We start from the raw sequence: 101228 nt of genomic DNA on the forward strand, positions 1-101228 counted from the left end.
GCAGAAGGTCGCCGCCTGATGCCATTCATTGCCGCTGCAGGGGGCCAGTCACTCATTGTTGAGTGACCGCGCAAGCGTTGCCTGGACGTTCAAGGCATTCCGCACAGCCCCGGCACGCTCGGCTACCGATCATTACCTTTTTAGAAACAGTGATTTACCAAACATGTAAGCAATTTAACATTGCGTTGCCAGCACTTTGGTATACCCTCGCGACACTCTGCCGCATACGTTTGCGCGGCAGCTGGCTGGAAGCCAACCTCGACACCCATGGATGACCTGCCCGGAGCCCCGTGCAGGTTTTTTTTGACGTGTTTCTGAAACCGGTTTCAGTTCAGTAAAACCAGAGCCCGGACCACCCGTGGCCATGCCTTGCCTGACCGAGAGAATACCCATGCAAGCCCTTGAACCTGATCCTTCGCAACCCTCCCCGTGGCATGCGCCGCTCAAACGCCGCACGGTGCTGACCGCCTTCGCCGTGGCCGCGCTCCAGGCTGGCATGGCCAGTACCCTGGGCTGGTCGCCGCTGGCGCTGGCCGATGGCCCGGAGCTGGATGCGCAGGGCTTTTTCCTGGTGTCCCAGGTGCTGACTGGCTACGACGACCTTGACCCCCTGATCGCCGGGCGTATTGCCCGCGCGCTGATCGCGCAGAAACCGGGCATGGCCGCGTCGTTGGCCAACCTGAGCAAGCTGGCCGCCGTGCCGGCCAACCGCGAGAGCGCCGAGGCGCTGCTGGCTGCCGCGCGGCAGGTCAATGAAGCAGATGCCGCCCTGGCCCTGGTGGCGGCATGGTTCAAGGGCACCGTCGGCCACGGCCAGGACGCGGTGCTGATTACTTACAAGGATGCGCTCATGTACCGCCCCGCCAGTGATGGATTGATCGTGCCCACCTACTGCGGCAATGGCCCGCTGTGGTGGACCGCCGCCATTCCCGATGCCAGTGCATCGATCTACGGCCCGAGGAGCGCAGCATGAGAAAGCCAGTATTTGACGCCAATGGCGATGTGACCGCCGACGTGGTCGTGGTGGGGTCCGGCGTGGCCGGAGCGTTGATCGCCAACCAGTTGGTGGCCGAGGGGCACTCGGTGCTGATCCTCGAAGCGGGCCTGCGCATTCAGCGCGCCCAGGCGGTGGAGAACTGGCGCAACATGCCGTTCGACAACCGCATCGGCTCCGACTTCCAGGGCCTGTACCCGCAAGCCGAGCACGCGCCCGCGCCGCTGTACTTCCCGAAGAACAACTACGTGGGGCTCAGCGGGCCGAGCGGCAGCAGCTTCCAGCAGGGTTACCTGCGCACCCTGGGCGGCACCACCTGGCACTGGGCGGCGTCGTGCTGGCGCCACCTGCCGGTGGACCTGCGCATGCAGTCCGAATACGGCGTGGGCCGTGACTGGCCGATCAGCTACGACGAGCTGGAACCCTACTACTGCCGCGCCGAAGAGGCGATGGGCGTGGCCGGCCCCAGCGACCCGGAAATGCAGAGCCCGCGCGAGCGCAGCCAGCCGTACCCCATGGACATGGTGCCGTGGGGCTACGGTGACAAGCGCTTCGCCGAAGTGGTCAATGCCCACGGCTACAAGCACATCCCCATTCCCCAGGGCCGCAGCACGCGGCCGTGGAAAGGCCGGCCAACCTGCTGTGGCAACAACAATTGCCAGCCGATCTGCCCGATCGGCGCCATGTACAACGCCATCCACACCATCGAAGAAGCCGAGCGCAATGGCGCCCTGGCGCTGACCGAGGCAGTGGTCTACAAGATCGACACCGACGAGGGCAACCGCGTGACAGCCGTGCACTGGCTGAGCGCCGATGGCAAGTCGCACAAGGCCAGCGGCAAGGTCTTCGCCCTGGCCTGCAACGCCCTGGAGACCCCGCGCCTGCTGCTGTTGGCCGCCAACGAGCGCAACCCCCACGGTATTGCCAACTCCTCCGACCAGGTGGGGCGCAACATGATGGACCACTCCGGTTTCCACTGTTCGTTCATTGCCAACGAGCCGCTGTGGATCGGCCGTGGCCCGGCGCAGAGCAGCTGCATTGTCGGCCCGCGTGACGGCGAGTTCCGCTCCAAGTACTCGGCCAACAAAATGATCCTGAACAACATCACCCAGGTCGCCAAGGCCACCGAGCAGGCCCTAGCCATGGGCCTGGTGGGCAAGGCGCTGGAAGCCGAAATCCGCCGCCGTTCCACCCACGGCGTCGACCTGTCGATCAGCCTGGAGCCGTTGCCGGACCCCAACAACCGCCTGACCCTGAGCACCACCCGCAAGGACCCGCACGGCCTGGCGTGCCCGGATATCTACTACGACGTGGGCGACTACGTGCGCAAGGGCGCCGAGGCGGCCCATGCGCAGTTGGAGCACATTGGCAGCCTGTTCGGCGCCACCGAGTTCGTCATCACCACCAGCCTGAACGCCAACAACCACATCATGGGCGGCACCATCATGGGCAACGACCCGCGTGATTCGGTGGTCAACGGCGACTGCCGCACCCACGACCATGCCAACCTGTGGCTGCCCGGTGGCGGCGCCATGGCCTCGGCCAGCGTCGTCAACACCACCCTGACCATGGCGGCGCTGGCGATCAAGGCCGCCGACGACATGAGCAAAGCACTGGCGCGGGGTTGAGCACATGACCTTTACCTTCAAAGCCCACCTGCTGGTGGCGATGCTGGCAGTGGCGGGCGTGGCCCGTGCCCAGGACACCGTGCCCGCCCCGGCGGTGACGCCCGTTGGCGGCGTGCTGTCCCAGGAAGAGCAGGGCCGCCGCCTGGCGGTGGCTGCCGATTGCATGGCTTGCCACACGGTGCCCGACAGCGGCAAGTCGTTCGCGGGCGGGTATGCGATCAACTCGCCGTTCGGGTCGATCTATTCCACCAACATCACCCCGTCGAAAACCGCCGGCATCGGTCATTACACCGAGGCGCAGTTCGCCCACGCGGTGCGCGATGGTGTGCGCGCCGACGGCGGTTACCTGTACCCGGCAATGCCTTACACCTCGTACGTGCACATGAGCGACAGCGACGTGGCCGCGTTGTATGCCTATTTCATGCACTCGGTGGCGCCCATCGACACCCCGGCGCCGACCACGGCGTTGAACTTCCCCTTCAACATTCGCTTGTCCATGGCCGGCTGGAACCTGCTGTTCCTCGACAGCCGCACCACCCGGGCAGCGCCGTTGCCGACCCCGGAGCTGGTGCGCGGCGAGTACCTGACCAACACCCTTGAACACTGCGGTGCCTGCCACACCCCGCGCAACCCGCTGATGGCGGAAATCAAGGGCCAGGCCCTGTCCGGCGGCATGGTGGGGCCGTGGTACGCGCCCAACATCACTTCTGACAAGGTCAGCGGCATTGGTGGCTGGAGCGACGCAGAGTTGGTGCAGTACCTGCGCACCGGCCACGCCGAGGGCAAGAACCAGGCGGGCGGCGGCATGGCGGAGGCAGTGCAGAACAGCCTGCAATTCCTGCCGGACACTGACTTGCAGGCGATCGCGGCGTACCTCAAGAGCACCAACCCCGTGCGTAGCGAAGGCGAAGTACGCCCGGCCTATGAGTTCGGTGCGGCCCACAGCGGTGAAGACCAGGTGCGCGGCATGGCCCCGTTCAACGCCCATGACAGCGTGCGTACTGGTGCCCAGTTGTACAGCGGCTACTGCGCCAGTTGCCACCAGCCGGGCGGGCAGGGCAGTGCCAACCAGGCTTACCCGTCGCTGTTCCACAACACGGCGACCGGCATGGCTAACTCGGCCAACCTGATCGCAGCCATTCTGTATGGCGTGGACCGCCAGGAAGGTGGGCACCATGTGCTGATGCCACGTTTCGACGAGGTCAGCTACGTGGCGCAGTTGAACGACCAGCAGATCGCTGACATCGCCAACTACGTGCTGCGCAACTTCGGCAACCCGTCCCATGAAGTCAGCGCCCACGACGTGATGATCGCCCGCCAGGGTGGCGAGAAACCGTTGCTGGCGGTGGTGCAGCCGTACATCGTGCCCGCCATGGTGGTGGGTGTCCTGGTGGTGCTGGCAATGCTGGGCTGGTGGGTGCGTCGCAGGCGTTTGCCTGCGGTGGCCTGACCGGCACCCGGCAGGAGCGGGGTGCCGGCCATCCGGCGAAGCTCGGGAGGGCCGCAACGCGCACGGGCTGATGCGCTGCGGTGTCTGGTTCCCGAGCTGGCGCCCGGTCCTGCAGGGGATAAGCCGTTCAGGTGGCATCCAGCCACCGGCCTTGCGATGATACCCCTCCTGGCCAATGGAGCTTGCCCGTGGACTACTTCGCCGCCCTGACCGCCTTCGTCGAGGCCGCCGACGGCAATAATTTCTCCCGCGCCGCCGAGCGCCTTGGTATCAAGGCCTCGACGGTGTCGCGCTATGTAAAGGACCTGGAGCAGGACCTGGGCATCGCCCTGTTCAACCGCTCCACCCGTACCTTGCACCTGACCGAAGGCGGGCAGACTTTTCTGCACCACGCGCGGCGGGTATTGGCTGAACTGGAACAGGCGCGCGCCGCCACTTCCGCCTTGAACCAGCACCCCCGTGGGCTGCTCAAGGTCAGCGTGCCACCGGCCTTTTCCCGCCACCACGTACTGCCCTGGCTTGGCGAATTCCTGCAGCGCTACCCGGATATCCAGGTGGAACTGGTGCTGGATGATGCGCGGGTGAACCTGATCGAGAGCGGCATGGACCTGGCGATCCGCCGGGGTACCTTGCCGGACTCCGGCCTCAAGGCGCGCAAGTTGGCGGATGAACAGTGGGTGCTGTGCGTGGGCAAGGCCTTCGCCGCTCGACATGCGCCGCCGGAGGGGCCGCAATGCCTGATTGATTACCCGGCGATCCTGGGCCCGGGGGCCGCCGATGAGGTGATGTTCTACCGTGAGCAGACCGGCGTGGCCGTGACCCTGCAAGGCCCGCTGCGCATCAACGACCTGGACGCCCGGCGCCTGGCAGCGGAGCAGGGCCTGGGCGTGGCGCTGCTGCCACTCTGGTTAGCGGCCGACGGCCTGGGCAGTGGCCGCCTGCAGCGCTGGCTGCCGGAGTGGCAGGTGCCCGCAGGGGAGGCGGCGCTTTGGTTCGTCTATCCGCCCAAGCGCATTGTCTCCTCCAAAGTGCGCAGCTTTATCGACTTCATGGTCGAGCGCGTCGGCACACCACCGTATTGGCTTAACTGAAACGAATGTCCAGGGCCCGCAGGTGCGTCTGCAGGCCCGCGTCCTGAATAGGGATGAGGAACGCTTCGCGGTCCGATTCGTTGTAATGGGCATGCCAGTACCCGGGCGGTGTCACGAACGCCAGGCCAGGCGCCCAGTCCACGCGGGTGGGGTTGCGGATCTGCCCGGCATCGTCCAGTTCGGTGCCCACCAGGGTGTAACAGCCTTGCGGCGCATCGATGATGAAATCCAGGGCGATGGATTGGTGACGGTGGGGTTTCTGCACCGAGCCTGGCGGCAGAATGCCGTACATGGCCCACAGCACGTGGGTCACGGTGCGGGTCTGTGGGAAATGTCGGTTGCCCAGCAGGATGCTGATGCGGCTACGGTCCTGGGCCCGGGGATCGTCGGCTGCTTCGCGCAGCTTGGCGTTGGCGACCTCGGCCGGGTACAGCGTGGCGCTGAAACGGTCCTGGCCGGCAGTCACGCCCAGGTAGCGCAACAGCGGCTCGTCGTGCACGTAATAGAAGCGGCTATCGGCACTGGCGGTCAGTGTTGTCGCCTGCAGGCCTGGCAAGGCGATGAAGCAGCCCTGATGCCACTCGAACTGGCTGTCGCCCTGGCTCAAGCGGCCCGCGCCCGCGATCACGTACAGCACCTGCGAGGTGGCGTTGGGCGCCAGGCGCAGGTTGTCGCCGGCGTTCAGGCGAATGAAGTTGGCACACAGCCCTGGCCCGGTGGCGGGCCCGGCGCAGCCCAGGTGTTCGCTCAGATCCAGCGGCACTACTCGGGAGGGGCCATCAGCGCACAGCGTGGCGGGGAAACTGTGGTAAGGGATACGGCTGATCAGGTTGGCGCTGATGGGGTTGGCGGCCTTGCTGTATTCGAAGTATTCGGCGTCAACGGTCGCGGCGGGGATGAAGGCACTGTTCATGGGGCAGGCTCCTTTTTGGTTGATGGAGCCACTATACGAAGCGGGGCGGGGGGGATTAATGGCCCTGGGGGCACAGGTGTTATGTGGAAAGGGGAGGCCATTGATCCTCACCCCCGCGCCCAAGGCCGCAGCCACACCCCCAGCCCCACCAGCAACACTAGCCCGCATACGCAACTGACCGCCAGTTGCACCCACATGCCGGGTAATGGATGCACCACCAGGGCCGCCAGCAACATCGCCACCGCACCCAGCAACCAATGGCTGCGCCACGGCAATTGCCCGAGCAGCGTCTGGCGGCGCATCAGCAGTACGCCGGTCAGCAGCACGCCGCACAAGGCCGCCATGGCGATGCCGATCAGGCCGAATACCCAGGGCAAGACGCCAAGCAGCACGGCGTTCAGCAAGCTGCCCGCCAGTTCGCAGTTGAGCGGCATGCGGGTGTCGCCGGCCGCATAGGCGTAGCGCGCCAGCAGGGCATTCCAGGCGCCGAACATCAGGGGGGCGCAGAACCAGGCCAGCAGGTCCGGCAAGGGGCTGCCAGCCGACTGGTTGGGCAATAGCAGGGTGACCAGTGCCGCCGAGGCGCCGATCAGGCCGGTGACGGCCGGCACGGTCAGCAAGGTGGCGCTGCTCAGACCCTTGCGCAGCAAGGTCAGGCGCTGTGCGCCGGCGCTGCCGCTCATCAACCCCAGCAGGACCTGGTTCAGGCTCATCAGGGCAATCAGCGGCAGGTTGATCAACTTGCGCGCCAGGTTGATCCAGGTCACCGCGCCTTCGCCCAGCAGCGACGCGACCATGCGCTCCAGCAGCGCCAGGCCCTGGCTGGCCAGGTTGCTGCTCAGTAACGGCCCGATGCGTTGCAACAGTTCGCGTACCGCCCCTGGCGCCTGTTCGCGCTGCCAGGGGCGCCAGCCGGCGCGCAGCAGCGACGGGACCAGCACCGCGGGCATCAGCCAACTGCCCAGCACACAGGCACAGGCCAGGCCCGTGGTCGTGGCGTCGTGGCGCAGGATGGCCAGGTACAGCACCGGCGGCAGGTTGAACAGCAATGAGCCCAGGCCCGCCAGCACAAACCGCGAGCGAGCCTGCAGGGGGACGCAGAATAGCGCATGCAAGAGGAAGCCCGGTGCACACCAGGCCAGCCAGTGCAGCGAGCCGGCAGCACGGGCGTAGCCATCGCTGTCCAGGCCCGGGCCGATGGCGCGCACCAGCAGCGGCGCGGCCAGGCTCAGTACCAGGGCAAGCCCCAGCCCCAGCAAGAACAGGCGTGGTACCAGCGCCCCCAGCCAGGCGCGCTGGCCATCACCGTCACGCTGCTGGAACAGCGGCAGCGCCGCGGCACTCAACAGCCCGGCCGCCAGCGCCATGCGCAGGGCTTCGGGGAGGAACAGCGACACCAGGAAGGCATCGCTCTGCCCACCGGCGCCCCAGGAGGCCACCAGCAACCATTCCCGGGCAAAGCCGGCGGCCAGGCCCGTGAGGGTGGCCAGGGTCAACCACAACGTCGAGCCGAACATGGCAGGTCTCAGTGGAACAGGGTGAACAGGCCTTTGCCGCCCACCTTGTAGTTGAGGTTGCGGCAGCGCTCACCTTTGACCTCGGCATTGGGGCCGCCGACGATGGCATAGGGCGCCACCGGTTTGCTGACCACGCTGTTGCCCCCGACGATGGCCCCTTCGCCAATGTGCGCGCCGAACGACAGCAGCGCACGGCTGGCGATCCAGGCATAGTCTTCAATGAAGATCGGCCCGCCCACGGCCCAGAATTCCGGGGCCTGGGTATCATGGCCGCCGGCGATGAGCAGCACATGGGAGGCGATGGTCACGTGGTTGCCGATGATCAGGCCACCCCGGGCGTCCAGCTGGCAGTGCCAGCCCACCACGGTGTCATCGCCAATGCGCAGGCTGTCGACGCCTAGCACTTCGGTGTTGCGCCATACCGTGGAGCCCTTGCCGATCTTCGCGCCCCCCAGGCGCAGCCAGGCCAGGCGGATGGTGTGGCTGGGGATCTTGCAGATCAGGATGTTGTAAGCCTGCTCCCAGGTACGCAGCATGCGGTCACGCAGGGTCGCCCAGTTCTTGCCATACAGCGGGATCAAGGCGCCCTTGATCTCGCGGCCCAGCAGCGCGTAGAAGCGCCGGGCCAGCGGGTTTTCGATGCGCGGTTCGATGTTCACGTAACTGATGAAGCACAGCGTGTCGCCCTTGAGCAGTTGTTCGAACAGCACCTCGTTGGCCAGCATCCAATCGTAGGCGGCTTGCAGTTCTTCGGTGCTCACACCCATCTTGATGGCGTATTCAGGCAGGGCGTGGCGCAGGTTTCGCGAATGATAAATCCGATGTCTCATGGGCGATTTCCGGGGAGTGCGAGAGGGGTGTCGGCGGCAGCGCGCAGGCGCCTGGCTTCTTGAAGGTTCAGGCCCAGCAGCAGCCAGAACAGAGCGACCAGCACCATGGTAAAACTGAAGTAGTGGTCAAACAGGCCGCTGACCAAGGCGGCCAGCAGGCCGATCAGGGTGCCTATCCACAAGGCGTTGTCGTGGGTCAGCACCAGGGCAGCGGTGGTGGGGCGGGTGTATTTCCACCAGCTGCGGATCACCACCAGGAACATCAGCAGCCCCAGCACGCCCAGCTTGTAGATGTAGTTCAGGTACAGGTTGGAGATACCCCACAAGGTGGTACCGGGTACCGGTGGGTCTACCTTGAAGCCGATGCCCAGCGGGTACATGGCCATGGCGCGCGGGAAGTTGGAGTATTCGTCGAAGCGCACCGAGGTACTGGCGTCATTGCTGGAGAACAGGTCCATGACCCGGTCCTGCAATGGCGGGTAGAACATCAGCAGCAGGGCAGCGCCCACCAAGGCGACCATCAATGCCCGGCCGGTATATGGCATGCGCCTGCGTGCCAGCCAGATCAGCACCAGTACCAGGCTGATCAAGGCGCCGCGCGAACCGGTCAGCAGCAGGCCGAACAGCCCCAGCAGGGTCACCGCTATACCCAGCGCCTTTGGCCAGCCCTTGCGGGTCAGCCCGAAGCAGGCGGCCAGCGGCACCAGCAGGGCCATGGCGCCACCGGTGATGTTGGGGTGCGTCCAGGGCGACGCCATCCGCCCCGAGAGGCCGGCCAGGCCTTCGCTCAATTGGTCGACGGAGCCGTAGCCCAGCCGCCCGAGGATGTCGGTGAGGGTGTCGGGGGTGCGGTCCTTCAGGTACACCGGGATCGACAGCAGCAGCAAGCCCAGGGTGCCCAGCAGCAGTGCGATGACCAGTTGCTCGCGCTTGCGCGGGGTGTCCAGCAGGCGCGGCACCAGGAACAGGGTCGACAGGTTGAACATCCACCGTACCCAGTTGACCGGCCCGTTGCCCGCGGCATCGATGACGATCTGGCCAACCACGAAGGGCAGGGCGGTGAACAGCATGAACGCGACCACCATGCGCTCGGTGTGCAAGGCCTTGGGCGCGCGGTGCATCTGGCCGAACAGGTGCTGGGCCATGACGCTGGCCCATACCAGCATCACCAGGGCTTCGGAGACCGTGGTACGGATACCGATGGTTACCGTGGTGTACGGCAGGAACGTGGCGACCACCGCAAACAGCAGCAGCCCCCACAACGGCTTGCGAATGATGGTGATGATGGCGGCGATGCCGACCATCACTGCCATTACCTTGGGGGCGGGCAGCAGCCAGGCCAGGATGCCGAAGGCGACACTGACGATCAGGGCGAGGGGAAAAGCCAGTGGCATCAGCGCAACTCCTCGAGCAGTTCATCGAAGCGGCGCCGGTAGGCAGCCTCGCCATACCCTTCGGCCCAGGCCTTGAGCGGTGCAGCGTCGGCCGCGGGCTCGGCGGCCAGCCGGGTCATCAGTTCAACCAGCGCCGGGGTGTCGGTGGGTGAGAACCGCGGGCTGTCGGCCGGGGTGATCTCGTCAAGCGCCGAACCGGTGGCGACCGCCACCGGCGTGCCCTGGGCCAGTGCCTCGATCACCGGCAGGCCGAAGCCTTCGGCGTAGGAGGGCTGCCACAGGCGGGCGGCGCCGGCATACAGCGCCTGTAACTGGGCGTCTGTGAGGTCACTGAGAAAATGCAGGCCGTGCAGGTGCTGCTGGGCGCTGGGCAGATGCTCGCGGGCGCCTACCAACACCAGCTCCGGTACGTCCGGGTTCTGCTGGCGCGCTTGCTGCCAGGCGCTGACGAACCAGGGAATGTTCTTGCGCGGCTCGCGGGTGCCGACGGCCAGCCAGTAGCGGGCGGGCAGTTGCAGGCCACTGATGTCGCCTGGCTCGCCGCTGAACGGCAGCACCAGGTTAGGCAGCACGCGCACCTTGTCGCGGGCCTGGGGAAACAGCTTGACCAGTTCGTCGGCGGTGTACTGGGACGGTACCCATACCCGGTCCGCCACCTTTACCGACCAGCCGATCGACAGTTTGTCGGTGTAGCCGTAGATACGCGCCTTGAGCTGCGAGCCGTGAGCATTGGTCAGGGTCAGCTGGAAAAGGTCGTGCAGCTGCAACACGTACTTCAGGCCGTCCGGCTTGCGCCCCAGGGGCAAGCCCATGTTGAAGTTGGCGATGTACGTCTCGATACCGGCTTCGCGCAGGGCACCGGGCAGGAAGCCGGCTTCGAACTTCAGGCGCACCGGCAGACGGTGCAGGCCCTGCAGGGGTGAGCCCCAGCGTGGGCAATGGGCCTTGCGGCGAATGCGATGGTCTTCGGGGGCCACGGTGAACAGTTGCAACTGCACGGCCGGGTTGGCCCGCAATGCCTCTTCCAGCGCCAGGGTCTGGCGGCCAATGCCGCTGTTGGGGTAGCTGGTGGCGGGGCGATAATCCAGTCCTATGCGCATACGCTGGTGTCTTCCATAGGTTGCAAAAGGCGAGAATAGACCTGTTCGAGTTGGGCGGCGGCCACGGTCCAGTCGTGGTGGCCGCGCACATAACGGCGCGCGGCATCGGAAAGGTGTTGCAGGCGCGCGGGGTCGCGCACGGCGTCAGCCAACAGTTGCGCCAGGCCTTCGGCGGTTTCGCTGCCCAGGTAGTGCTGGCCGTTGCTCACCGCCAGCCCCGACACGCCCTGGCCGGTGGTGACCACGGGCAGGCCGGCGGCCATGGCTTCGAGCACCTTGAGTTTGGAGCCACCGCCCTGGCGTAGCGGCGCGAAAAACACCGCCGTCTGCTCTTGCAGGGCGCGCAGGTCCGGCACGAAACCCTGGAATTCGACCCGAGGGTCGGGCCAGCGTTCGCGCCACTGCGCTGGCAAGCCAAAACCGCACACGGCCAGGCGCACCTCGGGGTTCAATGCCCATACCTTGGGCATGATCTCATCCAGGGCCCATTCCACCGCGTCCAGGTTAGGGCTGTATTCGTAATTGCCAATGAACAGCAGGCGCTGGCTATCGAATGCCGGTTGCACCGTGGCGTAATGGGGGCAGTCCACGCCGTTGACCACCACGGCGGCCTGGCGCTGGAACAGCACCTGCATCTGCTCGGCGTCTGCCTCGGTGACGGCCACCAGTTGCGCGGCCTGGGCGAACACGCGTTTTTCCCACCGCCGGTAACGCCACTGGTCATAGGCGGTGAACGGCTTCAGCCACGCGGGGAAACGGTCGTAACTGGCGGCGCCCAGGGCCGACTCGATGTTGTGTTCGGTCAGCAGGAACGGCTGGCCGTGGCGGCGCAGTGCTGCTTCATACGGCTGGAAGGCATAGCTGTGCTCGATCTGTACCACGTCCCAACGGGCGTTGAGTAACTGGTCGAAATAATGCTCCAGCCCCGGGGCCAGGCCATTGATGCTGGCCAGCATCGGGTAAGGCGCGGCCGCCACCGCCAACAAGGTCTTGAGGCTGCGCAACGGCCGGCGCGGCAGCACGATCAACTGCTCCAGAAACGGCTCCAGCGCGTTGCGCGTGGCCTGGTCGACGTCGGTCTTGGCTTGCACCAGCAGGGTAATGCGGTGCCCGCGCGCGGCGAGGCTGCGCAACAGATGGTACTGGCGGGTCTTGCCGCCGCTGGTGGTTGGCCAGGGCAAATAGGGCAATGTCCAGAGAATGCGCATTGAATCGTCCTTGTCACCAGACCAGCATCTGCAGGCTGGTCTTGAGCGGAACACTGATGCCCTGGGCGTTGGCCAGGTCGGTGCGGGTGCCCTTGAGCGGGTCGAACAAGGCGGCCGAGGTCACCGACGGCAACGTCACCGAACTGCCCGATGCACTCCAGAACAGCCACAGGTGGGTACCGTCGGCGCGGGTCCAGGCCACGTTGTACAGATCGCCCGGGCCGTTGGTGTAGGTGGGGGCGTCCGCCGGCTCCAGGCGCGCGCCCGTGACCCCGAGGAAGTTCTTGAGGGCGGTGTACACCGGTTTCGGGCTGCCATTGATGTCCACCAGCCCGTAGTACTGGTCGCGCGGGGAAGCCCGGGCGTCCAGGTCGCTGAGGTTGAACAGGAAGATGCGCTGGTAGTCCATGGCGCTCATCAGTGCCAGCCTGCGCAGGGTGTAGTCGGCCTGCCCGTCGACGCCGATGACGGCCTGCATTTCCACTGGCCCGGCGTAGCTGGACCAGCCCCATTCGGTGGCCCACACCTGGGTCACGCCCTTGGCGTGCAGGGCGCTGTTGATGTAGTTGCCGCGCTGCAGAAAGTCTTTGGCGGTGGTGTCGTCGCCTTCCGGGTACTCGGAGTAGGGGTGGTAGGCGGCGACGATATTGGCAGTGGGCAGCCCCTGGGTCAGCAGGTCGGACAGCATCAGGCCGTCGGTGCTGTGCATCTGGCTGTAGTAGGCCATGCCCGCGGTAGCCACCGGTTTGTCAGGGATGGCGTTGCGAATGGCCTTGGCGGTAGTGAACAGCAGGTTGCCATAGGCGCTGGGGTCTTCCTTGGGCAGCCAGATAATGTTCGGCTCGTTCCACACCTGCCAGGTGTTCACCTGCGGGTAGCGCTTGGCGAGCATGGTCATGCGGTCGGCGAACACGCTGAAATCGGTGGGCGGGTATTGGTCGCGGCTGGCGACATTGGCCGGCGCGCTGCTGTCGAAGCTCGCTGAACCCACCATGTAGGCGAGTATGTTGTACTTGTGCGCAGCCATGGCGGTCATGGCGCCGTCCAGGGCCGTGAGGTCGAAATTGTTCTGGGTGGGCTCGATGATCGGCCAGTGGATGGTCAGGCGCACCCAGTTCAGGCCCAGGTCATCCAGCGCGGTCATCTGCTTCTGGTACACCGCGGGGTCGAAGTACTGGAACTGCGCGTTGACCCCCAGGAAATCACTCCACTGCACCGCTCGCGGCCCCTTCAGCGTGATGTCCGCCTCGGCCTTGTCGCTCCACTGCAACGCACTGAACGCCACGGCGACGGCCAGTAAAGCAGGTATCCATACGATCGGCTTCTTCCACATGATCAGCGCCCTCCACAGGCGTCCTCGAACATTTGCGCAAATCTAGCGGCGGTAAGCGGCCAGGTACGCTGGCTGCCGATCAGGCTGGCGTGCTCGGCCCAGCGAATCGCCAATTCCGGGGTCGCGCACAGGTGGCTGAGTTCCGCGGCGAGGGCGGGCACGTTGCCTTGCGGATAGATGACGCCATTGTTGTGCGCCACTTCTTCAGCGAACGAACGGGCATCGGACGTGATGGCGCCGCGCCCGCAGGCCACGGCCCATGACAGCGCGCCGCTGGTGCCGCGCAGGTTGCCCAGCAGTTTGAGTTTGCTCGACTCGCGGTACGGCAGCACCATCACATGGTGTGCCTGGATAACCTTGGGGATATCGCCAGCGGGCACGTCCAGGCCCCACTCGATGCTGTCGTTGAGCTGCAGCTGGTTGATGCGCTGGCGCAGTTGGTCGAGGTAGCTGCCGGAGGGCCCGAAGGCCATTTCCGGTTCGCTGCCACCGGCCAGGGTGAGGCGGATCTTGTCGCGCAGCGCCGGTTGCTGGCTGAAGGTCAGGGCAAGGGCATCGAGCAGGTCCTCGATGCCCTTGCCGCGGTAAATGAAGCCGAAGTACAGCAGGCGCAAAGGTTCCAGCGGTGGCAGCGGCGCGGCCGGGATCTCCAGGTTGCCATGGGGGATGACCACCATTTGCTCGGCCTTCAGGCCCATGCGCTGGCGCAGGCACTGGCTGCCGGACTGGGTGAGGGTGACTAGCCGAGTAAGGCTGCGGGCCAGTTGGCGCTCTTCATGCAGGCACAGGGGGTCGGCGAGTACCGTGGCCACCTGCGGCAGCGGGTTGGGCATGCCCTGGGCCAGGGACAGTGGCCAGGGCAGGTGTTCCCGGCGCCATACCAGGCGTTCGGGGTCATGCACGGTGGCGGTCAGCGGCAGAAGGGGAAAGCGCGCGCGCAGGGCCCGCAGTCCGCTGAACTCGGCCAGGCGACCACCGCCGACCTCGGCATGCACCAGGTCGATGCCTTGCCAGTCGAACGCTTGCAGGGCGGCCTGGGTGCGAGCCACGTCATTGCCCAAGCCCGCCAGTGGCGTGCTGACGCGCACGCCATGCTGTTCCAGGGCGTTCTTCAGGTGCCCGGCATAATCGGCTATGCCGTTCTGTTCCGGTGGCAGCGGCGCCAGCAGCGCGATGTGCATCAGGCATGGCTCCGGATGCGGGTCATGAAGTTCAGCACCTTGGCCGGGATCTCGAAACGGCGGCGGTTGATGATGATGCCGTCGACCCGCTTGAACGCGGTGGTCAGAATCGACAGGGCATTTTCCAGTACCGGCACCGTGGTTTTCTCGGCTTCGACGATCAGCGCGATCAGGTCGGCTTCACGCAGGGTCACGAAGGCTTCCTGGTTGGAGAAGAAGCCACTGGCATCGAGCAGCAGGATCTCGCCGGGCTGGGCCGGGGAAATGCCGTCCACTCGCACCACGTGGCCACGCTCCACCAGCAGGTTGCGCAGGTGGTCGATGACAAAGCTCACGCCTTCGCCCTTGCGCGCCGAGGTCAGGCCGATGCTCAGGCCATTGAGCGCCACCTGCTTGAGCGGCAGTACCCCGTAGAGCCGGTACATGCTGGCGGTGAAGGCGCTGATGCGCTGGGTATCCTTGGCGCTGATGTCCTGCAGGCTGGTCCACACCTTGATGCCGAAGCGCTCCTCGATCTTGTCGCCGTCGTGGATACGCTGGTCCAGCAGGTAGAAGAAGTACAGCGCCAACAGGCCAACGGCCAGGCTGATCGGGATGGCGAACAGCAGCATCAGCAGGCTTTTCGGGAATACGCGGCTTGGGTTCAGGGTGGCTTGCTCGATGACGGCGATGTTGCTGATCTGACTGGCGTCCAGTTCGCGGTCGATACGGGCTTTTTCCAGGCTGTCGCTGTACAGCGCGAAGCTTTTCTCGGCGGCGTCGAGTTCAAGCTGCAACTGCGACAGTTCCGGTTCGATGCCCACGGCCTGGTTGCGGTCGCCTTCGAGCTTGGTCAGTTGGACCTGCTGTTGCGTGGCCTGGGACTTGAGGCGGCTGAGGCTGGCGGCCTGGTCGGCGTAGCTGTTCTGCAGGCGGGTGTAGATGGGGTTGGGCGCCATGTTCTGCGAGCGTTGCACCGTGGCGTTTTCGCCGTTCATCAGCGCTTGCAGGTTGGAAATGGCGGTGTTGATGGCGCGTACCGGAGGGGCATCGTCCTTGAAGGTGCGCAGCAGTTCCTGTCTCTCGATCTGCTTGGTATTGATGCGTTGTTGCAGGTCTTCGCGGTCAGGGTTGCGGGCGATCTCGCGGGCAATGCTGATTTCCTTGGGAATGGTGTTCATCTGCTGTTTGAGCACGTCCAGGCCGGCCTGGGTGGCCGCGATGGAGCGCAGGGTGTTCAGGTGTTCACCCTTGAGGTCGTTGAGGTTGCGCGACACATCGTTCAGGCGTTCGGTGATGGACACCGCGCCCAACTGGTCAAGCAGGACCTGGATGCGTTTCTTGTAATCCATGATGCGCTGCTGGGTAGCCTTGCTCTCCCCCTCGTAGAAGGAGTAGAGGCTCTTGCGGCCCAGGGTCTGAGTGCGTGCTTCCTGATACTTGTCGATCCAGCTCTTGACCACGGTCTGGGCCACTTGCGGGTCGTTCCAGGTGAAGCTGATCTCCATCACCGACGAACCGGTGGCGTGGGTCACGGTGAAGTTGCGCTCCAGCTGGTTGGCCAGGCGGTCCACGGGGGTCTGCTTTTCCACCAGGCCCAGCAGTTGCAGGAAGCCGCGGCCGATGTCGGCCAGGCTCTGCGCGGCGCTCTTGACCGCGTACTTGATGCTGGCCACCACGCCTTCCTGGCGTGGCTGGTGGGACAGGTCATCCAGGTACTGCTCGGCCACCAGGCGGGTGATCGGCCGGCCGGTGAGCATGCGTTCCTCGTCGGTGACCGGGTCGCGCTGCAGCGGGATCACTGCGGTCTGACGGTCGGAAACCTCGATGGGCAGGGTGCTGTCGCGGCCCGGCTTGACCAGCAGCAGGGCGGTGGACTCATAGCGGTTGGGCAACAGGAACGCACCCAGCAGGATGACCACGAAGGTGACTGCCACCGTGATTTTCACTTCTCGCTTGAAGATGAAAAACAGGCGCAGCAAATCGCGGAAGGAACGGATATTGATCATGTCTGTTGTCCTTTACGATCAGTTATTGTTGTTGCGCAAGTCGTAGGTCACACCGACGCCAATGGATTTGGAGAATGGAATGAGTTGGTTCAGGTATAGATCGACCGACTCGATACCATTGCCCACATGGGATTTGGGCACGAACACTACGTCACCGCGCTGCAGCAATACGGGGCCTCGATCGTTGTTGGCAAACAGGGATTTGCTGTAATCGAAGAAGTAGGTCTTGTAGCGACCGTTATCCTCCTGGCGCATGAGCGCCACGTTATGGCTGTCGGCAACCGCCAGCACGCCACCGGCACCGATGATGGCCTGTTCCAGGGTGGTTGCCACGTTGACCGCCAGGGTAGTGGGGGTGCGTACCGCGCCGCCGACAAACACCGTGTTGCTCGGCGCGGCGTTGATGTTGATGGTCAGGGACGTCTCGCGGTAGATCTTCTCCAGCTTGACCTCCAGCACCTTGGTCAACTCCTCGGTCGACAGCCCGGCCGCTTTGACCTGGCCCACGTAAGGGTAGGAGAAAGTGCCGTCGTTCTGCACAGGGAACAACGTCAGCTCATAGATCGAGTTGGCCGTGAAGGCCGAAATCGACGGGGCTTCGCCAGTATTGCGCACGATGCGCAGGGTATCCCCGGCACGGATGCGTTCGGGGGGCAACGGTTTGCCGGCCAGTGAGTTCCCCGCCTCATGAGCTGCTCTGAGCACGTCACCACTGGGCAATGAAACCTTGGCTGGACTGCTGCATGCTCCGAGCATGACAACCCCTAACATAAGCAACGCTTTTTTCATTGGTCAGTCTTCCTGTGGTGCATGAATTACAGCTCCCTGGCAAAACCCTGTCGGCCAATCGTCAATGGTTGATTCAGGCCTTGGGCGGCTCCGGCACGCGGCCATAAATGTCGGTAAAGCGCACGATGTCGTCCTCACCCAGGTACTCGCCGCTCTGCACCTCGATCATCACCAGGTCGATGACCCCGGGGTTGACCAGGCGGTGGGTATGGCCAGGCTTGATGAAGGTCGACTCGTTGGTGTCGAGCAGGAACTCGCGTTCACCATTGGTGACCCGCGCCATGCCGCTGACCACGATCCAGTGTTCGCTGCGGTGGTGGTGCATCTGCAGTGACAGCGAGGCATTGGGGCGTACCACGATGCGCTTGATCTTGAAACGCTTGCCCTCCTCCAGCACGGTGTAGGTGCCCCAGGGGCGAGTGACGGTGCGGTGCAGGCGGTAGGCGTCATGGCCCTGACGCTTGAGCTCCTGGGCAATGTACTTGACGTCCTGGCTGCGCTCGGCGTCGGCGATCAGCAAGGCGTCGGGGGTGTCGATGATGATCAGGTTGTCCAGGCCCACGCCGCCCACCAGGCGCTTGGGCGAGTCGATGTAGCAGTTGTGCACGTCGTGGAGCACGGTCTCGCCATTGCACTGGTTGCCATTGCCATCGGCCGGGCTCAGTTCGCGCACTGCCTGCCACGAGCCGATGTCGCTCCAGCCCAGTTGGCAAGGTATGACCGCGACTTTCTGTGAACGCTCCATGATGGCGTAGTCCACGGAAATATCCGGCGCGTTGGCGAAGGCGTTGCTGTCCAGTTCCAGCTGGATCTCGCGGTTGCCGTCCTTGCGATGGCTGGCGGCCAGGCAGGTATTCACCGCTTCCAGCACGTCCGGGGCATGCTGCTCGAATTCGCGCAGGATGGCATCCACGCGCATGCAGAACATACCGGCGTTCCACAGGTGCAGGCCGCCCTTGAGGTATTCCTGGGCGGTAGCGGCATTGGGTTTTTCCACGAACTGCGCCACCTGGTAACCGCCGTGGCTCAGGCCCTTGCCTTTTTCGATGTAGCCGAAGCCGGTCTCGGCATGGGTGGGCACGATACCGAAGGTCACCAGCCAGCCTTCTTCCGCCAAGCTGCGCGCGGCTTGCACGGCCGCGTCGAATGCCACGGTGTCGGTGATCAGGTGGTCAGCCGGCAGCACCAGCAGTTGCGCGTCCTCGCCGTACAGCCGCGCGGTGTGCAACGCGGCGGCGGCGATGGCCGGGGCGGTATTGCGGCCGAACGGCTCAAGAATGAAGTCCAGCCCCGCGTGGGTCTTGTTCAGCAGGCGGTAGTCGTCCAGGGTGCGGAAGAACACTTCCCGGTTGGTCACCGTCAGCAGCCGTTCCACCCCCGGCAGGGACGTGGCGCGCACGAAGGTTTTCTGCAACAGGCTCTCGCCGTCCGGCAGGCGCATGAACGGCTTGGGCATGGCTTCACGGGAAACCGGCCACAGGCGGGTGCCAGCACCGCCGGCGATGATGCAGGGGATGAGCGAGCCCATTCAATATACCTCGCGTGTCAGAAGCACTGCCGGAACAGTGCGGAACAGGATGTAGAGGTCAAACCACACCGACCAGTTTTCAATGTATTCAAGGTCGAACTCCACGCGTTTTTCGATCTTTTCCAGGGTGTCCGTTTCCCCCCGGTAACCGTTGATCTGGGCAAGGCCGGTGATGCCGGGCTTGACCCGATGACGCGAGGTGTACTCCTTCACCGCCTCCTCGAACAGAATGCCGGCCGCCTTGGTAGCGGTAGCGTGGGGGCGCGGGCCAACCATCGACATACTGCCACCCACCACATTGAACAGTTGGGGTAGTTCGTCCAGGCTGGTCTTGCGAATGAAACGCCCTACGCGGGTAATGCGCGAGTCACCCCGCACGGTCTGCTTTTCGGCATTGGCGTCGGCCTGGTGCTGGTGCATCGAGCGGAACTTGTACACCTCTATCAGGCGGTTGTTGTAGCCATAGCGTTTTTGCTTGAACAGCACCGGCCCCGGCGAGTCGAGCTTGATGGCCAGTGCCACCAGCAGCATGATCGGCGACAACAGCAGCAGGGCGAAAACCGAGATCAGCATGTCCTCCACCCGCTTGAAGAACGGCGACCAGCCGCGCAGGGGCACTTCGGAGGCATTGAACATGGGGAGGTTGGCGACTTCCGTGATGCGGTTGTGGGAATGGCGGAAGGCGACCATGTCGGGCACAAGCAGTACGTTGACCGGCAGGCGCCGCAGTTCGCGAATGATGTAGTCCATGCGGTTTTCGGCCGACCAGGGCAGGGCGACCAGCACCTGGGTGACCTTTTCTTCGCGGATCAGTTGTTCCAGGTCCTGGGAGTTGCCCAGCAGCGGCAGGTTGACCAGGGTCTTGGGCAATCGGGCGATACGGTCGTCGATGAAGCCGACCACCCCAGAGCGAATATCCTGGTGCTGCAGCAGGTATTCGGCCAGGCGCTGGCCGTTTTCAGTGGCACCCAGTATCACGGCGTTCTGCAGGAAGACGCCGCGCATCATCAATTGCTGAAACACGGTAAGAAGGATCAGGCGCTCGATGCCAAACAGCACGAAGGTGCCGAAGAACCAGATGGCCAGCTCCAGGTTGCTGATGAAGTCGAACAGCGACAACGCTCTGTGCATGAACAGCAACAGGCAGAAAGCCGACGCCCACGCATAGAACGTGGTCTGGAAGCGCAGACGGTTGCTGAAAATCGATTCGGCATACACACCCAGCGCCTGGAAAATCAGCACGCTGAGGAAGCCGAAGAAGCACAGCATGGCGATGTAATTCTTGGTGGCGGCGGTTTCGTTGTTCTGGTCCAGGGCCAGCAGCAGCAAGCCAGGGGCGATGGCGGTAAGACCGTGGACCAGACGAATGGCGAACAGGAAATACTCGACCATGCTGGGTCGTGTCATCAGCAGGCTGTCCACGGGTTGCAAGCGCATATGTCCCTCCCTTCAGACCATTGGCAATCCAAGGCCGACAACTAGAATTGCGGCAGTTCCATTCAACGTCACCGGTATGACTTTTTTACGCGGGTTCCCATCCTTGGTGGCAATTTATTGTCGTTATGAGGTGACCGGGAAAGATGCGTCATTATTTGGCTGATGGCACAGAGCTACTGTAGAACTGGGTGGCGCTAAAAACAACTGCCGCTGTGGCACTTTGAAACCTGAGTAAAGTCCATGAAACACCGCCTTGCGAATGAAAAAGCGCGACGCGCCAAAAAAATATTCAAGACTTGAAAACTGTATGGCTTTTTTTGACGCCTCTGTAGTCGAAAACAGACCATGTATTTTCGTTGATAGCGGAGGCAGCATGGCAGCGCGCAAGGCTTTTTTGATTCTTCATGGCAAGCAGGCCCTCAACGACGAGGTTCGTCGCGCCGTCGAGGCCCAGCGGGCGGCAGGCTGGGAATTGGCGGTTCGCCTGACCTGGGAGGCAGGCGACGCGCAACGGTTGGTCCATGAGGCATTGGGCCAGGGGGCGGGGTACATCATCGCCGGCGGTGGCGATGGCACCTTGCGCGACATCGCCGAGGCCATGGCCCTGGCAGGAACGGATGCCAGCCTGGTGTTGCTGCCGTTGGGTACCGCCAATGATTTTGCCCGCGCGGCCGGCGTGCCGCTGGATTGCGCCGGCGCCCTGGCGTTGCTGGATGTGCCGGCGCGCCCGATTGACCTGGGGGAGGTGGGTGGGCAACTGTTCCTCAACATGGCCACCGGTGGCTTTGGCAGCCAGGTGACGGCCAACACGTCCGACGACCTGAAAAAGGTACTGGGCGGTGCCGCGTACCTGTTCACCGGGTTATCGCGCTTTGCCGAGCTGCGGCCTGCCTACGGTCAGTTGCGTGGCCCGGACTTCGAGTGGGAGGGGCAATTGCTGGCATTGGGCATCGGCAACGGGCGCCAGGCCGGCGGCGGCCATGTGCTGTGCCCCAAGGCGCTGGCCGACGATGGCCTGCTGGACATCAGCATCCTGCCAGCGCCCACCGAAGTGTTTGGTACCTTGAAAGACCTGCTGGCCGGTGGCCTGGGCGTCGACAACCTGTTTGTGCGGGCACGCTTGCCGTGGGTGCAGATCCACAGCGCCGAAGGTCTGGACATCAACCTCGACGGCGAGCCGCTGACGGGCGACAGCCTGAAATTCAGCATTCGCCCAGGAGCCCTGAACGTGCACCTGCCCGTCAGCTCGCCGCTGCTGGGTGGCAAGGGGCCTGTAACGACCGGATAGTGGAAATTAAAACAGTGGGGCACGGTGAAACCCTCACGGCTGCGGCCAGCCGTGTAGGACCGGGCGCCAGCTCGGGAAGCAGGCACCGCGGTGTGTCAGGCCTACCGTGGTGCGGCGTTCCCGAGCTTCGCCCGGTCCCACAGTTACAGTGAAACCCTCGCGGCTGCGGCCAGCCTTGTAGGACCGGGCGTCAGCTCGGGAAGCAGGCACTGTGGTGTGTCAGGCGCGCCGCGGTGCGGCCTTCCCGAGCTTCGCCCGGTCCCACAGTTACAGTGAAACCCTTGCGGCTGCGGCCAGCCGTGTAGGACCGGGCGTCAGCTCGGGAAGCAGGCACCGCGGTGTGTCAGGCGTGCCGCGGTGCGGCGTTCCCGAGCTTCGCCCGGTCCTACCGTTACAGTGAAATCCTTGCGGCTGCGGCCAGCCTTGTGGGAGCGGGCGCCAGCTCTGTGGTGTGTCAGGCGCGCCGCGGTGCGGCGTTCCCGAGCTTCGCCCGGTCCCACAGTTACAGTGAAACCCTTGCGGCTGCGGCCAGCCTTGTGGGACCGGGCGCCAGCTCGGGAAGCAGGCACTGTGGTGTGTCAGGCCTGCTGCGGTGTGGCCTTCCCGAGCTTCGCCCGATCAGTCATCCAGGCTGATGATGCGCTCGCGCACGGCAAACAGTACCAGGCCGGCGACATCGAAGATCTGCAAGCGCTTCATGATCTGCGAACGATGGGTTTCTACCGTTTTCACGCTCAGCCCCAGGCCATTGGCGATCTCACGGGTGGATTTGCCGCGCACGATCAGGCGCAGGATTTCCAGTTGGCGGGCAGTCAGTTTGTGGCTGTCGTCCGCCGCCGCTTTGTTGCCTTGTACGCGGATCAATGCCTGGTTGATCACCGTATGGGCGATGGCCGGGCTCAGGTACCGTTCGTTGCCGCGCAACGCATCCAGGGCCTGTTCGAGCTCGACTGCGGTGGTGTCCTTGAGCAGGTAGCCGTGGGCGCCCATTTCCAACGCCTGCATGATCATGTCCGGGTCGGTGTGCATGGACAGGATCAGTACTTTGCTGCGCAGGCGGGCGGCCTGCAGCCGGCCCAGCGCATCAAGGCCACCAGTGTCGCGCATGGACAGGTCGAGCAGCACGATGTCCGGGTCCAGGTGGCGCACCATTTCCAGCAACTGGTTGCCATCGCTGGCTTCGCCTACTACCGCGTAGCCGGGAATGTCGGATACCAGGGCGCGCACGCCCGCTCTGATCAGGGAGTGATCATCTACAAGCAGTAATTTGCAGATCATAAGCCTTTGCCGAGGTTGGCGCGTTCGAGGGCCCGCGGGGCCCAGGGAAAGAGTGCTTCAAGTTGGGTGCCCTGGCCGGGCTGGCTGGTCACTGTCAGCCAGCCGCCGGTCAGGGCAGCGCGCTCCTGCATGCCGGACATGCCCCGCAGCCCGGCGGCGGCGGGGTCTGCAACGGGGGTGAAGCCCACGCCATCATCGCTTATGTACAGGTGCAGGCCTTCCGGCGTGCGGGCCAGACGCACCAGCAGGTTGGCGGCCTGGGCGTGGCGCAACAGGTTGGTGACGGCTTCCTGAGTAATGCGAAACGCCGCCACCGCCATCTCCTCGGGAATGCCGGTCATCTGCTGGTGGCACTCCAGGCTCCAGTGTACGTCGGTGTTTTCCAGGGTGCGCAGCAGGTGCGCCCGCAAGCTGGCCTCCAGGCCCAGGCTGTTGAGTTGCCGTGGGTTGAGGATGGCCGATACGTCGCGCACCTTGTTCAGGGTTTCGTCGATGGTATCGCGCAGCGTCGCGAATTCATCTTCCAGATCGTCGCCCCTGCGTCGCTGCAGCCACTCGGTCTGCATTTTCGCGGCGGTCAGCAATTGGCCGATGTCGTCGTGCAGTTCACGACTGAGGCGGTGCCGTTCGTTTTCCTGAACTTCCAGCAGCCGGTTCGCCAGTTCCTGAGGCTTGAATGCGATGGACTTCTGCGCGGTGCGATGTTGGGCAATGACGCTGAGCATGGCCGCGATGTTCAGCAGCAACAGGGCCAGCGACATGCTGGCGCCATTGATGAATGCCAATGCATTGCCCAGTAGCGAAAACAGGCACAACAGGACTGTCAGCCAGCGCATGTGCTGTATGCCCCATGGCCACTGAACGTATTTTCTGAAACTGGCGTACATAGAGAACGGAGCCAAGAATTAGTCGCTGCTGAAAACCGGTTAGGGCGTTGTTGAAACCTGTCTCCAAGGCTCCATGCTCTGACGTTGGCGCGGGTGGCGAAGGTTGCCGACAGCGCACGACAACGGGGCGTTGACTTCCCGGCGCTGGCCATTGACAGGCAGTCAGGGCCGCCGCGCCGAAACGAAATCTGGTAGGCCATGGTATCACTTCATCGACAGTTTGGTCGCGCGTTCGGCTTATATGTCCGAACGGTCAGGTTGATGTGGCTTAGTTGCAGTGCACGGCGTGACAAGTGTCATTGTGCCATCATTTTTCATATTCAAAGGGATTCAGCGCCGGCCGCGTCAATGGGATGAGGGAGGAAACAGAAGTAGTAACTCAGCACAGGACCGCGCACGGCGCGGCGGTAACTTGGCTGTAAAACATAAGTTACAGCGATGAGGGGGTTCTGTACCTAGGGGAGAGGCTGATGCTCGCTAGGAGTATCACCGGTCCTGGGGTCATCCCATCAAGTGCGAGGCGCGTTCTCGCTGTATGGGAAACGCTACAAAGCGCTGCAAATAGACTCAGACGCCCTGGCCGTGGGGCCGTTGTACAGCGCCTGCCGTCAGGTGCTGCGGCGAGGTGTGGTCGGTATCGATACTGACTGCCAGCGCATGCACCAGTGCTGCCTGCTCCTCCGTATCCAGGCTCAGCTGGCCGGTGCGCGGGTCGATCAGTTCCAGTTGCCAGGCCAGCAGCGTCAGGCATTCATTCAGTGCTTTGAGGGTAGGGCCCTCCAAACGATTGCGAGGGCGCGCCAGGCCCAGCAATCGCTGCAACTGCTGGCAGAACGCCGAGACTTCACCAAGCGACAGGCCTTGAGCCCTCTGGCTCAGGCTTTCCAGCGTATCCACCAGGCAATCGGCCGCGTCCTGGTCATTGCAGAACATTTCCAGATGGTTCAGGCATTCCTGCAGCTTGTTCAGCATGGCCTGGGCGTCGACGAGAAAGTCGGGCAGGGCGCATGACCACTGAGTGTCATTCAGCATGTTGATCTCCACAACTCCGTGCGGACCTGTTGACCCCGCACCATGGGTGCGGAATTGTGTTCAGGCCAGTCAAGCTTAGCTGTAATCCGCTTGGGTGCGGTCGGCAAATGTAAGGTCATTTTCAATGTGTCCCGCAGCCCACAGAATAGACACATTGGCTGGGCGAACTCGTGGCAAATCAGGCCATCATGGCCAGTGCTGAGGCGATGGCGGGGTGCGAAAAGAAGGGCAACCAACGGCCTGACTCCGTTCATGCATTGAGAATGGCGTCACATTAATGGCTATTGGATATCGCGAATATCAGGTTCCGCCCGATTGCCTATAGGGGAAACCCTGATAAGAAGGTGGGGGTTCTTAGCAGATTTGTATCGCGCAATGGGGTGTAGGCGATGCGATAAGTTAAGCATGATGTTAATGTGACATCAATGATCGCGCCAGTGCATTTCATCGGTCTTCAAGATCAGTGCAGGGCTGCCGATAACCTTTGGTGAGAACACTCAGCAACGTCCCCAGGAGTCATAGATGGCCGGCATTCTCGACACAGTAGACCAACGTACGCAGCTTGTGGGTGAGAACCGCCTGGAGATTCTGATGTTTCGCCTGGCAGGCCGCCAGTTGTTCGCCATCAACGTGTTCAAAGTGCAGGAAGTGCTGCAACTGCCCAAGCTCACGCTGATGCCCCAGCGCCATGCCTATGTGTGTGGCGTGGTCAACCTGCGGGGGCAGACGCTGCCGGTTATCGACCTGTCCCAGGCGATCGGCATGCGCCCGCTGCAACCGGGGCCCAACAGCACCATCATCGTTACCGAGTACAACCGCTCGGTGCAGGCATTCCTGGTGGGCGGCGTGGACCGGATCGTCAACATGAACTGGGAGGCGATCCTGCCGCCGCCTACCAGCGCGGGGCGCCAGCATTACCTGACCGCCATCAGCAAGGTCGACGACCAGTTGGTCGAAATCATCGACGTGGAGAAGGTGCTGGCCGAGATCGTGCCGTACAGTGCCAAGGTCTCGCGCGACAAACTGGAAGATCCGGTGCTGGCGCAAGCCCGGGGCCGGGAGGTTCTGCTGGTGGACGACTCCACCGTGGCCCTGTCGCAGCTGCGCGATACCCTTTCGCAGTTGGGCGTGAAAATGCATGTAGCCAGTGACGGGCTCAAGGCGTTGAACATGCTCAAGGCCTGGGCGGACGCCGGTGAGGTGCTCACGGACAAATTGCTGATGGTGTTCACCGACGCCGAAATGCCGGAGATGGACGGGTACCGCCTGACCACCGAGATCCGCAACGATGCGCGCCTGCGGGGGCTTTACGTGGTGCTGCACACCTCGTTGTCGGGCAGCTTCAACGAGTCCATGGTCAAGAAGGTGGGCTGCGACAACTTCCTGTCCAAGTTCCAGCCCGACAAACTGGTGGATGTGGTGCGCCAGCGGTTGATGCTCGACAACTGACCCGCCGCGGCTGCCACGCCAGCCGGCGCTGATGTTGCGGTAAACTGCGGCTTTCCTGACCGTCGGAAGCCGCCCATGCAGCTCAGCGCCCTGTACCGCTACCCCCTGAAGTCGGCCATTGCCGAACCCCTTCAAACGTCGGCGATCGAGCCTCTGGGGCTAGCGGGTGACCGCCGCTGGATGCTGGTGGATGAAACCACCGGGCGTTTCCTCACCCAGCGCGCCGAGGCGCACATGAGCCAATTGGGCGCGGCCCACCTGGATGATGGTCTGCGGTTATCCGCGCCCGGCCTCACCTCGCTGTTCGTGCCTACCCCCACACCCGACGCCGCCCTGCGTGGGGTGACTATCTGGCGCGATACGTTGCGGGTCCCCGATGCCGGTGATGAGGCGGCGGCCTGGGTGTCTTCCTTTATAGGCAAGCCCACGCGGCTGGTGCAGGTGCCAGCCGAGCGGGCGCGCCTCACTGAGGCTGGCTATGGCCTGGATACCGACAAGGTTGGCTTTGCCGATGGCTTTCCGTTGCTGTTGATTGGCCAGGCGTCGCTGGACGACCTGTCCGCGCGGGTCGGTCGCGAACTGGAGATGCTGCGCTTTCGCCCCAACCTGGTGGTCGGCGGCAGTGAGGCCTTTGCAGAAGACGGCTGGAAGCGCATTCGAATCGGCGACGTGGAGTTCCGGGTGGTCAAGCCGTGTTCGCGCTGCATCCTGACCACGATCGACCCGCAGACCGGGATGCGTAGCGACGACCGCGAGCCACTGGCGACCCTCAAGACCTACCGGCAGGTGGAAGGCGACGTGATGTTCGGGCAGAACCTGGTCAGTGACGGGGTAGGGCGGTTGGACGTCGGTATGCCCGTGACGGTGATTGACTGAACGGAGGACCGGTTCGGGCGCTGGCGAGCCAGCTCCCGCCAGGGCCAGGCAGCCCTGGGGTTGGTTTCAGCGCCTACTGATCGTCGAAGAAACGCTCATTCCAATCGGCAATCGGCTGGGGGGTGTTGAGCTTCTGCCCGTAGATCACGGCATACGACAATACGTTCTGCACGTACTGACGGGTCTCATCGAACGGAATCGACTCCACCCACACGTCGAAGCTCAGGTGGTTGGCGCCGCGCAGCCATTGCTTCACCCGCCCGGGGCCGGCGTTGTAGGCGGCCGAGGCCAACACGCGGTTGCCGTTGAACTGGGCATGCACCTGGCTCAGGTAAGCGGCCCCCAGCTGAATGTTCTTGTCCGGGTCGATGGCCTGGGAGGGTGAAGCCAGCGGAATGCTGAACTTGCGCGCGGTTTCCTTGGCGGTGCCGGGCATAAGCTGCATCAGGCCCATGGCACCTACGCCGGAACGGGCGTCGTCCATGAAGGCGCTTTCCTGGCGGGTGATGGCAAATACCCAGCTTGAATGGATACCGCGGTTGGTGGCTTCGCGGACCAGGGTATCACGGTGGGCCATGGGGAAGCGGATGTCCAAATCGTCCCAGTACTGGGCCTGGCTGATGGTGCGGATGGCCGGGAAGTACCAGTGCATGTCATAGGCCAGCTTGGCCTGGGCGACCATTTCGTCGCGGCTGAACAGGTTGCTCACGTAGTACCACTCGCGGCGGGCGTCCACGACCTGGCCGCGGTCGAGCAGCTCCATGGCGCGGCGTATGCCAGGGGTGTTGCGCACCTTGGTCATCAAGGCGTTGCTAATCACCAGCGGGCGGTTGGCCAGGGAGTAAGGCGCCTGGGTGCGGTCGGCGGCCAGGAAACCATAGAAATCCCGCTCCTTGGCCACATTGCGGTACAGCACCGCCACCTGCGGGTTCTGCGGCTGGGCCAGTTCCAGGCTGCGCGCCTGCCAGTATTTCCAGCGGTTGGTGGTGGCCAGGTCCTGAGGCAGGCGCCGGGTCAGGTCATAGGCGTCCTGCCAGCGGCCCAGGCGCAGCAACAGTCGCAGGCGCCACTCGGTCACGGTGTTGTCACGCAGCTCGGGGTCGTACTGGGTCATGAGGTCCAGTGCGCGGGGGTCATAGTTGCGCGCCAGGGTCAGGCCGATCTCCCGAGCGATGGCCACCTTTTCGTCACGGGAAAAGCGCATGCTGGTGGCATAGCTGTCGAGCATCTGCATGGCGCGGTCCGGGTCCTGCTTGGCCAGGCGACGCAGGCCCAGGCCCACTACGTCGGCCATGGCCTCGGTAGCAGGCTGGAAACGCGACGGGTCGGTGAGCAGTTCCGGGTTCTGGGCCACGCTGATCAGCAGGCGGCCCTGGTTGCCCAAGGTTGGCAGCGTCGCCACCAGGGCGTTGGCCAGGGCGTAGTTGCGAGTGTGGGCGGCCAGTTTCAGGCGCTGCCAGCGTTTGTCTTCGGTCAACTGGCCGTCGGCGGCCCACAGGCCGAACAGCGCTTCGCAGGCGTCGGGCTGGGTCTTGCCGGTCAGCCACAGTTTCTGTGCGCTGGCGTAGCCTTCGGCCTTCAGGCCATGGCTGAGCTGGTACTGGCCGTTGAGGCAGTCCAGTTCAGTGAAATTCAGCTTGGGGTCGTAATATTTAGCGAAGGTTTGCCAGTCGCCACGCTCGGCCAGCCAGCGCAACCAGCGCAGTTTCATCCAGTTGGCCTGGGGCAGGTCGCCGTGGGCCGCGAGAAATTTCTCGATTTCGTCGTTGCTGGCGGTTTTCAGCCGCGCGGTCAGCTCGTCATAGGCCAGGTAGGGTTCCAGGGGGTAGTCGGCCAGCAGGGGCGCGTGCTGGAAGTAGGGGCCGCTGTCGCCCTTGGCCAGGGCGCGCTTGGCCTGGTCGTAATACTGGCGCTGGGTGGTCAGGTCCGCTGCATGGGCGCAGGAGACGGCGGTGGCAGAGAGCAGCAGGCAGGACAAGAGGCTAAACAGGCGACCGCGCATGAGACATCCGTGCAGATAAGGCATGACAAGTGCGGCGTGGCCTGCACTGATTGCTCACTAGCTTAGCCGGTTGCGGGTGGGCGATGAAAGCACTGTGCTTGTATCTGAACATGAATTCGCCGCGAAGCCGCCGTGCGACGGCATTTACTGTGCTGGGCGCCCAAGTCAGGTAGAATGCGCGCCCGGTTTTTGGAGAAACACATGACCCTGCTCAAATTAAGCGATGTGTCCCTCGCTTTCGGCGCGATGCCGTTGTTGGACAAAGTGTCCTGGCAGATCGCCCGTGGAGAGCGGGTCTGCATCATCGGTCGCAATGGCACTGGCAAGTCCAGCATGCTGCGCCTGGTCAAGGGCGATCAGAAGCCTGACGATGGCGAGGTCTGGCGCGCGCCGGGCCTGAAGATCGGCGAGCTGCCACAGGAACTGCCGGTGGCGGACGACCGCACCGTGTTCGACGTGGTCGCCGAAGGCCTGGATGGTGTGGGCGCGCTGCTCGCCGAATATCACCACCTGAGCCAGAACATCGTCACCGATGAAGACCTGACCAAGCTCATGCACGTGCAGTCGGACCTCGAGGCCCGTGACGGCTGGCGCTTGCAGCAACTGGTGGACAGTACCCTGAGCCGCCTGCAACTGCCGGCCGACAAGACCCTGGCGCAACTGTCCGGTGGCTGGCGCCGCCGCGTGCTGCTGGCCCAGGCCCTGGTGTCGGAACCCGACCTGTTGCTGCTGGACGAGCCCACCAACCACCTGGACATCGGTGCCATCGCCTGGCTGGAAGAGGCCCTCAGCGGTTTTGGCGGCGCCGTGCTGTTCATCACCCACGACCGGTCCTTCCTGCAGAACCTGGCCACCCGCATCCTGGAACTGGACCGCGGCGGCCTGATCGACTGGAACGGCGACTACGCCAGCTTCCTGGTGCACAAGGAAGCCATGCTGGCGGCCGAAGAGACCGCCAACGCGCTGTTCGACAAGCGCCTGGCCCAGGAAGAAGTGTGGATTCGCCAGGGCATCAAGGCGCGTCGCACCCGCAACGAGGGCCGCGTGCGCGCCCTGAAGGAATTGCGCGTGGAGCGCAGCGAGCGTCGCGAGCGCCAGGGCAAGGCCAATATCCAGCTCGATACCGCGGAGAAATCCGGCAAGCAGGTGATGGTGGTCGAGAACGTCAGCTTTGCCCACCCGGGCGGCCCGTTCCTGGTCAAGGACTTCTCCATGGTGCTGCAGCGTCAGGACCGCATCGGCCTGCTGGGTGCCAACGGCACCGGCAAGACCACCCTGCTGAAGCTGATGCTGGGTGATCTGGAAGCCACCAGTGGTACCGTTGCCGCCGGCACGCGCCTGGAAGTGGCCTACTTCGACCAGTTGCGCCACCAGTTGAACCTGGAAAAAACCGTGATCGACAACCTGGCCGAAGGCCGGGACTTCATCGAGATCGACGGCCAGAACCGTCACGTGCTCAGCTACCTGGGCGACTTCCTGTTCAGCCCCCAGCGTGCCCGCACGCCGGTCAAGGCGTTGTCCGGTGGTGAGCGCGCGCGCCTGCTGCTGGCCAAGCTGTTCAGCAAGCCAGCCAACCTGCTGGTGCTCGACGAACCGACCAACGACCTCGACGTCGAGACCCTCGAGCTGCTGGAAGAAGTGCTGTCCAGCTTCAAGGGCACGGTACTGATGGTCAGCCACGACCGGGCCTTCCTCGACAATGTGGTCACCAGCACCCTGGTGTTCGAAGGCGAGGGCAAGGTGCGCGAGTACGTGGGCGGCTACCAGGACTGGATTCGCCAGGGCGGCTCACCCAAGTTGCTGGGCGTGACCGAGAACAAGTCGGGCAAGGCCGAGCTCAACAGTGCGGTGGTGGAAGCCCCGGCTGCCGTGGCGGCGCCAGCGGCCGAGGCGCCGGTGGCCAAGAAGAAGCTGAGCTACAAGCTGCAGCGCGAGCTGGAAGCCTTGCCAGGTGAGATCGACGCCCAGGAGCAGAAGATCGCCGCGCTGGAAGCGACCATGGCTGATGCTGGTTTCTACCAGAAGCCGGCGGCAGAGACCGCCAAGGTCATCGCCGAGCTGGAACAGGCGCAGGCCAGGCTGGACGAGATGGTCGAGCGCTGGGCTGAGCTGGACGCCTGAGGCGCAGCTTCAAGCCGCAAGCTGCAGCAAGAGGCGTGCACCGCTTCTGGCTTGCAGCTTGTGGCTTCCAGCTGGCAGCTCCGAATACCCTTATTCGGCCTTCTTCAGCCGCACGGCCAGCACGTCACATGGTGCGCCATGGAGCACGTCGTTGGACGTGGACCCCAACAGCAACGCCAGCCCGTGGCGGGCGTGGCTGCCCACCACCACCAGGTCGCACCCCTTTTCCTTGGCCAGGCCATGGATTTCCTGCTTGGGCTGGCCATAGGTCAGGTGGCAGTTGTCTTTGGTCAGTTCCGGGTATTTGGTGATCAACCGCTCAAGGCGCTCCTTGGCCTGGTCGAACTGCTGTTGTTGCAGTTGCGACAGATCCATGGGCACGTCGCCGCCAAAGGCCATGGCCATGGGCTCGACGATGTGCACCAGTGATAGCTTGGCGTCCTGGCTGGCGGACAGTTCGCGGGCCCGGTGAATCACCGGATCGCACTCTTCGGTCAGGTCGACGGCGACCAGAATGTGATGGTAGGGCATGGGAAGCTCTCCTGACGATGGCGATAGCCTAAGTATGGCCTGTTTCAAGTCGGTCTGTCTGAATGGCGCTAACCAACTCATTTATAAAGTTTTACAGGGTGCACAGTCATATGACGGTATGGATAGTGGTGTCAATCCTTGCGCTGGTTTTAAGCCCCATGGTCTGGCTGCGCCCCTCGCGCAAACAGAGCGGGCAGATGGCCTTGCGCATGGAAGCCCGGCGCCTGGGCCTGGCCATGCAACTGGCACCCCAGCAGTGGCCGCACTGGTTGCCCACGGAGCCGCCCAGCCCCTGCGCGCAGTACTGCCGGCCGCGGCGTTCGCCACAGGCCGCGCAGTTCTGCTACTGGCAGATAGCGCCGGGCACCTGGCTGAACCAGTGGCGCGAGCCTTGTGAAGACCCTGCGCTGCTGGCGCAGTTCAGCACATTGCCGGGCAATGTCTACAAGGTTGAGGCAGGTCAACAGATGGTTGCCCTGTACTGGGGGGAGCGTGGGGAGGCCAGCGTGCTGGTAGCGATTGACGCGGTGCTGAAGGCGCTGGCGTGAGAGTGGCACTGGCCTTTTTCCGACCTGCGCCCGTCCTTTAGGGTATCGCGAACCCGTTGGAAAGCCGAATGCCCACACCCCAGGCAATAAAAAGCCCGATAATCTGCGTCGGGCTGGGGTTGGCCAGGCAGGCCGGTAAGACATTTTTGCGTGTTTGGTCGACAGTGTAGTCGCGAACGAATCTTACGCCCGTCCTTGGCAATTTTTCCTCTTTTTATTTTCAAAACCTGTTTGGCAGCCGTGCAGTCCCGTGTTTCTGGCTGTCACAGCAGCGTGCGATCCTGTTGCCGAATGTTGCGTCATCAGGCGGAAAGGCTTCCTGCGCCATTTTGACGCACGCGTGACCGTAAAGTCGCGTTTTTGCGGCGTTTCAGCGCATTTGACAATTGCCGTTTTTTCCCTGAATGTGTGCATACCCAAATCAAACGGGCGTATGAATTGAGCGTTTGTCTTGTAGGAACGCTCTTACAGAATCCCGACAATCACGCTGACGGGTGTGTCTGGCGGCGGGGGAGCGGCAACTGGCGCGAAGGCGCCTGCCGGCCCCGTACCAGCGTTTGGCGTGTACTGTTCAGCTTCCATATCGTGGAGATCAGTTGATGATTTACGAAGGTAAAGCCATCACGGTTAAGGCTCTTGAAAGTGGCATCGTCGAATTGAATTTCGACCTCAAGGGTGAGTCCGTCAACAAGTTCAACCGTCTGACCCTGAGCGAACTGCGCCAGGCCGTCGACACCATCAAGGGCGATGCCTCGATCAAGGGCGTGATTGTCAGCAGTGGCAAGGACGTCTTCATCGTCGGCGCGGACATCACCGAATTTGTCGACAACTTCAAGCTGCCCGAGGCCGAACTGGTCGCCGGTAACCTGGAAGCCAACCGCATTTTCAGCGACTTCGAAGACCTGGGCGTGCCCACCGTGGCGGCGATCAACGGTATCGCCCTGGGCGGCGGCCTCGAAATGTGCCTGGCCGCTGACTACCGCGTCATGGCCGAGACCGCCAAGGTTGGCCTGCCGGAAGTCAAATTGGGTATCTACCCAGGCTTCGGCGGTACCGTGCGCCTGCCGCGCATCATCGGTGCCGACAATGCCATCGAATGGATCGCCTCGGGCAAGGAAAACCGTGCCGAAGACGCCCTCAAGGCGGGTGCGGTAGATGCCGTGGTCGCGCCTGAGAAGTTGAAGGACGCTGCCCTGGACCTGATCAAGCGCGCCATCAGTGGCGAGTTCGACTACAAGGCCAAGCGCCAGCCGAAGCTGGACAAGCTCAAGCTCAACGCCATTGAACAGATGATGGCCTTCGAGACGGCCAAGGGCTTCGTCGCCGGCCAGGCCGGCCCGAACTACCCGGCGCCGGTCGAAGCCATCAAGACCATCCAGAAAGCTGCCAACTTCGGTCGCGAGAAAGCCCTGGAAGTCGAAGCCGCCGGCTTTGTGAAAATGGCCAAGACCTCGGCCGCGCAAAGCCTGGTGGGCCTGTTCCTCAATGACCAGGAACTCAAGCGCAAGGCCAAGGCCTACGATGAGCTGGCCCACGACGTGAAGCAGGCCGCCGTGCTCGGCGCCGGCATCATGGGCGGCGGCATCGCCTACCAGTCGGCGGTCAAGGGCACGCCGATCCTGATGAAGGACATCAACGAGAAGGGCATCGAGCAAGGCCTGGCTGAAGCCTCGAAGCTGCTGGGCAAGCGCGTCGAGAAAGGCCGCCTGACCCCGGCGAAGATGGCCGAGGCGCTGAACGCCATTCGCCCGACGCTGTCGTACGGCGATTTCGGCCACGTCGACATCGTCGTCGAAGCCGTGGTCGAGAACCCGAAGGTCAAGCAAGCCGTGCTGGCTGAAGTGGAAAGCCAAGTGAAGGACGACACCATCCTGGCGTCCAACACCTCGACCATTTCCATCAGCCTGCTGGCCAAGGCCCTCAAGCGCCCGGAAAACTTCGTCGGCATGCACTTCTTCAACCCGGTGCACATGATGCCGCTGGTGGAAGTGATCCGTGGCGAGAAGTCCAGCGAAGTCGCGGTGGCGACCACCGTGGCTTACGCCAAGAAAATGGGCAAGAACCCCATCGTGGTCAACGACTGCCCGGGCTTCCTGGTCAACCGCGTGCTGTTTCCATACTTCGGTGGCTTCGCCCGCCTGGTCAGTGCAGGCGTCGACTTCGTGCGCGTGGACAAGATCATGGAAAAATTCGGCTGGCCCATGGGCCCGGCCTACCTGATGGACGTGGTCGGCATCGACACCGGCCACCACGGCCGCGACGTGATGGCCGAAGGCTTCCCCGACCGCATGAAGGATGACCGTCGTTCGGCCATCGACGTGCTGTACGAGGCCAACCGCCTGGGCCAGAAGAACGGCAAGGGGTTCTACGCCTACGAAACCGACAAGCGCGGCAAGCCGAAGAAAGTCGCCGACGCCTCGGTGCTGGAAGTGCTCAAGCCGATCGTCTACGAGCAGCGCGAGCTGACCGACGACGACATCCTCAACTGGATGATGATCCCCCTGTGCCTGGAAACCGTGCGCTGCCTGGAAGACGGCATCGTCGCCACCGCGGCCGAGGCTGACATGGGCCTGGTGTACGGCATCGGTTTCCCTCCCTTCCGTGGCGGTGCATTGCGTTACATCGATTCGCTGGGCGTGGCCAATTTTGTCGCCCTGGCAGACCAGTACGCCGACCTGGGCCCGCTGTACCACCCCACCGCGAAGCTGCGTGAAATGGCCAAGAACGGCCAGAGCTTCTTCGGTTAAGCGCCCAACGACCAGAGCGAGAATGATTTTATGAGCTTGAATCCGAGAGATGTGGTGATCGTCGACTTCGGTCGCACGCCAATGGGCCGCTCCAAGGGTGGCATGCACCGCAACACCCGCGCCGAAGACATGTCGGCGCACCTGATCAGCAAATTGCTGGAGCGCAACGTCAAGGTCGACCCCAACGAGGTCGAGGACGTTATCTGGGGCTGCGTCAACCAGACCCTGGAGCAGGGCTGGAACATCGCGCGCATGGCCTCGCTGATGACCCAGATTCCCCACACTGCGGCTGGCCAGACCGTCAGCCGCCTGTGTGGCTCGTCCATGAGCGCACTGCACACGGCCGCCCAGGCGATCATGACCGGCAACGGTGACGTGTTCGTGGTCGGTGGCGTCGAGCACATGGGCCACGTGGGCATGATGCACGGTGTCGACCCCAACCCGCACATGTCCCTGTACGCCGCCAAGGCGTCGGGCATGATGGGCCTGACCGCCGAGATGCTGGGCAAGATGCACGGCATTACCCGCGAAGCCCAGGACGCCTTCGGCGTGCGTTCCCACCAGTTGGCCCACAAGGCGACCGTGGAAGGCAAGTTCAAGGATGAGATCATCCCGATGCAAGGGTATGACGAGAACGGTTTCCTGAAGATGTTCGACTACGACGAGACCATTCGTCCGGACACCACCCTGGAAAGCCTGGCCGCGCTCAAGCCTGCTTTCAACCCAAAAGGTGGCACGGTGACAGCGGGCACTTCGTCGCAAATCACCGACGGTGCCTCTTGCATGATCGTCATGTCGGCCCAACGTGCTCAAGACCTGGGCATCCAGCCGCTGGCCGTGATTCGTTCCATGGCCGTGGCCGGTGTCGACCCCGCGATCATGGGCTACGGCCCCGTGCCGGCGACCCAGAAGGCGCTCAAGCGCGCGGGCCTGAGCATCACCGACATCGACTTCTTCGAGCTCAACGAAGCCTTCGCCGCACAGGCCCTGCCGGTGCTCAAGGATCTGAAAGTGCTCGACAAGATGAACGAGAAGGTTAACCTGCACGGCGGCGCCATCGCTTTGGGCCACCCGTTCGGTTGCTCCGGGGCGCGCATTTCAGGCACCCTGTTGAATGTCATGAAGCAGAACAACGGCACCCTCGGGGTGTCCACCATGTGTGTCGGTCTGGGTCAGGGCATCACCACCGTCTTCGAACGCATTTAAGCATTCGTGAGTCGGCGAACCGGGGCCAGGTGCCCCGGTTTTTGTTTTTACAGAATATTTGTTTTTCAGTGAGGCAGACATGCAGTTGCAGCCAGGGCTATACCGCCACTACAAAGGCCCCCAGTACCGCGTTTTCGGGGTTGCGCGCCATTCCGAAACCGAGGAAGAGGTGGTCTGCTACCAGGCACTGTACGGCGAGTTTGGCCTGTGGGTGAGGCCCTTGAGCATGTTTCTGGAATCGGTAGAAGTTGACGGCGAGCGCGTACCGCGCTTTGCTTTGGTCGAGGCCGAACCGAGCCTGTTCGACCCGCCCGGTGACGTGATCGCTTGATCATCCGCGCTTGACCTCACTCCGTCACCACTATATATAGCGGTGCCTCGAAGGCACCAATCGCTTTCATTTCTAGTATTCAGGAATTTTCTGATCCATGGGCAAATCGCTGGTCATTGTGGAATCCCCGGCTAAGGCCAAGACCATCAACAAGTATCTGGGCAACCAATACGTGGTGAAGTCGAGTATCGGCCATATCCGAGACCTGCCCACCAGCGGTTCGGCTAGCGCCACGAAAGAACCGGTGAAGCGTGGCAAGGCCGCGGCCGCCGAGGCACCTGCCTTGTCGCCCAAGGAAAAGGCGCGCAAGCAACTGGTGGCGCGCATGGGCGTCGACCCGGAGCACGGCTGGAAAGCCCAGTACGAGATCCTTCCCGGCAAGGAGAAGGTGATCGAGGAGCTGCGCCGGCTCGCCAAGGATGCTGACACCATCTATCTCGCAACCGACTTGGACCGCGAGGGGGAAGCCATTGCCTGGCACCTGCGCGAAGCCATCGGTGGGGATGACAGCCGCTACAAGCGCGTGGTGTTCAACGAAATCACCAAGAAGGCCATCCAGGAGGCTTTCTCGACGCCGGGCGAACTCGATATCGACCGGGTCAACGCCCAGCAGGCGCGTCGCTTCCTCGACCGCGTGGTGGGTTACATGGTCTCGCCGCTGCTATGGGCCAAGATCGCCCGTGGTTTGTCTGCCGGCCGTGTGCAGTCGGTTGCGGTGAAGCTGGTGGTGGAGCGTGAGCGCGAGATCCGCGCCTTCAACCCCGAAGAGTACTGGGAGATCCACGCTGACCTGGGCACCGCGAAGAACGCGAAGGTGCGGTTCGAAGTGGCACGCGAGAAGGGCGAGGCGTTCAAGCCGCTCAACGAAGCCACCGCCATGGCGGCCCTGGAGAAACTCAAGGCGTCCACCTACAGCATCGTCAAGCGTGAAGACAAACCGACCAGCAGCAAGCCGTCGGCACCGTTCATCACCTCGACCCTGCAGCAGGCCGCGAGCAACCGGCTGGGCTTCGGTGTGAAGAAGACCATGATGATGGCCCAGCGCTTGTACGAAGCCGGCTACATCACCTACATGCGTACCGACTCCACCAACCTGTCTACCGATGCGGTGGACATGGCGCGCAGCTACATCGAGAAAGAATTCGGCAAGCAATACCTGCCGCCGGCGCCCATGGTGTACGGCAGCAAGGAGGGCGCCCAGGAGGCGCACGAAGCCATTCGTCCGTCCGACGTCAATACCCACCCGACCAAGCTGGCCGGCATGGAGCGTGACGCCGAGCGCCTGTACGAGTTGATCTGGCGCCAGTTCCTGGCCTGCCAGATGCCGCCTGCGCAATACCTGTCGACCACGGTTACCGTGGCCGCCGGCGACTTCGAGCTGCGCGCCAAGGGCCGTATCCTCAAGTTCGACGGTTACACCCGTGTCATGCCGCAAATGGCCAAGCCAGGCGATGATGACGTTCTGCCGGAAATGGACCAGGGCGAAGTCCTCAAGCTGATCGAGCTGGACCCTACCCAGCACTTCACCAAGCCGCCGGCCCGTTACTCGGAAGCCAGCCTGGTAAAAGAGATGGAAAAACGCGGTATCGGTCGCCCGTCGACCTATGCAGCCATCATCTCCACCATCCAGGATCGCGGCTACGTGGCCCTGCACAACCGTCGTTTCTACTCCGAGAAGATGGGTGACATCGTCACCGAACGCCTTTCGGAGAGCTTCTCGAACCTCATGGACTATGGCTTCACCGCCGGCATGGAAGAGAACCTCGACGACGTGGCCCAGGGTGAGCGCGACTGGAAGAACGTGCTGGATGAGTTCTACGGCGACTTCAAGAACAAGCTGGAAGTGGCCGGCTCGGCCGACAGCGGCATGCGTGCCAACCAGCCGACGCCGACCGACATCACCTGCCGCGAATGCGGCCGGCACATGATGATCCGTACGGCATCCACCGGTGTTTTCCTGGGCTGCTCGGGTTACAGCCTGCCGCCGAAAGAACGCTGCAAGGCCACCATCAACCTGGTGCCGGGCGACGAGATCGCCGCCGACGACGAGGGTGAATCCGAGTCGCTGGTACTGCGTGGCAAGCACCGCTGCCCGATCTGCGCGACCGCCATGGACGCTTACCTGCTGGATGAGAAGCGCAAGCTGCACATCTGCGGTAACAACCCGGACTGCGTGGGTTACGAGATCGAGGAAGGCAACTACCGCATCAAGGGCTATGAAGGCCCTAGCCTGGAGTGCGACAAGTGCGGCAGCGAGATGCAGCTCAAGACTGGCCGTTTCGGCAAGTTCTTCGGGTGCACCAACCCTGACTGCAAGAACACCCGCAAGCTGCTGAAGAGTGGCGAGGCGGCGCCGCCGAAGATGGACGCGGTGAAGATGCCTGAGCTCAAGTGCGAGAAGGTCAACGACACCTACGTGCTGCGTGACGGTGCCTCGGGCTTGTTCCTGGCCGCCAGCCAGTTCCCGAAAAACCGGGAGACCCGTGCGCCGCTGGTGATCGAGATCATCCCGCACAAGGACGAGATCGATCCCAAGTACCACTTCCTCTGCGAAGCCCCGAAGAAAGACCCTGACGGCCGCCCCGCAGTGATTCGCTACAGCCGCAAGACCAAGGAGCAGTACGTGCAGACCGAAGTCGAGGGCAAACCGACCGGCTGGCGCGCGTTCTACGAAGGCGACAGCTGGAAGGTCGAGGACAAGCGGGCCAAGGAAAAAGAGCCTGCCTGATTCATCGCCCACAAAAAAACCGCGCTTCGGCGCGGTTTTTTTTGCCTGCGCTTGCTGGTCTTTGTGGGACCGGGCGAAGCCCGGGAAGCAGCCGGGGAAGCGTGCGCCAATGATTTGCCTTGCAGCAAGCGGCTGCCATCGCGGAAACTGTTCGTCTGCCCGAACCCCGTCTTTCCCGGAGGGTGCCCCCATGGCCCACGAACTCTATACCCGTACCAATCAGAAAATCTATTTTGCCGGCTTGTCCCTCGAGGCCTTGGGCAAGGCCGAGCAAGGTCAGGCAATGAATGCCATGGCGCGTATCCAGGCCGAGCGCGAATCGGCGCTGTTTCACCTGTATGGCGCCCTGCTGGGGTTGTGCCATGAGATCGCCGGCTTCTACCGTTTGCCCCAGGCGGCTACCCCGCGTGCCGAAGAGCTGTTGACCCGCGAAGTGCTGGCCCAGATTGCCATTCCCGAAATGGCCGAACTGGTAGAACTGGCCCAGGCCCCCGGTACTTGGGTACATGAACTCCTCGCCGCCCATGCGGCGCTGCACCGCCCGCCCCAGGCCCCCAAAGTGGCCAAGGGCGATGTCACTCAGCCACTGATCGTGGCGGTCAACCTCGATGCCCCTGATGAGCCCGAGGAACTGACTCGCGAGGTGCTTGAGGGCTGGCGTCAGCAGCTCAAGAGCCTGGCGGTTCGTTACCGTGATGGCCTCAGTGAGTGCTGATTGCGTCAACCGCTGCTACAATGGCGCCCTCACGTGGAGAACCCCTTTTTATGCCAACGTCCTTTCTTGAAATTGTCGAGTTGCCTGACGGCCGAATTGAATTGCGCCGTGCCGAGGATGAAGGCTCGCTCGTGACCTTGAACTTCTCCGAAGACGCCAAGGCATTCCTGCAGGGACAGCATGTTGAGGTCGCCAAGGCCATGCTCAGCGTCGGCGTGCAGATGGCCGGCAAAATGGTCGAAGGCGAGATCGAAAAAGAAGAAGGCCCGCGCGTTCTGCATTGATCGCTTGCAGGCGCCCCTGTCAGCCCGGTCTGGCAGGGATATCACGCGGCCACGTCCGTTGCTTGCTTGCGTGCGAGCTGTGTAATCGGCCGCCGGGTATCAGGCCATGCGGATGTTCAGGCTCTGGGCATCACCGATACGTGCGGCTGCGATCAACTGCTGACGAGCGCTGGCAGGCAGTGGATTGACCCAACTCACCACGGTGTGGCTGCGGCCCAGGCGCAGGGCTTCGCCGGCCAGTTGCAGGGCCGTCTGGTTGCCGCCTGGTTGCAGGATCAGGATGCGCTCGCGGTTGAGCCCTGCGTCCCGAAGCCAGGCCTGGGTCAGGCTGGCGGGCGGGGCGATCAGGGTCAGCCAGCGCGCATCCAGGTCTTCGCTGAGTTCGCGCAGCATCGGTGCCAGCAGGTTCAGGCAGTTCCCGGCAGCGCCACGCAATGACACTTCACTGAAGGCTTCGGGCTGTGGGGCCGTCCAGGGCACTTCGCTTGCGTGGGTGAACAGCGGCGCGACAGGTTGGGCCATGAAGGCCTCGAACAAGGACAGTTGAGCCGGTTGCATCGGTTGTGGGAACTGCATGTAGCCTCCTTTATCGGCGTATGACGCCGACGCTCAAGCCTTCGATGACCAGGTCCTGGTCCTTGAGGTTGACTTCGATGGGTGCGAACTCGGGGTTTTCCGCCAGCAGGAATACCTTGCTGCCTTCGCGCTTGAAGCGCTTGACGGTGACCTCGTCGCCGATGCGCGCCACCACGATCTGGCCGTTGCGGGCCTCGCGGCAGGTGTGCACGGCCAGCAGGTCACCGTCGAAGATGCCGACGTCCTTCATGCTCATGCCGTGCACGCGCAGCAGGTAGTCGGCCCGGGGGTGGAAGAAGGTGGGGTTGATGTTGCAGGATTCCTCGATGTGCTGCTGGGCCAGGATGGGGGCACCGGCAGCAACCCGGCCGATGATGGGCAGGGTGGATTCGTCGGCCTTGGCCTCGAAACCAGGAATGCGGATGCCGCGGGACGCGCCCGGGGTCATCTCGATGGCCCCCTTGCGCGCCAGCGCCTTGAGGTGTTCTTCAGCGGCGTTCGGCGACTTGAAACCCAGTTCCTGGGCGATTTCCGCACGGGTGGGCGGAAAGCCGTTGTCGTCGAGGCAGCGCTTGATGAAAGCCAGGATCTCGGCTTGGCGTGGCGTCAGTTTCAGCATGTCGATCGCTCTGTCTTTTTATACAGTGACTGGGATTATATACAGTATGCGGGGCTTGGCAATCCTGCTTTTGTTGCCGCTCGTCCCCCGGGTGTTCGGCGCCGTCCAGCGGCCAAGCGATACGCGCGGGCCAAAGGCCATTGCTGTGTGGTTAAATACGTGACCGGCCAGGCATAAAGCGCCCGCCCAGGCTTGACAGGTACATGGGTTGAAACGTATGTTTCAAACAGGTGTTTGTCAGGTGGAAATAGAATGGCCCAGTCGGAAACCGTTGAACGCATACTCGACGCTGCCGAGCAGTTGTTCGCGGAAAAAGGTTTTGCCGAAACCTCGTTGCGGCTGATCACCAGCAAGGCCGGGGTCAACCTGGCGGCGGTGAATTATCATTTCGGTTCAAAGAAGGCCTTGATCCAGGCAGTGTTCTCGCGCTTTCTGGGGCCTTTCTGCATCAGCCTCGAGCGTGAGCTCGAGCGGCGCCAGGCGCGCCCCGAGCACAAGGCCAACCTGGAAGAGCTGCTGGAAATCCTGGTGGAGCAAGCCATGGTGGTGCAGCCGCGCAGCGGCAACGACCTGTCTATCTTCATGCGCCTGTTGGGTTTGGCCTTCAGCCAGAGCCAGGGCCACCTGCGCCGCTATCTGGAAGACATGTACGGCAAGGTATTCCGCCGCTACATGCTGCTGGTCAACGAGGCCGCGCCGCGCATCCCGCCGCTGGAGCTGTTCTGGCGCGTGCATTTCATGTTGGGGGCGGCAGCGTTCAGCATGTCCGGTATCAAGGCCCTGCGGGCCATCGCCGAGACCGATTTCGGCATCGACACCTCCATCGAGCAGGTCATGCGCCTGATGGTGCCGTTCCTCGCCGCTGGCATGCGTGCCGACAGTGGCGTCACCGACGATGCCATGGCCGCGGCGCAGTTGCGTCCGCGCAGCAAGTCCACGGCGCCAGCGCTGGCCAAGGCCTGATACAAATGGCGATGGGCGCCGCAGGCCGCTTGGGCTAAGCTAGCGGCCCATGCTTACTCCGAATCCGCCGCGCTGCCCAGGCGCCGGCTATTTCCCGTTACCGATGCCACTCCGTGAGGCTCTGAGCCTGGCGGGGCGGCGTGTGTGCACCCGCGAATCAAGGACTACCTCATGACTTCCCGCCTTCAAGGCTCGTTGATGGTCGATATCGCCGGCACCTGGCTGACCGCCGAGGACCGTCACCTGTTGCGCCAGCCTGAAGTGGCCGGCCTGATCATCTTTGCCCGCAACATCGAGCATGCCCGTCAGGTGCGCGAATTGACGGCCTCGATCCGCGCCATTCGCCCGGACCTGATTCTGGCCGTGGACCAGGAGGGCGGCCGCGTGCAGCGCCTGCGCCAGGGCTTCGTGCGCCTGCCCGCCATGCGTGCGCTGGCTGACAACCCCAACGCCGAACACCTGGCCGAGCAATGCGGCTGGATCATGGCCACCGAAGTGCTGGCCGTGGGCCTGGACCTGAGCTTCGCCCCGGTACTGGACCTGGACCACCAGCGCAGCGCGGTGGTGGGCAGCCGTGCGTTCGAGGGCAACCCCGAGCGCGCCACGGCCCTGGCCGGTGCGTTCATCAAGGGCATGAATGCGGCGGGCATGGCAGCCTGTGGCAAGCATTTCCCCGGCCACGGCTGGGCCGAGGCCGACTCCCACGTCGCCATTCCCACCGATGAGCGCAGCCTGGAGCAGATCCGCGCCCTGGACCTGGTGCCGTTCGCCCGCTTGAGCAAGCAGTTGGCGGCGGTGATGCCGGCCCACGTCATCTACCCGCAGGTCGACAGCCAGCCGGCCGGGTTCTCCCGGCGCTGGCTGCAGGACATCCTGCGCGGCGAACTGGGTTTCGACGGGGTAATCTTCAGCGACGATTTGTCCATGGCCGGGGCGCACGTGGTCGGAGATGCCGCCAGCCGTATCGAGGCGGCGTTGAGCGCTGGCTGCGACATGGGCCTGGTGTGCAACGACCGCGCCGCGGCCGAGCTGGCCCTCAGTGCCGCGCAGCGCTTGCAGGTGACGCCTTCGCCGCGTATCGCTGGCATGCGTGGCCAGGCCTTCAGCAACGTCGAATACCGTCAGCACCCGCGTTGGCTGGAAGCCGTGGGTGCCCTGCGCGATGCCCAGTTGATCGACTGATGAGGCGCGGCGCCTGCTCCCCGGCGGGCGCCCTGTCCCGCAGGGGAGGCTGGGCCTTTGCCTAGCGCTTACGCGGCTTGCGGCCCGGCAACGGCTCGAACAGGGCGTCGATGTCCTCGGGCGCAAGCTTCCAGTCTCCGGCCTCGCGGCCATCGAGAATGCCCGCCGCCAAAGCCGATTTCTCCAGTTGCAGGTGCTGGATCTTTTCTTCCACCGTGCCCCGGGTAATCAGCTTGTACACAAACACCGGCTTTTCCTGGCCAATGCGGTACGCACGGTCCGTGGCCTGGTGTTCGGCCGCCGGGTTCCACCACGGGTCGTAGTGGATCACCGTGTCGGCGGCCGTCAGGTTCAGGCCCACGCCACCCGCCTTGAGGCTGATGAGGAAGATCTGCACCTTGCCCTTCTGGAAGTCCTGCACTGGCACGCGGCGGTTCTTGGTGGCGCCGGTCAGCAGGGCATAGTCGATGCCGCGCTGTTGCAGTTCCTGCTCGATCAGCCCGAGCATGGAGGTGAATTGCGAGAACAGCAGGATGCGGCGTTTTTCCAGCAGCAATTCCTCGATGATCTCCATCAGGCTGGCAAGCTTGCCCGAACTGCCGCCACGGCTTGGCGGCGTGGCGCTGTTGACCAGGCGCAGGTCACAGCACACCTGGCGTAGCTTGAGCAGGGCTTCGAGGATGATGATCTGGCTGCGCGCCACGCCCTTGCGGTTGATCTCTTCGCGCACCTTCTTGTCCATGGCCAGGCGCACGGTTTCGTACACGTCGCGTTGGGCTTCGTTGAGTTCCACCCAGTGGGTGATCTCGGTCTTGGCCGGCAGTTCGGTGGCTACCTGTTCCTTCGTGCGGCGCAGCAGGAACGGCTTGATGCGCGCGTTGAGGTGCTGCAGGCGTTCCTGGTCGCCATGCTTCTCGATAGGCACCCGGTAGTCGCGGTTGAACGCTCTGGCGTCGCCCAGCCAGCCTGGCAGCAGGAAGTGGAACAGCGACCACAGCTCGCCCAGGTGGTTTTCCAGCGGCGTGCCGCTCAGGCACAGGCGCTGGCGTGCGTTGAGCTGGCGCGCCGCCTGGGCAGCCTTGCTGCCTGGGGTCTTGATGTACTGCGCTTCGTCGAGGATCAGCACATGCAGGGGTACCTTGGCCAGCGCGTCGAGGTCCTTGGGCAGCAGGGCATAGGTGGTCAGCAGCAGGTCGTAATCGAACAGGTGGTCGAAGTGTTTCTTGCGCGCGGCGCCGTGCAGGGCCGCCACCCGCAGGGTCGGCGCGAAGCGCTGGGCTTCGTCCTGCCAGTTGGGGATCAGGCTGGTGGGCATCACCACCATGGCGGGGCGGTCCAGGCGCCCGGCGTTCTTCTCGCACAGCAGATGCGCCAGGGTCTGAAGGGTCTTGCCCAGGCCCATGTCGTCAGCGAGGATGCCCCCGACTTCGAGCTCGCGCATGGCCTGCATCCAGCTCAGGCCCTCGGCCTGGTAGGGGCGCAACGTGGCGGCCAGGTCGGCCGGTGGCGGCGTGGGCTGGGTGCGTATGTCGCGCAGGCGTTCGGCAAAACCACGCAGGCGCTCGCCACCTTCCCAGCTCAGCGGCAGCTCCTTGAGGGCATTGAGCCGCGTGGCGTCCGGGGTCGGCAGGCGCAGGCGGGTCTCGCTGGGCTCGTCACGCAGGTAGAAATCGCCCAGGGTCGAGAGCACCGGCTTCAGCCGGCCATAGGGCAGCGCCACCTGCATCAGCTTGGGCTTGTTGTGCGCCTGGGGGCTGTGGATAGGTACCAGGATCTGCTCGTCATCACGACGCCTGGCCAGTTGGGCCGGGTTGAGCAGTTCAGGGTGGGTGCGCAGCAGGTTGAGCAGGATCGGCAGCAGGCTCAGGCGTTCGCCATTGATGACGATGCCCAGTTCCAGGTCGAACCAGTCGCGGTCCGGCGCCTCGTCCACTATCGCGTACCAGTCGTCCACGGGCGTCAGGTCGAAGGCGAAGTCATCCGAATACTCGATTTCCCAGCCTTGCTCGCGCAGCATCGGCAGGTCGTTGAGTACAAAGCGCAGCCAGGCGCTGTCACTGGGCAGTTCGAATATGTCGCCGGCGCTTTCCGGCAGCGCCTTGCTCTGCCGGGTAGCGATGCGAAACCCCAGCGCCTGCAGGGTTTCGCGCAGGGCTTTTTCGCTCAGTGGCTGGCGGGCGACAGGCGACTCGTGGTGGGGGCGGGCGCTTGACACATAGTGACCGGCGTAGCCATACGCCAGCGCCGCCCGGTGCTGGATGTGCCGCTGCATGCGGCCGTTGCGCGGCTCGAAAGCGCTGAACTCGACGCTGCCCAGCCACAAGCGTGGCCGGGGCTCGAGGTGTTCCATCAGGTGTTCGGACATTTAGCTGGCAGACACCTTGTTCATAACCATCGTGCTCATGAGGCTTTCGGCGCCAGGCGTTCGAACAGCGCTTCCAGGGTATTGAAGCGCTCGTCGGCACGTTCCATCGGCACCATGAATTTGAACAGCGTGGCGCCTTCGAATTTGTAGCGGTTGGGCTGGCCCTGAATCAGTTTGATCAATACCAGCGGGTCCACCGGTGTTTCGGCGGCGAACTCGATACGCCCGCCTTGCGGGCCGGCATCGACCTTCTTGATGCCCAGGGTCTCGGCCTGCAGCTTGAGCAGCGTCAAGCGCACCAGGTTCTTGGTTGGCTCGGGCAGCAGGCCGAAGCGGTCGATCATTTCCACCTGCAGGTCCTTGAGGCCATCTTCGTCCACCGCCGAAGCGATGCGCTTGTACAGGATCAGCCGGGCGTGCACGTCGGGCAGGTAGTCTTCGGGGATCAGCGCCGGCAGGCGCAGGTTGATCTCCGGGCCGCCGCCCAGCGGCTGGTCGAGGTTGGGCTGTTCGCCCTTGCGAATGGCCTTCACGGCCCGTTCGAGCATTTCCATGTACAAGGTGAAGCCCACGGCCTGGATCTGGCCGCTCTGGCCTTCGCCCAGCAACTCGCCGGCGCCACGGATTTCCAGGTCGTTGGTGGCCAGCACGAAGCCTGCCCCCAGGTCCTGGGTGTTGGCGATGGCCTCCAGGCGCTTTTCGGCGTCCGGGGTAATCTGCTGGCGGGGCGGGGTCAGCAGGTAGGCGTAGGCCTGGTGGTGGCTGCGCCCCACGCGGCCACGCAACTGGTGCAACTGCGCCAGGCCGAACTTGTCGGCACGTTCGATGATGATGGTGTTGGCGCTGGGCACGTCGATGCCGGTCTCGATGATGGTCGAGGCGATCAGCACGTTGAAGCGCTTGTGGTAGAAGTCGCTCATCACCTGTTCGAGTTCGCGTTCGCGCATCTGCCCGTGGCCGATGCCGATGCGGGCCTCGGGCACCAGTTCGGCGAGGTCGGCGGCGCACTTCTCGATGGTCTTCACGTCGTTGTGCAGGTAGTACACCTGGCCACCACGCAATAGTTCACGCAGCAGGGCCTCCTTCACGGTGCTCTTGTTCTGCTCCATGACGAAGGTGCGCACCGACAGGCGCCGGGCGGGCGGGGTGGCGATGATGGACAGGTCGCGCATGCCCGACACGGCCATGTTCAAGGTGCGCGGGATAGGCGTGGCGGTCAGTGTAAGGATGTCCACCTCGCTGCGCAGGTTCTTGAGCTGCTCTTTCTGGCGCACGCCAAAACGGTGTTCTTCGTCGATGATCACCAGGCCCAGGTTCTTGACCTTGACGTCGTCCTGCAGCAGCTTGTGGGTGCCGATGACGATATCGATCTTGCCGTCGGCCAACTCGTCCACCGCGGCGCTGACTTCCTTTGCCGACTTGAAGCGGCTCATCACCTCGACCCGCACGGGCCAGTCGGCGAAGCGGTCGCGGAAGCTGTTGTAGTGCTGTTGGGCAAGCAGGGTGGTGGGCACCAGGATGGCCACCTGGCGGCCGCCGTGCACGGCGATGAACGCCGCGCGCATGGCCACCTCGGTCTTGCCGAAGCCGACGTCGCCGCACACCAGGCGGTCCATGGGCTTGGGCGCGAGCATGTCCTCGCGCACCGCCTCGATGGCCGATTGCTGGTCGGGCGTTTCCTCGAACGGAAAGCCGGCACTGAAGGTGGCGTAATCCACGGTCGGGTCGGCGAAGGCGTAGCCTTTGCGTGCCGCGCGCCGGGCGTAGATGTCCAGCAGTTCGGCGGCCACGTCGCGGACCTGTTCGGCGGCCTTGCGCTTGGCTTTCTGCCAGGTTTCCGAACCCAGGCGGTGCAGGGGCGCCAGGGCGTCGTCACTGCCGGTGTAGCGGGCGATCAGGTGCAGGTTGGCCACCGGCACGTAGAGCTTGGCGTTCTCGGCGTATTCCAGGGTGAGGAATTCAGCCACCTGGTTGTCGATTTCCAGCGTGGCCAGGCCCAGGTAGCGACCCACGCCGTGGTCGATGTGCACCACCGGCGCGCCTTCGCGCAGTTCGGTGAGGTTCTTGATCACCGCGTCGTTGTTGGCATCGGTACGCTTTTCACGGCGCCGGCGCTGCATCACGCGCTGGCCGAACAGCGGGCTTTCGGCGATCAGTGCCAGTGCCGGGTCGTCCAGCACCAGGCCTTCGTCCAGCGGGGCGATGGTGATGGCCAGGCGGTGTTTGCCGGTGGCGAAGTCGGTCCAGCTGTCCAAGGTCTTGGGTTGCAGTTTCAGGCGGCCCAGCAGTTCCAGCAGTACCTCGCGGCGGCCGGCCGACTCAGCGGTGAACAGCACGCGGCCGGGGAACTGGTCGAGGAAATTCGACAGCGCCGCCAGCGGCTGGTTGGCCTTGGCTTCGATGGCCAGGTTGGGCAGCGGCTGTGCCGGGAAACGATCTCGGCCCACGCCCGGCTCGATGTCGGCCTGGCTGGCGACCACGCGCGGCCATTGCTTGAGCCGCGCGAAGCAGTCTTCCACCGGCAGGAACAGTTCGGCAGGCGGCAGCAGCGGCCGCTGCTTGTCGATGCGGCGCTCTTCGTAGCGGTTGCGCACGTCGTTCCAGAAGTTCTCCGCGGCCTGTTCGATGCCTGGCAGCGAGAACACCTGGGTGTCCTGGGGCAGGTAGTCGAACAGTGTCGAGGTTTCCTCGAAGAACAGCGGCAGGTAGTACTCGATACCGGCGGGGGTGATACCACTGCTCAGGTCCTGGAAGATCGGCGTGCGGCGGAAGTCCACGTCGAAGCGTTCGCGAAAGCGCGCCTTGAAGCGGGTGACGGCCTCCTTCTGCAGGGGGAATTCCCGTGCGGGCAGCAGGCGCACCGAGTCGACCTTGTCGATGGAGCGCTGGGTCTCCGGGTCGAAGGTGCGCAGGGTCTCGATTTCGTCATCGAACAGGTCGATGCGGTAGGGCAGCTTGCTGCCCATGGGGAACAGGTCGATCAGCGCGCCGCGCACGGTGAACTCGCCGTGCTCGTACACCGTGTCCACGTAGCGGTAGCCACTGGCTTCCAGGCGCGTGCGCATCTGCTCCACGTCGAGCTTCTGGCCCACGTCCAGCACCAGGCTGCTGCCGAGAAGAAACTGGGTCGGCGCCAATCTGTGTAGGGCTGTGGTGATAGGCACTACCAGAACGCCGTGGTCCAGCTCCGGCAGGCGGTACAGGCTGGAAATGCGCTGGGAAATGATGTCCTGGTGCGGCGAGAACAGGTCGTACGGCAGGGTTTCCCAGTCGGGAAAATGCAGCACGGGCAGTTGCGGCGCGAAAAAGCGCAGCTCCTGTTCCAGGCGGTCGGCACTCTGGCTGTCGGCCGTGAGCAGCAGGGTGAAGCGCCGGGCGGCGCTGGCTGCCTCGGCGATGGCCAGGCTCAGGGCGGCCCCAGGCAGGTTGCCCCAGGTGTGTTTCCCCGCGGTGGGGGACAGTAGCGGAAGACGCAGGACAGGCACGGGAGGTCGAGCTCCAAGCGTTGCGACAAAGACAACGATTGTACCGGCACCGGGCCGGGCTGTCAGTTTCGACCGCACGAAAACGAAACCTTGGCGCAAAAGCCCGGTCCATGAGCCTGTGTCGACAGGCGCTCATTGCTCCCGGCAACGCCCGAAGTCATAATGTAGCCCCTTTTTTCAGTCCCTACATGTGGAAGGTTCCCGTGACTCAGAAGCCCGACCAGTGTCTTGGTGAATGGATCGATCGTGAAGCGCTCGCCGAGGCGATGATTCCGCTGATCGGTCAGCTCTACCGCAATAACAACGTGGTGAGCTCGATCTATGGCCGCAGCCTGATCAACCGTTCCGTCATTCAGATCCTCAAGGCCCACCGTTTTGCCCGGCATCGCCAGGCCGACGTCGTTGAACTGTCTGTCCACGAGACGTTCCCCCTGCTCAAGGCCATGAGCGAGCTGAAACTGGGCGCCGCTTCGGTGGACCTGGGCAAGCTGGCGGTCAAGTTCAAGGAGGAGGGCAACGGCCGTACTGCCGAGCAGTTCGTGCGTGAAGAAATGGCCGACATCGTGGGCCAGCAGAACGCTTCCCCGCGCAAGGGCAAGGACGTGGTGCTGTATGGTTTCGGTCGCATCGGCCGCCTGCTGGCGCGCATCCTGATCGAGAAGACCGGTGGCGGCGACGGCCTGCGCCTGCGGGCCATCGTGGTGCGCAAGGGTGCCGAGAACGACCTGGTCAAACGCGCCAGCCTGCTGCGTCGCGACTCGGTGCACGGCCCGTTCGATGGCACCATCACCATCGATGAAGCCAACAGCACGATCACCGCCAACGGCAACCTGATCCAGGTGATCTACGCCAAGAACCCGACCGAGGTGGACTACACCCAGTACGGCATCAACGACGCACTGCTGGTGGACAACACCGGTGTGTGGCGTGACGCCGAGGGCCTGGGCCAGCACCTGACCTGCCCGGGTATCGACCGCGTGATCCTGACCGCACCGGGCAAAGGCAAGCTGAAGAATATCGTCCACGGTATCAACCACGGCGAAATCACCGCGGACGACAAGATCGTCTCGGCAGCTTCCTGCACCACCAACGCCATCGTGCCGGTGCTCAAGGCCGTCAACGACCAGTACGGCATCGCCAATGGTCACGTCGAAACGGTTCACTCGTACACCAACGACCAGAACCTGATCGACAACTTCCACAAGGGTTCGCGTCGTGGCCGCAGCGCCGCGCTGAACATGGTGATCACCGAGACCGGCGCCGCCACCGCTGCCGCCAAGGCCCTGCCTGAGCTGGCCGGCAAGCTGACCGGCAACGCCATTCGCGTACCGACGCCGAACGTGTCGATGGCCATCCTGAACCTGAACCTGGAAAAAGCCACCACTCGCGAAGAACTCAACGAGTACCTGCGCCAGATAGCCATGCACTCGGACCTGCACAAGCAGATCGACTACGTGAACTCCCAGGAAGTGGTATCGACCGACTTCGTCGGCTCGCGCCACGCCGGTGTGGTCGACGCCGAAGCCACCATCTGCAATGACAACCGCGCTGTGCTGTACGTCTGGTACGACAACGAGTTCGGTTACAGCTGCCAGGTGGTACGCGTGATGGAAGACATGGCCGGTGTGAACCCACCTGCGTTTCCGCGCTAAGCTTCAGTCCGTGAAATGAGAAAGCCCCGGCAGAGATGCCGGGGCTTTTTTGTGCGTGCGGCGAGCGCCTGTGCCTGCCCTCAGGCCCGCGCGGCCTGCGCGGTGCGCAACGCATGTTTGTTGCCATGGAACAGCACCAGCGTGGCGATCAAGCCCAACACCGCCGCGCCACTGAGCCAGATGCCCGGTGCCGCCTTGTTGTCCAGCACGTGAATCAGGTAGGTGCAGGCCGCCGGGGTAAAGCCGCCAAAAGTGGCCGTCGCCAGGCTGTAGGCGAGGGAGAAACCGGTGGTGCGCACTTCCACCGGCATGATCTCGGTGAGCGCCACCACCATGGCGCCGTTGTACGAACCGTACAGGAACGACAGCCATAATTCGACCATCAGCAGCCGCTCGAAGCTCGGCGCCTGGACCATCCAGCTCAGCGCCGGGTAAGCGGTGAGAATGGCCAGTATGGTTGCGGCCAGCAACAGCGGTTTGCGGCCGATACGGTCGGAAACCGCCCCCATCACCGGCAGCCAGATGAAGTTGGAAATCCCGATCAGCACCGTGACCAGCAGGGCGTCGAAGTCCGACAGGTGCAGCTCGGCCTTGCCGAAGGTGGGGGTGTAGGCGGTGATCAGGTAGAACGACACGGTGGTCATCACTACCAGGGCCATGCCGGCGATCACCAGGCCAAAGTTCTGGCCGATCGAGCGAATGACCTCCTTGAGGCTGGGACGGTGTTTGCGCGCCTGGAATTCCGGGGTTTCCTCCAGTGAGCGGCGAATCAGGAAGATCGCGGGCACGATCATGCAGCCCACCAGGAACGGTACGCGCCAGCCCCAGTCACCCATCTGTTCCGGGCTCAGCCAATGGTTCAGGGCCACGCCCAGCAAGCCGGCGAACACCACGGCCGCCTGCTGGCTGGCCGATTGCCAACTGACGAAGAAGCCCTTGCGCCCGGGGGTGGAAATTTCCGCCAGGTACACGGACACACCGCCCAATTCGACGCCGGCCGAGAACCCTTGCAGCAGGCGCCCCAGCAACACCAGCAGCGGCGCGACCACGCCCAGGGTGGCGTAACCGGGGACGAAGGCGATCAGCAGGGTGCCCATGGCCATCATCGCCAGTGTCACGATCAACCCTTGTCGGCGGCCATGGCGGTCGATGTAGGCACCCAGGAAAATCGCCCCCAGCGGGCGCATCAGGAAGCCGGCGCCGAAGGTAGCCAGCGATAGCATCAGCGAGGCAAAAGCGTTGTCGGAAGGAAAGAAGGTCTTGGCGATGGCGGTGGCATAAAAGCCATACACCATGAAGTCGAACATCTCCAGAAAGTTGCCGCTGACAACGCGAAATATCGCTTTGCCCTTGCCTGTATTCGAGGCCATGGGAATGCACTCACTCAGATTGTTGTAATGGGGGGCCGTGAAGAGCCTTCTTTAGTGGGGGGCTGTTCAGGCATCGGCCGATCGGGCGGCAGAATTTTGTAACAATATGTATGAGTGTAGGATCTGGCAATGATTTTGCCTGCTGGGTGTAACGTTTCAGCTTGAGCCTCACGGTGTCCCCGAGTGCAGAAGTGACACCCGAAGGTTGTCAGAAAGGCCCCTGGGTGCCAGCCAGATATTCAGGTACAAACGGGCCAAGTCATTGTCTTTGCTGGTAAAAAATACCTGCCCGTTACGCTCCACGCTGAGCCCTCGCGCGGCCTGGTAGACAAGGGCATAACGGTCACCTGCATGGATGTCGGTGAAGGCCTGGTGAAGGCGATCGATTTCGCCCTGGGCCGCCAGCAGTTGCCCAGGGTTTGCCTGGCGCTCCAGGGTGCGGTTGGCAGCCTTGATCACGTCGCGGCGGTCAATGTCATGGAAATAGAACAGTTCAAGGCGTTGGTCGCTCAACCGGTCCACGGCCTGTTGTGGGGGCACCCCCGCCTCGGCATAGAAGGCGGCAGCGTAGACATCGACGAATAGGTAATTGAGCACTGCCTGGTTTTTGCGCTCCAATGTCGGCGCCTGGCCCCACTGGGGGGCGAAGTTGGCTTCACGCAAACGATCGGCTGTATTGCCCAAGGCCAGCGAACAGAAGAAGAGCAGAAGCAACAGCGGCTTGTGGCGCATAATGGCGTCTTCCTCGAATGTCTGTCTCAAGGTTAAGTCAAAATTCGCCTTTTCACGCGCCATGCCCGTCCTTTTATTCTGCTCAACCTGATGACCGCCCTGGCGGGCTGCAGCGGTGGCGACCCGGTGGAATCATTCAGCGGCCCGACCATGGGCAGCCGTTACAGCGTGCAGTACGTGCCCAGCGCGCAGACGCCTCAGCCGCGCCAGGTGCAGGCGGAAGTGGAAACCATCCTCGGGGAACTGGACCAGCAACTGTCGCTGTACCGGAGCGACTCCGAGGTGCGCCGTTTCAACGAATTGCCCGCCGATAGCTGCCGGGTGATGCCGCCGGCGGTGCTGGCCCTGGTGCAGTACGGCCAGTCGCTCTCCAGCGCCAGCGAGGGTGCCTATGACCAGACCGTGGGGCCGCTGATGGACCTGTGGGGCTTTGGCCCGGGTAGCCGTCAGCAGCAGGTGCCGCGCCCGGCCGTGCTGGCCTTGACCCGTCAGCGCGTAGGTTACCGCCACCTTCGCATCGACGGCAACCAACTGTGCAAGGACGCCGCGGTAGCGGTGGACCTCAACAGCGTGGCGGCCGGGTATGCGGTGGAGCGCATTGGCGCGCGCCTGCAGGCCATGGGGGTGGGCAGCTACCTGGCCGAGGCGACCGGCGAGCTCAAGGCGGTGGGCCGCAAGCCCGATGGCAGTGCCTGGCAAGTCAGCGTCCAGGCCCCGCGCGCTGACAACACCCACGCCAGCCGAGTGCTGGGCATTGACGGTTATGGTGTGGCCACCTCCGCGGAGCACACCCATTACTTTGTCCATGAAGGGCGGCGTTATTCCCATCTGCTGGATGCCCGCACGGGCGCGCCCATCAGCCATGACCTGGCGTCGGTGACGGTGATTCATCCTTCGGCCTTGTCGGCCGATGGCTTGTCTACGCTGCTGATGATATTGGGGCCGGAGCAGGGGTGGGATTACGCCCAGGGGCATGACATCGCCGCGCTGTTCGTGCGCCGTGATGGCGAGGTGTTGTCCAGCCGCGGAACGCCGGCGTTCGAGCGCATGGCTGGGGCCAATGTGCCGGGCAAGTGAGGCCAGGGCGGTTCACTCGTTGGCCATTTCCCGCACCGCTTCCACCTTTGCCATTGACGCCAACCCCCAGAGATCAATAGCCTTTGACGCGACCAAGGGTTAATGTTCGCGGCGTTCACGCTTCTATAGACTGCATCCCCGAGTTTTCGATGCCGCGGCGCGGCATGTTGAGCCGGAGGTACCAGAGTGGTGTCTCGGCCTGTTCTGAAGGAGTACGCATGGCTGTCTACAACTATGATGTAGTGGTGTTGGGTTCCGGGCCCGCCGGTGAGGGCGCGGCAATGAACGCCGCGAAGGCAGGGCGCAAGGTGGCGATGGTCGATAGCCGTCGCCAGGTCGGCGGCAACTGCACCCACCTGGGCACCATCCCGTCCAAGGCCCTGCGTCACTCGGTCAAGCAGATCATCCAGTTCAACACCAACCCCATGTTCCGGGCCATTGGCGAACCGCGCTGGTTTTCGTTCCCGGACGTGCTGAAAAGCGCCGAGCAGGTCATCGCCAAGCAAGTGGCCTCGCGCACCACCTATTATTCGCGCAACCGGGTCGACGTGTTCTTCGGCACCGGCAGCTTCTCCGACGAGCAGACCGTGGAAGTCATCTGTGCCAACGGTGCGCAGGAAAAACTGGTGGCCAAGCAGGTCATCATCGCCACCGGTTCGCGCCCCTATCGCCCGGCCGACATCGACTTCCACCACCCGCGTATCTACGACAGCGACACGATCCTCAGCCTCACCCACACCCCGCGCAAGTTGATCATCTACGGCGCCGGGGTCATCGGCTGCGAATACGCCTCGATCTTCAGCGGCCTGGGCGTGCTGGTGGAGCTGGTGGATAACCGCGAGCAACTGCTGAGCTTCCTGGACTCGGAAATTTCCCAAGGCTTGAGCTACCACTTCAGCAACAACAACGTGATGGTTCGCCATAACGAGGAATACGAGAAGGTCGAAGGCCTGGAAAACGGCGTGATCCTGCACCTCAAGTCGGGCAAGAAGATCAAGGCCGACGCCTTGCTGTGGTGCAACGGCCGTACCGGCAACACCGACCGCCTGGGGCTCGAGAACATCGGTATCAAGGTCAATGGCCGTGGCCAGATCACGGTCGACGAAGCCTACCGCACCAGCGTGCCGACCATTTATGGCGCGGGCGATGTGATCGGCTGGCCGAGCCTGGCCAGCGCCGCCTATGACCAGGGCCGTTCGGCTGCGGGCAGCGTGGTGGACAATGGCAGCTGGCGCTACGTGAACGACGTGCCGACCGGCATCTACACCATTCCCGAGATCAGCTCCATCGGCAAGACCGAGGCCGAGCTGACCCAGGCCAAGGTGCCATACGAAGTGGGCAAGGCCTTCTTCAAGGGCATGGCGCGCGCACAGATTTCCGGCGAGCCGGTAGGCATGCTGAAGATCCTGTTCCACCGCGAAACCCTGGAAATCCTCGGCGTGCATTGCTTCGGCGACCAGGCCTCGGAGATCGTGCACATCGGCCAGGCCATCATGAGCCAGCCCGGTGAGCTCAATACCCTGAAGTATTTCGTCAACACCACCTTCAACTACCCGACCATGGCCGAAGCCTATCGGGTAGCGGCGTATGACGGCCTCAACCGGCTTTTTTGAGCGGCTCCGGCCGGTGGCCTGAGCCGGCCGGGGAGACCGATTTCAGCGATTCCCGAGGGTGGCGGTGGCCAAACCGGGAAAGTCTGTAATCAGGCTGTCAACGCCGAAGTCGGCGAGCCGGCGCATCAGCGCCGGTTCGTTGACTGTCCACACCGACACGTGCAGCCCCTGGCGCTGGGCCTTGATCAGGCGCTCAGGGGTGCACAGCGTCCAGTTCAGCGCCAGCAGGTCGCAGCCATGGTTCTGCGCCACCTTCAGCGGGTCCAGCCAGGCGTACTCGGCCACCAGCCCGCGGGCGATATCCGGGGTCAGTTCGGCCGCGGCGCGCAGCACCTCCCGTGAGCTGGAGGTGATGGTCACCTTGTCCAGCAGGCCGTATTCCTGCGCCAGTTCGCGAATCGCCAGGACCGTGGTAGCGGCGCGGGTGCGCGAGGCACTCTTGACCTCCAGTTGCCAGTGCTCGAAATCGCAGGCCTTGAACAGTTCCTCCAGGCGCGGGATAGGGCAGGGGTGCACCCAGCCCGGGCCACCCTTGCGCGCATCGTAGGTGACCAGGTCGGCGGCATTGTGCTCCACCACCTTGCCGCGGCGGTCGGTGGTGCGCTTCAGAGTGGGGTCGTGGATGACCATCAAGTGGCCGTCACGGGACAGGTGCAGGTCCAGTTCGCAACGGCGCACGCCGTGCTTGAGGCATTCCTGGAAACTGGTCAGGGTGTTTTCCGGTGCTTCGCCTTTGGCGCCGCGGTGGCCGTAAATAAGGGTCACGTCTGTTCCTTCAAAAGAATTCACTGGGGCAGTGTGCGGTGAGGGCAGGCGCTGGCACGTCAGCGCCTGCCTGTCATGTCAGGCAGCCGGTTGGTCGTTTTGTTCGCGTTCCTTGCGCCGTTCGGCCTGCTGTTTCTGCAGGATGTAGCGTGCCAGCAACTGGCGCTGGGCGTCACTGAGGGAATCGAACTCCGTGCCGATGTCGAAACGGCCATCGGCCTTGGTGTCGCAATGGGTGACCTTGGCCCGCAACAGCAGCCCCAGGGCCTGGGGCATCAGGGCCATCTTCAGGGCAACGCGGCTGCCGGGGGCGAAGGGCTGGTCATGGCTGAACTCCACGCCGCCTTCGGACAATACCACCGGTTGTGGTTCGCCGATGTGCCCCAGCACGGTTTGCGCCACCACCTGGCTGAGCAGGTCGATGCGCTTGTTCTGCGCCTTGAGGAAGTTGCCCAGGGTACGGTCGTTGTCACTGAGCTGGCGCAGCAGGTGCTGGGACTCGAATTCGCTCAGGTGCAGTTCGCTGAGCAGGTTGAACAGCGGCGACGCATCTTGCAACGCATCTGTGCCCGCGGTGTCGGCGGCCGACAGCGGGCTAATTTCCAGTGCGATCCTATCGTCGATACGGTAGTATTCGCGGCGATCTTCTTCATCTAATGTCGACATGGCGAACCCATGGTAGCGGCGGTGGTCTGAGTGTAAAGCTGCTCGTCAAGCCCCGCCACAAGGACGTTCCTCTTCCACCCGAACAAGCCCCGACATGTTCAGACCTCTCTTCGTATTCATCGGCGCGCGTTATACCCGCGCCAAGCGTCGCAATCATTTTGTGTCGTTCATTTCACTGACCTCCATGATCGGTCTCGCCCTGGGCGTAATCGTCATGATCGTGGTGCTGTCGGTGATGAACGGCTTCGATCATGAGATGCGTACCCGCGTGCTCGGCATGGTGCCCCACGCAACCATCGAGTCCAGCAAGCCGATCAGTGACTGGCAGGCCCTTGCCGCTAAAGTAAAGCAGAATCCTGCGGTTCTGGAGGTGGCGCCCTACACCCAGATGCAGGGTTTGCTGACCAATAACGGCAAGGTGCAGAAAATGCTGCTCAACGGCGTCGACCCCGTCGAGGAGCGCAAGGTCTCGATCCTGGATCATTTCATCAAGCAAGGCAGCCTGGACGACCTCAAGGCCGGTGACTTCGGCATCATGCTGGGCGACAACGCCGCCAGCAAACTGGGCGTGCAGGTGGGCGACAAGGTCACCTTCGTGACCCCCGAGGTGAGCATCACCCCGGCCGGCATGTTTCCGCGCATGAAGCGCTTCACCGTCACCGGTATCTTCCATGTGGGCGCCGGCGAGATCGATGGCTACCTGGGCCTGACCAACCTCGACGACCTGGCGCGCCTGCACCGTTGGCAACCCGACCAGGTACAGGGCCTGCGGCTGAAGTTCGCCGACCTGTTCCAGGCGCCGCGCATTTCCTGGGAAATCGCCCAGCACCTGGGTGACCAGGACTTCTACGCCCGCGACTGGACCCGCACCCATGGCAACCTGTACCAGGCCATCGGCATGGAGAAATCCATGATCGGCCTGCTGTTGCTGCTGATCGTGGCGGTGGCCGCGTTCAACATCATTTCCACCCTGGTGATGGTGGTCAACGACAAGCGTGGCGACATCGCCATCCTGCGCACCCTGGGCTCGACGCCGGGGCAGATCATGCGCATCTTCATGGTGCAGGGCACGGTGATCGGCGTGGTCGGCACCCTGATCGGCGCGGTACTGGGCATGCTTGCGGCGCTCAACGTCAGCGCCGCCATCGCCTTGCTGGAAAAAGTCATCGGGCACAAGTTCCTCAACCCCGACGTCTATTTCATCGATTACCTGCCGTCGCAACTGATGGCCGATGACGTGTTCATGGTCTGCGGCGCGGCATTGGTCCTGAGTTTCCTCGCGACCCTGTACCCCGCCTGGCGTGCCGCACGCACCCAGCCGGCAGAGGCGCTACGTTATGAGTGAGTTGGGCATGAGTGAAAAAGCAGTGCTGAGTTGCCGCAACCTGGGCAAGTCCTACGAGGAAGGCCCGGAGTCGGTCGTGGTGTTGTCCAACCTGCAGTTGGAGCTGTTTGCCGGTGAACGCGTGGCCATTGTCGGCCAGTCGGGCTCGGGCAAGAGTACCCTGCTGAACATGCTGGGCGGCCTCGACACGCCCACCACCGGCAGTGTGTGGCTCGCAGGCGAGCAACTCTCGGCCTTGAACGAGAAAGCCCGCGGCCTTCTGCGCAACCGCGCCCTGGGCTTCGTCTACCAGTTCCACCACCTGCTGCCCGAATTCACGGCGCTGGAAAACGTGTGCATGCCGCTGCTGATCGGCAAGACGCCGATCCCCGAGGCGAAACAGCGCGCCACCGCGCTGCTGGAGCGCGTGGGCCTGGGCCATCGGCTGTCGCACAAGCCGGCCGAACTGTCGGGCGGCGAGCGCCAGCGCGTGGCCATTGCCCGTGCATTGGTGAACAAGCCGGGCCTGGTGATGCTCGACGAGCCTACCGGCAACCTCGACCAGCATACCGCCCAGGGCATCCAGGACCTGATGCTGGAGTTGAGCACGTCGCTGCGCACGGCCTTCCTGGTGGTGACCCACGACCTCAACCTGGCTCGCCAGATGGACCGCGTGCTGCGCCTGGAAGAGGGCCGTCTGGTCCCTATCTGAGCCACCCGGCGTTGCGCCCGGGCAAGCCCGGGCGCCTGCTTCAACCCTTTTTCCAGGTGCCTTGACGTATGTTCAGACCCTTATCCATCTTCGTCGGCGCGCGCTACACCCGGGCCAAGCGCCGCAACCATTTCATTTCGTTCATTTCCATGACCTCCATGATCGGCCTGGGCCTGGGTGTGCTGGCGATGATCGTGGTGCTGTCGGTGATGAACGGTTTCCAGAAGGAAATGAGTTCGCGCATCCTCGGCATGGTGCCCCACGCGACCATTCTGGGCGCCAAGCCGCTGGATGACTGGCGGCCGGTCGCCGCTGCCGCCATGAAAAACCCCGAAGTGCTGGCCGCCGTGCCGTTCACCGACATGGACGGCATGCTGTCCTACAAGGGTTACATGCAGCCGATTCAGGTCAGCGGTGTCGACCCTGCCCAGGAGGGCAAGGTCTCCATCGTCGCTGACCACATCGTTCAGGGCTCGATGCAGGATCTCAAGCCGGGTGAGTATGGCGTGGTCATCGGCGACATCACCGCGCGGCGCTTTCGCCTGAGCGTGGGTGACAAGCTGACCCTGATCGTGCCCGAGCTCAGCGGCGAGCCAGGCGGGATTACCCCGCGCATGCAGCGTCTGAATGTGGTGGGGGTGTTCAAGGTGGGGGCGGAGCTGGACGGCTCCATGGCCCTGATCCACATGGCCGACGCCGCGCAGATCCAGCACTGGCAGCCCAACCAGGTGCAGAGCGTGCGCCTGAAGCTCAAGGACCTGTACATGGCACCCCAGGTGTCCAAGGCCATCGCCGGCACCTTGGGTGACGGCTACAAGGCTGATGACTGGACTCACACCCAGGGCAGCCTGTTCAGTGCCATGAAGATGGAAAAGACCATGATCGGCCTGTTGCTGCTGATGATCGTCGCCGTGGCGGCGTTCAACATCATCGCCACGTTGATCATGGTGGTGAACGACAAGGGCGCCGACATCGCCATTTTGCGCACGCTGGGTGCCACGCCACGGCAGATCATGGGTATCTTCATGGTTCAGGGCACGGTGATCGGCGTGGTGGGCACGCTGATCGGTGGTGTACTGGGCATCATCGCCGCCATCAACGTCAGCGCCATGGTGGGCTGGATCGAGCGTGTCACTGGCCAGCACATCTTCACCTCCGACGTGTACTTCATCAGCAACCTGCCGTCCGACCTGCAGGCCGGTGACGTGGTGATGATCTGCAGCGCGGGCCTGATCCTGAGCTTCCTGGCCACGATCTACCCGGCCTGGCGCGCGGCACAGATCGAACCGGCGTACGCCTTGCGCTACGAGTAAACCCCGCACCCTGTGTGGGGCTGGCAAGCCAGCTCCCACAAGGGCGGCACAAACCGTTAAACTGGGCGGGTTTACTCACGTCCAGGTTTCCAACATGCATCCCGCAGCCGAACATTCGCCGTTGGGCAAGTCCAGCGAATACATCTCCACCTACACGCCATCGTTGCTGTTCCCTATCCCACGCGCCGCCAAGTGGGCCGAGCTGGGCCTGAGCGCCGACACCCTGCCGTATCAGGGCGTCGATTTCTGGAACTGCTTCGAGCTGTCGTGGCTGCTGCCGTCAGGGAAGCCCGTGGTGGCCATCGGCGAATTCAGCATCCCGGCCGACTCGCCGAACATCATCGAGTCCAAGTCGTTCAAACTGTACCTCAACTCCCTGAACCAGACCCCCTTCGACAGCACCCAGGCGCTGGAAGCGTGCCTGGTGCAGGACCTTTCGGCCGCCGCCGGCAAGCCGGTGGGGGTGCGTGTGCGTCGCCTGGCGGACGTAGAGGCAGAAGGGGTAGTGGGGTTGCCCGGCGCCTGCATCGACGACCTGGATATCACTATCTCCAGTTACGAGCACCCGCAGCCTGAGTTGCTGCGCTGCGATGCCTCGCGCATCGTCGAGGAAAGCCTGCACAGCCACCTGCTCAAATCCAACTGCCCGGTCACCAGCCAGCCGGATTGGGGTAGCGTCGCGGTGCATTACCGCGGCCCGGCGCTGGACCACGCCAGCTTCCTGGCCTACCTGGTGAGTTTTCGCCAGCATTCGGACTTCCACGAGCAGTGCGTGGAGCGCATTTTCATGGACCTGAAGCGCTTGCTCGATCCGCAGGAACTGACGGTGTATGCGCGGTATGTGCGTCGCGGTGGGTTGGACATCAACCCGTACCGCAGCACATCGGCGGTGACGTTGGAGAACCTGAGGCTGGTCCGCCAGTAAGGTGGGTGGCGCAGGCTCAGGCTTCCCGAGCTGGCGCCCGGTCCCACAGCGTTGGTATCGCTGGCTGGGGTTTTCCCCGTGGGATCGGGCGCGCCCCGGGTTCAGATACCCATGCCGCCCAGGGTCTGGAAGATGTTGCGCAACGTGCCCGCCAAGCCAGGGTGCTCCACTTCGAAACGCTCCACGGCCAGGTTGACGCCGTCAGCGAGGTTGGGGTTGTTGGTGGCGGTTTCCAGCTTCAGCTCGGCCTCGATCTGGGCCATCAGGTCGTGCAGGTTGGCACGCTCCTCTTCATTCAGCGGCGGGTTCTGCTCCAATTGCTCGCGCAATGTGTTCAGTTGCTCTTGCAGTTCGCGGGCAGGCATGGCGATCTCCCTTCAATGATAGGCACTGCCATTGACCACGGCGCGCTGCCAAAGGTCCATGACTGACCTTTAGATTAATCCAGCGCCGCGCCGCCTGCATGATCTTGATCAACGCCGTTGTATCAGGGTTTTTCCCCCTTGTAGCGGCGCAGGGCGATGTCGGCCAGGCAGGTGCCCAGTTCTTCAAGGTGGTCGATGACCGAATGCACGCCCAGCGCGAAGAGTTGCAGCGTGGCTTTGCCGCGCAGCAGGTCGCGTTCACGGGATTCGAGCAGCGCCCACTCCTGGGCGGGCAGCCCGCACAGCGAGCCGCAGGACGCCAGCCCCACGGTCCACAACCCGGCGTTGAGGCCTGACTGCAGCAGCCGCGGGTTGCCACTGACCAGCACGCAGCCGTCCAGCCGTGACACATTGAGTTGCATCAACGCCTGCCAGCAGGCATCCGGTGCCGGCCAGGCGTTGCCTTCGGTGGCGCCCACGGCCTTGACCCAGTGGGGCAGGGGGGCCGCCAGGGGCAAGGCCAGTTCATTCTTGAGCTCGTCCAGCCAGGCGCAGGGCACGCCCTGGTGGTGCAACTGCTGCAAGGCCTGCAGGGCACCGGGCGTGGGGCCGGCGGCGGGTTCGGTGCGTGCGCCAAAGTCCACCAGGCAGCCGCTCAGGCCAAAGAGCGCTGCGGTGAAGGCGGGCACGCAAGGGGCGGTGTCAGGCATGTCGGCTTCCCTGTGTAGACCCTCGGAGGCTACGCACGGGGCGTGACAGTTGCGTGAACCTGTGATGACGTTTGGGTGTCTGTGTATCGGGCCAGCGACAAGACTGACGCGCCGGCTTCAGAAGCTTTATACTGCATCACTTTATGTCACGGGGCCTTCCGGCTGCCGATTCGAATCCAAGGAGTAACGTCTATGCGCTTGATCGGTGCAGGAATGATCGATCGTCTGGCCAAGGCCTGCCTGATCGCGGGTGTGGTCCTGGCCCCAGTGGTACAGGCAGCGGACGAGGACCCGTGGGAAGGCGTCAACCGGGTCATCTTCCGTTTCAACGACACGGTCGACACCTACGCGTTCAAACCGATCGCCCAGGGCTACCAGTTCATCACCCCGCAGTTCATGCAGGATGGCGTGCACAACTTCTTCCAGAACATCGGTGATGTCGGCAACCTGGCCAACGATGTGCTGCAGGTCAAGCCGCGCGAAGCCGGCGTCGACACCGCGCGCCTGCTGCTCAACACCACACTGGGCGTCGTGGGTTTCGTGGACGTGGGCACCCGCATGGGCCTGCAGCGCAACGACGAGGACTTCGGCCTGACCCTGGGCAAGTGGGGCGTGCCAAGCGGTCCCTATGTGATGATCCCGCTGCTGGGGCCAAGCACCGTGCGTGACGGCCTGGCCAAGTACCCGGACAGCTTTACCCAGCCATACCGCTACATGGACGACATGTCGCTGCGCAACAGCCTGTTCGCACTGAACATGGTCGACACCCGTGCGCAGTTGCTGTCGGCCGAGAAGATGATCAATGGCGACAAGTACACCTTCATCCGCAACGCTTACCTGCAGATGCGTGAGTTCAAGGTAAAGGAAGGTCACGTCGTCGACGATTTCTGATCGTCTTGGTGTGCGAAAGGCGACCTTCGGGTCGCCTTTTTTGTGGGTGCGAAGGGTCAGCTCATCTGCAGGATGCTCAGCCCCAGGGTTTGCAGCCCGGCGCCCAGTTCCTCGGCGCGCACCACCTCCACCTGGGCCTCGAGGTCGCGCAGGGCGGGGTGTTCGGAGGGCAGGTGAATACCGATGATATCGCCCACGCGCAGACTGCTGCGGGCCTCGATCTGCATACCGGTGCTGGAGAGGTCACGGCACACGCCCACAATCCGTTGCCCGTCCACTTTCAGGAAGACTTTGGCGTTGACCGTCATGCGAATGAAATCGCGTTTTTCGGCAAAGTCGCGATCGATCTGACTCATGGGCTGCATCCTTCCATTAGGTTGCTTGCGAAGGGGTTTTTATAACCCCCGGTGATTTGGGCTGTAAAGACGGCAAGCGACCATCGGCACACGCTTGAAACACCCGGCGGATGGGAGTACCGTCTGCGCCTTAGAGGGCACCTCTGGGTATTCGTGTCAGGGCACATTGTCCTACACTGGCTACCAGGAGAGGCTAGAAGTGAATCCAGTAAGCGAGCTCAGGCCCGGCCGAGTACCTTACGCCAACCAATTTCTGGCGCCGTTTGCCCACATGCAGAAAACCAGTGCCACGCTGCTGATAATCGATGATGACGACGTAGTGCGCGAGAGTCTCGCCGCCTACCTGGAAGACAGTGGCTTCAGCGTCCTGCAGGCGAGCAATGGCCTGCAGGGGCTTCAGGTATTCGAGCAGGAAAAGCCCGATCTCGTGATCTGTGACTTGCGCATGCCCCAGGTCGGTGGCCTTGAGCTCATTCGCCAGGTGACCGAGCGTGCGCCCGAAATGCCGGTGATCGTGCTGTCGGGCGCGGGCGTCATGAACGATGCGGTCGAGGCGTTGCGCCTGGGCGCCTCGGACTACCTGATCAAGCCGCTGGAAGACCTGGCCGTGCTTGAGCACTCGGTACGCCGGGCACTTGACCGTGCCTGGCTGCTTCAGGAAAACCAGCGCTACCGGGAAAAGCTTGAAACCGCCAACCGCGAACTGGAGGCCAGCCTGCACCTGTTGCAGGAGGACCAGAACGCGGGACGGCAGGTGCAGATGAACATGCTGCCCGAGAGCCCGTGGGAGGTTGACGGCTTCAAGTTCGAGCACCAGATCATTCCGTCCTTGTACTTGTCGGGTGATTTCGTCGACTGTTTTCGCGTTGATGAGCGTAGAGTGGCATTCTACCTGGCTGACGTTTCCGGGCATGGTGCCTCGTCAGCGTTCGTGACCGTGCTGCTGAAGTTCATGACCACGCGCCTGATGTTCGAATTCAAGCGCAGCGGCACCCTGCCGGAATTCAAACCGTCGGAAGTGCTGGGGCATATCAACCGCGGCCTGATCAACTGCAAGCTGGGCAAGCATGTGACCATGGTGGGCGGGGTCATCGACGAGGAAACCGGCCTGCTGACCTACAGCATCGGCGGACATCTGCCGTTGCCGGTGTTCTTCAGCCAGGGCCAGGTTCGTTACCTGGAAGGGCGCGGGTTGCCGGTGGGGCTGTTCAACGAGGCCACCTACAGCGACCACGTGCTGGAGTTGCCCGAGAGTTTCAGCCTGACGCTGTTCTCTGATGGCATTCTGGACCTTTTGCCCGGTGAAACACTCAAAGACAAAGAGGCTGCCTTGCCGGAAATCGTCAAGGAAGTCGGCGGCGGCCTGGATGGCCTGCGGCAGAAGTTTGGATTGGCCACGCTCGGGGAGATGCCGGATGATATCGCCCTGTTGGTGCTAAGCAGGAACCTAGAATGAGTACTGGTAGAATCCAGTTCGCCGAACAAGATGGCACGTTCGTGCTGAAATTTGTCGGTGAAGTGCGCCTGACCCTGTGTTCGGCGCTGGATGCGACTATTGAGAAGATCTTCACTGCCTTGAATTTCTCGGCCATCGTCATTGACCTGACCGAGACGCGCAGTATCGACAGCACCACGCTGGGCCTGTTGGCCAAGCTGTCGATCCTGTCGCGGCAGAAGGTAGGGTTGCTGCCGACCGTGGTCACCACCCACGAGGACATCACGCGCCTGCTGCAATCGATGGGTTTCGACCAGGTGTTCAACATCGTCGACCGCCCCATCCCGTGCCCCGAGTGCCTGACCGACCTGCCTTCGCAGGATCAGTCCGAGGACATCGTGCGTACCAAGGTGCTGGAAGCGCACAAGATCCTGATGGGCCTGAACGACTCCAACCGCGAAGCCTTCCACGACCTGGTCAGCGCGCTCGAGCGCAGTTGAGGCCAGCGTCCACAAAAAAGGGCGACTCCCATGGGAGCCGCCCTTTTTCATTTCCGACGGTGAATCAGATCTTCGCCTTGAGCAGCGCTTCCAGCTTCTCCTGGTCGCGGGCGAACTGGCGAATGCCTTCGGCCAGCTTCTCGGTGGCCATGGCGTCCTCGTTGGACTCCCAGCGGAACTGGGCTTCGGTCAGCGGGTGCTTCGGCTCGCCGGCGTTGCCTGGCTTGAGCTTCTGCGACAGGGTGCCGGTGTCATCCGACAGCTTCTGCAACAGCTCGGGGCTGATGGTCAAGCGGTCGCAACCGGCCAGCTCTTCGATCTGGCTGATGTTGCGGAAGCTGGCGCCCATGACCACGGTGTCGTAGCCGTTGGCTTTGTAGTAGTTGTAGATGCGTGTCACCGACTGCACGCCCGGGTCTTCGGCGCCCGTGTATTCCTGGCCAGTGGACTTCTTGTACCAGTCGTAGATACGGCCCACGAATGGCGAGATCAGGAACACCCCGGCATCGGCGCAGGCGGCGGCCTGGGCGAAGGAGAACAGCAGGGTAAGGTTGGTCTGGATGCCTTCCTTTTCCAGTTTCTCGGCGGCGCGAATACCTTCCCAGGTAGAGGCCAGCTTGATCAGCACGCGGTCACGGCCAACGCCGGCCTTGTCGTACAGGTCGATCAACTGGTGAGCCTTGGCCAGCAGCTTGGGCTCGTCGAACGACAGCCGGGCGTCCACCTCGGTGGAGATACGCCCTGGGATGGCCTTCAAGATACCGCTACCCACGGCGACCGCGAAACGGTCGCTGGCCAGGCCGATATCGCCTTTGACGTCGCGCACGGCGTCGTTCAGCAGCTCGGCATAACTTTCAATCGAGGCCGCCTTGAGCAGCAGCGATGGGTTGGTGGTAGCGTCCTGGGGCTTGAGGCGGGTAATCGCATCAAGGTCACCGGTGTCGGCGACTACCGTGGTGAATTGCTTGAGTTGTTCCAGCTTGGAAGTCATGAGCGTGCTCTGTCCTGTGCGATTGAGTGACATTACCCGACCACCGCCAAGCGCTCAAGCGCCGCGGGGGCCGGGTAACCAAAGACTGCTTGTTGGAGTGCGAAACTGTTGTGCCGGTTCCCTGGCGCAGCGGTCAGCGGCCTTCGAGCAACTGCCCGGCCTGGTCCAGCAAGCCCAGCGGGTCCTTGCTCTTGTGGATGTCCACCGACAGCAGCTGGCGGAACTTGCGCGCCCCGGGGAAACCCTGGCCCAGTCCCAGAATATGCCGGGTCACATGGTGCATGGCCCCACCGTCCTCGATATGCCGCGCGATATAGGGGCGCAACTGTGACAGCGCCTCGGCGCGGGAGATCACCGGTGCCGTGCTGCCGAACAGCTCCTGGTCCACTGTCGCCAGCACGTAAGGGTTATGGTACGCCTCGCGCCCCAGCATCACACCATCAAAGGTGCCCAAATGTGCCTGGCACTCGACCATGGTCTTGATCCCGCCGTTGAGGATGATCTCCAGGTCCGGGAAGTCAGCCTTCAACTGCGCCGCCACGTCGTAGCGCAAAGGCGGAATGTCGCGGTTTTCCTTGGGTGACAGTCCTTCGAGAATGGCGATGCGCGCATGCACGGTAAAACTCCGGCAACCGGCCTCACGTACCTGGCCGACGAAGTCGCACAACTCGGCGTAGCTGTCGCGGCCATTGATGCCGATGCGGTGCTTGACCGTCACCGGAATCGACACCGCGTCGCGCATGGCCTTCACGCAATCGGCCACCAACGCGGGATGGCCCATCAGGCAGGCGCCGATCATGTTGTTCTGCACGCGGTCGCTGGGGCAGCCGACGTTCAGGTTCACTTCGTCGTAGCCCACATCCTGGGCCATGCGCGCGCAGGCCGCCAGGTCGGCCGGCACGCTGCCGCCCAGTTGCAGGGCCAGCGGGTGCTCGGTGTCGTCATGGCGCAGGAAACGCGCGGCGTCGCCGTTGAGCAGGGCGCCGGTGGTGACCATTTCGGTGTAGAGCAGGGCGTGGCGGGAGAGCAGGCGCAGGAAGAACCGGCAGTGGCGGTCGGTCCAGTCCATCATCGGTGCAACGCTGAAGCGACGGGAAGGCTCAGGCCTTGGTTCTAGCGGGTTTGAAGCTGATGTCGTGTGCATTGTGGTCTGCGTATTTTTTACCGTTTCCGGCGTGTTCCGGCGTTTTTTCCAGTCGTTGGTACTGTACCAATTGAACGGAGGCGTGTATCCATTCTATGGCCACTATCAGCCCCGCAAAAGAGCTGACGGTACTGTCAGCTACACCACCCAGATCCGGATCAATCGTAATGGGGCGCAAGTCTACCAAGAGACGCAGGCCTTCGCGCGAAAACAGGCTGCTCAAGCCTGGATTCGACGACGTGAGGCGGAGCTATACGAGCCTGATGCAGTCGAGAAGGTAGACCGGGTAGGTGTGTGCTTGACGAAAATCATCGACCGGTACCTGGCTGAGGTTGAGAAAGCCGGCCCGCCGGGCAAGACAAAGTGTGCAACATTGAAGGCTATTTCATTGACCGCCTGAGGGCAGGTGGTCGATCGAAACGACCATCCTCAACGTGTACCTGCACGAAATAGGGCACACGCAGCCTGTTTTACAAAGTCATCCGCAAGATCGAGAAAGTCGAGGCGCAAACGCGAGCGAAAGTTGAACATCCATTCCGAGTGATTCAACTGTTTTAACGCTGCTTTGGCGGGCTGGACGACATATCCAGTCGTTACTCTGTTTCGAGAATATGAATACGTTGAAATGAAAGTCGCGCCATTCCCAGTGTTTCAGCAGTGAGTTCGAGCACCATGCCGAACGAGCCATCCTCGACTTCCAGCATTGCGCAGATCTCGGGTGTGAAAGCACAGGCGCGAATTGACTGATTGACACCGATCGTGGGTGCGTCGAACTTTTCGACGAGTATTTCTTTGAGATTGACGCTGTCAAGCGTTTCCGAGGGAAGCGACAGCATCTCGCTGAAACGCTCGGCCTTGCCGGCGCTACGCCAGGCGGAACACAACGGTGACCCTGAAGTGCGCAAGTCCGTGCGCATCGACCTCGCAGCTAAATCGTGAGTTATCTCGGTTGGTTGCGCAGGAGGGCTGCTGGCGCAGAATAGATCAACCAATGAGTTTTAAGATAGCCAGGGCCTTGACTGGACTGTACAGTACAGTCTAATTTGGTGTTTTACTTTCTTGGAGACCTATCATGTGCGCTTCCCATGCAACCCGTGACGCCCTGTTCGAACAAGGCAGTGACACCTTCGACTCTTCGCTTAGCATCACAACAGAGCAATTCGTCACCAGCGTCGAGGCGCTGGCCCCCGGCTTCGGCCGCCTGATCATCGAAATGGAGTTCGGTGATATCTACAACCGCCCAGGCCTGGACCTGAAAACCCGGGAGCTGGTGATCATCGCGTCCTGCGCCGCGCTGGGAATCACCGGTTTCAGCGCGCTAAAAATGCATGTGCCCGCCGCACTTCGCCATGGCGCCACTCGGGCGGAAATTATCGAAAGCCTAGTGCAGGTTGCCATGGCCGCCGGCCTGCCGACATCTCTGGGGGCATTGCAGGCGGCGAAAGAAGCCTTTGACGAACTGGACAGCGCTCACGCGGCGCAGTGAGCTGAGCACCATGACGGTTTCGATACCCCTGGCTGGCGTCAAACGCGGCACGCTGACACTGTTTGCCGTGGCCTGCGGCGTGATGGTGGCCAATATCTACCTATGCCAGCCCCTGCTGGCGGAAATCGCCCGAGCCCTGGGGGCAGGCGAGGACCAAGCGGGGCTGGTGGCAGTAGCCACGCAGGTGGGCTACACGCTAGGCATCCTGTTCGTCGTGCCGCTGGCCGACAACAGCGACCCGGTAAAGCTGGTGCGCTGGCTGATGAGCCTGACCATCGCCGGGCTCATCGCCGCGTTTGTGTCACCCAACCTGGCCGCGCTGATGCTCGCCAGCGTCTGCATCGCCGCCACTTGCGTCGTCGCCCAGGTGCTGATTCCGCTGGCCACCACGCTGGCCGGGCCTGAGTACCGCGGGCGCATCGTCAGCAAGCTCAGTACAGGGCTCATCATGGGCATCCTTTTGTCCAGGACCTTCTCCGGGCTGTCCGCCCAGTACTTGGGGTCATGGCGCGCACCGTTTGCCGTGGAGGCCGTGCTGGTGGCGGTGCTGTTGTTCGTGCTGCCGCACTTCATCCCCGGGCGGCCAGCGAAGAGGGGGATGGGTTACTGGCCTTTGCTGAAGTCCCTGCCGCCGCTGTTGCAACACCGGGAGTTGCAGGTGTCGATGATGCTCAGCTTCTGCACCTTCGCTGGGTTCTCGGCCATCTGGGCCACCTTGGCGTTTCATCTGTCCAGCCCGGCCTTCCATCTGGGGCCGGCGGCGGCGGGTCTGTTCGGGCTGTGGGGCGCGCCGGGGGCGTTGCTGGCGCCGTATGCGGGAAGGCTGGTGGATCGCTGGGGGCCGGATGCCGTGAACCTGGTGTCTCTGTTGGCGCTGGCCGCAAGCTACGCGCTGGCCTTCAGCATGGGGGCGACGGGCCTGATCCCTCTGGTGATCGCCATCAACCTCCTGGACTTCGGCCAGCAAAGCGGCCAGGTGGCCAATCAGGCTCGCCTATTCGGCCTCAGCGCCGAGATTCGTGGCCGGCTTAACACGCTGTACATGGTGGTCACGTTCACAGGTGGGGCCACGGGGGCGTTTGTGGGCGCAAAGCTCTGGACCCTGGCGGGCTGGACGGGCGTGTGCTGTTTCCTGGCGTGGGTCATTGCGATCGCTGCGGTTATTCTGGCGGCGTCGCACCTTGCACCGCCCGGTAAAAAGGCCGGATCACTGAATTGATCTCTCTTATGTCTTTCAGGAGGCAATGATGGACTCACTTGAGAACAAGGTTGCACTGATCACAGGCGGTTCGCGTGGTATCGGACGCGCGATTGCCATGGTCCTTGCCACCGGGGGCTGTGATATCGCCATCAACTTTCTGCAGTCAGCGGATGAGGCTGCCAAGGTGATCCAGGCTATCCGGGCGCTGGGCCGTCGAGCTATCGCTGTCCAGGGTGATGCGTCTAACCCTGAGGAGACATCCAGGATTCTTCAGAGCATCGAGGCGAGACTGGGGCAGGTCGACATCCTGGTCAACAACGCAGGTACGACGAAGGTGCAGAACCTGGATCAGATCCAGGCTTCGGACTGGGACTTCATCCTGCGCACCAACCTGACGTCGGCGTTCCTGGTCAGCCAGGCGGTCATCCCGGGCATGCGCCAGAGAGGTTGGGGCAGGTTAATCATGATGTCCTCCGTCGCTGCTCAGCTGGGCGGGGTCATCGGGCCTCACTACGCGGCCAGCAAGGCGGGCATGATCGGCTTGGCGCACAGCTATGCGCACTTGCTGGCGAAGGAAGGAATTACCGCCAACGCCGTGGCGCCAGCGTTGGTTGATACCGACATGATCAAGGGCAACCCTGGCATTTCTCCCGATCTGCTGCCGGTAGGGCGTTTTGGGCAAAGTCATGAAGTAGCCGAGACCGTCCTGCTGCTGGCGCGCAATGGCTACATTACCGGGCAGACGTTCAACGTCAACGGTGGCTGGTACATGAGCTGACTCATCATTAAATGGAGCACTTGCCAAGTGTATTACTCGCTGCTGGACCGCGAGTTTGAATGGGAGCTGATGCCTCTGGGGCTGCACCAGGCGGTCAGCACTCTGGTATGGAGCCCGCTGGCCAGTGCGCAATTGACGGGCAAAGTCGTACGCCACAAGGTGCCACCGGCTGATAGCCGTGTGAGCAAGGACCTGCGCATGTCGGGCGATAGTGAGCATTTGTATGCCATCACTGATGTACTGGAACAGTTGGTGGAAGAAACTGGCCGCACCGTGCCTCAAATTGCATTGGCCTGGCTGATGGCGCTACCGACGGTGCAGGGTGTGATCATTGGTGCCCGACATGCCACTCAATTGCGTGACAACCTGGAGGCGGCAACTCTGGCGTTGAATGCTCTACAGATCGAGCGTCTGGACCGCGCCAGTGCGAAGAAACCGGTTTATCCCTATGGGCATCAGCAGGCCGTATACGGCGAGCGCAACCCTAGCGCTGTATCGCTCTATCCGCCGTTGCGGCAGTGACTTCCGGCATTGGGCGCTGTCATGGAGGGGGAGCAGAGCACTGTCAGCTCTGAAGAGGGTTGATTATTTCGCGGCCAGCAGCACCAGCAAGGCCTGAATCCTGCCCATGGCGGGCAGCAGGTCGGTGGCGATGCGATCGGCTTTGGGCGTGGGAGCAACGCCCCGTGCCTTGCGGATGAACAGCGGGTCGTCGAAGCACTTGCGCAGGCGGACCAGCGACGCACTCACGGCAGGTTGCCCCAACCGCAAGTGCCGAGCTGCCCGGGATATGCTCATTTCGCGATAGATCACCAGAAACACCACCATCAGGTTCAAATCGACGCTGGCGAAAGACTGCTCATCAATGGTCACGGTCAGCCCTTCACACGGCGTATTTGTTGAAGAAACTGTTGAAGTCGATCTTCGTCACGGTACGACTGGTCAGCAGATCAATAAACGGCTTGAGGGATGGGTCCTCGAAGTGGATTTCCATCGCACGTCGATTTGCCCAGTGGCTGGACACCACCCAGGTACCCACATCCACAGAGCAACGCGCTACCAGGTAGCTGAGACAGCCGTGCACTGGACCAATCCGTTCGATGATTGTCTGAAGTTGGCTACCCAGCGTTTCGACCTGCCCATGGGCAGCGCGGATGTGCAACGTATTAATGGCTTCTATGAACATGGAGCACTCCCTCACAAGGGCATATCGATGGAAAGGCCGTCCTTGGCCGTATCAAGCGTCAGTCTTTGCTGGCCACGGCGGGCGGTTGCCAGCCACCGCCCAGCGCCTTGTACAGCTGCACTTGGCTGTCGAGCTGTTGCAGATGGTCAGTCAGCAGTTGCTGACGTGCCGCGAGCAACTGACGCTGGGCATCGAGCAAGGTCAGGTAGTTGTCCACCCCTTCGTCATAGCGCTGTTTGGCCATGTCGAAGTACTCCTGGTCCGACTGCACCAGGTCACGCTGGGACTGCAACTGGCCCTGGTAGGTGCCCAGCGCCGCCAGGCCATCGCTGACCTCGCGGAACCCGGTCTGGATGGCCTTCTCGTAGTTGGCTACACCGATGTCCTTTTGGAGCTTGGCGTAATCCAGGTTGGCCCGCAGACGGCCGCCGTTGAAGATCGGCAAGTTGATCTGTGGGGCGAAGCTCCAGTTGCCCGACCCACCGTTGAACAGCCCGCTCAGTTGGCTGCTGGCGGTACCCGCACTGGCGGTCAGGCTGATACTGGGGAAGAACGCAGCACGTGCGGCGCCGATGTTGGCATTGACGGCCAGCAGTGCGTGTTCGGCCTGGCGGATATCAGGTCGCTGTTGCAACAGTTGCGACGGTAGGCCGCTCGGGATGTCGGCGAGGCTATCGTTGCCCAGCGGTGCAGCATTGGCCAGCCCTTGTGGCAGCGGGGCGCCTAACAGCAGTTGCAGCGCGTTGGCATCCTGCGCCACTTGGCGCGTGTACAGGTACATCTGGGCGCGGGCACTGTCGACCAGGGTGCTGGCCTGGCGCACGTCCAGTGCCGAGGATGTACCGGCCTGGTCGCTGGCGGTGATCAAGCGCAGGCTGTTGTTGTAGCTTTCCAGCGTGTCCTGGGTCACTTTCAACAGTTGCTGATCGGTGCGCCAGGTGAGGTAGGCGCTGGCAACATCGCTGATCAGGCCGATCTGCACGCTGCGCTGGGCCTCTTCGGTGGCCAGGTAGTTTTCCAGCGCTTGGCGCTCCAGGCTGCGGATGCGCCCGAATACATCCAGTTCATAGGAACTGATGCCTACGTCCAGCCCGTATTGGCTATCGATACCTGCCTTGCCGCTACTGCGCAGATCTGCTGGCAGGCGCTGGCGGCTGGTGGTCGAGTCAACGCCCACGGATGGGAACAAGTCTGCGCGCTGAATGCGGAACTGCGCACGGTAGGCTTGTACGTTCAATGCTGCCACGCGCAGGTCGCGGTTGTTATTCAACGATAGATTGATCAGCTGTCGCAGTACCGGATCCTGGTAGAACGCCTGCCAACCAGGAATGGCCTGGCCGGGTGCGGCAGCACCCGGGCTATAGGCCTGGCCTTGCGGCCAGGCATCGGGTATCGGCGCGACGGGGCGCTGGTAGTCGGGGATCAGGCTGCAGGCTTGCAGGCTGGTGGCAAGGGCTACGGCCACAGTGAGGTATTTGAGTTTCATGCCTCGACTCCTTCAGCAGCCGTTTCTTTGTTTTTCCTGGTGAACAGTTTCATGACGACCACATAGAACAGGGGCACGAAGAAAATCGCCAGGAAGGTCGCCGCCAGGGTGCCGCCGACCACGCCGGTACCGATGGAATGCTGGCTGCCGCTGCCTGGGCCGTGGGCACGGGCCAGGGGCAGTACGCCCATGACGAAGGCGATGGAGGTCATGATGATCGGCCGCAGGCGCAATTTCGCCGCTTCGGTAGCCGCCTGAACCAGCGTGCGACCTTGCTTCTCGTACAGTTCCTTGGCGAACTCGATGATCAGGATGGCGTTCTTTGCCGCCAGGCCCATTGTGGTCAACATGCCGACCTGGAAGAACACGTCGTTGGACAGGCCGCGCATCAGCGTGGCCGCCACCGCGCCCATTACACCCAGTGGCACCACCATCATCACCGACACCGGTACCGTCCAGCTTTCATACAAGGCTGCCAGGCACAGGAACACGATCACTAGCGATAGCACGTACAGGGCCGGGGCTTGGGAACCGGCGGCACGCTCTTCATAGGACAGGCCGGTGTACGCCAGGCCGATACCCGTTGGCATCTGCTGGGCAATACGCTCCACCGCCCGCATGGCGGCGCCGGTGCTGTAGCCTGGTGCGGGTTGACCGAGGATCTCCACCGACGCAATGCCGTTGTAGCGCTCAAGCTTGGGCGACCCGTAGATCCACTTGCCGGTGGCGAAGGCCGAGAACGGCACCATGCTGCCCTGGGCGTTGCGCACGTACCATTTGCCGAAGTCTTCTGGCGACAGGCGCGAGTCTTCATTACCTTGCACGTAGACCTTCTTCACCCGGTCGCGGTCGATGAAGTCGTTGACGTAGGCCGAGCCCCAGGCCACCGACATGGTGTTGTCGATATCAGCGATGGACACCTGCAGCGCTCGAGCCTTCTCCTTGTCGATCTCGACCTTGTACTGCGCTTCGTCATTCATGCCGTTGGGGCGGGTCATGGCCAGCACCGGATCCTTGGCGGCCAGGGCCAGGAACTTGTCTCGGGCGGCCATCAGGTTGGCGTGGCCGACACCGCCGTTGTCCTGCAGGAAGAAGTCGAAACCGGTGGCGTTACCCATTTCCAGAATGGCGGGCGGTACCACGGCAATGACGTTGGCTTCCTTGATTTTCGAGAAGCGCGCCTGGGCACGCTTGGCTACTTCGAACACCGATTGCGAGGCATCCTTTCGCTCGCTGAACGGGCGCATGTTGACGAACACCAGGCCCGAGCTCTGGCCGCGGCCGGCGAAGCTGAAGCCATTGATGGCAAACGCCGAGTCGACGCTGTCGTGCTCGTCTTTGGTCAGGTAGTCCTTGACCTGGGTCAGCACCGCTTCGTTACGCTCGGCGCTCGCGTTTTGCGGCATCTGCACTTGCACCAGGAACATGCCCTGGTCTTCGTCGGGCAAGAACGCGCTGGGCAACTTGGTGAACAGCAGCACGACGATGGCCAACAGGGCCAGGTAGACCAGCATGAAGCGGCCGCGCCCCTTGAGCATGCGTTTCACGCCACTTTCGTAGCGCGAGGTGTTGCGCTCGAACATGCGGTTGAACCAGCCGAAGAAGCCTTTTTTCTCGTGGGCGCCGGGGGCGTGTGGCTTGAGGATGGTGGCGCACAGGGCAGGGGTGAACACAAGCGCGATCAGCACCGAGAAGCCCATGGCCGCGATGATGGTGATCGAGAACTGGCGGTAGATGATGCCCGCAGAGCCGCCGAAGAAGGCCATGGGCAGGAACACCGCCGAAATCACCAGGCCGATACCCACCAGCGCACCGGAAATCTGGTCCATGGACTTGCGCGTCGCTTCCTTGGGCGACAGGTGCTCCTCGACCATCAGCCGCTCGACGTTCTCCACCACCACGATGGCGTCGTCCACCAGCAGGCCGATGGCGAGCACCATGGCGAACATGGTCATTACGTTGATGGTGAAGCCGCAGGCGAACAGCACGCCGAAGGTCGCCAGCAATACTACCGGTACCGCCAGAGCCGGGATCAGCGTGGCACGCAAGTTCTGCAGGAACAGGTACATCACCAGGAACACCAGCACGATCGCTTCAAACAGGGTGTGCACCACCGAGTGAATCGAGGCGGCCACGACCGGCGAGGTGTCGTAGGGGTAAATCACTTCCACGCCTTTTGGCAGGAAGGGTTTGATCTTGTCCACGGTCTCATGCACGCGGGCAACGGTGTCCAGCACGTTCTCGCCGGGCGCCAGGCGCAGGGCGATACCGGCCGAAGGGTGGCCGTTGTATTTGTTGAAGATGGAGTAGTTTTCACTGCCCAGGCTGACTTCAGCCACATCGCTCAGGCGCACCTGGGAGCCATCGGGGTTGACCTTGACCAGGATTTTGCGAAATTCCTCGGGGGAATGCATGCGCACGTCGCCGATCACCGTGGCGCTCAGTTGCACGCCACGCTTGGCTGGCAGGCCGCCGATCAGGCCAGACGATACCTGCACGTTTTCGGCTTCGATGGCCGCGGTGACATCAGCAGGCACCAGCTGGTAGCTGTTGAGCTTGGCGGGGTCCAGCCAGATGCGCATGGAGTTCTGCGTGCCCAGTTGCAGGAAGTCACCCACGCCTTTGGTCCGCGAGATCGGGTCCTGCATGTTCGACTGGATGATGTTGCCCAGGTCGAAACCATTCAGGCGGCCATCGGTGGAGATCAGGCCCACGATCAGCATGAAGTTGACCTGGTACTTCACCACGCGAATACCCTGGCGCTGCACTTCTTCGGGCAGTTGCGGGGTGGCCAGTTGCAGCTTGTTCTGCACCTGCACCTGGGCAATATCCGGATTGGTGCCCTGGTCGAAAGTGACGATGATCTGCATGCTGCCATCGGTGTTGCTGTTGGAGGTGATGTAGCGCAAGCCCTCCATGCCATTGAGCTGCTGCTCGATGACCTGCACCACGGTATCCTGCACCGTCTGCGCCGAAGCGCCCGGGTAGGTCACGCTGATCTGCACCGCAGGCGGCGCGATGTTGGGGAACTGGTTGATGGGCAGCGAGCGGATCGCCAGTGCACCCCCGAGCATGATCACCAGGGCAATCACCCAGGCAAAAATGGGTCGGTCTATAAAGAAGCGGGACATGCTGAAGTACCCTTAGTTGGCGGCGGTGGTGAACGCGGTCACCAGGTCGGCGTTGGTGGCCTGGCTAGGCTTGACCTTGCTGCCATCGCGCAGCGACTGGATGCCCTGGGTCACCACTTGCTCACCCGGCTCCACGCCCTTGCCCACCAGGAAGGCATTGCCGACGGTGCGCAGGGTCTGCAATTCACGCAGCTCCACGCTCAGGTCAGGCTTGACCACCCAGGCGGTGGCCTTGCCACGGCTGTCGAAAATGATTGCGTTCTGCGGCACTAGCTTGGCGGTCTCCGCCACGCCTTCCTTCAGTTGCGCATGCACGAACATGCCGGGCAGCAGCTTGCGGTCGGGGTTGGGGAACTCGGCGCGCAGGGTGACCGAGCCGGTGCCCTGGTCGACGCTGACTTCGGAGAACTTCAGGGTGCCGGGCAGCGGGTAGGCACTGCCGTCGTCCAGGGTCAGGTTGACCTGGGCCTGGTTCTTGCCGGCGCTTTGCAGGCTGCCCGAAGCCAGTGCGCGTTGCAGCGCCAGGATGCGGGTGATCGGCTGCGTCACGTCGACGTAGATCGGGTCTAGCTGGTTAACCGTGGCTAGTTCCTGGGACTGGCCGTTGGTGACCAGCGCGCCTTCGGTGACCGCCGAACGGCCGATGCGGCCGGTGATCGGCGACAGCACCCGGGTGTACTGCACATTGATGCGGGCCACTTCCACTGAGGCCTGGGCCTGCTTGTAGGCAGCCTGGGCATCGTCGTACTGCTGACGGCTGACGGCATTGGTCTTGAGCAGGCGCTCGTAGCGCTCGGCCAGGTTCTGCGCGCTGGTGAGGTTGGCCTCGGCGCGGTTGAACTCGGCTTTATAGGTGGCCGGGTCAATTTGATACAGCTGCTGGCCTTTCTTGACCTCACTGCCTTCGTCGAACAGCCGCTGCTGGATGATGCCGTTCACCTGCGGGCGTACTTCGGCAACGCGGTAGGCCGAGGTGCGGCCGGGCAGGTCATTGGTCAGGGTCAGGGGTTGCGATTTTACCGTGTAGACGCCCACGTCGATGATGGGGTTGGCCACGGCGACTGGGTCGCTCTTTTGGCACCCTGCGAGGATCACCGCGGCAAGTGGGAGGACATGTAGCGCACGTGAAGGCCGGAAGCGAGTCACTTGGTTTTCTCCGAGCAAGGACTTTTAAATCAGAGACTTGGAATCCATTCCGGAGCATCCGGTGAATTCAGGTCAGTAGACCGATGTCGCCCCCTGAGGAGGAATCGATATGGGATAACGAATTTTTAAGATCCTAACATCCCATGTATACTCGGTCGATGAGAAATATTCCTAAATGGTGTTTTTGGGGGTGTGGTCAGACGTCGCAGTTCAGGTGCGAACGGCATCTGGCGGCGTTTTCAATCACGGGATCGGTGCGAAGAAATGGCCAGAAAAACGGCGGAAGAAGCTGAAATGACCCGGCAACGCCTGCTGAGTGCAGGGTTGGCAATATTTGCGGAAAATGGCTGTGCCGGCACCACGGTCGAGATGATTGCCGCCAAGGCCGGTGTGACGCGCGGTGCGGTGTATTGGCATTTCAAGGGGCGTAACAGGCTTTTGCAGACCGTGCTGGAGCAGAGTGTGTTGCCGGTCGAGCAGTTCGTTGTCTCAGGTTCGGGGTTGACCGTGGCGATGGTGCAGCTTGAGGCCGCGCTGCAGGCAACGTTCACTGAGCCTGCCTCCAGGCAGTTGTGCGAAATCCTGCTCAATAACCGTGAACCGCTGGGGCACGCGTGTCTGATTTCTCTGCGCCTTCAGCGCGCGCAGCAGCGTTTCTGCGAGCAGATGGAAGTGATCTTGGGCGAGGCGGTAGTGGCCGGTGAACTGGCTGCGGATTTCGACGTGCCGGCGACGGGGCATTTTCTCAAGGTGTTTCTCATGGGCTTGTTGTTCGAGTGCAGCCGGCATCCGCTGTTGCTGGCCACCCATATCGCGTCGTCGCTGGGGGTCATGCGAGCGACGCTATGCCGTGCTGCGGCGACGTCCTCGTAGCCACGGCAATTGTCTTTGTGGGGGCATCGTGATCAATGTCGGTCCCTGCCACGATCCGTGCAGGAGCCGGCCTTGGCCGAGGTGCAGCTGCCGCCGATAGTGAGGCCGGTAAATTCGTGGTGGGCAACAGCTCGCTGGCAAGCCAGCTCCACTACAGGTAGGGGATCTGTCTTGCACCGTCACCCTGCGGGCGCTGGGGATATCCATGGAGCCCCCAGCAGCGATCATCATTTGTGCAGGTCGGGGGGCAGGGCGGCTAGCGCTCCAGGGGTAGCCTTGACGCTTTCGATGAAGGCCTGTGTGCACTGGCGGGCCTGTTCAAAGCTGGCCATCGCACAGTAACGCACGCCAAACCCCCGGGAGCGCTTTTCCATGTCCTGCGCATGGGCGTCACGCTCCTCGGCGCTGGGTACGATACCGACCATCGCCGCTACTCGGCCGGCCAGCAACAGCCGGTTCTTCTTGAACCAGATGCCGCGGGTCCGGAAGTCCTCGGGTGTTTCATTGAGTGCTTCGGGCTCGAACGCCACCACAAACAGCCGCCCGCTTTCCAGCAGTGCATCCATCTCGCGGTTCCATTGCTCGGCATAACCGGGCGGGCAACGTTCGGAGATCAGCGAGACAAAGGGGAACTCAGACACGTCATGCAGGTAAAAATCCATGATATCTCCCAGGCGCAAAGCGCCGGCAAGGTGCGATGAATTAATCCTAACATCCCATATTTATCGTTGTCGATGAGAAAGATTCCCAATTGGTGAGCGGCATGATCAGCGGCGGTAGAACCCCAGAAAGATGGCAACGGCTTGGGCGACCACCTCGGCCCGCTTTTTTTCGGTCAGCGTGCTGCTGTCGCCCATCACCCGGACCCACAGCACGGTTTCATCGATCATGCCCAGAAACTGTTGGGAGGCCAGGTCGGCATCGGTGATTGCCAGCGTGCCACGTCGCCCCAGCTCCGCGATGTAATTGCGCACCGCGCTGACGGCAGGGGTTTTGCCCACCTCGAAAAAGCGTTTGGTGAGTTGCGGAAAGCGCGGGCCTTCGCTGATCACCATGCGCAGGAAGTCCACGGCAAGAGGCGGGGACCAGAACGCGGCGACGCCAGTACCAATGGTGGTGAGGCCTAGCTCGGGGTCGGCCAGTGCCGCCTCATCGGTAGCAATGTCCATCACCGGAAACGCGCGCCACATGCGTTCGGCCACCGCGCCGAACAACGCTTCCTTGCCCTCGGGGAAGCGGTTGTAAAGGGTTTGCCGAGCGACGCCCGCAGCCTTGGCGATCACCTCCATGCTGCTGCCTTCAAAGCCATGCTGGATAAACATGCGCCCCGCAGCGGCGAGGATGACGTCCTGCTTGGACCGGTTGCTGGTCGGCGAAAGGATTTCATCGAACAGGGAAGGTGCGGCAGCATTCATGGGGTGGGTGATCTCGTATCGGTGCGGGTTGGGCGGCACGTTCATTCTAAGGCATTAGGACGGCAAGGTCGCCTTCGAGCGAGTATGTCGATACCAGCATCGTCCAACTTTTTGGGAATCAATCTCATTGCGCAGTTAAACATGGGATGTTAGGATCGTCCCACTTATTCAACGCTATGCGGTAATCGCCATGCAGCTCATCAGCGCCCCCGACAGTAGGAAGCGCACTTGGGTGTCCTCAACCATTGATGGCATTCGTAATCACATCAGCGATCGAACCTTCCAAGTGGGTGATCGCTTGCCGGCGGAAGCAGACCTGGTACGCCAGTACGGTGGCGGCAGGCATACCGTGCGTGATGCCCTGCGGTTCCTGGTCAACTGGCAGTTGCTGGAGATTCGTGCCGAGGGCGGTATCTATGTGCGCTGCGATCACGGCGATACCGAAGCTTTCCGCCGGCGCAACCGTGCCGGCATCCGTGACCACCTTGAGATGCAGGGTGTGATGGAAGTGGAGGCCGCGCGCTTCGCTGCCCAGCGCCGTTCCATGGCTGACATTCGCCGCCTGCGTGCCTGCCTGGCCGCACGCGGCGAATACAGCGCCAATGATGAGCTGGAGCATTTCCTGGAGCGTGATCGTGAACTGCACCGGGCCATTGCGCTGGCATCGCATAACACCGCGATACAAAGCATGTACCGCTCCTTCAGCGTTGCGGTGCGCAGCCACAGCCTGGCGATTTTTGCCGATGACCAGTTGCAGGAGCCGGACCTGGCGGCGCACGCGGGTATCGTCGACTCGATCATTTATGGCGACGACGTGGGCGCTGCCGCTGCGGCGCGCGAGCTGGTGCAGCCCATGATCGACCGTCTTTCTGTGTTGTTGGCCCAGCAAAGCCGGGCACCTGCGGCGGCTGGCCGCTCCACCTTGTGGGTATGAATATGAAAATCATTTTTTCCGTCAATCAATGCTCCCCCGTTGAACAGCGACTGTTGCGAGCGCTGCGCGCCATGAACTGGGAGGGTTTCTGGCCAGCCCAGGCAGGCTTTTTCCTGGAAGAGATGGGCTTCACCACGGCGCAGGCATTCTCGTTTGCCAGCCTGATGCAGTGCATTCTCGAGGCTGACCCGGCGTTCATGCTGCTGGGACCGGCGTCGGGCTTTGTGTCCCGTGACGAGCTGAATCTGCTCGCTGCGTTGGGTACCTCGTCGCGCAAGAGCAGCAATATCTTGCCCGATGTCGAAGATGGCTCGCCTGCAGTGCTCAAGAGTCTGCTCGATACCTGCGGCGTAGCGCTGCGCAAGGCGTCGCTGCCGATGAAGACCCGTGCCACGTTGATCAATGGCCGGACACTGCCGCCCATGGTGGCGCAGATTCTGCCCTTCCAGGGCGAGATTTCCATGCGCCGGGTCAAAGTGGTCTCGATCCATCAACCGACCCCGCGGGTGCGGCGCATCGTGCTGGGTGGCTATGCACTCAAGAGTTTCGTGACCGATTACCCCGCGCAATGGATCAAGGTGTTCCTGCCTGCGCCGATCGGGCATGAAATAGGCCGTGCTTTCACCATTCGTGATTTCGACACGGTGACCAAGCAGTTGACCTTCGACATCGCCCTGCATGAAGGCGGCCCAATGTCAGAGTGGGCGTTGACGGCCAAGATCGGCGATGAGCTGCAGATCGCCGGCCCGCGTGGTGGCTTCAAGGGTATCAACGACAAATCCTGGCTCGTCCTGGCAGGCGATGAAACCGGCCTCCCCGCCATTGCCGCCATCGTCCGTACGTTGCCGGCGCATCTGCTGGTGCATGTCTTCATCGAAGTCGCCGACGAAAGCGAGAAGCAGTTTCTCGCTACTCAGCCGCGTACCTGCGTGCGCTGGGTGTATCGCAACGGTTCGGCCGACCAGCCGGCGGAAACCCTCGCCCAGGCGCTGCGATATAGCCCCTTGCCAGTGCGTGGTGGTGATGCGTGGATCGCAGCGGAGGCCTCGGTCATCCGTTCCATTCGCACGCAGTTGCTGCGCGAGCGAGGTTTTGAGCTGGGCCGTGTGCAGGCGGCCGGCTATTGGAAACAGGGTGAGCAGGACCACTGCGACCTGGCTGCTGGTTAACCCTTCAACCTTACTTTTCGCGGAAAGACACATGGATAACCGGCGCAAATACATCAGCGCGCGCTCGTTCGGCCTGGGGTCGAGCAAGACCGATACGGACATTGCCTTGACCGCGCAGCCCTTCAAGTCGAAGCTCGCCGTTCGCTCCGCCTGGACCCTGTTTGCCATTGGTTTGTTGTACGTGTCGTTCGGGGTCTGCTTCGGCATGCTGGAATACGGTATTCCTCCCATTCTGATGACGCGCGGCGTCGACCTGGCGTCCATGGGCTGGGTAATCGCGTTGTACATTCCGTTCGGCCTGACTTTCCTGTGGGCGCCACTGGTGGATAGCAAGCGCTTGCCGTGGTTGAGCTATCGCGTCGGCTGGATCGCCGCAGCACAGGGCGTCAGCTCCGTGCTGCTGGCCGTCGTGGCATTTGCCCAGGGGCTGGGGGCTGTGAGCCTGTTCGGGCTGGGCCTGGCTATCTGCTTCGCCGTGGCGACGATGGATCTGGCCTTGGATGCCTTGGCGGTAGACATCATAGGCGCGCAATTTCGCGCGGTGGCGGCGGGGCTCAAGGTTGCGGCGCTGGCCCTTGGCGGGTTGATTGGTGGCGGGGTGCTGGTAGGGCAGTTCAGCCAGTTGGGTTGGACTGCCACGTTCCTGATAACGGCGACCCTGCCGGTGCTGACCTTGCTGCCGGTGCTGGTCCTCACCCGCGTCGACTGTGCGCGTCGAACCAGCCTGCAACGCCCCAGCCTGCGGGTAGCGCTGGGGCGTCCCGGTGCACTGCGACAGATTCTGCTGCTGTCGCTGATGACCACGGTCACCCTCTCCCTCGTGTATTTCCAACGGCCGCTGCTGGTGAAAATGGGCGTGCCATTGGCGCAGATTGGTTGGGGCATCGGCACCCTGGCACCGATTCTCAACACGGTGGCGGCGGTGGTCGCCGCCCCATTGATCGCCCTGATGTCAGCCTTCAGGACCCTGGTGATACTTGTCTTGCTCAGCGCGATCGCGGCGGGCGGCACGGTGTTCAGCCTGGGGCAGGGCTCGACTGACGGTCTGATGTCCTGGGCGTTGCTACAGGGGATTACCAGCAGCGCGCTGTCGGTGATCATCTACACCCTCATCCTCAAATGGTCTGCCCGTGAGCAGGCTGCCACTGATTACGCCGTGCTATGCGGTAGCAGTCGACTACTCACCACCCTGTGGCTGATGGCGATACCGCCTTTGCTGCCGCATATCAGCTGGGGCGTGTTCTACGCCCTGTGCATGGCCGCCCTGGTGCTGCTGACCTGGCTGATACGCCCCGAAGTGCACGGGCTCGATGAGCCTAAAGCGTAAAGCCTCATTTTATTTACCGTTGATCCGCCACGAGAACCGCTCATGAGAATCAAACAAGATGCACTGGCCTTTGATGATGTGCTGCTGGTACCAGGGTACTCGGATATCTTGCCCAAGGACGTGGTGCTGAAAACACGCTTGACCCGTAAGTTGGCATTGAATGTGCCGCTGCTGGCAGCGGCCATGGACACCGTGACCGAATCGCGGCTGGCCATTGCCTTGGCGCAGGAGGGCGGCATTGGCATCATCCACAAGAATATGTCGATTGCCGCCCAGGCGGCCGAGGTCGCGAAGGTCAAGCGTTACGAAGCGGGCGTTGTAGGTGACCCCTTGACCGTGCGCAGCGACCAGACCGTGCAGGAAGTGATCGAACTGGCGGCCCGTCACAGCATTTCCGGCTTCCCGGTGTTTGATGGGGCCAACGAGCTGGTGGGCATCATCACCAACCGCGACCTGCGCTTTGCGCCGCGAGTCGACCTGCCGGTGTCGAAGCTGATGACCCCCCGCGACAAGCTCATTTGCGTCAAGCACGGCACCAGCCTCGCCCACGCCAAGCAACTGATGCATCAATACCGCCTGGAGCGCGTACTTGTGGTGGGCCAGCCGGAAAATCGCGTGGGCCTGATCACCGCCAAGGACATCAACAAATCCATCGAGCACCCCCTTGCCTGCAAGGATGACCAGGGCCGCCTGATCGTCGGCGCGGCCGTTGGCGTGGGGGCGGAGACCGATGAGCGTGTGGAGGCGTTGATCAAGGCGGGGGCGGACGTGATTGTGGTGGACACCGCACACGGCCACTCCCGAGGCGTGATTGACCGTGTGCGGTGGATCAAGCAGCGCTATCTGGATGTGCAGGTGATCGCTGGCAATATCGCTACGCCCGAGGCGGCATTGGCGCTGATCAGTGCAGGGGCTGATGCAGTGAAGGTGGGCATCGGGCCAGGCTCCATCTGCACCACCCGGGTGGTGACAGGGGTAGGGGTGTTGCAGATCACGGCCGTGGCCAACATCGCCGAAGCGCTCCAGGGCACGGGCGTGCCGCTGATCGCCGATGGCGGCATACGCTTTTCCGGTGATATTGCCAAGGCGTTGGCTGCAGGGGCCGACTCGGTGATGCTGGGTGGGTTGTTCGCTGGCACTGAAGAGGCGCCAGGGGAAACTGAACTGTTCCAGGGGCGCAGCTACAAGAGCTATCGCGGTATGGGTTCGTTAGGTGCCATGCAGCAGGGATCCAAGGACCGCTATTTCCAGGACACCCAGAGCAGCGACAAACTGGTACCGGAAGGCATCGAGGGCCGGGTGCCTTACAAGGGGCCACTGGCGGCGATCGTTCATCAGCTGTTGGGCGGCTTGCGCTCTGCCATGGGCTACACAGGTTGCGGCACCATCGCGCAGTTGCATGAAAAGGCGGAGTTTGTACGCATCACCGGGGCGGGCCTGAGCGAGTCCCACGTCCATGACGTGCAGATCACCAAGGAGGCCCCGAACTACCGCGGTTGAACATACTGACAATATTGCGGGAGGTGGCTGCGCGGTTCCCACACCATTCGGACGCCGCAGGCGGCCTCAGGGTAAACGCGTTGGTCAGTTGCGGCCGAAGAGATTGCGTTGCACCTGCAACAGGTGCACCTCGATCAGCTCGCGAGCCAGCCGCTCGTCACGGTCGCGCAGGGCATCGACGATGGTGCGGTGCTGCGCTTCGTATTGGCTGCGACGCTCCGCGGTCAGCGAGTTTTTCTTCAGGCGGCCCCATTCGCCTTCCTCGCGGATCTGCGTGGTGAGCTCAAGAATTTTCAGGAAGAAACTGTTATGCGTGGCCTCTGCAAATGCCTGGTGCAACGCGCCATCCCACTGCTCGAACTCTTCAATGGTGGTGGCCGCTTCAGAGCGCACAATGCATTCGTCCATGCGGTCGAAATCCGCGGCCGTAGCGTAGCGCACGATCAGTGACGGCATCTGGGTTTCAATCAGCAGGCGGGCTTCCATCAACTCTGCCGGGCTGGTCTGCAGCTTGGAAGGGGCAGGCGTCTCGATAGCCGGGATAAGGCTTTGCACGTTATCGGCGACGAAGGTGCCACTGCCGACGCTTTGGGTGATCAGGCCCATTTCCTTGAGGTTCGACAGTACCCGACGTACCGACCCGCGTGAGGCCTGGAAGGATTCGCTCAGCTCGCGTTCGGCAGGCAGCTTGTGGCCCGCCGCCAGTCGGCCGCTCTCAATCTCTTCCACCAGGTATTTGGCCAGGCTGCGCGCGCCATCGGCACGTACGGACTTTTGAGCCACCATCTCACTCACGCTGAAAACCTTTTTTCGGTAGGGTCAAGGGGTTTGTAGGCTGAACGATATACCAATTGGTCTAATGTTGCAAAAAAGTGGTTGCATTGGTTCGTAAGTGGTCCTATATTCGGTTCCAGATGAACCAAAGATAGACCTAAAGAGGACCAATAATAATGAAATTCGCAACCATCGAAAACGCCGCGGGCGAACAGTCTGTTGTCCTGGTGAACAGTGAAACCGAGCGTTTCTGGCCGGTATCACAGCTGATCTCCGGATTCAAGGGCGACATGAACCAATTGGTTCTTGAATGGGCGACACTGAAATCCGACCTGGTCCCCCAAGGTGAGGGCTACACGCTGGAGGAAGTCACCCTGAAGGCGCCGATCCTGCCCAAGCGCAACCTGTTCTGCGTGGGCAAGAACTATCACGAACATGCGGCTGAATTCAGCAAGTCGGGCTTTGACCACAGCGCCAAAGACGGCGAAATCGCCCCCGAGTTTCCCGTGGTGTTCACCAAGACCCCGGACACGGTAATCGCCACCAACGACAAGATCCCACGCCATGCCGACGTGACGGACCAGCTCGACTACGAGGCTGAATTCGCGGTGATCATCGGCAAGGGTGGCCGCCGCATTTCCAAGGCTGACGCCTACGGCCATGTGTTCGGCTACACCATCGTCAACGACATGACCGCCCGCGACCTGCAGAAAAACCACCGCCAATGGTTCCTCGGCAAATCCCTGGACGGTTTCTGCCCCATGGGCCCGTGGATCGCCACCGCTGATGAAGTGAATGTCGAAGACGCCACCATCCAATGCTGGGTCAACGGCGAGCTGCGTCAGAACTCCAACATTGGCCAGCTGATTTTCGATATCCCGACCCTGATCGAAACCATCTCCGCCGGCATCGAACTCAAGGCAGGCGACGTGATCGTCACCGGCACGCCAGTGGGCGTGGGTATCGGCTTCACGCCGCCGCGCTTCCTGCAAAGTGGCGACGTGGTGCGTATTGAAGTCGCCGGCATTGGCGCGCTGGAAAACGAGGTGGCCGAGTGACTACGCAGATTCTCAACGGCATCGCCGTGGAGGTGTCGGGGCAGGGCGCGCCGCTGCTCTGCATCCATGGGCTGGGCGGCTCGTCCAACGTCTGGACGCCGGTATTGCCGGCTTTCGATGGCTTTCAGGTGATTCGCTTCGACCTGCCTGGCAGTGGCCGTTCGGCGCTAGGTAACACACCGCTGTCCATTGAACTATACGTTTCAACTGCAGAACAGGTGCTTGAAGCCCTGGGTGTCGACAAAGTGCACATGGTGGCGCATTCCATGGGCACCATCGTGGCCGCTCACTTCGCGGCCAAGCACCCTGAGCGTGTGACCAGCCTGGCGCTGTTCGGGCCATTGCTGGCGCCGCCGGACGCAGGCCGCGCAGGGATCGAAGCGCGCGCCAAGATGGCGAGCGAGGGCGGGCTGCTGGCACTGCAGGAGATTGCTGACGCCATTGTCGGGGGCGCGATTGCCCAACAGACCCGCGACGAACAGCCTGCGGTGGTGGCGCTGGTTCGTGAATCGATCATGCGTCAGACCAGCGAGGGCTACGGGCAGAGCTGCGCGGCCCTGGCCAAGGCACAGTCGGCGCAAGTGGAGCGAATCAAGACGCCCGTGCTGCTGGTGACGGGTGATCAGGACGGCGTGGCGCCGTCGGCCAGTGTCAGCGCTTTCGCAGCTCGCCTTGCTGATGCCCGGGTCAATGTGTTCACCACCTGCGGCCACTGGACGACTTACGAGAAGCCGCATGCGTGCGTGCGTGAATTGAAAGCGTTTTACAGCAGTTTGAAATGACCTGTGTGGCTGGCAGGTTTCTGCCGATCCCTGTCAGCCACTTTCTTATCACTGGAGTGTTTTTCAACCAAACCAAGCACCAAGCCTGTGCCCAGCACCAAGCCTGTGCGACTCGGACAGTCTGCGGAGAATACAGATGCCTAATAATAAGATTGCATTCACCAACGTTACTATTTTCGATGGCGGCGGCGACAAGCCCTTCAAGGGCAGCGTGCTGGTCGAGAATAATCGTATCACCCGAATCCTGCGTGGCACCGCCAAACTGCATGACCTGGATGCGCAAACTGTCGATGGCAAGGGCGCGTTCATGATGCCCGGCATGACTGAAGCGCATACGCATTTCTCCTGGAACGATCAGCCGACCCTGTCGGCCATTCAAATGATGCCGCCTGAAGAGCACATCCTCTGGTGTGTGGGCGTTGCCAAGCGCTACCTGGACATGGGCTGGACCTCTTGCATCGGCGCCGCCGCTGCCAAAGCCCGCCTTGACGTCGTCTTGCGCAATGCAATCAACGCCGGCCAGTTCCCGGGGCCGCGCTACCTGGCGGGCAGCCAGGAAGTCAGCACCCTTGGTGCATTGGGCGACAATACCTTGCCCCACCTGCCATTCCCCGAACTCAACTTTGGCGCCCTGTGCTGTGGCCCGGAAGAAATCCGTAAAACCACCCGCACCTTCATCAAATACGGCGTGGACCACCTGAAGATCAATCTGTCCGGCGAGTACATCGCCGGTATCTCGGCCGAAGCCTCGCCGTTTTCGGAAGAGGAGATCGCCATGCTGGTGTCCGAGGCCAAGCGCTTCGGCAAGCGCGTGGCGGCCCATGCCCGTTCGGCCGAGTCAGTGAAGCAGTGTGTGCGCTACGGTATCGAGATGATCTACCACGCAAGCTTCGCCGACGAAGAGGCGCTGGACATGCTGGAGGCCAACAAGGAGAAGCACTTTGTGGCGCCCGGCCTGGCCTGGCTGATTCGCACCACCTACAACGCCTCCGAGTATGGCATCACGCCGCAGATTGCCGAGAAGATGGGCTACAAGCGCGAGCTGGAAGCGGCCTGCGAAACCCTGCAGAAAATGCACAAGCGTGGCATCCGCGTGCTGCCGGGCGGTGACTATGGTTTCGCCTGGATGCCCCATGGCACCAACGCCATGGACCTGGAGTATTTCACCACCTACCTGGGCATGACCAACATGGAAGCCCTGATCGCAGCCACTCGTTATGGCGGCCAGATCATGATGCAGGGCGACAGCCTGGGGCAGATCAAGGAAGGCTACCTGGCCGACGTGATGCTGGTGACCGGCAATCCGCTGGCCGACATCCGCGTGCTGCAGGACCCGGACAAGATTGCCCTGGTGATGAAGGACGGCGTGATTCACAAGAGCTCCCTGCCTGTGCAGCCGCCGCGTGCGGTCATTCATCGCATGCCTGGCCACCACAAGGTCGCCCGGGCTGTGCATCACTAGCGCTTTAGTCTGAACAAAGGGCGCTGAGTGGCGCCCTGTTCCCCCCCCAACTCACTGTGACCTGCATCGCGAGCATCCGCGAGATGGCCTTGATAGCCGCAGGCCAGCCCTGAGACGTTACTTCCAGAACGTCGCGCCGATCCGGTTCATCCACTTGGCGTTGCCGCGCTTGGCGCCCAGCAGTTGGTCGAGCTTCTCGAGCAGGGGGGCCAGCATATTGCGAGCCGCAGAGGCCGCGGCCTCTTCATCACCCGCCACGATGGCGTCGACGATGGCGATGTGGTCGGCCAGGCTCGGCTCGGGCAGTTCGACGTCGGCGAAGATGCTTTTGGTGTGGGTGTGGATGGACGCGTTGAAGTAGGCGTACAGCGCCTGCAGCGCGCTGTTGTTGGAGGCCGTGGCGATGGCGACATGGAAGCTGCGATCGCGCTCCAGAAAATTATCCAGATCGCCGTCCTGGGAGTACTCGCCACGCCCGTCCAGGGCCTTTTTCAGGCGCGCGATGTCCTGGGGCGTACGGCGCCGGGCCGCAAAGCGGGCGGCTTCGGACTCCAGAAGGCATTGCAGTTCGATATGGTCACGCAGGCCGGAACGGTTGAGTTTGTTGACCGTCTCCGCCGGGTCCAGTTCACGACGCACGTAGGTGCCGTCACCCTGACGCACCTCCAGCATGCCAGAGTGCGACAGCACGCGAATGGCTTCACGAATGGTATTGCGGCCCACCTGGAACTGCTCGACGAGCTCCGCTTCCTTGGGGATACACTCCCCGACTTTCCACACGCGCTTATCGATCAGGCCGCGAATGGCGTCGATGGTTGACTCAACCAGCGAACGACGCTGGACAGGGGTGCTTGGATTTTCCATTGTGCCTCTTGGTCCCGATGTGCGATAGATCCGCAGATCCTATGTCTGCCATTATACGCAAGACCCTCACTGTGATCTGCGCCCTGTCAGCGTCACGGCCACCGAGTCGGTAAAGCGCAGTGCCAGCAGGCGCTCTACCCTGATCTTCGCGTAGCGAACGGCGTCGAATTCCATGACCTTGTTCAACAACTCCTGCGCCAGGCGTTCAAGCAGGGCGAAGCGTTGGTTTTCCACGTGGGGCATCAACGCTTCCACCACCTGCTGGTAGTCCACGGCCGCATCGACATCGTTGTTGGCCATGACTTCGTTGGCGTCATACATCAGCACCAAGGTGATGCGCAGGTCTTGCTTGTAGCGCATTTCATCCTCCAGCACGCCGATGTAACTGCGCATGCTGAGGTTGTTGACTTCTAACCTGGCCAACCCGGAAGCAAAAGGTTTCATGCCCTCAGCTCCGCCGGATCAGTTGCAGAAACTCTTGCCGGATGGTGCTGGAGGAGCGGAACGAGCCCAGCATCACCGACGTCATCATCTGCGAATTCTGTTTCTCCACCCCCCGCATCATCATGCACATGTGCTGGGCCTCGATCACCACGCCGACACCGGCGGCGCCGGTTACCTCACGGATCGCCTCGGCGACTTGCTGGGTCAGGTTCTCCTGAATCTGCAGACGGCGGGCATACATGTCGACGATGCGCGCCACTTTGGACAGCCCCAGCACCTTGCCGGTGGGGATATAGGCCACGTGGGCCTTGCCAATGAACGGCAGCAGGTGGTGTTCGCACAGCGAATACAATTCGATATCGCGCACGATGATCATTTCGTCACTGGTGGCGCTGAACAGTACGCCGTTGACCAGCGTGTCCAGGTTTTGCTCATAACCGCGGCACAAATAGCGCATCGCCTTGGCTGCGCGCTTGGGGGTGTCGAGCAGCCCTTCACGGTCGGGATCTTCGTTCAAGGATTCCAACACACCTCGAAAATGCTGCTGCAGGGATTCAGTCACGACAGTCTACCTGGAAATAACGGGATTTATAGATCCTAACATCCCATCTATAGGTCGGCAATGAGACTGCTTCTCCACTGACTAATGGCTCAGACGCTCCTGCAGAAACGCCGCCAGTGCCCGCACGCGCTCGGGGATGTAACGCGTGGGCGGAAAGACCAGGAAAAACTCGAAGGCCTCACCCGAGTGCCAGTCTTCGAACAACGGCACCAGTTCGCCACGGCGAATCTCTTCTACACCGTAGTAGCTGGGCACTTGAATCGCACCCAGCCCGCGGCAGGCAGCGGCGACCAACGCCAGGCCGTTGTCACTGCCCAGCCGGCCACGGGGCTGTAGTACATGGGCGGCATCGCGCCGCTTGAAGTGCCAGGGGCGGCCCACCAAGGGCAGGCACAGGCTTGGGTCCAGGTCGAGCGGCGAGACCAGTGCACTCGCCTGTGCTTTCAGTTCAGGGGCAATCAACGTGCGTCCGGGAAAGGTGATCAAATGCCGGGCGATAAGGGTTGAATCGGCGAGGGGCCCCAGGCGGATGCTGAGATCCACTCCCTCACCGACCAGGTCCACGTTGCGTGCAATGACGTTGACGAACAACTGGATATTCGGATGCCGATCGGTGAAGTCAGCCAGCAGAGGCAGCACCGTGGTTTCGGCAAAATGCCCGGCAAGGCTGATCTTGATGTTGCCCTTGATCTCGGCGCGGCCCAGACGGGCCTCGTCATGGGCTTCCTCCATACCGTCGAGCAAGGTACGGCACTGCTTGTAGAACTGTTGGCCGGCCTCGTTGAGCACGCAACCGCGGGCGGTACGCTGCAGCAACAGTTGTTCGAGGCGGCGTTCCAGCGTGCCCACTTTGCGACTGACATGGGCCACTGATGTAGCCAGTAATTTGGCCGCCGCACTGAAGCTGCCGCTTTCGGCGGTTGCAACGAATTCAGGGATGCCGTCAAGCAATGTGAGCTTTGCCATGGTGTAAAGCTGCTTCTCTTTTTTCGATCTACTACTACCAATTTGATAAGCATACGCTAACTCCCATCACGTCAGACAGCTCGTTTGGCCAGGAGGATCCTATGCCTTTCGTTATTTATGCCTGTGCTCTTTGTGCGTTCGCGCTCGGCCTCAGCGAATTTGTGGTCATCGGCCTGGCGCCGGTGATGGGTGGCGATTTCGCCGCCTCAGCCGCCCAGGTCGGCCGGACCGTCACGTTGTATGCCCTGGGAGTCACCATCGGCGGGGCGCTCCTGACGGCCTTGAGCGCCGGCCTGTCGCGCAAGCGCTTGCTGACCGGGACGTTGCTGGTCTTCGCTGCGGCCCATGTGGCCATGTACCTGGCGCCCAGCCTGCACATTGTCAGCGCTGCGCGATTGGTCGCCGGCATGACCCACGGGGTGTTTCTCGCGGTCGCCGCCAGCACGGCGGCGCAACTGGTGGATAGCCGCAAGTCAGGCAGCGCCGTCGCGATGGTGTTCAGCGGTTTGACCGTCGCCCTGGTCGCCGGGGTGCCATTGGGCGCCTACCTGGGTACCCGGGTAGGCTGGCGCCTGGTACTGCTGGCCGTCGCGGTGGCCGCCTTCATCGGTGTCGCATTGCTGGCCCGCACTGTGCCCTACGACAAACCCAGTGGTCGGGGTGTCTCGCTGGCACTGTGGGCCAAGGTGGTAACCAACCGTGCATTGCTCGCCGTGGTCCTGGTGACCGTGTTGACCTACTCGGCAGTGTTCACCGTTTACACCTATATCGCTGCGTTCCTGACCCAGGTCACCGGCATGTCCGAGAGCAGTGTCAGCGTCGCGTTGCTGGTGTTCGGCGGTGCCGCGATTGTCGGCAATCTCAGCGGCGGATGGCTGCGTGATCGAATCGGTTCCATTGCCGCCTCGCTATGCGTGGTGCTGATACTGATCGTCACCTTGCTGGCCATGAGTGGGCTGGCCCACTCCGCGGTGGCCATGACGGTCATTGTCGGTGCCCTGGGCATTGTTGCCTTCTCGGCGGTCTCGGTTTTCCAGTCGCGCATCATCGAAGTCGCCCAGCGCGTTGCGCCGGACAGCGGTGACATCGCCTCGGGCCTGAATATCGCCGGTTTCAACCTGGGCATCGTGCTCGGCTCGCTGGGTGGTGGCTGGGTGATTGATCACGTCGGGGTGAGCGCCCTGGGCGGTTTCGCCGTGGCCATCTGCGTTGCTGCACTGTGCCTGCTGCTGGTTCAGCGCCTCAACGCGCAACGCATTCAGGTGCTCGAAAACGCCTGATTATCTACCTACCCATTAATCCTCGAAGGAGATTTACATGTCTTATCACGGCAAGAAAGTAGTCATTCTCGGTGGCGGCTCGGGCATGGGCCTATCCTTGGCAGAAAAGATTGTGGCGCTGGGCGGCCAGGCAGTCATCTGCGGCCGCAACACCGCCAAATTGCAGGCAGCGGCTGATCGGCTGGGAGCTGCAGTCAGTGTATCGACCTTTGACCTGGGGGAAGAGCAGGCGGTAAAGGCCGCCTTCGACCGCATCGGCGCCTTCGATCACCTGGTCAGCACGGCCGCACAACTGACCTTTGCCCCGGCCGTAGAACTGACGACCGAGCAGGTGCAGTCCATGCTGGTATCGAAGTTCTGGGGACCTTTCTACGCCTCCAAATACGCGGCGCCGCACATCGCCAAGAATGGCTCGATTACCTTCTTCTCGGGCCTCGCCGCGTATCGGCCTGCACCGGGTGCTTCAGTCGTGGCCTCGTTGAATGCCGGCCTGGAAGGCTTTGCGATGACATTGGCGCTGGAGCTGAAACCGGTGCGGGTCAATGTAGTGTCGCCAGGTGTAGTGGATACCCCCACCTGGGATTTCCTCAGCGATGCCGACCGCAAGGGGCTGTTGGACAGTGTGGCAGCCAGTCTGCCGGTTGGACGGGTAGGGCAGGCAGCCGATCTGGCTGATGCCGCGTTGGCGGTCATGGGGAATGGGTTTATCAGTGCCACGGTGTTGCATGTAGACGGCGGTGGGCGAGTTGCCTGAGGACTTTCCGAGTCTTCCCGAAAGCCGGCGATATCACGCGATACGCCGACGCTGTTCACACAGGACTCCGAGCCGGTCAGCGTTTGCAGCGCTGTTTGGGGGGACCACCTTTGCATAGTCCCCCCTATGATTTTGCGAGCAACCTCAGTGACCAGTCGATCGAGAGTTTCCTGGTCTCCCATCAGAGCGGCGACAGTACCCAGCAGTGGTAACAGAGTCGTCGTTTCGAAGTAGCGTGTCCTGTCGGTGTCTGTCATTTCGCATGGCCATGGCATCTTCGATGTCATCGGTGTCGACCGGCATGTGGACAAAACGCTCAACCCACCGCTTACCAGTGGTAACTCAACTTGGCGGTAACCTCGCGGGCCGGGTTGTAATAGTTCGCCGTGCCGGTACCGACCACGTGTTGCTCATTCAGCAGGTTGCTGACATTCACGGCAAGGTCGGTGCCCTTGGTGATCTTGTATTTGAAGGCAGCGTCGAACAAGGTGGCGCCATCGCTTTTGCCGGTGTTGGCGGCGTTCAGGTAATAGGCCCCCACATAGCGCGCGCCCAGCCCAACGCTCACGTCTGTGCCCGGCACGTCGTAGTAACTCCACAGTGAAGCGGAATGCTTCGGCGCCGTGGTGAACGCGTTGCCTTTCAAAGAGGTGCCGTCGTAAAGCGAGCCTCGTACGACCTCAGAATCCATGTAGGAATAGGCGCCAATCAGGCTAACGTTTTGCGTTATCTGGGCCTTGCCTTCCAGGTCGAGGCCACGGATGTGTGACTCACCCACTGTCTGCTGCTCGATGATGCCGCTCGGCAGCACTACGGCGATCGCGACGTTTTCCTGGGTCAGGTCATAAACGGCTGCCGAGAACAGCGCGTTCATCCCCATGGGCGAGTATTTCACCCCCACTTCGTACTGTTTACCGGTCTGTGGTGTCACGCCAACCTGGGGCGGCGAGACCGATTCGACCATGCTCACATACGTGGAGACTTCATCGTTGACCATGTACGTCAGCGCGCCACGGTAGGAGGTTTTCGAGAAGTTATCCTTGTCATCGAACTGCACGGGGCTGGAGTACAGGTTATAGCCTTTGCTGGTCACATCCATGCTGTCGTTGCGCAGACCGGCGGTCACGATGAACCGATCATAGAAGGACACGTTCTGCTGGAGGAAGATGGCTTTGGTCTTGGTATCGTCCGTCTTCCCGGTATAAGGCGTCAGTGTGCCGGGCACACCAGTGAACACCGGATTGGCGATGTTGATGGAAGACACCAGGTCGTAGACGGAGCTTTCCTTGCTCGACGAGTCGAGGTACTCGACGCCCACCAGCGTGCTGCTGTCGATGTTCTCGAACCGGTGATCGTATTGCAGCATCAGGTTGCCGTTGAACTGATCGGCATCGCTGTCGGTACCCAGCAGGTAGCGGGGGACCGTGGTGCCGACACGAGAGGCCGAATCGCTCAGGTAGACGTAGCCGTAGTTGTCGGTCAGTTCGCTGTAGCGCAGGTTGGCGCGCAGCACGAAACCATTGTCGAAGTCATGGGTGACATTGCCGCTGAGGCTGGTGCGTTCGACGTTGTGGTAATTGAAGCTGGGCTCACCAAAGAACTTGCTGCGGTTGTATTCCTTGTCCAGCGGGTAGCCACCGCTATTGGGCGAGCTGTCGGTCTTCAGGTAATCCAGGATCACGGTGGCCGAGGTGTAGTCTGTTGGCGCCCAGGTCAGGCCGCCCATCACCAGCCGGCTGTCGTCTTGAGAATGGTCGTACTCGCGGTCACTGTTTTGCACTTTGGCGGTGAAGCGGCCAGCCACGGTTTTATCGTCATTCAGCGCGTCGCCCACATCAATGCCGGTTTCGGCATGGTCATAGGACCCGGCGGTTACATAGCCCTCTCCGAACTTTTCGAAGCGCGGCTGCTTGCTGACGAAGTTCACCGAGCCACCCGGGTCTGCCGGGCCAAACAGTGTGGAGTTGGCACCCCGCAGAATTTCGATGCGCTCGTAGGCGAACGGATCTTCGCGCACACCGCGCATCGAACTCAGGGTTAGCCCGTCACGGTAGGTGGTGGCCTGAAAGCCGCGTATCTGGAAGTAGTCGTTGCGATCGTCCGTACCGTAATAGTCACTGACCACGCCCGGGGTGTATTGCAGTGCCTCCTCCGTGGTGCTGACGCTGCGTTGCTCCATTTCCTTGCGGGTCACTACCGACACGGATGCTGGGGTGTTGAGAATACTGGTCGCCACCTTGCCACCGACCCAGAGTTCCTGGGCCACTACCGAGTTGGCGTCGTCGTCGGCACTGACCTTGACCTTGGCATTAACGATGACAGGGGCCAACCGGTAATCGTCGACCGAGGTTGCGCCCAGTTCGAGCGGGCCGGCAGGCTTGGGTTGATTAATCAGCAAGTAGGCATTCGGGCCTTGTTGCTCGATCTGCAACTCGCTCCCCGCCAGCAGGGATGACAGTGCTGTCGATGTATCGAACGCGCCATTCACGCCGCGGGTGGTGCGGTCGGCGACGCTGGAAGCATCGTAGGACAGACTGATGCCAGCCTCCCGTGCGAAGCGGTCGAGCGCTGGCGCCAGTGGGCCGGCGGCGATGTTCCACTGCTGGATCTGGTTGCTGTGCTCAGCGCTTGAAGGTTGTGCTTGCGACGGCAGCGCGTAGCTGCTGACGATCAAACCCAGGATTGCGCCGTTCAAGGCACGATTCAATCGATGGCGCTGTGGAACCGGGTACACACTCATTTCTCGCTCTCGCTCCGTGGAAGGTATCGGCAGACTGGCCTGTATTCCGGCCTTCCTTACAGGTCGAACAAGAATGAGAAAACACCTCATTATTTTTTCGCTACCTGCAAAAAGCGAGCGAGTTCAGCTGGCGGCTGTCAATGTCACCCAGTACCGGGTTCGATAATCGACTCGCAAACGCAGTGACTGCGCGACCAGTGCCAGGACCTGGTCGAGGTTGGCAAGCTGAAAGGTGCCGGACACGCGGCGGTCCGCAACCGCGTCGCTGCAACGCAGTACGCCGGGGCGATAGCGCGACAACTCCCCGATAAAATCTCTGAGCAGCATGTTGCGCGCGCTGATCACCCCGGAACTCCAGCTCCATACATCAAGGCCGTTATCCCTGAGCTCGCGGACGCCGCCTGATGCAAACAGCAATCGGGTTCGGGTGAGGACGCTGTTGCCACCGTTGTCGGCAACGGGCTGGCTTGATCCAGGGAAGACCGTGACAGCCCCTCCCTGCACCGCGAGCAGGGTGCCGTCGTCACGCTCGCGCGCCAGGAGGCGGGAACTCTGGGCCCGCATGACTCCGTCGCGTGTCTGCACCCAGAACGGTCGAGTCTGCGCCGAGCGCTCATCGGCGCCGACGTTCACGATGAATTCACCACGCCGCAAAATGATCAGGCGTTTGCGTGTGTCGAAAACGCTGTCGACAGCGCTGTTGCTGTTGAGCTGGATCAAGCTGCCATCATCCAGCTCGAAGCTTCGTTGCTCGCCGGTTGCACTGTGTTGCTGTGCAAGCATGGCCGGCAGGGGGGTGTACTCTCGGCCGAGCCAGGCCGTCGCGCTGGCAGTGGCCAATATGCTCAGCAGCTTCAGGCTATCCCGTCGGCGTATTCCACGGTCGGCGCTATCGAGGGTATGCCGAGCAAGTTGAACCGGGATGCCAGTGAATTCATCCCCGAGCGCTTCCACACGCTGCCACGCCAACAAATGCTCCGGTCGCTGTTGCAGCCACTGCTCGAACGTGCGCCGGGTCTGTTCATCTGCGTGATTGAATCGAAGGCACACTAGCCAGTGGATCGCCTTGTCGACGACGGCCGGCTCCAGCGCCCCTTGGTTACGCATCGACATAACGCAAGCGATAGCAGTGTTGAAGAGCCTTGGCTAAGTCGCGTTCCACCGTCGCGCGGGAAACGCCCAGGATTTCCGCTATCTGTGCACAGGTCAAACCTTCGAGCTGGGCAAACAGAAATGCCTGGCGAACTCTCGGTTTAAGCTGATCCAGCATGCGGTCAATCCTCTCGAGCGCATCAAGAATCAGCAGCCGACTTTCTGCCGAAGGTACCTCTTGCTCGGGCAGTAACTTGACGCTCTCCAGGTAGGCACGTTCGAGTTCGCTACGACGATACTGATCGATCATCAGCCCACGGGCGATGCTGCTCAGATAGGCACGGGGCTCGCGCAAGGGGTTTGATTGACGGGATTTGAGCAGGCGAACGAATGTGTCTTGCGCCAGATCTGCCGCATTTTCGCGACATCCAACACGTCGGCTCAGCCAGCCGTGTAACCACGAGTGGTGGGTGCGATAGAGCTGCCCCAGATCCGGCGTACCTAGCGTATCGTCGCTGTGCATCGGCATTCCGCCAAAAAACATAATTGATAATGAATCGCATTATACCTAAGGGTTACGGCTCGGGCAATTGGGCTCTTATGGCGATGTCCTGGCTGTGGGGGCCGTGGTACAGCCTCGTTACGCGAACAATGCCGAGAGACGTGCTACAAAATTGAACGAGTTAGAATCGGTTACCTGGATGAGGTGGGTTCCTGGGGGCATTTGAAAAGCGCTCAGGGGGCGGCTAATCCATAGAGCGAGGAAGGTTTATGTTTGGAAAATATCCCGATCAAGCTACGGATCGTCGATGCGCGGTGTGGGGTGGAGGCGGTTTTGTTATTGCGGGTTTGTTGTTCTTTTTTTGGGATGGGTCTGTGGCTGCTGGATTGATTTTTTTCTTGCCTGGATGTGTATTTTCATCTGCAGCTATTTTCTGTAACCACTCGGGTTTCGAAGCGGTAAAGAAAGTTGGTAGGGTTCTTGATTGGTTTTCTTGAGTGGTGAAGATCCGGATTTGGTAGCTTCCTGAAGTGTCTGCGACTGAAGCCCAAATCAGACCGTCGTTTTGCTCGGCTTGATCAGGTTATGCGCAGGAATGTCCAGCATTTCATCGCCTTATAGACGATCAGCGGCATCATGGCTCGAGTTTCGCTCAATGATCATAGCTACTGAGGGCCGCGGGCTCCAATACGGCGGTAACATCCTCCTCCCTCAGAACCCAAAAACATCCCTGAATGCTTTTTTTCTCAAATGGCCCCATGTCAACGCTTGTCTGACCAAGATCGAAGACAGCACACCATGATGCTCGCATCCGTGCATCGAGCAGGTTCGCGGATTGAGAGCTTTCCTCACAGATAGCCCGCTCTTGGTCAAATTCGAGTTCGTCCGACTCCGATGCATAGATGTACCAGCGATTGAGTACGTAATGCCAAAGGTCGAAACAGGACGCGACGATCTCCACATTGGGAACGGACAGCTGTAGTACCACAGGATCGTCCAGCCCAGAGAGGTCCTCAATGTAGGGTTTCGCGCAGTCAGACTGCCGCCGGATCCAGCACCACCAGGGCGACAGACCAGGTGCCGGTGGATGAATATCTGCGCTGACCATGGAGGTTTTCATCCAATCGTAGGCTTGCTGGAATATTGGATCATCGTCGGCCTTGGCCACCGGGCAGGTTAAAGTGCCATGGGCCTCGAGAAGTTGCCATGTAGCACGTTCCAGGATGGTCCAGCATTCGATGCGGCCCTCGATGGCGAGGTTGGTCTGCCATTTCTGAATAAAAGCTTTACTCGGCAATTCAAGCGACTCATTGGGGGGAGCGATAGCGTGATGAAGCGGAAAATCAACCGGCATTCAAACTCCAGCGGCGGCCACGCATTGCCGCAACTTGCACATTACTCGCGAAGTTGCCTTCGTCGGCTTCCCTGACCGCCTGCTCGATCTGCGCGGTCGGCGTTTTTCGTGTTCGATGTCATCACAAAGGAAATCCATAGCCAAATAGGTAGCGCTCTGGCGATCGAGCCTGGCGAGGTCAGCGAGAGAGCTGGAAAGCGCTTCCGAGAGGTTTAGCGATGTCCCGGTAATGACAACGTCGGCGTCGGGCGGCGAGTGCGCATGTTACACCATCAAACCCCGTCGGGATTCGGAAGACTATCGCCGGGCGCATCTGAAACTGCTCGACGATAGAAGCCGCAAGTGTGATAGCTGGTACGGTGGCAAATGAGACATCCCTGAATAATTCTGAACCAGCATCGACCTCAGCATGCCTAACCTCAACAAGCTCCACATCTTGCGAGCTGAGGAAGGTCAGTCATGCAGATGGCAACGTCAGAACAACAAAGGCTGGCAATGTTTGCAATCATCCAGCAGCTTGAGGCGCAAGGCATCGACCTTGAGGCCATGGCTGAGGGCGCGAAGCTGCGGATATTGGGCAGCCCTCAGCTCTGCACGCTCCCGGGCCATTTCCGCGTTCGCTGTGCTACCGCAGTGGACGAGCTGATCGCAGAAGCGTTGCGTGTGGACTAGCCAAGTCAGTGGGGCAGGGCGGTAGCCTGTTTCAACTCACATGCCCAAGGCGCTATACCTCGGCACACCGCATCACTACCTGATGCACCGCGGCGTCTGATTCCCGAGCTAACGCCCGGTCCCACAGGGGTAGGGCGCAGATGTAGCGTCACTCC

At 62.4% G+C, this 101228-nt stretch carries 91 protein-coding genes and 2 pseudogenes; 44 read left to right on the plus strand and 49 right to left on the minus strand.

Going from position 1 to position 101228, the window contains the following annotated elements; all coding sequences use genetic code 11:
- The first annotated feature begins 391 nt into the window (after nt 1-391).
- The 4 genes from QBK88_RS19610 (at nt 392) to QBK88_RS19625 (ending at nt 5163) form a co-directional block, all read left to right on the plus strand.
- The gene (locus tag QBK88_RS19610; protein ID WP_277963333.1) at nt 392-973 is read left to right on the plus strand and encodes a sugar dehydrogenase complex small subunit; all 582 of its coding nucleotides are present in this window, start codon (nt 392-394) and stop codon (nt 971-973) included.
- On the plus strand, nt 970-2622 hold the full coding sequence (locus QBK88_RS19615) for a GMC family oxidoreductase (RefSeq protein WP_277963334.1): 1653 nt from the start codon (nt 970-972) through the stop codon (nt 2620-2622). The genes QBK88_RS19610 and QBK88_RS19615 overlap by 4 nt, the downstream gene beginning before the upstream one ends.
- Before the next feature lie 4 nt (nt 2623-2626).
- The gene (locus tag QBK88_RS19620; RefSeq protein WP_277963335.1) at nt 2627-4072 is read left to right on the plus strand and encodes a cytochrome c; all 1446 of its coding nucleotides are present in this window, start codon (nt 2627-2629) and stop codon (nt 4070-4072) included.
- A gap of 188 nt (nt 4073-4260) precedes the next feature.
- The gene (locus QBK88_RS19625) at nt 4261-5163 is read left to right on the plus strand and encodes a LysR family transcriptional regulator (RefSeq protein WP_277963336.1); all 903 of its coding nucleotides are present in this window, start codon (nt 4261-4263) and stop codon (nt 5161-5163) included.
- Here QBK88_RS19625 and QBK88_RS19630 read toward each other — a convergent pair.
- The 12 genes from QBK88_RS19630 to QBK88_RS19685 form a co-directional block, all read right to left on the minus strand.
- Nucleotides 5156-6076, minus strand: coding sequence for a cupin (locus QBK88_RS19630; protein ID WP_277963337.1), 921 nt, complete (start codon nt 6074-6076; stop codon nt 5156-5158). The genes QBK88_RS19625 and QBK88_RS19630 overlap by 8 nt on opposite strands.
- A gap of 107 nt (nt 6077-6183) precedes the next feature.
- Nucleotides 6184-7593, minus strand: coding sequence for a lipid II flippase MurJ (locus QBK88_RS19635; RefSeq protein ID WP_277963338.1), 1410 nt, complete (start codon nt 7591-7593; stop codon nt 6184-6186).
- An 8-nt stretch (nt 7594-7601) separates the two neighbouring features.
- Nucleotides 7602-8423: an acyltransferase gene (locus tag QBK88_RS19640; RefSeq protein ID WP_277963339.1), complete on the minus strand. Its 822-nt coding sequence runs from the start codon at nt 8421-8423 to the stop codon at nt 7602-7604.
- The gene (locus tag QBK88_RS19645) at nt 8420-9817 is read right to left on the minus strand and encodes an O-antigen ligase family protein (protein ID WP_277963340.1); all 1398 of its coding nucleotides are present in this window, start codon (nt 9815-9817) and stop codon (nt 8420-8422) included. The genes QBK88_RS19640 and QBK88_RS19645 overlap by 4 nt, the downstream gene beginning before the upstream one ends.
- Nucleotides 9817-10917, minus strand: a complete 1101-nt coding sequence (locus tag QBK88_RS19650; RefSeq protein ID WP_277963341.1) for a glycosyltransferase family 4 protein — start codon at nt 10915-10917, stop codon at nt 9817-9819. Before QBK88_RS19650 ends, QBK88_RS19645 begins: the two co-directional genes overlap by 1 nt.
- On the minus strand, nt 10908-12125 hold the full coding sequence (locus QBK88_RS19655) for a glycosyltransferase family 4 protein (protein WP_277963342.1): 1218 nt from the start codon (nt 12123-12125) through the stop codon (nt 10908-10910). Before QBK88_RS19655 ends, QBK88_RS19650 begins: the two co-directional genes overlap by 10 nt.
- 13 nt (nt 12126-12138) lie before the next feature.
- Complete coding sequence (locus tag QBK88_RS19660; protein WP_268150502.1) at nt 12139-13458, minus strand: cellulase family glycosylhydrolase; 1320 nt, start codon at nt 13456-13458, stop codon at nt 12139-12141.
- 2 nt (nt 13459-13460) lie between these two features.
- Complete coding sequence (locus QBK88_RS19665) at nt 13461-14639, minus strand: glycosyltransferase (protein ID WP_268150504.1); 1179 nt, start codon at nt 14637-14639, stop codon at nt 13461-13463.
- Complete coding sequence (locus QBK88_RS19670; RefSeq protein ID WP_277963343.1) at nt 14639-16627, minus strand: exopolysaccharide transport family protein; 1989 nt, start codon at nt 16625-16627, stop codon at nt 14639-14641. The genes QBK88_RS19665 and QBK88_RS19670 overlap by 1 nt, the downstream gene beginning before the upstream one ends.
- Before the next feature lie 18 nt (nt 16628-16645).
- Nucleotides 16646-17416, minus strand: coding sequence for a polysaccharide biosynthesis/export family protein (locus QBK88_RS19675; RefSeq protein WP_277963344.1), 771 nt, complete (start codon nt 17414-17416; stop codon nt 16646-16648).
- A gap of 73 nt (nt 17417-17489) precedes the next feature.
- On the minus strand, nt 17490-18944 hold the full coding sequence (locus QBK88_RS19680; protein ID WP_268150510.1) for a mannose-1-phosphate guanylyltransferase/mannose-6-phosphate isomerase: 1455 nt from the start codon (nt 18942-18944) through the stop codon (nt 17490-17492).
- Nucleotides 18945-20381 (minus strand): undecaprenyl-phosphate glucose phosphotransferase, encoded by a 1437-nt coding sequence (locus tag QBK88_RS19685; protein WP_277963345.1) that lies wholly within the window; start codon nt 20379-20381, stop codon nt 18945-18947. It abuts the gene before it with no gap.
- 373 nt (nt 20382-20754) lie between these two features.
- Between QBK88_RS19685 and yegS the strand changes: the two genes are divergently transcribed.
- The gene (gene yegS, locus QBK88_RS19690) at nt 20755-21669 is read left to right on the plus strand and encodes a lipid kinase YegS (RefSeq protein WP_277963346.1); all 915 of its coding nucleotides are present in this window, start codon (nt 20755-20757) and stop codon (nt 21667-21669) included.
- Between the two features lie 618 nt (nt 21670-22287).
- On the opposite strand, the gene QBK88_RS19695 is transcribed toward yegS, so the two are convergent.
- The 3 genes from QBK88_RS19695 to QBK88_RS19705 all read right to left on the minus strand — a co-directional run bounded on the left by QBK88_RS19695 (nt 22288) and on the right by QBK88_RS19705 (nt 24866).
- The gene (locus QBK88_RS19695; RefSeq protein ID WP_277963347.1) at nt 22288-22947 is read right to left on the minus strand and encodes a response regulator transcription factor; all 660 of its coding nucleotides are present in this window, start codon (nt 22945-22947) and stop codon (nt 22288-22290) included.
- Nucleotides 22944-23834 (minus strand): sensor histidine kinase, encoded by an 891-nt coding sequence (locus tag QBK88_RS19700; protein ID WP_445764969.1) that lies wholly within the window; start codon nt 23832-23834, stop codon nt 22944-22946. Before QBK88_RS19700 ends, QBK88_RS19695 begins: the two co-directional genes overlap by 4 nt.
- A 567-nt stretch (nt 23835-24401) precedes the next feature.
- Nucleotides 24402-24866, minus strand: coding sequence for a histidine kinase (locus QBK88_RS19705; RefSeq protein ID WP_277963349.1), 465 nt, complete (start codon nt 24864-24866; stop codon nt 24402-24404).
- Between the two features lie 522 nt (nt 24867-25388).
- Between QBK88_RS19705 and QBK88_RS19710 the strand changes: the two genes are divergently transcribed.
- Together QBK88_RS19710 and QBK88_RS19715 are read left to right on the plus strand one after the other, a co-directional pair.
- Nucleotides 25389-26315, plus strand: coding sequence for a chemotaxis protein CheV (locus QBK88_RS19710; protein ID WP_277963350.1), 927 nt, complete (start codon nt 25389-25391; stop codon nt 26313-26315).
- Nucleotides 26316-26390: 75 nt separating this feature from the next.
- A complete protein-coding gene (locus QBK88_RS19715; protein ID WP_277963351.1) occupies nt 26391-27191 on the plus strand; it encodes an MOSC domain-containing protein in 801 nt (266 codons plus the stop codon).
- A 73-nt stretch (nt 27192-27264) separates the two neighbouring features.
- Here the strand turns inward: QBK88_RS19715 and QBK88_RS19720 are convergent, their stop codons facing one another.
- Complete coding sequence (locus tag QBK88_RS19720; protein WP_277963352.1) at nt 27265-29193, minus strand: transglycosylase SLT domain-containing protein; 1929 nt, start codon at nt 29191-29193, stop codon at nt 27265-27267.
- A gap of 201 nt (nt 29194-29394) precedes the next feature.
- Between QBK88_RS19720 and QBK88_RS19725 the strand changes: the two genes are divergently transcribed.
- Nucleotides 29395-31314, plus strand: a complete 1920-nt coding sequence (locus tag QBK88_RS19725; protein ID WP_277963353.1) for an ATP-binding cassette domain-containing protein — start codon at nt 29395-29397, stop codon at nt 31312-31314.
- A 90-nt stretch (nt 31315-31404) separates the two neighbouring features.
- Here the strand turns inward: QBK88_RS19725 and QBK88_RS19730 are convergent, their stop codons facing one another.
- Nucleotides 31405-31845: a universal stress protein gene (locus tag QBK88_RS19730; protein ID WP_158153913.1), complete on the minus strand. Its 441-nt coding sequence runs from the start codon at nt 31843-31845 to the stop codon at nt 31405-31407.
- A 110-nt stretch (nt 31846-31955) separates the two neighbouring features.
- Here QBK88_RS19730 and QBK88_RS19735 point away from each other — a divergent pair, with 110 nt between their 5' ends.
- The 7 genes from QBK88_RS19735 (at nt 31956) to QBK88_RS19765 (ending at nt 40404) form a co-directional block, all read left to right on the plus strand.
- Nucleotides 31956-32393, plus strand: a complete 438-nt coding sequence (locus tag QBK88_RS19735) for a hypothetical protein (RefSeq protein ID WP_277963354.1) — start codon at nt 31956-31958, stop codon at nt 32391-32393.
- 599 nt (nt 32394-32992) lie between these two features.
- Nucleotides 32993-35140 (plus strand): fatty acid oxidation complex subunit alpha FadB, encoded by a 2148-nt coding sequence (fadB, locus tag QBK88_RS19740; RefSeq protein ID WP_277963355.1) that lies wholly within the window; start codon nt 32993-32995, stop codon nt 35138-35140.
- A gap of 30 nt (nt 35141-35170) precedes the next feature.
- A complete protein-coding gene (fadA, locus tag QBK88_RS19745; RefSeq protein ID WP_277963356.1) occupies nt 35171-36346 on the plus strand; it encodes an acetyl-CoA C-acyltransferase FadA in 1176 nt (391 codons plus the stop codon).
- Between the two features lie 79 nt (nt 36347-36425).
- Complete coding sequence (locus QBK88_RS19750; RefSeq protein ID WP_268150537.1) at nt 36426-36677, plus strand: DUF1653 domain-containing protein; 252 nt, start codon at nt 36426-36428, stop codon at nt 36675-36677.
- 97 nt (nt 36678-36774) lie between these two features.
- Nucleotides 36775-39405, plus strand: a complete 2631-nt coding sequence (gene topA, locus QBK88_RS19755) for a type I DNA topoisomerase (RefSeq protein WP_277963357.1) — start codon at nt 36775-36777, stop codon at nt 39403-39405.
- 190 nt (nt 39406-39595) lie between these two features.
- A complete protein-coding gene (locus QBK88_RS19760) occupies nt 39596-40120 on the plus strand; it encodes a DUF6586 family protein (protein ID WP_277963358.1) in 525 nt (174 codons plus the stop codon).
- A 50-nt stretch (nt 40121-40170) separates the two neighbouring features.
- Entirely contained in the window at nt 40171-40404 is a 234-nt protein-coding gene (locus QBK88_RS19765; protein ID WP_158157978.1) for a hypothetical protein, read from the plus strand.
- Nucleotides 40405-40503: 99 nt separating this feature from the next.
- On the opposite strand, the gene sulA is transcribed toward QBK88_RS19765, so the two are convergent.
- Nucleotides 40504-40980: an SOS-induced cell division inhibitor SulA gene (gene sulA, locus QBK88_RS19770; RefSeq protein WP_277963359.1), complete on the minus strand. Its 477-nt coding sequence runs from the start codon at nt 40978-40980 to the stop codon at nt 40504-40506.
- 10 nt (nt 40981-40990) lie between these two features.
- Entirely contained in the window at nt 40991-41599 is a 609-nt protein-coding gene (gene lexA, locus QBK88_RS19775; protein WP_008368403.1) for a transcriptional repressor LexA, read from the minus strand.
- Between the two features lie 252 nt (nt 41600-41851).
- Here lexA and QBK88_RS19780 point away from each other — a divergent pair, with 252 nt between their 5' ends.
- Both QBK88_RS19780 and nagZ read left to right on the plus strand, forming a co-directional pair.
- Complete coding sequence (locus tag QBK88_RS19780) at nt 41852-42562, plus strand: TetR/AcrR family transcriptional regulator (RefSeq protein ID WP_277963360.1); 711 nt, start codon at nt 41852-41854, stop codon at nt 42560-42562.
- A 171-nt stretch (nt 42563-42733) separates the two neighbouring features.
- Complete coding sequence (nagZ, locus tag QBK88_RS19785; RefSeq protein WP_277963361.1) at nt 42734-43744, plus strand: beta-N-acetylhexosaminidase; 1011 nt, start codon at nt 42734-42736, stop codon at nt 43742-43744.
- A gap of 61 nt (nt 43745-43805) precedes the next feature.
- Here nagZ and QBK88_RS19790 read toward each other — a convergent pair whose 3' ends face one another.
- Nucleotides 43806-46109 carry a DEAD/DEAH box helicase gene (locus QBK88_RS19790; protein ID WP_277963362.1) on the minus strand — a complete coding sequence of 768 codons (2304 nt, stop codon included), beginning with the start codon at nt 46107-46109 and terminating at the stop codon, nt 43806-43808.
- Nucleotides 46110-46144: 35 nt separating this feature from the next.
- On the minus strand, nt 46145-49594 hold the full coding sequence (gene mfd, locus QBK88_RS19795) for a transcription-repair coupling factor (RefSeq protein WP_277963363.1): 3450 nt from the start codon (nt 49592-49594) through the stop codon (nt 46145-46147).
- 188 nt (nt 49595-49782) lie between these two features.
- Between mfd and QBK88_RS19800 the strand changes: the two genes are divergently transcribed.
- A complete protein-coding gene (locus QBK88_RS19800) occupies nt 49783-51246 on the plus strand; it encodes a glyceraldehyde-3-phosphate dehydrogenase (RefSeq protein WP_268150553.1) in 1464 nt (487 codons plus the stop codon).
- 80 nt (nt 51247-51326) lie between these two features.
- Here QBK88_RS19800 and QBK88_RS19805 read toward each other — a convergent pair whose 3' ends face one another.
- Nucleotides 51327-52616 carry an MFS transporter gene (locus QBK88_RS19805; protein ID WP_268150555.1) on the minus strand — a complete coding sequence of 430 codons (1290 nt, stop codon included), beginning with the start codon at nt 52614-52616 and terminating at the stop codon, nt 51327-51329.
- Between the two features lie 168 nt (nt 52617-52784).
- Nucleotides 52785-53411 carry a chalcone isomerase family protein gene (locus QBK88_RS19810; protein ID WP_445764968.1) on the minus strand — a complete coding sequence of 209 codons (627 nt, stop codon included), beginning with the start codon at nt 53409-53411 and terminating at the stop codon, nt 52785-52787.
- Nucleotides 53412-53438: 27 nt separating this feature from the next.
- On the opposite strand from QBK88_RS19810, the gene QBK88_RS19815 reads away from it, so the two are divergent.
- Both QBK88_RS19815 and sthA read left to right on the plus strand, forming a co-directional pair.
- Nucleotides 53439-54425, plus strand: a complete 987-nt coding sequence (locus QBK88_RS19815) for an FAD:protein FMN transferase (protein WP_277963364.1) — start codon at nt 53439-53441, stop codon at nt 54423-54425.
- 218 nt (nt 54426-54643) lie between these two features.
- Nucleotides 54644-56038 (plus strand): Si-specific NAD(P)(+) transhydrogenase, encoded by a 1395-nt coding sequence (sthA, locus tag QBK88_RS19820; protein WP_268150559.1) that lies wholly within the window; start codon nt 54644-54646, stop codon nt 56036-56038.
- 42 nt (nt 56039-56080) lie between these two features.
- Here the strand turns inward: sthA and QBK88_RS19825 are convergent, their stop codons facing one another.
- Nucleotides 56081-56803: a glycerophosphodiester phosphodiesterase gene (locus tag QBK88_RS19825; RefSeq protein ID WP_268150561.1), complete on the minus strand. Its 723-nt coding sequence runs from the start codon at nt 56801-56803 to the stop codon at nt 56081-56083.
- Nucleotides 56804-56881: 78 nt separating this feature from the next.
- Complete coding sequence (locus tag QBK88_RS19830) at nt 56882-57469, minus strand: PilZ domain-containing protein (RefSeq protein ID WP_277963365.1); 588 nt, start codon at nt 57467-57469, stop codon at nt 56882-56884.
- A gap of 94 nt (nt 57470-57563) precedes the next feature.
- Here QBK88_RS19830 and QBK88_RS19835 point away from each other — a divergent pair, with 94 nt between their 5' ends.
- From QBK88_RS19835 to queF, 4 genes are all read left to right on the plus strand, one after another.
- On the plus strand, nt 57564-58814 hold the full coding sequence (locus tag QBK88_RS19835) for a lipoprotein-releasing ABC transporter permease subunit (RefSeq protein ID WP_277963366.1): 1251 nt from the start codon (nt 57564-57566) through the stop codon (nt 58812-58814).
- 7 nt (nt 58815-58821) lie between these two features.
- Entirely contained in the window at nt 58822-59505 is a 684-nt protein-coding gene (lolD, locus tag QBK88_RS19840; protein WP_277963367.1) for a lipoprotein-releasing ABC transporter ATP-binding protein LolD, read from the plus strand.
- Between the two features lie 68 nt (nt 59506-59573).
- Nucleotides 59574-60818 carry a lipoprotein-releasing ABC transporter permease subunit gene (locus QBK88_RS19845; RefSeq protein WP_277963368.1) on the plus strand — a complete coding sequence of 415 codons (1245 nt, stop codon included), beginning with the start codon at nt 59574-59576 and terminating at the stop codon, nt 60816-60818.
- A 94-nt stretch (nt 60819-60912) separates the two neighbouring features.
- A complete protein-coding gene (gene queF, locus QBK88_RS19850; RefSeq protein WP_277963369.1) occupies nt 60913-61743 on the plus strand; it encodes an NADPH-dependent 7-cyano-7-deazaguanine reductase QueF in 831 nt (276 codons plus the stop codon).
- 101 nt (nt 61744-61844) lie between these two features.
- On the opposite strand, the gene QBK88_RS19855 is transcribed toward queF, so the two are convergent.
- Together QBK88_RS19855 and QBK88_RS19860 are read right to left on the minus strand one after the other, a co-directional pair.
- Nucleotides 61845-62108: a DUF4404 family protein gene (locus tag QBK88_RS19855; RefSeq protein WP_277963370.1), complete on the minus strand. Its 264-nt coding sequence runs from the start codon at nt 62106-62108 to the stop codon at nt 61845-61847.
- Between the two features lie 122 nt (nt 62109-62230).
- Nucleotides 62231-62818, minus strand: coding sequence for a phosphonoacetaldehyde phosphonohydrolase-related protein (locus QBK88_RS19860; RefSeq protein ID WP_277963371.1), 588 nt, complete (start codon nt 62816-62818; stop codon nt 62231-62233).
- 192 nt (nt 62819-63010) lie between these two features.
- Here QBK88_RS19860 and QBK88_RS19865 point away from each other — a divergent pair, with 192 nt between their 5' ends.
- Complete coding sequence (locus QBK88_RS19865; protein WP_268150575.1) at nt 63011-63709, plus strand: MlaA family lipoprotein; 699 nt, start codon at nt 63011-63013, stop codon at nt 63707-63709.
- A 56-nt stretch (nt 63710-63765) separates the two neighbouring features.
- On the opposite strand, the gene QBK88_RS19870 is transcribed toward QBK88_RS19865, so the two are convergent.
- Nucleotides 63766-64065: a PilZ domain-containing protein gene (locus QBK88_RS19870; protein ID WP_268150577.1), complete on the minus strand. Its 300-nt coding sequence runs from the start codon at nt 64063-64065 to the stop codon at nt 63766-63768.
- A gap of 271 nt (nt 64066-64336) precedes the next feature.
- Here QBK88_RS19870 and rssB point away from each other — a divergent pair, with 271 nt between their 5' ends.
- Both rssB and rssC read left to right on the plus strand, forming a co-directional pair.
- Nucleotides 64337-65521 carry a two-component system response regulator RssB gene (gene rssB, locus QBK88_RS19875; protein ID WP_268151454.1) on the plus strand — a complete coding sequence of 395 codons (1185 nt, stop codon included), beginning with the start codon at nt 64337-64339 and terminating at the stop codon, nt 65519-65521.
- Entirely contained in the window at nt 65518-66000 is a 483-nt protein-coding gene (gene rssC / locus QBK88_RS19880; protein WP_158157958.1) for an anti-sigma factor antagonist RssC, read from the plus strand. Before rssB ends, rssC begins: the two co-directional genes overlap by 4 nt.
- 64 nt (nt 66001-66064) lie before the next feature.
- Here the strand turns inward: rssC and tal are convergent, their stop codons facing one another.
- The 3 genes from tal to QBK88_RS19895 form a co-directional block, all read right to left on the minus strand.
- Nucleotides 66065-66991, minus strand: coding sequence for a transaldolase (gene tal / locus QBK88_RS19885; protein WP_277963372.1), 927 nt, complete (start codon nt 66989-66991; stop codon nt 66065-66067).
- Nucleotides 66992-67124: 133 nt separating this feature from the next.
- Nucleotides 67125-68135 carry a tRNA dihydrouridine(20/20a) synthase DusA gene (gene dusA, locus QBK88_RS19890; protein ID WP_277963373.1) on the minus strand — a complete coding sequence of 337 codons (1011 nt, stop codon included), beginning with the start codon at nt 68133-68135 and terminating at the stop codon, nt 67125-67127.
- A complete protein-coding gene (locus tag QBK88_RS19895; RefSeq protein ID WP_277963374.1) occupies nt 68092-68358 on the minus strand; it encodes a hypothetical protein in 267 nt (88 codons plus the stop codon). The genes dusA and QBK88_RS19895 overlap by 44 nt, the downstream gene beginning before the upstream one ends.
- Between QBK88_RS19895 and QBK88_RS30935 the strand changes: the two are divergent.
- Nucleotides 68287-68529: pseudogene (locus QBK88_RS30935) on the plus strand (site-specific integrase); the annotation flags it as partial. The gene QBK88_RS19895 and the pseudogene QBK88_RS30935 overlap by 72 nt on opposite strands.
- 199 nt (nt 68530-68728) lie before the next feature.
- Here QBK88_RS30935 and QBK88_RS19900 read toward each other — a convergent pair.
- Complete coding sequence (locus QBK88_RS19900) at nt 68729-69052, minus strand: hypothetical protein (RefSeq protein ID WP_277963375.1); 324 nt, start codon at nt 69050-69052, stop codon at nt 68729-68731.
- A gap of 155 nt (nt 69053-69207) precedes the next feature.
- Here QBK88_RS19900 and QBK88_RS19905 point away from each other — a divergent pair, with 155 nt between their 5' ends.
- The 4 genes from QBK88_RS19905 to QBK88_RS19920 are packed head-to-tail and all read left to right on the plus strand — an operon-like array spanning nt 69208 to nt 72122.
- Nucleotides 69208-69621 (plus strand): carboxymuconolactone decarboxylase family protein, encoded by a 414-nt coding sequence (locus QBK88_RS19905; RefSeq protein WP_277963376.1) that lies wholly within the window; start codon nt 69208-69210, stop codon nt 69619-69621.
- A 10-nt stretch (nt 69622-69631) separates the two neighbouring features.
- Complete coding sequence (locus QBK88_RS19910; RefSeq protein ID WP_277963377.1) at nt 69632-70840, plus strand: MFS transporter; 1209 nt, start codon at nt 69632-69634, stop codon at nt 70838-70840.
- A 28-nt stretch (nt 70841-70868) separates the two neighbouring features.
- Nucleotides 70869-71600, plus strand: coding sequence for a 3-oxoacyl-ACP reductase family protein (locus tag QBK88_RS19915; RefSeq protein WP_277963378.1), 732 nt, complete (start codon nt 70869-70871; stop codon nt 71598-71600).
- Nucleotides 71601-71606: 6 nt separating this feature from the next.
- Nucleotides 71607-72122, plus strand: coding sequence for an aldo/keto reductase (locus tag QBK88_RS19920; RefSeq protein ID WP_277963407.1), 516 nt, complete (start codon nt 71607-71609; stop codon nt 72120-72122).
- Nucleotides 72123-72185: 63 nt separating this feature from the next.
- On the opposite strand, the gene QBK88_RS19925 is transcribed toward QBK88_RS19920, so the two are convergent.
- From QBK88_RS19925 to QBK88_RS19945, 5 genes are read right to left on the minus strand one after another with little or no spacing between them, the layout of a single operon-like run.
- Entirely contained in the window at nt 72186-72473 is a 288-nt protein-coding gene (locus QBK88_RS19925; RefSeq protein ID WP_277963379.1) for a LysR family transcriptional regulator, read from the minus strand.
- A 10-nt stretch (nt 72474-72483) separates the two neighbouring features.
- The gene (locus QBK88_RS19930) at nt 72484-72786 is read right to left on the minus strand and encodes an antibiotic biosynthesis monooxygenase (RefSeq protein ID WP_277963380.1); all 303 of its coding nucleotides are present in this window, start codon (nt 72784-72786) and stop codon (nt 72484-72486) included.
- Between the two features lie 58 nt (nt 72787-72844).
- Nucleotides 72845-74272 carry an efflux transporter outer membrane subunit gene (locus QBK88_RS19935; RefSeq protein WP_277963381.1) on the minus strand — a complete coding sequence of 476 codons (1428 nt, stop codon included), beginning with the start codon at nt 74270-74272 and terminating at the stop codon, nt 72845-72847.
- Nucleotides 74269-77403 (minus strand): efflux RND transporter permease subunit, encoded by a 3135-nt coding sequence (locus tag QBK88_RS19940; protein ID WP_277963382.1) that lies wholly within the window; start codon nt 77401-77403, stop codon nt 74269-74271. The genes QBK88_RS19935 and QBK88_RS19940 overlap by 4 nt, the downstream gene beginning before the upstream one ends.
- Before the next feature lie 12 nt (nt 77404-77415).
- Complete coding sequence (locus QBK88_RS19945) at nt 77416-78549, minus strand: efflux RND transporter periplasmic adaptor subunit (protein WP_277963383.1); 1134 nt, start codon at nt 78547-78549, stop codon at nt 77416-77418.
- Between the two features lie 264 nt (nt 78550-78813).
- Here QBK88_RS19945 and QBK88_RS19950 point away from each other — a divergent pair, with 264 nt between their 5' ends.
- On the plus strand, nt 78814-79422 hold the full coding sequence (locus QBK88_RS19950; RefSeq protein ID WP_277963384.1) for a TetR family transcriptional regulator: 609 nt from the start codon (nt 78814-78816) through the stop codon (nt 79420-79422).
- Between the two features lie 227 nt (nt 79423-79649).
- Here QBK88_RS19950 and QBK88_RS19955 read toward each other — a convergent pair whose 3' ends face one another.
- Nucleotides 79650-80084: a hypothetical protein gene (locus QBK88_RS19955; protein ID WP_277963385.1), complete on the minus strand. Its 435-nt coding sequence runs from the start codon at nt 80082-80084 to the stop codon at nt 79650-79652.
- A gap of 105 nt (nt 80085-80189) precedes the next feature.
- Nucleotides 80190-80882 (minus strand): TetR/AcrR family transcriptional regulator, encoded by a 693-nt coding sequence (locus QBK88_RS19960; RefSeq protein WP_277963386.1) that lies wholly within the window; start codon nt 80880-80882, stop codon nt 80190-80192.
- Nucleotides 80883-81069: 187 nt separating this feature from the next.
- Here QBK88_RS19960 and QBK88_RS19965 point away from each other — a divergent pair, with 187 nt between their 5' ends.
- The 4 genes from QBK88_RS19965 to guaB are packed head-to-tail and all read left to right on the plus strand — an operon-like array spanning nt 81070 to nt 85767.
- Nucleotides 81070-81771 carry an FCD domain-containing protein gene (locus QBK88_RS19965; protein WP_277963387.1) on the plus strand — a complete coding sequence of 234 codons (702 nt, stop codon included), beginning with the start codon at nt 81070-81072 and terminating at the stop codon, nt 81769-81771.
- Nucleotides 81772-81773: 2 nt separating this feature from the next.
- Complete coding sequence (locus QBK88_RS19970) at nt 81774-82940, plus strand: siderophore-interacting protein (RefSeq protein WP_277963388.1); 1167 nt, start codon at nt 81774-81776, stop codon at nt 82938-82940.
- A gap of 31 nt (nt 82941-82971) precedes the next feature.
- Entirely contained in the window at nt 82972-84267 is a 1296-nt protein-coding gene (locus QBK88_RS19975) for a hypothetical protein (RefSeq protein ID WP_277963389.1), read from the plus strand.
- A gap of 42 nt (nt 84268-84309) precedes the next feature.
- On the plus strand, nt 84310-85767 hold the full coding sequence (guaB, locus tag QBK88_RS19980; RefSeq protein ID WP_277963390.1) for an IMP dehydrogenase: 1458 nt from the start codon (nt 84310-84312) through the stop codon (nt 85765-85767).
- An 84-nt stretch (nt 85768-85851) separates the two neighbouring features.
- Here guaB and QBK88_RS19985 read toward each other — a convergent pair whose 3' ends face one another.
- Nucleotides 85852-86553, minus strand: a complete 702-nt coding sequence (locus QBK88_RS19985) for an FCD domain-containing protein (protein WP_277963408.1) — start codon at nt 86551-86553, stop codon at nt 85852-85854.
- Between the two features lie 164 nt (nt 86554-86717).
- Here QBK88_RS19985 and QBK88_RS19990 point away from each other — a divergent pair, with 164 nt between their 5' ends.
- From QBK88_RS19990 to QBK88_RS20000, 3 genes are all read left to right on the plus strand, one after another.
- Entirely contained in the window at nt 86718-87599 is an 882-nt protein-coding gene (locus QBK88_RS19990; RefSeq protein WP_277963391.1) for a fumarylacetoacetate hydrolase family protein, read from the plus strand.
- The gene (locus QBK88_RS19995; protein WP_277963392.1) at nt 87596-88381 is read left to right on the plus strand and encodes an alpha/beta fold hydrolase; all 786 of its coding nucleotides are present in this window, start codon (nt 87596-87598) and stop codon (nt 88379-88381) included. The genes QBK88_RS19990 and QBK88_RS19995 overlap by 4 nt, the downstream gene beginning before the upstream one ends.
- Nucleotides 88382-88517: 136 nt before the next feature.
- Complete coding sequence (locus QBK88_RS20000; protein ID WP_277963393.1) at nt 88518-89843, plus strand: amidohydrolase family protein; 1326 nt, start codon at nt 88518-88520, stop codon at nt 89841-89843.
- A 117-nt stretch (nt 89844-89960) separates the two neighbouring features.
- Here the strand turns inward: QBK88_RS20000 and QBK88_RS20005 are convergent, their stop codons facing one another.
- The 4 genes from QBK88_RS20005 to QBK88_RS20020 all read right to left on the minus strand — a co-directional run bounded on the left by QBK88_RS20005 (nt 89961) and on the right by QBK88_RS20020 (nt 92679).
- Nucleotides 89961-90707, minus strand: coding sequence for a FadR/GntR family transcriptional regulator (locus QBK88_RS20005; protein WP_277963394.1), 747 nt, complete (start codon nt 90705-90707; stop codon nt 89961-89963).
- A 66-nt stretch (nt 90708-90773) separates the two neighbouring features.
- The gene (locus tag QBK88_RS20010) at nt 90774-91151 is read right to left on the minus strand and encodes a FolB domain-containing protein (protein WP_277963395.1); all 378 of its coding nucleotides are present in this window, start codon (nt 91149-91151) and stop codon (nt 90774-90776) included.
- A 4-nt stretch (nt 91152-91155) separates the two neighbouring features.
- Nucleotides 91156-91713, minus strand: coding sequence for a GTP cyclohydrolase I FolE (folE, locus tag QBK88_RS20015; protein WP_277963396.1), 558 nt, complete (start codon nt 91711-91713; stop codon nt 91156-91158).
- 81 nt (nt 91714-91794) lie between these two features.
- On the minus strand, nt 91795-92679 hold the full coding sequence (locus QBK88_RS20020) for a LysR family transcriptional regulator (protein ID WP_277963397.1): 885 nt from the start codon (nt 92677-92679) through the stop codon (nt 91795-91797).
- A 101-nt stretch (nt 92680-92780) separates the two neighbouring features.
- On the opposite strand from QBK88_RS20020, the gene QBK88_RS20025 reads away from it, so the two are divergent.
- Both QBK88_RS20025 and QBK88_RS20030 read left to right on the plus strand, forming a co-directional pair.
- Nucleotides 92781-93959, plus strand: a complete 1179-nt coding sequence (locus QBK88_RS20025; protein WP_277963398.1) for an MFS transporter — start codon at nt 92781-92783, stop codon at nt 93957-93959.
- A 37-nt stretch (nt 93960-93996) separates the two neighbouring features.
- The gene (locus tag QBK88_RS20030; protein ID WP_277963399.1) at nt 93997-94713 is read left to right on the plus strand and encodes an SDR family oxidoreductase; all 717 of its coding nucleotides are present in this window, start codon (nt 93997-93999) and stop codon (nt 94711-94713) included.
- A gap of 328 nt (nt 94714-95041) precedes the next feature.
- Here QBK88_RS20030 and QBK88_RS20035 read toward each other — a convergent pair whose 3' ends face one another.
- From QBK88_RS20035 to QBK88_RS20045, 3 genes are all read right to left on the minus strand, one after another.
- Nucleotides 95042-97453: a TonB-dependent siderophore receptor gene (locus QBK88_RS20035; RefSeq protein WP_277963400.1), complete on the minus strand. Its 2412-nt coding sequence runs from the start codon at nt 97451-97453 to the stop codon at nt 95042-95044.
- Between the two features lie 123 nt (nt 97454-97576).
- Nucleotides 97577-98566 carry a FecR domain-containing protein gene (locus QBK88_RS20040; RefSeq protein WP_277963401.1) on the minus strand — a complete coding sequence of 330 codons (990 nt, stop codon included), beginning with the start codon at nt 98564-98566 and terminating at the stop codon, nt 97577-97579.
- Nucleotides 98553-99068, minus strand: coding sequence for a sigma-70 family RNA polymerase sigma factor (locus tag QBK88_RS20045; protein WP_277963402.1), 516 nt, complete (start codon nt 99066-99068; stop codon nt 98553-98555). Before QBK88_RS20045 ends, QBK88_RS20040 begins: the two co-directional genes overlap by 14 nt.
- 248 nt (nt 99069-99316) lie before the next feature.
- On the opposite strand from QBK88_RS20045, the gene QBK88_RS20050 reads away from it, so the two are divergent.
- A complete protein-coding gene (locus tag QBK88_RS20050; protein WP_277963403.1) occupies nt 99317-99544 on the plus strand; it encodes a hypothetical protein in 228 nt (75 codons plus the stop codon).
- 155 nt (nt 99545-99699) lie between these two features.
- Here the strand turns inward: QBK88_RS20050 and QBK88_RS20055 are convergent, their stop codons facing one another.
- Together QBK88_RS20055 and QBK88_RS20060 are read right to left on the minus strand one after the other, a co-directional pair.
- Nucleotides 99700-100401, minus strand: coding sequence for a DUF3841 domain-containing protein (locus tag QBK88_RS20055; protein WP_277963404.1), 702 nt, complete (start codon nt 100399-100401; stop codon nt 99700-99702).
- Nucleotides 100391-100632: pseudogene (locus tag QBK88_RS20060) on the minus strand (CopG family transcriptional regulator). The gene QBK88_RS20055 and the pseudogene QBK88_RS20060 overlap by 11 nt, the downstream one beginning before the upstream one ends.
- 228 nt (nt 100633-100860) lie before the next feature.
- On the opposite strand from QBK88_RS20060, the gene QBK88_RS20065 reads away from it, so the two are divergent.
- Nucleotides 100861-101073: a hypothetical protein gene (locus QBK88_RS20065; RefSeq protein WP_277963405.1), complete on the plus strand. Its 213-nt coding sequence runs from the start codon at nt 100861-100863 to the stop codon at nt 101071-101073.
- The last annotated feature ends 155 nt before the right edge of the window (nt 101074-101228 follow it).

This window comes from Pseudomonas sp. RIT-To-2 (assembly GCF_029623465.1).
Taxonomy (GTDB): Bacteria; Pseudomonadota; Gammaproteobacteria; order Pseudomonadales; family Pseudomonadaceae; genus Aquipseudomonas; species Aquipseudomonas silvicola.

What these genes read in the sequence shown, in the direction of transcription:
- QBK88_RS19665 (WP_268150504.1), bottom strand. Translation starts at nt 14,639, where the DNA reads ATGCACATCGCGCTGCTGGCGCCGCTGCCACCGGAACAGAACGGCATA.
- QBK88_RS19865 (WP_268150575.1), top strand. Translation starts at nt 63,011, where the DNA reads ATGCGCTTGATCGGTGCAGGAATGATCGATCGTCTGGCCAAGGCCTGC.
- QBK88_RS19670 (WP_277963343.1), bottom strand. Translation starts at nt 16,627, where the DNA reads ATGATCAATATCCGTTCCTTCCGCGATTTGCTGCGCCTGTTTTTCATC.
- QBK88_RS19860 (WP_277963371.1), bottom strand. Translation starts at nt 62,818, where the DNA reads ATGCCTGACACCGCCCCTTGCGTGCCCGCCTTCACCGCAGCGCTCTTT.
- QBK88_RS19695 (WP_277963347.1), bottom strand. Translation starts at nt 22,947, where the DNA reads ATGATCTGCAAATTACTGCTTGTAGATGATCACTCCCTGATCAGAGCG.
- QBK88_RS19655 (WP_277963342.1), bottom strand. Translation starts at nt 12,125, where the DNA reads ATGCGCATTCTCTGGACATTGCCCTATTTGCCCTGGCCAACCACCAGC.
- QBK88_RS19975 (WP_277963389.1), top strand. Translation starts at nt 82,972, where the DNA reads ATGGATAACCGGCGCAAATACATCAGCGCGCGCTCGTTCGGCCTGGGG.
- QBK88_RS20035 (WP_277963400.1), bottom strand. Translation starts at nt 97,453, where the DNA reads ATGAGTGTGTACCCGGTTCCACAGCGCCATCGATTGAATCGTGCCTTG.
- QBK88_RS19985 (WP_277963408.1), bottom strand. Translation starts at nt 86,553, where the DNA reads ATGGTGGCTCAAAAGTCCGTACGTGCCGATGGCGCGCGCAGCCTGGCC.
- sulA (WP_277963359.1), bottom strand. Translation starts at nt 40,980, where the DNA reads ATGCAGTTCCCACAACCGATGCAACCGGCTCAACTGTCCTTGTTCGAG.
- QBK88_RS19815 (WP_277963364.1), top strand. Translation starts at nt 53,439, where the DNA reads ATGACCGCCCTGGCGGGCTGCAGCGGTGGCGACCCGGTGGAATCATTC.
- guaB (WP_277963390.1), top strand. Translation starts at nt 84,310, where the DNA reads ATGAGAATCAAACAAGATGCACTGGCCTTTGATGATGTGCTGCTGGTA.
- QBK88_RS19950 (WP_277963384.1), top strand. Translation starts at nt 78,814, where the DNA reads ATGGCCAGAAAAACGGCGGAAGAAGCTGAAATGACCCGGCAACGCCTG.
- QBK88_RS19760 (WP_277963358.1), top strand. Translation starts at nt 39,596, where the DNA reads ATGGCCCACGAACTCTATACCCGTACCAATCAGAAAATCTATTTTGCC.
- lolD (WP_277963367.1), top strand. Translation starts at nt 58,822, where the DNA reads ATGAGTGAAAAAGCAGTGCTGAGTTGCCGCAACCTGGGCAAGTCCTAC.
- QBK88_RS19955 (WP_277963385.1), bottom strand. Translation starts at nt 80,084, where the DNA reads ATGGATTTTTACCTGCATGACGTGTCTGAGTTCCCCTTTGTCTCGCTG.
- QBK88_RS19915 (WP_277963378.1), top strand. Translation starts at nt 70,869, where the DNA reads ATGGACTCACTTGAGAACAAGGTTGCACTGATCACAGGCGGTTCGCGT.
- QBK88_RS19715 (WP_277963351.1), top strand. Translation starts at nt 26,391, where the DNA reads ATGCAGCTCAGCGCCCTGTACCGCTACCCCCTGAAGTCGGCCATTGCC.
- QBK88_RS19710 (WP_277963350.1), top strand. Translation starts at nt 25,389, where the DNA reads ATGGCCGGCATTCTCGACACAGTAGACCAACGTACGCAGCTTGTGGGT.
- QBK88_RS19990 (WP_277963391.1), top strand. Translation starts at nt 86,718, where the DNA reads ATGAAATTCGCAACCATCGAAAACGCCGCGGGCGAACAGTCTGTTGTC.
- QBK88_RS19855 (WP_277963370.1), bottom strand. Translation starts at nt 62,108, where the DNA reads ATGCCTGCCCGCGAACTGCAAGAGCAACTGAACACATTGCGCGAGCAA.
- QBK88_RS19780 (WP_277963360.1), top strand. Translation starts at nt 41,852, where the DNA reads ATGGCCCAGTCGGAAACCGTTGAACGCATACTCGACGCTGCCGAGCAG.
- QBK88_RS19700 (WP_445764969.1), bottom strand. Translation starts at nt 23,834, where the DNA reads ATGTACGCCAGTTTCAGAAAATACGTTCAGTGGCCATGGGGCATACAG.
- QBK88_RS19730 (WP_158153913.1), bottom strand. Translation starts at nt 31,845, where the DNA reads ATGCCCTACCATCACATTCTGGTCGCCGTCGACCTGACCGAAGAGTGC.
- topA (WP_277963357.1), top strand. Translation starts at nt 36,775, where the DNA reads ATGGGCAAATCGCTGGTCATTGTGGAATCCCCGGCTAAGGCCAAGACC.
- QBK88_RS20000 (WP_277963393.1), top strand. Translation starts at nt 88,518, where the DNA reads ATGCCTAATAATAAGATTGCATTCACCAACGTTACTATTTTCGATGGC.
- QBK88_RS20055 (WP_277963404.1), bottom strand. Translation starts at nt 100,401, where the DNA reads ATGCCGGTTGATTTTCCGCTTCATCACGCTATCGCTCCCCCCAATGAG.
- QBK88_RS20040 (WP_277963401.1), bottom strand. Translation starts at nt 98,566, where the DNA reads ATGTCGATGCGTAACCAAGGGGCGCTGGAGCCGGCCGTCGTCGACAAG.
- QBK88_RS20025 (WP_277963398.1), top strand. Translation starts at nt 92,781, where the DNA reads ATGCCTTTCGTTATTTATGCCTGTGCTCTTTGTGCGTTCGCGCTCGGC.
- QBK88_RS19970 (WP_277963388.1), top strand. Translation starts at nt 81,774, where the DNA reads ATGAAAATCATTTTTTCCGTCAATCAATGCTCCCCCGTTGAACAGCGA.
- QBK88_RS19630 (WP_277963337.1), bottom strand. Translation starts at nt 6,076, where the DNA reads ATGAACAGTGCCTTCATCCCCGCCGCGACCGTTGACGCCGAATACTTC.
- QBK88_RS19635 (WP_277963338.1), bottom strand. Translation starts at nt 7,593, where the DNA reads ATGTTCGGCTCGACGTTGTGGTTGACCCTGGCCACCCTCACGGGCCTG.
- QBK88_RS20050 (WP_277963403.1), top strand. Translation starts at nt 99,317, where the DNA reads ATGTTTGGAAAATATCCCGATCAAGCTACGGATCGTCGATGCGCGGTG.
- fadA (WP_277963356.1), top strand. Translation starts at nt 35,171, where the DNA reads ATGAGCTTGAATCCGAGAGATGTGGTGATCGTCGACTTCGGTCGCACG.
- QBK88_RS19960 (WP_277963386.1), bottom strand. Translation starts at nt 80,882, where the DNA reads ATGAACGTGCCGCCCAACCCGCACCGATACGAGATCACCCACCCCATG.
- nagZ (WP_277963361.1), top strand. Translation starts at nt 42,734, where the DNA reads ATGACTTCCCGCCTTCAAGGCTCGTTGATGGTCGATATCGCCGGCACC.
- QBK88_RS19685 (WP_277963345.1), bottom strand. Translation starts at nt 20,381, where the DNA reads ATGCGCTTGCAACCCGTGGACAGCCTGCTGATGACACGACCCAGCATG.
- sthA (WP_268150559.1), top strand. Translation starts at nt 54,644, where the DNA reads ATGGCTGTCTACAACTATGATGTAGTGGTGTTGGGTTCCGGGCCCGCC.
- QBK88_RS19935 (WP_277963381.1), bottom strand. Translation starts at nt 74,272, where the DNA reads ATGAAACTCAAATACCTCACTGTGGCCGTAGCCCTTGCCACCAGCCTG.
- QBK88_RS19830 (WP_277963365.1), bottom strand. Translation starts at nt 57,469, where the DNA reads ATGTCGACATTAGATGAAGAAGATCGCCGCGAATACTACCGTATCGAC.
- fadB (WP_277963355.1), top strand. Translation starts at nt 32,993, where the DNA reads ATGATTTACGAAGGTAAAGCCATCACGGTTAAGGCTCTTGAAAGTGGC.
- QBK88_RS19810 (WP_445764968.1), bottom strand. Translation starts at nt 53,411, where the DNA reads ATGGCGCGTGAAAAGGCGAATTTTGACTTAACCTTGAGACAGACATTC.
- QBK88_RS19930 (WP_277963380.1), bottom strand. Translation starts at nt 72,786, where the DNA reads ATGTTCATAGAAGCCATTAATACGTTGCACATCCGCGCTGCCCATGGG.
- tal (WP_277963372.1), bottom strand. Translation starts at nt 66,991, where the DNA reads ATGACTTCCAAGCTGGAACAACTCAAGCAATTCACCACGGTAGTCGCC.
- QBK88_RS19610 (WP_277963333.1), top strand. Translation starts at nt 392, where the DNA reads ATGCAAGCCCTTGAACCTGATCCTTCGCAACCCTCCCCGTGGCATGCG.
- QBK88_RS20020 (WP_277963397.1), bottom strand. Translation starts at nt 92,679, where the DNA reads ATGGCAAAGCTCACATTGCTTGACGGCATCCCTGAATTCGTTGCAACC.
- rssC (WP_158157958.1), top strand. Translation starts at nt 65,518, where the DNA reads ATGAGTACTGGTAGAATCCAGTTCGCCGAACAAGATGGCACGTTCGTG.
- QBK88_RS19905 (WP_277963376.1), top strand. Translation starts at nt 69,208, where the DNA reads ATGTGCGCTTCCCATGCAACCCGTGACGCCCTGTTCGAACAAGGCAGT.
- QBK88_RS20065 (WP_277963405.1), top strand. Translation starts at nt 100,861, where the DNA reads ATGCAGATGGCAACGTCAGAACAACAAAGGCTGGCAATGTTTGCAATC.
- QBK88_RS19800 (WP_268150553.1), top strand. Translation starts at nt 49,783, where the DNA reads ATGTGGAAGGTTCCCGTGACTCAGAAGCCCGACCAGTGTCTTGGTGAA.
- QBK88_RS19650 (WP_277963341.1), bottom strand. Translation starts at nt 10,917, where the DNA reads ATGCGCATAGGACTGGATTATCGCCCCGCCACCAGCTACCCCAACAGC.
- QBK88_RS20010 (WP_277963395.1), bottom strand. Translation starts at nt 91,151, where the DNA reads ATGAAACCTTTTGCTTCCGGGTTGGCCAGGTTAGAAGTCAACAACCTC.
- lexA (WP_008368403.1), bottom strand. Translation starts at nt 41,599, where the DNA reads ATGCTGAAACTGACGCCACGCCAAGCCGAGATCCTGGCTTTCATCAAG.
- QBK88_RS19790 (WP_277963362.1), bottom strand. Translation starts at nt 46,109, where the DNA reads ATGTCCGAACACCTGATGGAACACCTCGAGCCCCGGCCACGCTTGTGG.
- dusA (WP_277963373.1), bottom strand. Translation starts at nt 68,135, where the DNA reads ATGCACACGACATCAGCTTCAAACCCGCTAGAACCAAGGCCTGAGCCT.
- QBK88_RS19705 (WP_277963349.1), bottom strand. Translation starts at nt 24,866, where the DNA reads ATGCTGAATGACACTCAGTGGTCATGCGCCCTGCCCGACTTTCTCGTC.
- QBK88_RS20005 (WP_277963394.1), bottom strand. Translation starts at nt 90,707, where the DNA reads ATGGAAAATCCAAGCACCCCTGTCCAGCGTCGTTCGCTGGTTGAGTCA.
- QBK88_RS19675 (WP_277963344.1), bottom strand. Translation starts at nt 17,416, where the DNA reads ATGAAAAAAGCGTTGCTTATGTTAGGGGTTGTCATGCTCGGAGCATGC.
- QBK88_RS19900 (WP_277963375.1), bottom strand. Translation starts at nt 69,052, where the DNA reads ATGCGCACGGACTTGCGCACTTCAGGGTCACCGTTGTGTTCCGCCTGG.
- QBK88_RS19765 (WP_158157978.1), top strand. Translation starts at nt 40,171, where the DNA reads ATGCCAACGTCCTTTCTTGAAATTGTCGAGTTGCCTGACGGCCGAATT.
- QBK88_RS19680 (WP_268150510.1), bottom strand. Translation starts at nt 18,944, where the DNA reads ATGGGCTCGCTCATCCCCTGCATCATCGCCGGCGGTGCTGGCACCCGC.
- QBK88_RS19660 (WP_268150502.1), bottom strand. Translation starts at nt 13,458, where the DNA reads ATGTGGAAGAAGCCGATCGTATGGATACCTGCTTTACTGGCCGTCGCC.
- QBK88_RS19750 (WP_268150537.1), top strand. Translation starts at nt 36,426, where the DNA reads ATGCAGTTGCAGCCAGGGCTATACCGCCACTACAAAGGCCCCCAGTAC.
- QBK88_RS19645 (WP_277963340.1), bottom strand. Translation starts at nt 9,817, where the DNA reads ATGCCACTGGCTTTTCCCCTCGCCCTGATCGTCAGTGTCGCCTTCGGC.
- QBK88_RS20030 (WP_277963399.1), top strand. Translation starts at nt 93,997, where the DNA reads ATGTCTTATCACGGCAAGAAAGTAGTCATTCTCGGTGGCGGCTCGGGC.
- QBK88_RS19720 (WP_277963352.1), bottom strand. Translation starts at nt 29,193, where the DNA reads ATGCGCGGTCGCCTGTTTAGCCTCTTGTCCTGCCTGCTGCTCTCTGCC.
- yegS (WP_277963346.1), top strand. Translation starts at nt 20,755, where the DNA reads ATGGCAGCGCGCAAGGCTTTTTTGATTCTTCATGGCAAGCAGGCCCTC.
- QBK88_RS19640 (WP_277963339.1), bottom strand. Translation starts at nt 8,423, where the DNA reads ATGAGACATCGGATTTATCATTCGCGAAACCTGCGCCACGCCCTGCCT.
- QBK88_RS19940 (WP_277963382.1), bottom strand. Translation starts at nt 77,403, where the DNA reads ATGTCCCGCTTCTTTATAGACCGACCCATTTTTGCCTGGGTGATTGCC.
- QBK88_RS19805 (WP_268150555.1), bottom strand. Translation starts at nt 52,616, where the DNA reads ATGGCCTCGAATACAGGCAAGGGCAAAGCGATATTTCGCGTTGTCAGC.
- QBK88_RS20045 (WP_277963402.1), bottom strand. Translation starts at nt 99,068, where the DNA reads ATGCACAGCGACGATACGCTAGGTACGCCGGATCTGGGGCAGCTCTAT.
- queF (WP_277963369.1), top strand. Translation starts at nt 60,913, where the DNA reads ATGCATCCCGCAGCCGAACATTCGCCGTTGGGCAAGTCCAGCGAATAC.
- QBK88_RS19620 (WP_277963335.1), top strand. Translation starts at nt 2,627, where the DNA reads ATGACCTTTACCTTCAAAGCCCACCTGCTGGTGGCGATGCTGGCAGTG.
- QBK88_RS19615 (WP_277963334.1), top strand. Translation starts at nt 970, where the DNA reads ATGAGAAAGCCAGTATTTGACGCCAATGGCGATGTGACCGCCGACGTG.
- rssB (WP_268151454.1), top strand. Translation starts at nt 64,337, where the DNA reads ATGCAGAAAACCAGTGCCACGCTGCTGATAATCGATGATGACGACGTA.
- QBK88_RS19870 (WP_268150577.1), bottom strand. Translation starts at nt 64,065, where the DNA reads ATGAGTCAGATCGATCGCGACTTTGCCGAAAAACGCGATTTCATTCGC.
- QBK88_RS19910 (WP_277963377.1), top strand. Translation starts at nt 69,632, where the DNA reads ATGACGGTTTCGATACCCCTGGCTGGCGTCAAACGCGGCACGCTGACA.
- QBK88_RS19725 (WP_277963353.1), top strand. Translation starts at nt 29,395, where the DNA reads ATGACCCTGCTCAAATTAAGCGATGTGTCCCTCGCTTTCGGCGCGATG.
- QBK88_RS19835 (WP_277963366.1), top strand. Translation starts at nt 57,564, where the DNA reads ATGTTCAGACCTCTCTTCGTATTCATCGGCGCGCGTTATACCCGCGCC.
- QBK88_RS19845 (WP_277963368.1), top strand. Translation starts at nt 59,574, where the DNA reads ATGTTCAGACCCTTATCCATCTTCGTCGGCGCGCGCTACACCCGGGCC.
- QBK88_RS19735 (WP_277963354.1), top strand. Translation starts at nt 31,956, where the DNA reads ATGACGGTATGGATAGTGGTGTCAATCCTTGCGCTGGTTTTAAGCCCC.